This is a genomic window from Amnibacterium sp. CER49, assembly GCF_029846255.1.
Taxonomy (GTDB): Bacteria; Actinomycetota; Actinomycetes; order Actinomycetales; family Microbacteriaceae; genus Amnibacterium.
This window is the reverse complement of record NZ_JARVWQ010000001.1, coordinates 1,012,050-1,124,037: the sequence shown is the minus strand read 5'-3', so window position 1 is coordinate 1,124,037 and position 111,988 is coordinate 1,012,050. Positions and strand designations below refer to the sequence as shown.

Sequence of the window (111,988 nt, the reverse complement as noted above, 5' to 3'; positions counted from 1 at the left end):
CGAGGGCGCGGCGCCCGCCGCCGCGCTCGTCACGACGAACCCGGTCACGAGGGTGACGAGCGCCTGGCGCCGCCCGACGAGGTCGAGCCAGCGGCCCGCCGGCAGCGCGAGCGCCGCGATGGGCAGCAGGTAGCCGATCGAGACCCACTGCACGGTGGCCGGCGGCACCCGGAAGGCCGAGGCCATGAGCGGCAGCGCGATGTTCACCCCGCTGAGGTCGAACCCGCCGACCGCGGCGCACACCGCGGCGGCCACGACGAGCAGGACCTCCGACCGGGTCCGCGGCTCGCTCAGCGGTCCCGCCCAGCGGCGGCGGCGGGCAGCAGGACCTCCATGGCCCTCCGACCCTAACGAGCAGCCGCTGCGCCGCTCGTGCTCGGCCTCGATCCGCGCAGCGCGGCTGCGCGCTTCCTAGACCTCGAGACGCGTGTAGACGAGGTCGAGATCCCGCTCCCAGGTCGAGCCGTCTCGGCAGAGCTCGCCGGCACCCGTCATCGTCCGGCCGTCCGGGGCGGCGGTGAGGGTGTACCGCTGGGCGAAGCCCGGGGCGTCGCGCCACCACCGCAGCACCCGCCCGTCCACGGCGGCCTCGTAGATCCGCGTGACGCCGCGCTGGTCGTGGTGGAGCAGCACGGCGCGTCCCGAGTCGCCGTCGGTGCCGAGCACGGCGACGCCCTCCGGGATGCCGACGTCCTCCGCGATGCTCGAGCGCATGCGCAGGAACCCGGCCGGCTCGAGGCGGTCGATCGACGCCCGCCCGTGCAGCGCGACGCCGGGGAGCATGCCGTGGGAACCCGCCGTCAGCCACTCGCCGAGGAACGGGGCGAACGCCTCGGTGCCGACGTCCAGCGGGAAGGCCCTGCGTGCCATGCCGGGAGCGTACGGCCGGCGGTGCGGCGTCGAGGCGCCGAGGTTGCGGGCACCCCTCCGACCCGTCATCGTGTGCGTGATCGCGCCGGGGCCGGCCGCGCCCGGGCGCTCGCTGCTGGACGGAGTCGCCGCATGGGCGCGTTGCTGTACGACGGGGCGCGGATCGAGTTCGACGACCGCACGCTGGCGCACCTGCAGGTCGTCATCGTCGGGCGCATCCGGCGGGGGGAGAGCGTGCTCGTCGGCTGGCTCGATGCGCTCGCCGACGGTGACGGCCGCACCGCCATCTGGATCGACGCCGCGCTTCCGGTGCGCTTCGAGTTCGCGGACGCACACCTGCCCGAGATCGACCGCGCGTGGATCGCGCGACTGAACGCCGGGGCGGCGAGCCGCACCGGGCTGATGGTCGAGGACGTGCAGGGCAGGCCGGTGCGGCCGATCCACTCCACCATCCACACCCCCTGAGCGGAGCAGGCGCCTCGCGGTGCTGGCAATCACCCCCGCAACCTGAACGGCCACTCGACAAGGAGGTGCGGAGGGCGGATCATCGGCCCAGGAGAACGGCCATCGGCCCCCTCGCTCGCAGCGAGCACCTCTCGACTCGAGAGGCCGGAAACACGGCCTGTTCAGCTGGGGGCGTGATGGGTACCCTGCTGTACGACGGCGCGGCGCTGGACATCGAGGACAGGCTGCTGACGCACCTGCAGATCGTCGTGGTGCAGAAGTTCCGCCGGGGCGAGAGCTTCCTGATGACGTGGCTCTCCGCCGCCGACGCGGACGAGGGCCGCGGATCGCTCTGGCTCACGCCGGGCAGCCCCGTCTACTTCCGGTTCACGGGATCCCGGGTGCCGAGCGTCAACGAGGAGTGGCTCCAGCGGCTCGCCGCCTCCGCCGCCGGATCGACCGGCCTCATCGTGACCGGCGAGGACGGGCACACCGTCCTGCTCCCCGGGGTCCGGACGGTGCGGACCCATCCCGCCTGGAGCACGCGGTGAAGCACGTCACCGCGGTCGAGAAGTCGCTGCTCGTCGGCGACGGGGCGGCCGACACGCTCGCGGAGTACGCCGCGCACGTCGCCCGCCTGGGATCCGGGGACACCGTGCAGCTGAGGGCGATCGGCGTCGACGGCGACGAGGTCGTCGCGACCTTCGTGCTGAACTCGGGCACCGCGCTGACCCTGGAGTCGACGCACTCCGTGCTGCCGGAACCCGACAACGCCGACGCGGTGGCCTACATGGTGGCGCAGATGGCCCAGTTCGACATCACCACCGATGCTCTCCCCGGCGACGTCGACGCCGGCGGCTGACCTCGAGCGCCGTCGCGCGACATCGCGTCCTTGGCCGGAGAGCGAACCGCAGGCGCAGGCGCTCTGCGCATTCCGGCTGATCGGCCCTGCGGACGTCCGCGCGGCGCTACGTTCGCGGCAACCCCGGCTCGACAGTCGGCCTCGACGACGATTCGCGATCAGCGACGCTCCGTGAGCCGTTCCGGGGTCTGATATCGAGGTTGCAAACCTCGAGTGAGCAGGTCGACATGACCTCTGAGGCTGCGGTCTTCGATACCGACTCCTACAGCCGGCGCGACTGCAAGCGGTGCCGCGGTCTGATGCAGCGCCGCATCGACCACATCGGTCGGCGGTCATGGCACTGCTCCCAGTGCGGAGCGCGCCAGCGAGGCTGACGGATCGTCGGGTGCCGCGTCGCTGAGGGCATCGACGCGCTCAGGTGCGGACGGCTCGGCGGGGCGTGCGCACCGCCTGCGCGATCCGGGGTGGCGGTCCCGGCGGTCTGCGAGCATGGAGGCTCCTCGAACCGCACGCAAGGGGGACCATGACCCGAGCTCCTGACGAGTGCGTTCCCCGCGGCGGCGCCGAGGCGCCGAGCCCGTGACGACGCTCGACCCGGACCGGCTCCTCCCGGCCGACCCCGGCACCAGAGCGGTGGCACGTGAGCTCTACGCGGCCGTGGCCGAGGCGCCCATCCTGTCGCCGCACGGGCACGTCCCGGCCGGGCTGCTGCTCGAGGACCGCCCGTTCGGGGACCCGGCCGAGCTGTTCATCACGCGCGACCACTACGTCACCCGCCTGCTGCACGCCCATGGTGTGGGTCTCCCCGCCCTCGGCGTCGGCAGCGGGGCGGACCCGCGCGAGGTCTGGCGCATCTTCGCGGAGCACGCGGACTCGTTCGCCGGCACCGCGTCCGCCTACTGGATCCGCGACGAGCTGGCGACGGTGTTCGGCATCGAGGAGACGGTCGACGCCGCGTCCGCCGACCGGATCCACGACGAGATCGCCGCCCGGCTCGCGGAGCCGGCGTTCCGCCCGCGGGCCCTGTTCGACCGCTTCCGCATCGAGGTGCTCGCGACCACCGACGACCCGCTCGACGACCTCGCCGCCCACGCCGCGCTTCGAGCCGACCCGGCGTTCCGCGGCCGGGTGCTGCCGACCTTCCGTCCGGACCGTTACCTCGACCCGGACGCGATCGGCTTCCCGGACGCGGTGGACCGACTCCTCGGCGAGACCGGCGAGCGGGAGCGCTTCGACGGCTACCTGCGCGCCCTCCAGCAGCGGCGCGAGCACTTCCTGGCACACGGCGCGGTCTCCCTCGACATCGGCGTCGCGGAGCCGTGGACGCTCGACCTCGACTCGGCCGAGGCGTCGGCGCTGTTCGATCGCGTCCGTGCGGGCGATGCCGGGCCCGCCGACCGGCGGGCGTTCCGCGGCCACATGCTGCTCCAGATGGCACGGATGTCCGTCGAGGACGGGCTCGTGATGACGCTGCACGCGGGCGTGCTCCGCAACCACAGCTCGGCGACGCTCGCCGCCTACGGGCCCGACACGGGCCACGACATCCCGGTCGCCACCGAGTACACGCGGGGCCTGCGCCCCCTGCTCGAGCGCTACGGGCTCGAGCCCGGCTTCCACCTCGTCCTGTTCGCCGTCGATGAGACGGTGTACTCCCGGGAGCTCGCGCCGCTCGCCGGCTTCTACCCGAGCGTCTTCATCGGTGCACCGTGGTGGTTCCTCGACGCGCCCGACGCGATCCAGCGGTGGCGGTCCGCGATCACCGAGACGGCGGGGTTCTTCCGCACCTCCGGCTTCATCGACGACACCCGCGCGTTCCTGTCGATCCCCGCCCGGCACGACGCCGCCCGGCGGGCCGACAGCGGGTTCCTCGCCCGCTCCGTGCGCGAGGGACGCATCGACCTCCCCACCGCGGAGCGGATCGCCCGGGCGCTCGTCGACGACGTCCCGCGGCGCACGTTCAAGCTCGGCGGCCCACGATGAACGGGTCGCCTCGGCTCTCCCGCACCGTGGTGCCGCTCCCCGCCGCCCCGGTCCGGATCGTGCATCTCGGGCTCGGCGCCTTCCACCGGGCGCACCAGGCCTGGTACACCACCCACGCGCACGACGCCGCGGACTGGGGCATCGCGGCCTTCACCGGGCGCCGCCCGCACGCGGCCGCGGTGCTGGCCGAGCAGGACGGCCTCTACACGCTCATCGAGCGGGGGCCGGAGCGGGACCGCGACGAGGTGGTCGGCAGTCTCGTCGAAGCGGCCGACGGCGCGGACACCGCGCGGCTGGTCGACCTGCTGAGCCGGCCCAGGGTCGCGGTCGTGACGCTCACCGTGACGGAGGCGGGGTACCGATCGCGTCCCGACGGCGACCCGGACCTCGACGACGACGGGCTCGCCGCGGACGTGGCGGCGCTGCGCGCGGCCATCCGCGCGGGCGCCCCGCTCGGCGTGCTCGCGCCGACCACGACGATCGGTCGCCTGCTCGCCGGGCTCGAGGGCCGCCGGAGGGCAGGAGCGGGACCCCTCGCCGTCGTGCCGTGCGACAACATCCCCGCGAACGGGGACCTCGCCCGCCGGGGTGTGCTCGGCGCGGGCCGCGCGGTGGACGACGTGCTCGCCGCGTACGTGGCCGAGGCGGTCGCGTACGTGAGCACGTCGGTGGACCGCATCACGCCGCGGACGACGGACGCCGACGTGGCCGCCTTCAACGCCCACGCCCGGTGGCGGGACGCCGCCCCCGTCATCACCGAACCGTTCTCGGACTGGGTGCTGAGCGGGGCGTTCCCCGCCGGACGCCCCGCATGGGAGGACGCGGGCGCGCGCTTCGTCGACGACATCGAGCCGTGGGAGCGCCGCAAGCTCTGGCTCCTGAACGGCGCGCACACCCTGCTGGCGCTCGCCGGTCCGCCGAGGGGACATGCGACGGTGGCGAGCGCCGTCCGCGATCCCGTCCTCCGGTCCGCGGTCGAGCGCTTCTGGGACGAGGCCGCGCGCCACCTCCCCGCGTCGCTCGATGTCGAGCGCTACCGCCGCAGCCTGCTCGAGCGGTTCGACAACCCCCGCATCGAGCACCGGCTCGCCCAGATCGCCGAGGACAGCGAGCGCAAGGTCCGGCTCCGGGTCGCGCCGGTCGCCGAAGCCGAGCTCGCGGCGGGGCGTCCCGCATCCGCCTGCGCGTTCGTCGTCGCCGCTCTGCTCGACGCGGCCGACCGCCCTCCGGCGGGGGCGCCCGAGTCCGTGCTCGCCGACGTCTCGCCGGCGCTCGCGCGCGACGCGGGCTTCGTGGCGGAGGTCGCGGGGCTCCGGCGCTCGTGAGACCGCCCCGCCGACCGCGCCCCTGCCGCCCCGCTCCCGTCGGCGCGGCACCCCGGTGCCTCCCGAGCGAAGGAGCCGCATGACCCGGATCGGTGTCCAGGCGATGATGCTGAAGGACGAGTTCGCCGAGCACGGGCCGTTCGAGACGCTCCGGCGCGTCCGCGCGATCGGCTACCGGGCCGTGGAGGTCTCCCAGATCCCGATGACGCCGGCGAACGTCGACGAGCTCGCCCGCGCCCGCGACGAGCTCGGCGTGGAGGTCGCCGCCCTGTCCGCGTCGTTGACGGCGCGACCGGGCGGCGAATCGCTCACCGACGATCTGGACAAGATCGTCCGCGATGCGGAACGACTCGGCAGCTCGATGATCCGCATCGGCATGCCGCCGCTCGAGGCGATGGCCTCGTTGCCGGCCCTCCTCGACTTCTGCGATCGCAGCAACGCGGCGGCCGTGCGGCTCGCCGAGCACGGGATCCGGCTCTGCCACCACAACCACCACGTCGAGTTCGCGAAGCACGAGGGCCGCCACCTGCTCGACGTCATCGTCGACCGGGCACCGGACGTCGGCCTCGAGATCGACGTGCACTGGGTGCAGCGAGGGGGTCTCGACCCCGTCGCCACGCTCCGGAGGTACGGGGAGCGCGTGGCGATGGTCCACCTGAAGGACTACCGGATCGGTGCCCTGCCGCCGGAGGCGGCCGCGGCGCTCGCCGCCGGCGACACCGCCGCGTTCCAGGCCGCCTTCGCCGGCGTCGTCCAGTTCGGGGAGGTGGGGGAGGGGAACCTCGATTTCGCGGCGATCGTGCCCACCAGCCTCGAGATCGGCGCCGAGTACCTGCTCGTCGAGCAGGACGAGCGCTACGGCCGCACCCCGTACGAGTGCCTGACGACCTCCCACCACAACCTCGAGGCCCTCGGCTTCGGTTCCCTGTTCTGAAGGAGCGACGATGAGCGACACGCCGGCCCACGCCTGGACCCTCTCCGGGTTCGGCGACGAGATCGATCCCGATCCGCGGATCCAGATCGCGGTGCTGCAGGCCCTCGGCGCACGGCACATCGAGGTGCGCAGCGCCTGGGGCGTGAACGTGGTCGACCTGGACGACGAGCAGGTCGAGCGCCTCCGGGTGCTGCTGCTCGAGCGCGGCATGTCGGTCTCGGCCGTCGCGTCGCCCATCGGCAAGGTCGAGGTGTCGCTCGCCCCGGAGCTCGAGGTGCACCGCCTGCGGCGGGTGATCCGCGTCGCGCGAGCCCTCGACACGCCCTTCATCCGGATCTTCTCGTTCTATCCCGGCGCCGGTACCCAGGCGGACGACGTGCGCGACGCGGTGCTGACCCGGATGCGGCTGCTCGCCGACGAGGCCGAGCGGGAGGGGATCGTGCTGCTCCACGAGAACGAGAAGGGGATCTACGGCGACGTGCCGCGCCGGGTGCTCGACATCGTCGAATCCGTCGGCTCCTCGGCGCTGCGCCTCGCCTGGGACAACGCGAACTTCGTCCAGGTCGGCGTGCGGCCGTTCACCGAGGGCTACGCGGCGCTCAAACCGTTCCTCGAGTACCTGCAGGTGAAGGACGCGGTCGCCGCCACCGGCGTCGTCGTGCCGGTCGGCGAGGGCGACGGCGAGCTGCGCGAGACGCTCACCGCGCTCCGCGACGACGGCTACGCCGGGTTCGCCTCGCTCGAGCCCCATCTCGACGAGACCTCCGAGCTCGGCGGCTTCTCGGGCCCCGCCGCCTTCGGCACCGCGGCCCGCGCCTTCTCCGGCCTGCTCGCCGAGCTCGGCGTGGTGGCGCGATGAGCGCGGCCCTCCGTCGCGTGGCCGTGCTCGGCTGCGGGGACATCTCCGCGGTCCACCTCGCTGCCATCGCCGCCATGCCGGACGCCGAGCTCGTCGCCGTCTGCGATCCGGACGAGGGCCGCCGGTCCGCCGCGGAGACGTCCTGGCAGGTGCCCGGCTACGCCGACCACCGCGACCTCCTCGCGGCCGTCCGTCCCGACGTCGTGCACGTCTGCACCCCCCACGTCACCCACGCCGACCTCGCCATCGCCGCCCTGGACGCCGGCGCGCACGTCGTGCTGGAGAAGCCGGTCGCGCACGACCGAGCTGCCGCGACGCGCCTTCTGGACGCCGCCGACCGCGCTGCCACCCGCGTCGCCGTCTGCTTCCAGAACCGCTACAACGCGCCGGTGCAGGCAGTCCACGAGCTGCTCAGGGGCGGTGCGCTCGGCGCCGTGCTCGGCGCCTCGGCGACGGTGTTCTGGCACCGGGACGCCGACTACTACCGGGACCGCCCGTGGCGCGGGCGCTGGGCGACGGCCGGGGGCGGCCTCCTCATGAACCAGGCCATCCACACGATCGACCTGCTGCAGTGGCTGCTCGGCGACGTCGACCGCGTGGTCGGGGGCGCCGCGACACGGCTGCTCGGCGACGTGATCGAGGTCGAGGACACCGCCGACCTCGTGCTGCGCCACCGCGGCGGCGCCACGAGCACCGTGTTCGCGACCCTCTCGCACGTGGTGAACGCGCCGGTCTCGATCGAGATCACCACGGAGCGGGCGATGCTCGTGCTCCGCGGCGACCTCACCGTCACGTACGAGGACGGGCAGGTCGACCGCGTCCACGAGCGGGGCGCGGCGGTCGGCGAGCGGGCGTACTGGGGCGTGTCGCACGAGCTGCTGATCCGCGACTTCTACGACGGCCTCGACTCCGGCCGGCCGTTCTGGATCGATCCGCGAGCCGCGCGGAGCTCCCTCGACATCATCCAGGACCTCTACGACCAGGCCTTCCCGGACCGGGAGACGGCCGCGGCAGGAAGCGGTGGGGCATGACGGACGCGGTACGGCTCGGCATCATCGGGTTCGGCGCGCAGGGCGGCATGTACGCCGGTCTCGTCGCAGCCGGCCGGGTGCCGGGGATGGTGCTCGGCGCCGTCGCCGACACGGACCGGACGAAGGCCGCGCTCGTCGAGGAGCGGTTCGGCGCCGTGCCGTTCTTCGACGACCACCTCGCGCTGCTCGACAGCGGCGAGGTCGACGCGGTCGTCACGACCGTGCCGCACTACCTCCACACCGAGGTGGCGATGGCGGCGCTCGCCCGCGACGTGCACGTGCTCGTCGAGAAGCCCGCCGGCGTCTACACGAAGCAGGTCGCGGAGCTGAACGCGTTCGCCGCCAGCAAGCCCGGGCTGGCGTTCGCGATCATGTTCAACCAGCGCACCAACCCGCTGTACCGGCGGCTGAAGGAGATCCTCGATTCCGGCGGGATCGGGGCGATCCGCCGGTCGAGCTGGATCATCACCACCTGGTGGCGGCCGCAGGGCTACTACGACCAGAGCGCGTGGCGAGCGACGTGGGGCGGCGAGGGCGGCGGCGTGCTCGTGAACCAGGCGCCGCACCAGCTCGACCTCTGGCAGTGGCTGTGCGGGGTCCCGCAGCGGGTGTTCTCGAAGGTCGCGTACGGGTTCCGGCGCGACATCGCGGTGGAGGACGAGGTGACGGTCGTCGCCGACCACGGCGACGGCGTGACCGGGGTCTTCATCACCGCGACCCACGACCTCGTCGGGACGGATCGGCTCGAGATCCTCGGCGACGCGGGCAGGATCGTCGTCGAAGGCGGCCGGACCGCGACCGTGACCCGGCTCACCCGGCCGGAGCGCGAGCTCAGCGACGGGATGGGCCCGGACGACGTGCGTCGGCTCTTCACGGGCGAGCTCGACACCCAGCGGTTCCTGGCGACGGAGGTGCTCGAGTTCGACTCCGCGTGGGGGGATCAGCACGCGGCGGTGCTCGAGAACTTCGCCGCGCACATCCTCGACGGCACGCCGCTGCTCGCTCCGGGCGCGGAGGGCATCGCCGCTGTGCGCCTCGCCAACGCCATCCACCTGTCCAGCTGGCTCGGCCGGGAGGTGCCGCTCGACTTCGACGAGGACGAGTTCCTGCGCCTGCTGAACGACCGGATCCGAGCGGAGGGCTCCTTCCCCGAACGGCGCTGATCGCGCCCGGTTCTGAGAACGAAGCGGCGCCGCGCCCTCCCGGCACATACGGAGGAGGAGGACGAGGCGCCCCGCGCCCCGCCCTCCTCCTCCGGATCCGCGGCCGGTCCGGGTCAGCCCACCGAGACCGGCCGGCCGGTCTGCGGGTCGAGCAGGTACTGGCCCTTGTTCGGGGCGTCACCGTACGGGTACTGATCGCCCGTCGCCTTCGCCGTGGGGAACGCGAACAGCCCGGTCAGGGAGTTCGCGGTCGCGTCGAAGCCGTCGTCGATCCGCCCGAGGCCCCAGTTGTCCTCCGCGAAGCGCAGGATCGAGGACTGGTCGGTCAGGGTGTGGTCGATCGCGTTGGTCCGCGAGTAGGGCGAGACCACGAGCAGCGGCTGCCGCGGACCGTAGCCGCAGCGGCCCTGCTCGCCGCCGAGCGGCGTCCGGGACGTGGAGTCCCCGCACGCGTTCGGCCCGGTGAGGGCGTCTGCGACGGTGTTCGAGGGGTTGGTGACGCCGCTGTAGGCGTGGTCGTACCACCCGTCGGAGTCGTCGTAGGCGATGACGACGGCGGTGCTCTTCCAGTCCGGCGACTTCTGCAGCGCGTTGATCTCGTTCACGACGAAGCGCTGCTCGTCGATCGGGTCGGAGTAGGCGGCGTGGCCGTCCTGGTAGCCCGGAGCCTTGAGGAAGCTCACCGCCGGCAGCGCGGTCGGGGGCAGGTCGCCACGCGTGATGGCGCCCACGAGGTCCGCGAAGTCGCTCGTGTCGTAGTTGTGGTTCGGGGTGTCGAACTGCGGCTTCCCGCCCACGTACGACTGCGTGTCCGTGCCGATCGTCCGGAGCGCGGCGAGGGTGTCGTGGCCGCTCGCGTCAGTGGCGGGGGTCAGGTGATGGGGGTTCGCCGTGGACGCGTAGTACTGGAACGGCTCGTGGTGCGGGATGTAGTCGTCCTTGTACCCGTACTGGCCCGTCCCCTGCATGGCGCCGGGGAGTGCCGAGCCCACCGGGTGGGAGGTGTTGCAGATGCCCTGGTCGCTCTGGTGGGCAGCGGTGCTGGAGAACCGGCCCTTGAACTGGTCGGGGGTGAAGGTCGACGTGGGCTGGCCCGGTGCCGCCGTCGCGTAGGAGGTGCTCGGCCGGAACCCGCCCTGGAACCAGCCCCACGAGAGGCCCTTGGCGTTCAGCAGGTCGCCGATGTTCTGGCCCTGCATCGCCACCGCGTCACGGGTGGAGCAGTCGTCCCAGTACGGCTGCGCGTCCGAGATCAGCGAGTACCCGCCCTTGCCGTTCGGGACGACGTCGCCGTGCACGCCCGTCGACACGGTGCCCGCGGTGTGGCTCATGTCCACGTCGCCGGTGTCCCCGGACACGAGGTTGATCGCGCCGGGCGAGGACGGGCCGAAGGTGGTGCCGTAGGAGTTGTCGCTCATCGCGTACCGCTGCGCGTAGTTCCACAGCCCGGTGACGGTGTTGCCGTCGTAGTAGTTCATGACGTCGTTGGGGTTGCAGCTGCTCCCCTCCGGCGACTTCTTCCCGGGGGCGGCGCCGACCGTCTGGGGGAACCGGTCCATCAGCCCGCCGTCGAAGGCCTTCTGCTCGTCGGTGTAGTCGTGGTCCTGGTCGCAGGTGAGCAGGTCGTTCACGGTGCTCGCGCTGTACCGCCGCGGGTTGGCGGGCGCGGAGGGGTCGTCGGTCCGCCGGTTCGGGTTGTCCGTGAGCAGCCCGGGCTGCTGCAGGAAGTTGTTCGACGCGGGCGTGCCGGACGCGGCCGAGAACGGCTGCCCGTCCGTGTTCGCGGCCTTCGGGTAGGTCCCGAAGTAGTGATCGAAGGAGACGTTCTCCTGGTAGATCACGACGAGGTGCTGGATCGGCGTCGCGGCGCCGTTCGTCGGCGGCGCGGCGTTCGACGGGCTCGCCCCGCAGACGACGAGGGCTGCGACGCCTGCCGCGGCGGCGGCACCGGCGAGGGTGCGGCGGGTACGGGGTGATCGAGGCATGGGGGCCTTCCTGCGTAAGGGATCGACGGCCTCAGGCCACGCTGCGCACGGAACCGGGACGCAAGAGCACGATGACGAAGCGGTGACGACACGCCGAACGGACGGTGCTCGCTCCCCGTGGACGCCTCGTGTCGTGCACCGGTCCATCAGCCGCACCGAGTCGCCCGACTCGGCCGCCCGCGCGTCTCCCCGGCGTCGATGAACGGGCAGCGGGCGGATCGACGGTGCGCATGACCCATCGGGGCCGGCGAGCTCCTGTTCGCCGCCGCCATACCTGCGGTTCACCTGCCGCTGGAACGCTCCGTCCGGCCGCGGTGGGCAGGACCGCCTCGGGACGCGGCACGAGCAGTTGGGAGCACCTCATGGGTGAGATGGATCGTCGTCGTTTCCTGCAGGTCGCGGGGGCCGGTGTCGCGAGCGCCGCGATCGCCGACATGCTCGGCCAGAGCGTCGCGCGGGCAGCCACGATCCCCGCGAACCGCGCGACGCGGTCGATCCGGGACGTCGAGCACGTCGTCGTCTTCATGCAGGAGAACCGGGCGTTCGACCACTACTTCGGCACGCTGCGTGGCGTGCGCGGCTTCGCGGACCCGCACCCCGCGCTCCTCCCCAGCGGGAGGAGCGCCTTCCACCAGAACAACGGGACGCGGGACGTGCTGCCCTACCGGCCGACCGCGCCGAACCTCGGCATGCAGTTCATGGAGGACCTCGACCACTCGTGGAAGATGACCCACGAGGCCTTCAACGGCGGCAGGTACGACCGCTGGCTGCCCGCGAAGTCCGACGCGACGATGGCCTACTACGGCCGCCAGGACATCCCGTTCCACTTCGCGCTGGCGGACGCCTTCACGGTCTGCGATCAGTACCACTGCTCGGTGCTCGGCCCCACCGACCCCAACCGCTACTACATGTTCACGGGCGGCGACGACCCGGAGCGCACCGGCGGGGGCCCGGACCTGTGGAACGACGAGAAGGGCTACTGGTGGGGCACCTACCCCGAGCAGCTCGAGAAGGCCGGCGTCTCGTGGAAGGTCTACCAGGACGTGGGCGACGGCCTCGACGCGAACGGCTACTGGGGGTGGACGGGCGACGCCTACGTCGGCAACTACGGCGACAACTCCCTCCTCTACTTCAAGCAGTACCAGGAGGCGCAGCCGGGGAGCGCCCTCTACGAGAAGGCGCGCACCGGCACCGACGCGGCGGCCGGCGGGGACCTCTTCAGCATCCTCCGCGGGGACGTGGCCGCGGGGAAGCTGCCCCAGGTGTCGTACATCGTGGCGCCGGAGGCCTACACCGAGCACTCCAACTGGCCGCCGAACTTCGGCGCGTGGTACATGGCGAACGTCCTCGACATCCTGACGTCCAACGCGGACGTGTGGAGCAAGACGGCCGTGTTCCTCATGTACGACGAGAACGACGGCTTCTTCGACCACGTCGTCCCGCCGCACCCGAACACCCCGCGCATCCCGGGGGCGTCCACGGTGTCCACCGCGGGCGAGTGGTACGACGGCACGCCCACGGCCTACGGCAGCAGCGACGTCCCCGGCCATTTCGGTCTCGGCGTCCGGGTCCCGATGCTCGTGATCTCCCCCTGGAGCATGGGCGGCTGGGTGTGCTCCGAGACCTTCGATCACACCTCGATCGTCCGGTTCCTCGAGAAGCGGTTCGGCGTGCGGTCCCCGAACATCACGCCGTGGCGACGCGCCGTCTGCGGTGACCTCACGAGCGCCTTCGACTTCGCCGCCACCGGAGGTGCGGCGCCGGCGCTGCCGCCGACGGCGTCCTACGCGCCGACGGACCACGAACGCCACGACAGCTACGTGCCGACCCCGCCGGCGGTGAACAGCATGCCGTCGCAGGAGCGTGGCACGCGGCCGTCCCGCCCGCTCGGCTACGCGCTCGACGCCGTCGCCACGAAGACGGGAGCGGTGCTCTCCGTGCGGTTCGCGAACCCCGGTTCGCTCGGCGCACACGTGCAGGTGCGGTCGGACCTCCTGCCGCAGGGCCCCTACTCGTACACGATCGGGGCCGGCGCCTCGCTCGACGCCTCCTGGCCGCTGGGCGCCGAGTACGACGTGCAGATGCACGGGCCGGCCGGCTGGTACCGCCGGCTCGCCGGCACGACCGGTGCAGCCGACATCCGCGCGACGGTCACCCCGGCGGGCAGCTCGCCGAACGTCCGGTTCCGCATCGAGAACACCGGGTCGGCCGCCGTCTCGCTCAGGGTGAAGGACGCCTACCGGGGGAGCTCGGAGGAGCTGTCCGTGGGCGCGGGCGGGACGCGGACGCTCGTCATCCCCACCCATGGCGGGTGGTACGACCTCACCGTGACGTCGACGGGCGACCCGCGGTTCCTCCGCGAGCTGGCGGGCCGGCTCGAGAACGGCCATCCGCTGACGAGCGACCCGCAGCTCGGGGCCTAGGACGGAGCGATCGACGGGAAGCGCGGCGCGCGCGGCTGAGACCCGGGATCACCGGTCGGGACCCTCCCCGAAGGCGCAGCGGACCGCTCACCGGCGACGGTGAGCGGTCCGGCGCGTGGGCCCCGGCCCGAGGAGCGGCGGACGGACGCCGGGCGCCGCGGCCACGGCGTCAGCGGGCGCCGTTCGTCGGAGCAGGACGCCGCGCAGGCGGAACGGTGGCGTCAGCGCCGACGCGCGCGGGCGGAGTCCCCGGCGGCGCCGACGGCCGGCAGCGTGCTGTCGAGCACCTGGAGGACGTGCCGGTACGGCTGGCCCGTTGCGCGGGTCATGCCGAGCTCGCAGGTGCGATTCAGAGAAGCATGCCCGGCTGCTTCGGTCGCGACGATCTCGGCGGCCTCGCGCCGCGTCGCCGAGGCCGTGAGCTCCGGGTGGAGCATCCCCCGGTCGCCGGCGAAGGCGCAGCAGCTCCAGTCGTCCGGGACGACCACCTGCTCGGCGCACGCGGCCGCGACCCGGAGGAGCGCGTCGTTCAGGCCCAGGCGCGTGGACGAGCAGGTGGGGTGGACGGCGAGGGAGGGGAGCCTCGTGCTGCGCGGCAGCCGCGGCAGCACGACCTCGTCGACGAAGGCGACGGCGTCGATCACGCGGATGCCCGCCTCGCTCGCCCCGTCCAGCAGGATCTCGAGGCCCTCCGAGCAGGAGGACGCGTCGCAGACGACGGGAAGGGCCCCTCCGCGGGTCGCCTCGTGCAGGGACGCGAGGACCCTGGACCTCATCGCCGCGTAGCCATCGGTCAACCCCTTCGACTTCCAGGGCGTGCCGCAGCAGAGGGACGGCAGGTCGGCCGGGGTGGCGAGCTCCACGCCCGCGCGCTCGCAGAGGCGGAGGAACGCCTCGCCGACGCTCTCGCCGTCGACGCCGCCGAACATCGTGGTGGTGCAGCTCGAGAAGTAGACGGCGTCCGCGTCGGGGGTCGTCAGCCTCGGCCGCCGTGGCCCGCCACCGGGCAGGTCGTGCGAGTAGCTGGGCACCGTGTCGGCGCCCAGCACCGCCCGAGCGAGCGTGGTGGCCACCGCCGGCAGGGGGGCAGGGACGGCGCGGGCCGCGCTGAGGGCGACGCCCCCGACACGGGAGACCCCGTCCCAGTGGTCGGCGGCGACCTTCCAGCCGCGCTGCTCGACGCGACCGACCGAGTCGCCGCGGAGCCGGCGGACGAGATCGCCGGTGTTGATCAGCACGGGGCATGCCGTCTGGCACATCCCGTCGACCGCGCACGTCTCGACCGCGTCGTACTCGTACTCGTCCTGGAGGGTGGCGAGCAGCCCGGTGTCGCCGGCGGCCTCGGCCCGGGCCATCTCGCGCCGGAGCACGATGCGTTCGCGGGGTGTGGTGGTCAGGTCGCGGCTGGGGCAGACGGGCTCGCAGTAGCCGCACTCGACGCAGCGGTCGACCTCGACCTCGACGGTCGGCGTCGTCTTCAGCCCCTGGACGTGGGCCCCCGGATCCTCGTTCAGCAGGACGCCCGGGTTCAGCAGCCCGTCGGGGTCGATGAGCGCCTTCACCTCCTGCATCACCTCGTAGAGCTCGTCCCCGTACTGCCGGCGCACGAAGGGCGCCATCACCCGGCCGGTGCCGTGCTCGGCCTTCAGGGTGCCGCCCTGGGCGAGCACGAGCTCGACCATGTCCGCGGTGAAGGCCTCGTAGCGGGCGAGCAGCTCGGGCCGGTCGAAGCGCTCGTTGAGCATGAAGTGGAGGTTGCCGTCCTTGGCGTGACCGAAGATGACGCTCTCCTCGTACCCGTGCCGGTCGAACAGCTCGGTGAGGCGGATGCAGGTCTCGTAGAGCCGGTCGACCGGGACCGCGATGTCCTCGAGCAGCGCGGTGGTGCCCGACGGGCGTGCTCCGGCGACGAGGGTGTAGAGCCCCTTCCGGATGTGCCAGAGCTGGGCCCGCTGCGCGGCGTCGGTGCTGAGCGATCCCGGGCTCGCGAGCGGCAGACGACCGAGGAGCTCGCGCGCCTGCAGCAGGCGCTGCTGCAGCGCCTCCTCGGAGTCCTCCTGGTACTCGACGAGCAGAGCGGCCTGCGTGCTGACCTCGAGCGCGCGCAGGGCGTCGGGGGCCTCGTGGTCGCGCTGCGCCACCCGGAGGCTCGCGGCGTCCAGCAGCTCGATCGTCGCGAAGCCCGCCGCGACGAGGGTGGGCAGCGACACGGTGGCGGCGGCGAGATCGGGGAAGATCAGCAGCCCGGTCGCGGCGAACGGCCGCACCGGCACGGTCCGGAAGGTCGCCTCCGCCACGAATGCGAGCGTGCCCTCGCTGCCGATCACGAGGTGCTCGAGGATCGCGGCGGGCTCGTCGTGGTCGAGGAACGAGTTCAGCCCGTAGCCCATCGTGTTCTTGATGGCGTAGAGGCGCCGGATCGTCGCGACGGAGTCGGCGTTCGCTCGCACGCGGTCGCGCAGGCGCGCCAGCCCGGTGTGCAGCGCCGGCTCCGCTGCCCGGAGCCGCGCGTCCGCGGAAGGTTCACCGGTGTCGAGCACGAGGCCGCTCGCCAGGACCAGCACCGCGGACTCGAGCGTGCGGTAGGTGTTGGCCTCCGTCCCGCACGCCATGCCGCTCGAGTTGTTCGCGACCACGCCGCCGATGGTGCAGGCGATCTCGCTCGCCGGGTCGGGACCGAGCTTCCTGCCGTACCGGGCGAGGCGGGCGTTCACGGATCGCACGGTCGCGCCGGGCCCCGTGCGGACGCGGACGCCCTCGTCGAGCACCCGTACCTGCCGGAAGTGCCGGCGCGTGTCGACGAGCACGCCATCGCTGCTCGCCTGACCGGACAGGCTGGTGCCGCCGGATCGGAAGGTGATGGGAGCGCGGTGGGCGCGACAGGTGGCGAGCACCGCCCCGACCTCCTCGGGGGAGGCGGGGGAGACCACGGCCCGGGGCGTCAGCAGGTAGTGCGAGGCGTCGTGCGCGGACGAGAGCCGATCGGTCGCGCGGGCGGCGACTCCGCCGGCGCAGGCGAGCCGGAGCGCCGCGAGCAGCGCGGGCGGAACGGGTGCCAGGGTCGTGCTGTCGTGGGGGCGAGTCACTGGACGTCTCCCGTTCTGGCCCCGGGGGCCGGTGCCCTCACCGCGTGACCACTTCTTCCTATAGTTGGAATGGTGCTCAGATAACTGAAACCTCTTCTAGCATAGCCGCGTACTGCAGGCGCGCTGGCGACCAGGCGGGACCACGCGTCAGGGCGCACTGCTCGCCGCCCCGGTCCCCTCGGGACAGCCCCGCTCGCCGGACGCCGAACGATTCAGGGTGTGTGATGAGACTTCTTCGTGTCGGCCCCGCTGGGGCCGAGAAGCCCGGCCTGCTGCTCGAAGGGAATGCGTACCTCGACGTGTCGGACATCGTCCGCGACTTCGACGAGGAGTTCTTCGGCTCGGGCGGGATCGAGCGGCTCCGTGAGGTCGCCCCCCGGCGGATCGAGTGGGGGGTCGGGGTGCGCGAGCTCAACGGGCAGCGCATCGGAGCCCCCATCGCTCGGCCGCACCAGATCCTGTGCATCGGGCTCAACTACAGCGACCATGCCGCCGAGACGGGGCAGGCCGTTCCGGCCGAGCCGATCCTGTTCACGAAATCCCCGAACACCCTCATCGGGCCGGACGACGACGTGCGGATCCCGCGGGGATCCAGCAAGACCGACTGGGAGGTGGAGCTGGGCGTCGTCATCGGCAGACGCACGAGCTATCTCGACTCGGTCGACGAGGCACGGGACGCGATCGCGGGGTTCGTGGTCGTCAACGACGTGAGCGAGCGGGCCTTCCAGATCGAACGCGGCGGCCAGTGGTCGAAGGGTAAGAGCGCCGAGACCTTCAACCCCGCGGGCCCCTGGCTCGTCACCCCCGACGAGGTTCCCGATGTCGGCGCGCTGGGCATGTGGCTCGACGTCAACGGGGTGCGGCGGCAGACCGGGTCGACGTCCACGATGATCTTCGACCCGTACTTCGTCGTGCACTACCTCAGCCAGTTCCTGGTCCTCGAGCCCGGCGATCTGATCAACACCGGCACCCCTCCGGGGGTCGGGATGGGCCTCGACCCGCAGGTGTGGCTGCAACCGGGCGACGTGATGGAGCTCGGCATCGACGGGCTCGGCCGGCAGAAGCAGCGGGTCGTCGCGCCCCGCTCGGCAACGAAGGAGCACTGACATGAGGACCGCTGTGATCACCGGGGGAGCGAGCGGCCTCGGCGCCGCCACCGCCACCCGCCTGAGGCAGGACGGCCTGCGGGTCGTCACCTTCGACATCGCGGGCGACGCGGACGTCCTCGTCGACGTCACCGACGGCGCGGCGCTCGCCGACGCCGCGGGGGCGGTGGGCGAGGTCGATGTCGTGATCAACTCGGCAGGCATCGTCGGCCCGGGCAAGCCGCTCGTCGAGACGACGGCCGAGGAGTGGCGGCGGGTGCTCGAGGTGAACGTGCTCGGCACCGTCGCGATGATGCGGACCTTCGTCCCCGGCATGGTCGAGCGCGGGTGGGGCCGCGTGGTCAACTTCGCGAGCATGGCGGGCAAGGACGGGAACCCCAACCTGTCGATCTACTCGGCCTCGAAGGCCGCCGTGATCGGTCTCACGAAGTCCGCCGGCAAGGAGCTCGCGACGACCGGGGTCCTGGTCAACGCGATCGCGCCCGCCGTGATCGCGACCCCCATGAACGCGTCCACCGAGCCGGCAGCCCTCGCCCACATCACGAGCCTGATCCCGATGAAGCGGGTCGGACGCGCGGAGGAGGTCGCGGAGCTCGTCGCGTGGCTCGCCTCCGACAAGGTCAGCTTCTCGACCGGCGCGATCTACGACATCAGCGGTGGCCGGGCGACCTACTGAGCGCTCCCCAGCGCCCGGTCGACGATCTCGCGCATCGTCGGCAGCTCCTCGACCAGCTGTGCGAGGGGATGCCTGAACGCGAGGGCGCTGACACTGATCGCACCGTCGCGAGCGGGGAGCGCGCCCGGGGGCACGGGGATGGCGACGCAGTTGATGCCGACCTCGTTCTCCTGGTCGTCCGTCGCGTAGCCGCGCTCGCGGGTGAGCTCGAGCTCCGCCCACAGGGCGCTCACCGTCGTGATGGAGCTCGGCGTTCGCGGCTCGAGCGAGCGCCCCGCCAGCCACGTGCGCAGGTCGGACTCGCTCCTCAGGCGCTCGCTGAGCAGCAGCTTGCCGACGGCCGTGCGGTGCGCCGGGTTGCGGCCGCCGACGACCGAGGTGAGGCGGACGGAACCGGCGGGCGGATCCACCTTCGCCCGGTAGACGACGTCGCTCCCGTCGAGCACGGCGTAGTGGGCCGTCTCCCCGAAGTGCTGGGAGAGCTGCTGCAGCGCCGGTTCGACGCGGGCGCTCTCGGGTCGCGCGGCCTGGTGCTCGTACGCGAGCCGGAGGAACTCGTCGCCGATGCGGTACCAGCCGTGCCGCGGCTGGGCGGCGAAGCCGGCACGACGCAGCGCTGCGAGCGCCCGATGCACGGTCGACTTGGGACTGCCGACCCGGGCGGCGAGGTCGTCGAGGGCGATGCCGTCGGCATGGTGGGCGAGCTCGGCCAGCACGGCGAGCACCCGGTCTGCCCCGACCACCCGGCCGGCTTCGTCCTTCACCGCACACCGCTCCCTCTGCCGCCGCGAGCGTACTGATCACCGGAACGGCGTGCGCGCATCCTGAATGCGGGCCCGGCACCGGTGCCGCGCGGAGCCCGGCGAGCGGGTTCCGGCTGTTCGACGCGCGAGGTGGACCGCGCGCTGGGAGCGCGTGGACGGTGGTAGCCGAGGTCAGCTCTGATACGTAACAATGAGCGCCGAGTGCTGCGAGTCCGCTGCCTGCGTGCGGCCCGGGTACGCCCCTCCGCGTCGCCGTGCATCACGGCAGCGGTGGGCGGCGATCGTCCGGGACGTGTGCCTCGGGGCGCCTCCGGAGCGGGAAGGGCGCGTCCCGGCAGGGCGCAGCCGGGCGAGGAGGTCCGACATGGGGGCGTTGCGCGCCGAACGGGTGTCCGACGACCGCTACCAGCTGGGTGAGGGGGTCCTCTGGGATGCGGAGGGTCGTCGCCTGCGCTGGGTCGACATCCTTCGTGGCGAGGTCTACTCGGCCGCACTCGAGGGGCCCGAGTTCCTGCCCCGCGCGGACCTGACGCTCGACTGCCCGGTGAGCGCGGTCGTCCCGATCGCCGGTGGCGGCCTCCTCCTCGCCGCCGGCACCCGCCTTGCGCGGCTGGCTCCCGACGGTCGGGTCCGATGGGGACCGTCCTTCCTTCGCGGGGAGGGGCGGCGATCGAACGACGGCGCCTGCGACGCCGAGGGGCGCTTCTTCGTCGGCAGCGTGACCGACGGTCGGATCCTCGACGACGAGGGGCTCTATCGATCGGTCGAAGGAGGGTCGCCCCGCGCGGTGCGCCGAGACCTGCACCACACCAACGGCCTCGACTGGTCTCCGGACGGTGCTCGGATGTATCTCGTCGACTCCGTGCCCGGAGACGTGTGGGCGGCCGACTACGACCTGCGCTCGGGCGAGCCGACCGGATGGCGCATCGCGTTCCGGGTGCAGGACGGCCTCCCCGACGGGCTGATGGTCGACGCCGAGGGCGCGCTGTGGATCGCCGTCTGGGGTGCCGGTGAGGTCCGCCGCTACTCGTCCGGCGGGCGTCTGCTGGCGACGGTCGAGGTGCCGACGCCGTTCGTCACGTCGCTCGCGCTGGCCGGTGCGGACGGCCGCACGATGTACATCACGACGGCGCAGGGCGATGCGGACGGTCCCGACGCCGGAGCGATCTTCACCGCCCGGGTCGAGGTCCCCGGCCGTCCCGCGAACCGCGCAGCCGGCGCCGGGTTCTGAGCCGCGCCCGGCAGGGCCCGTCGGCAGGGCGCTCTGGCGACGCACTGCGATCGCTGGTAAGTTCCACTGAGCGCAGAACCACTTTCACTGAATGGAATTGCCATGTCGCAACTAGCCATGCTCCTGCCAGAAGGAGCGGCCCGAAGCGTGACCGACGAGGGACGTGCCGTCCGGCGCGCCACCGAGGCCGACGAGGCCGCACTCGCTCGGCTGCTGGGTGAGTCGTTCGACGACCCGACGTGGTCGGCGGAGCGGGTGCAGGGCGAGCTGACGCGCGCCGCCGACGTGCTCGCGGTCTTCGTCGTGGAGGACGAGGACGGGCTCGTCGCGACGGCGTCGGCGCGCAGCGCTGAGAAGTTCCCCGGGCTGGGCTACGTGCACTGGGTCGGGGTGTCGCCGCAGAAGCGCGGGCAGCGGCTCGGACGCGTGGTCGTCGAGCAGGTCGTCGCGCACTTCGACGCGATGGGCATCGGCGGGGTGATCCTCGAGACGGACGACGTGCGGCTGCCCGCCCTCGCGACCTACCTCGGTCTCGGGTTCGTGCCCGAGTACCTCGATGAGGACCACCGTCGACGCTGGTCGGCGGTCTTCTCCGCGCTGTCCGGGCACAAGGGTCGAAAGGGGAATGCACGATGAGTCTCAGCAAGAAGGTTCTTCGCGTCGGGATCGCCGGGGCGTCGCGGGGCGGCGGCTACATCGCCGCCCTGCGGTCGGCCGGCGACCGCGTCCGCCTGCACGGCGTGTTCGACCCGTCGCCCCAGGCGGCGGAGGCGTTCGCGACGGAGTACGGGGCCGCCGAGCGCTTCTCGAGGTTCGAGGAGGCCGTCGACGCCTGCGATCTGCTGGTGCTCGCGTCGCCGCAGCAGTACCACGCCCCGCAGGCCGCCTATGCGCTCCGCGCGGGGGTCCACGTGCTGAGCGAGGTGCCGGCGGCGGTCAGCCTCCAGCAGGTGGACCAGCTCCTCGCGGCTGCGCGGGAGTCGGGCGCCGTCTACATGCTCGCGGAGAACTACGGCTACACCCGGCAGAACCTCGTGGTGCGCGCCATGGCCCGTGAGGGGCTGTTCGGTGACCTGTACCACGGCGAGGCCGAGTACCTCCACGAGATGAAGGGCTTCCACCGGCAGGCGTCCGGCGAGCCGACATGGCGCTACTTCTGGCAGGTCGGACGCAACGGGATCACCTACCCGACGCACAGTCTCGGCCCCCTGCTCGAGTGGATGGACGACCGCATCGTCTCCCTCAGCTGCGTCGGCACCGGCCGGTGGACGGACCCCGAGCACGAGATGGAGGACTCGGTCACCCTCCTGGCGCGCACGCGGAAGGGCGCGCTGCTCCGGACGCGCCTCGACCTGCTCTCGAACCGGCCGGAGCTCTACGACTACTACGCCATCCAGGGCACGGCGGGCGCCTACGAGTCCGGGCGCGGCATGGGGGACCAGCCCCGCGTCTACCTCGAGGGGCAGTCCCCGCGCGACACCTGGGAGCCGCTCATGTCCTACGCGGACCGGTTCCTGCCCGATGCCTACCGCGTGGAGCACGGCGGGTCGGGGCACTGGGGCTCGGACGCGTGGCCGTTCCTCGAGTTCCTGGCCGCGATCGAGCACGGCACGAAGCCGCCGATCGACATCTACCGTGCGCTCGAGATGACGCTGCCCGGCATCATCTCCGAGCAGTCCATCGCGCAGGGCGGCGCATGGCTGCACGTGCCCGATCCCCGCACCCTGACCGCGGGCATCGGGATCGATCCCGGCCGCGAGGCCCCGCTCGCGTGAGCGGCGCCCACGACGACGGCTGGGGCCATCAGGTCGCAGTCGTCACCGGCGCGGCCGGCGACATCGGTCGCGAGGTCGTCGAGCAGCTGCTCGCCCGCGGCGTCGCTGTCGCCGGCGCGGACCTTCGTCCGTCGACCGAGGAGGACCCCGGCGGAGCTTCCGGCCGGTACCGCTTCGACCTGGTCGACCTCACCGATCCCCGTGCGACCGAGGAGTGGGTCGCGTCGGTCGTGCAGGAGTGGGGCGTCCCGACGATCGGCGTGCTGTCCACCGGCGTGTCGGGGAACGCTCGACTCGTCGACACCTCGCCGGAGGAGTGGCACCGCGTGCTCGGCGCCTGCCTCGACGCGGCCTTCTTCCCGGCCCGTGCCGTCATCCGCGCCATGATCCGGGGCGGGGTGCGGGGGCGGGTCGTGACGATCGGGTCGTGGGCGGCGCACGCGCCGCACCCGCACATCGGCGCGTACTCCGTCGCCAAGGCCGGCCTGCGCATGCTGACGCAGACCCTCGCGCTCGACCACGCCGCCGACGGCATCCTCGTCAACGAGGTCGCTCCCGGCATCGTCGAGGCAGGCCTGTCGAAGGCCCTGCTCGAGCAGGACCCGGCGCTCAAGCAGCGCACCGAGGCGGCGATCCCGCTCGGACGCACGCTGCTGCCCGCCCAGGTGGCCCGTGACGTCCTGCACCTGGCCTCGCCGCAGAACCTCGTCACGACCGGAGCGGTCATCGTCTCGGACGGCGGCCTCAGCCTCGCGTCGGTGATGAACCCGGGGCGTTCCGATGGCTGAGCGCATCGCGCCCGTGTCGGGCCTCCGCAGCAGCAGGTGGCTCGACGCCCCCGACGAGGTCGGGATCCAGAACCGGGCGGCGCTTCGAGCGGTGGGGCTCGCCGTCGAGTCCGGGCGTCCCGTGGTCGGGATCAGCAACACGATCAGCGACCTGAACCCGTGCAACTCGTCCATGAGGGAGCAGATCGAGGAGGCGCGGCAGGGGGTCATCGACGCGGGCGGGGTGCCGGTGGTGTTCCCCACGATCTCGCTGGGCGAGGACCTCATGAAGCCCTCCGCGATGCTCTACCGGAACCTGCTCGCGATCGAGGTCGAGGAGATGGTCCGCGCCTATCCGATCGACGCCCTCGTCCTGACGGCGAACTGCGACAAGACGATCCCCGGCGCGATCATGGGCGCGACGAGCTCCGACGTCCCCACGGTGCTGATGCTCGGCGGGGCGCGCCCCGCGCCGCTCTACCGCGGTGAGCGGCTGGCCTCCGGCACCGATCTGTGGCGAGCGCTGGACGACCGCAGAACGGGTCGCATGACGGACGAGCAGTGGGAGTCCTTCGAGCGCTGCTACTCCTGCGGGCTCGGCGCCTGCAACGTGATGGGCACCGCGACGACCATGGCGATCGTCGCCGAGACGCTCGGCTTCACGCTGGCGGGGGCGTCCACGATCCCGGCGGGGGAGCCGCTCGGCCTGCGCGCTGCGAACGCGGCGGGGAGGCTCGCGGTCGAGCGGGCCAGGAACCCGATCCGCCCCCGCGAGCTCGTCACCGAGGCGTCGCTGCAGAACGCGTTGAAGGTCGTCGCGGCGTGCGGTGGCTCCACCAACGCGGTGGTCCACATCGCCGCGATCGCGGGCAGGGCCGGTATCCGCCTGTCGCAGGCGACGATCGCCGGCGCGCTCTCCGGCGTCCCGGTGGTCGCCGACGTCCAGCCCATCGGCAGGGGCCTCGCCCAGGACTTCCATGCGGCGGGCGGGGTGCCCGCGCTGGTCCATGCGCTGGGCGACACGCTGGACCGGTCCACCCGCACCGTGCAGGGCGGCACGCTCGGGGAGGCGGCGAAGGACGCCGCGCCGGCCGGCGCCGCGATCCGCCCGATCGCCGACGTCGCCGGGTCGCCGGACGGCCTCGCCGTCGTCCGGGGGTCCCTCGCACCCGACGGGGCCGTGATCAAGGTGGCGGCGGCGAGCGAGCGGCTCCTCGTGCACCGGGGACCGGCGGTGGTGTTCGACGGCTACGAGGACATGCGCGCCCGCGTCGACGATCCGGACCTCGAGGTGACGCCCGACAGCGTGCTCGTCATCCGCGGCGCCGGTCCGGTCGGCGGTCCCGGCATGCCCGAATGGGGCATGGTCCCGATCCCCAAGAAGCTGGCCGAAGCGGGGATCACCGACATGGTCCGGGTGAGCGACGCCCGGATGAGCGGGACCAGCTTCGGCACCGTGTTCCTGCACGTGGCGCCGGAAGCGGCGGTCGGCGGTCCCCTCGCCCTGGTGCGGACCGGGGACGTCATCGCGGTCGACGTCCCCCGAGGACGCCTCGACCTCGAGGTGGAGGACGACGAGCTCGAGCGCCGTCGCGCGGCCTGGCGGCCGGCGCCGACCCCGCACGTGCGCGGGTGGGTCGCGCTGTACCAGCGGCACGTCACCCAGGCGCCCGAGGGATGCGACCTCGACTTCCTCCAGGCGTTCGCACCGGGGACCGAGACCTTCGTCGAGCCGGTCGTCGGCCGGTCCTGACCTCTGATCACGAACAGAAAGGCGCTGCTCAATGACTGAACCGGTCGGGCGCGGAGTGTTCCCCGTCTTCCAGACCCCCTTCGGGGACGACGAGTCGATCGACTTCGCCCAGCTCGAGCAGGAGGTCCGCTGGATCGCCGAGCAGGGCGCACACGGCGTCGTGTTCGGGATGGTGTCCGAGGCGCTGCGGCTGAGCGACCGTGAACGCGCGGACGTGATCCGTGTGGCCTCCGGGGTCGCCGCGGAGTACGGGCTGCCCTGCATCGCGAGTGTGGGAGGGGAGAGCACCGCCGTGGCGCTGCTCCGGGTGGCCGACGCCATCGAGGCCGGCGCGTCGGCGCTGATGGCCACGCCGCCCCTGCACGGGCGGAACGGCGCGCACCAGCTCGAGGAGTACTTCCGTGCGATCCTCGCCCGCAGCAGCGTGCCGATCGTGGTGCAGGACGCGAGCGGGTACGTCGGCCAGTCGCTCTCGATCGAGATGCAGGCGCAGCTGTTCTCCGACTTCGGGTCGCATGCGAAGTTCAAGCCCGAGGCCGTGCCTGTGCGCCCGACGCTCGACGCGCTGCTCGCCGCGACCGGTGGTCGTGCCGAGGTCTACGAAGGCATGGGCGGCGCGGCGCTGCTCGACACCTATCCGGGAGGCGTCAGCGGGTCGATGCCGGGCGCCGAGGTGTGCTGGGCGGTCGTGGCGATGTGGAACGCGCTCGAGGCGGGGGACCAGGACGCGGCGGAGGCGATCAACCGCCCCCTGGTCGAGATGATCGCCTTGCAGGACGATCTGGACTCGTTCGTCGTCTGCGAGAAGTTCCTCCTCGTCGAGCAGGGGGTGCTCTCGAGCAGGGTCGCCCGGACACCGCTCGGCTTCACGCTCGAGCCGGCGGCGGAGCAGCGGCTCCGCGGCCTGCTCGACGAGCTGCGCCGCGCCGTGCAGGACGCGAGGAGCGTCCACCGGTAGCCCGCCGAGCGCCCGCCGCCGTCGGCCGGCGGACGGGACGTGCTCGAACCCCGAGCAGCCGCCGCCGGGCGCGGCGGCTGCTCGGGGAGGACCTCACGTCGCCGCCGGGGCTGCGACGTATCCCAGGTCGGCCGACAGCGACCTGCCGGCCTGGATGAGCGCGGTGCCGATCTCCTGCAGCCGCGAGTAGGGCATCCGGCTCTTCGGGCCGGAGATGCTCATGGCGTAGTCGGGGCGCCCCTGCTCGCCCGCCACCGCGACGCCGACGCAGCGGAGACCTTCCTCGGACTCCTCGTCGTCGATCGCGTAGCCGCGGCTGCGGATCGCGGTGAGGTCGAGACGCAGCGCATCCGGCTCGGCCAGCGTGCTGGGGGTGTAGCGGACCGGGTTGTACCGCCCGAGGATCCGGTCGACGTCGGCGTCCGGGAGCGCCGCGAGGAGCGCCTTGCCCAGCGCGGTCGCGTGCCAGGAGTCGATACCGCCGGCGGGGACGCCCTTGCGCATCGGCCGGCGGCTCTCCACGACCTGCAGCACCATGACCTGGTCCTGCTGCCGTGCCGCGAGGTTGATCGTCTCGTCGAAGCGCTCGTGCAGCTGGTCGATCACGGGCGCTGAGATCCCCACGATGTCGCGCTGCCGGATCGCCGAGGCGCCGAGGGTGAAGAGCGAGAGCCCGAGCCGGTACAGGCCGGTGACGGGATCGCGCTCGACCAGGTCGTGCGTCGCGAGGCTGGACAGGTAGCGCAGGGCGGTCGACTCGCTCAAGCCGGTCGCTCGAGCGACACGGTCGAGGGAGCTGTTGCGGGACGCCTCGAGCGCCTTCAGCACCGCGACGGTGCGGGTGACCGACTCGAGGTTGTAGTTCTCCGGGGCGGCGCGGGCAACCATCGCAGCGGCACTTCCCTTCTCGTGATCCGTGGCCCGACGGCGGCGACCGGCGGGCTTGACAAGGCCTAGGCCACTCCTTATGGTGACACGGCGGTGCCACTGAAAGAAAGAGTGATTTCACTCAGTGCAAGCAAGGGGGAGGTGACGATGGAGTTGTCCGGACAGGCGGTGACGCGCCTCCGTAGCGCGGCCGCCAGGGTGGAGATCACCCCGCCCATCGGCATCGCTCTGCACAACTGGGGCTACAGCCCGTACTCGACCGCGACCGGGGTCCACCGGCCGCTCTTCGCGTCCCTGTGCGCGTTCGACACGAACGACGGGCCCGCGCTGCTCGTGAGCCTCGACCTCGGCTGGTGGATGGACTCGCGTGACGAGGCCCTCCTGCGGCAGGCCCTCGCCGCTGCGGCGAACCTACCCGACGAGCGGCTCATCGTCGCGCTCACGCACTCGCACGCCGGGCCCTCGCTCTCCCGCTCCGACGCCGACCGGCCGGGAGGCGAGCTGATCGCCCCCTACCTGGACGGTCTCGGCGCCTCGCTCGCCGGCGAGGTCCCCGGGCTCCTCGCCCGCCTCGAGCCGAGCATCCTCGAGTGGTCGTACGGCAGGTGCGGCCTGGCGGTGAACCGCGACCTCTACCTGGCTGACGAGCGCCGCTTCGTCGTCGGGGCGAACCTCCAGGGGGACGCGGACGACACGTTGCTGGTCGGACGGCTCACCGCGGAGCGGAGCGGCGAGACGATCGCCGTCCTCGTGAACTACGCGGCGCACCCCACGACGCTCGGCGGCATGAACCCGCTGCTGTCCCCGGACTACCCCGGAGCGGCGCGGGAGCTCGTCGAGCAGGAGACGGGCGGCGTGTTCGTGTTCCTCCAGGGAGCCTCCGGCGACCTGAGCCCTCGGCGGCAGTACGAGAGCGACCCCGCGGTGGCCGACCAGAACGGCAAGGTCCTCGGTCACGCGGTGCTCAGCACGCTGGCCGGCATGCCCCAGCCGGGCACTCGCCTCGAGTACCGCGGGACGATCGAGTCCGGCGCGCCGCTGGGCATCGTCGACGCCGTCGCGGCTGACGAGTTGAACCGGTGCAATTTCACCCGGTTCCACGTCACCCTGGCCACGCAGCACAACGACCCGCCGGCGAGCGGCGAGCCGAGCGTGCAGGCCGACCGCGAGCTGCGGGCGCAACGGATCAAGGCGAACGCCGCGGGGAGCGACATCGACTTCCCGGTCACCGCCTGGGGGCTGGGGCCCGCCCTGGTGTTCGCCTACCCGGGGGAGGCGTACTCCAGCCTGCAGCAGTCGCTGCGGCGCACCGTGCCCGACCGTCCCGTCCTCGTCGTCAACCTGGCGAACGGGGCGCACCAGGGCTACCTGCCGTCCCGTGAGGCCTACGACCAGGGCCGCTACCCGGCGTGGCAGTCACCCCTCGCGGCCGGGAGCCTCGAGCGACTCGAAGCCGCGTGCCTGGACCACCTGAACCACCTCTCCAACAACGACGAATCGGAGCAAGGATGAACCACCGAAGGACGCTTCCGCGTCTCCTCGCAGCGGCAGCCGTTCTGGCGGCGGGCTCGCTCTCGCTCTCAGGGTGCGCAGGGGGCGCCGGGTCCTCGGGCCCGGTGACGCTCACCATGTGGCTGAACGGCGACTGCCCCAAGAGCAACTGCGTCGAGGCGCCGCTGATCGCCGGATTCGAGAAGGCGAATCCCAAGATCAAGATCAAGCTGGTCTCGCAGCCGATCAGCTCCTACTTCCAGGCGCTGAAGAGCGCGTCGGTCACGCACCGCGGCCCCGACATCGCGAACATGTGGCCCGGCGGCTACATGACGCCGTTCCTGCGGTACATGGCGAACCTGAACGACTTCGTGCCGAAGTCGGACATCAAGCAGTCCACCTCCACGAAGTACTACGCCGTCAACAACGACGTGGCGAAGGCGGTCTACGCCGTGCCCACCGGGGACCAGTGGTACGTCGGCTTCTACAACAAGAAGCTGCTCGCGGACAACGGCATCTCCGCGCCGCCGCAGACGTGGGACGAGCTCTCGGCCGACTGCAAGACGCTGAAGAGCAAGGGTGTCCTTCCCATCGTCAACGGTGCCGAGTACGGCGCGTCGACGATGGGGCCGCTGCCGGAGTTCTCGTACATCGCGTCGACGCTGTCGCCGGCGGACTGGAGCGGTCTGTACAAGGGCACGGTCAAGTACTCCGACCCGCGGCTGCAGTCGCAGCTGCAGAAGTGGGCCGACCTGTACAAGGCGGGCTGCCTGAACAAGGACGCGTTCAACTTCCCGGATCCGGAGAGCAAGTTCGAGGCGGGCAAGGCCGCGATGTTCCTCGCCAGCGGGTCGTGGGAGGTCGGCAACCTCACCACCAAGATGGGCTCGAACGTCGGGCTGCTGGTGCCGCCCTACTCGCCCACGCCGCAGCACACCCTGGTCGAGACCGCCGGCTCCGCCTACGCGGTGATGAACTACTCCAAGCACGAGGCCGAGGCGGGCAAGTTCGCCGCCTACATCCTGAGCGACGCCGGGCAGAAGATCATCGCCAAGTTCGGGCTCCCGCCCACCCGCCCGGGCTTCAAGACCACGAACCCGCTGATGAACCAGCTGAGCGCGATGAGCGCCGACCCGGCGACGCAGCTCTACCCGATGTTCGACAACTACACACAGCCCGGAGTGACGAACGCGTTGACGAGCAAGCTCCCGCAGGCGCTCGTCGGCCAGGTTCCCGTCTCCCAGGCGCTCGGCGCGGTCGACGCCGCGTTCGCGGCGCTCCCGAGCTCCCAGAAGAACGTGAACGTGAACCTCGCCCGCAAGTGAGACGAAGCGATCGCACCCCTGGCCACTCCGCCCGCCCTGCAGAAGGGGCGGGCGGAGCGGCCCGGCTCGACGGAGGAGGGCCGCGGTGATCGACACCGCTGGAGCAGAGCAGGTGGTCCGCGCCGACGCCCGGGTGGCGCCCGGCCGCCGCCGGCGCAAGGGGATGTACGGCCGGTCGGCGCGTCGGAGCGGGGTGCTCTTCACGCTCCCCGCGCTGGTCCTCGTGGTGCTGTTCGCAGTGATCCCGCTGCTTCAGGCCGTCTACTACAGCTTCACCGACTGGGACGGCGCGGTCGCGAACTGGGTCGGGCTCAACAACTACGTCAGCACCGCGCTGAACCCGGACCTGCAGCGCACCCTGCTGAACAGCCTGTTCATCCTGCTGTCGATCCCGGTCGGGATGGTGCTGCCGTTCGCGACGGCCTACCTCCTCAGCAGCGGGATCCCCGGTGCCCGGCTGCTCCGGATCCTGATCTTCGCGCCGACGGCGTTGTCGTGGGTCGTCATCGGACTCGTCGCCCGCAGTTTCTTCGCCACCGACGGCGTCGTGAACCGCCTGCTGCAGCTCATCGGCCTCGGGCAGCTCGCTCTGAACTGGCTGGCCCTGCCGACGCCGGCGCTCGTCGCGGTGCTCATCACCTTCAACGCGGCGGTGTTCGGGGTCAACACGGTGATCTTCCTCGCGGGGCTCGCCACCGTCGACCGGTCGATGGTCGAGGCCGCGCGCGTCGACGGCGCCTCCGCGGTGCGCATCCTGATGAGCGTGATCCTCCCGGCGATGCGACGATTCGTCGAGTTCGTGTTCGTGATCACGGTGGTCGTGTCCTTCACCGGGCTGTTCGCGCTGATCTTCGTCATGACCGGTGGTGGCCCCGGGGCGTCCACGACCACGCTCGAGTTCGCGGTGTGGCAGACGGCGTTCTCGAGCGGTGACTTCGGGCTGGGGGCCGCACTGGGGCTGCTGCTGCTCCTGCTCACGCTCGGCGTGATCGGTCTGGTGCGGCTCTTCGGTCGATCGGGGGATGAGGCATGAGCGCAGCGTCGGTGCTGAACGGGCGGCGGTCCTCCAGGCGGGGGGATCCCGGCAGAAGGGCCGCTGTCGTGGCCGCGACGGTGGCCGTCGGCGCGGCGGCGGCCCTCTCGCTGGTGCCGTTCGCCTTCCTCGTCATCGTCTCGCTCCAGCCCTCACCGGACGACGGTTCCTCGCTCTGGGTGCAGCTGTTCACCCGCGTGCCGATCGGCCAGTACATGCTCAACTCGGCGATCGTGTCGTTGGGCTCCGCGCTGATCGTCCTCGTCGTGAGCTGCGCAGCCGGCTTCGGGTTCGCGAAGCTGCCCTATCCCGGAAGCAGGCTCGCCCTCGGGCTCGTGGTGGCGGCGATCAGCGTGCCGGTCGCGACGACCATCCTGCCGAACTACCTCAACCTGTCGAACTTCGGAGGAGTCGGGACCTATTGGGGACCGACCCTGATGTACGCGGCCGGCGCGACGCCGTTCTCGACGATCCTGATGACGAACTTCTTCCGTTCGCTGCCCGACGAGCTGGTCGAGGCAGGGGTGGCGGACGGTGCGGGCTACTTCAGGATCTTCGCCTCCGTGATGGTCCCGCTCTCCGCGCCCGCACTGGCCACGACCGGTGTGCTCGCCTTCCTGGGGGCCTGGAACGACCTCCTGATCGCGCTCCTGTTCCTGCCGGACCCGGAGACGCGCACGATCAGCGTCGCCGTCGCATCGCTGGAGAGCGTCCGCAGCTCGAACCTGGATCTGGTGCTGACGGGCTCGCTGCTGAGCGCGATCCCGCCGGTGATCGCCTTCGTCGTGTTCCAGCGCTACCTCGTCTCCGGCATCACCGCCGGCATCAACAAGTGAACGACCTCCATCCCTCGATCCCCGGAGACCCGACCATGAGCAACGACGTCGACATCGCCATCATCGGAGGCGGTGTGGTGGGGCTGAGCATCGCCTACGAGCTCGCGACGCGGACCGACCTGTCGATCGCGCTGTTCGACAAGGAGGGTCCCGGCAACGGGACGTCCGGGCGCTCCGCGGGCGTCATCTGCCGGCACGACCAGGGCCCGATCTACCAGCGGCTCAGCCTGGTCGGGCACGCGAGGATGCGGCGGTTCGCCGCCGACCACGGGTTCCGGTTCAGCACCTGGGGGAGCCTCTCGATCATCCGGGAGCCCGACGTCTTCCCCCCGACGAGCGACGTCCCGCCGGAGCTGGCAGCGGCGCCGTCCGGCATGTACGTGAGCGAGCTGCTCGGCCGCGACGAGCTGCTCGAGCGGTTCCCCTGGGTCGCTCCGGACGGCGTCCTCGGCGGGGTGTTCGAGCCGAACGTCGGCTTCATCAACCCGTACGAGCTGATCGACCTCTACCGTCGCCTCCTCGCGGAGCTGCCCACCGTCTCGGTCGACTACGGCAACCCGGTGCTCGAGCTGCGCACCGACGGTGGCCGGGTCACCGAGGTGGCGACGAGGCGCGGTCTCTGGCGCGCCGGGACGGTCATCAACGCGTCGGGCGCATGGGCCAACAAGGTCTCCGCCTTGGCCGGCACCAGCGTGCACATCACACCCCAGCGCATGAACGTCGTGCTGGCGACCGGCTACGACGACGCAGTCGGCGAGGTGCCGCTCCACGGCGCCCCGGAGATGCAGTGGGAGGGCGACGGCGTCTGGTGCCGGGGCGAGATCGGCGGTGCCGTGCTCTTCGGGCAGCACCGCGACAAGACCCGCCCGGAGAAGCCCACCGCCGACCCCGACTTCTTCGACAAGCTGCCCGACGCGGGCTTCGCGCCGTCGCTCGCGCCGCAGTTGGAGCGCTACTACCGGCTGCCGCGCAGTCGCGTCCTCGACGGGTGGACCTGCGTGTACGACACCTCCGACGACGGCTTCCCCATCCTCGGCCGGGACGCCCGCGTGACGAACCTGGTGCACGCCGTCGGGATGAACGGGCACGGCATGACGATCCACGCGGGAGTCGCCCGCTGCATCGCGGCGCTCGTCGTCGATGGATCGAGCTCGATCGACATCTCCGACGTGCTTCCAAGCGAGCGTGAGCTCGACTTCGCGATCCTCAGGCCGGGGCGGTTCGACGAGGGCGAGGCCCTCCGGCTGCGCGGCGAGAGCGGCGGCCACGGTGCCGCCGCTGAGCAGGAGGTGGGCGGCGGCGCGTGATCGCGCCGTCCCGCTGCCCGGTGCAGCCCGGCCCACGATCGCACCGCTGACCGTTCGTGGCCGCCCGGGTTCACCGGGCGGCCACGTCGTCGTGCGGTGGCCGCGCCGTCGACGCAGCCGGCACGGGTCGACGCCGCGTCCGGCCGCAGGAGGGGACGTCGATGCGCGTCCCGTGAGCGCGTCGGGGGCGCGAAACGCGACGGCCGAGCTCCTCGTCGAAGGAGCTCGGCCGTCGCGGGCGTCGGATCAGAGGTGCTCGCTGTCTCCGTGCGGGAGGAGGAAGATCTTCCCGCAGTTGCCGGTGTCCTGCAGGTCCATCGCGGCGGAGACCTCGTCGAGGTCCATCACGTCCGTGACCATCGTGTCGAGCAGGGGGCCGGCCTTGCGGATGGTCTCCCACATGGCGGGTGCGCTCGTGAGGTGGTTCCAGTGCCAGCAGCCGTGGATGTCGAGACCCGTCGGAACGAGCGGCGGCAGGTCCACATCGGCGCCCCACGCGACGAAGCTGATCTGCCCGCGTCGCCGCGTGCTCAGGGCGAGCGTCCTCGAGGCGCCCGGGGCGCCACTGGTCTCGACCGCGGCGTCGACCCCGCGCCCGTCCCTCGTGGCCGCGCGGATCTGCTCCACGACGTCGGCGTCGCGGGGGTCGAACACCTGCTCGGCGCCGAGCTTGCGGGCCAGCTCGGCGCGGAAGGGGTGGGTCTCGATGGCGAGGACCCGCGCCCCCCGCACGGCGCCGTGAACGATGGCCCCGAGCCCGACCGGGCCGCAGCCCGAGACGAGCACGGTGTCGAGCGCGTCGACCTGCATGCGCTCCATCGCGGTGAAGCTCGGGCCCAGACCGCAGCAGGCGAGGGCGCCGTGCTGGAGCGAGATGTCATCGGGGATCGGTGCCAGCAGCCAGTCCGGCTTCAGCACGTACTGCGCGTACGTCGCCGTGCCGTAGTCCTGCCCGGTCTCCGCCAGGACGTCGCGCGGGTTCTCGCAGTACATGTAGTCGCCGGCCGTGCACAGCCAGCACCTGCCGCATCCGTAGTGCGGCATGACCGCCACCCGGTCGCCGTTGCGGACGAGGCTCGAGGTCCCCGCGTCCACGACGATGCCGGCCGCCTCGTGCCCGAGCGTCGTCTCCGGCGGACCGCTGCGGCGGTGCTTGAACTCGGTGCACATCGGTGCGATCAAGATCTGCACCACCACGAGGTCCCCGTGCGCGCTCGGCCGGCTCTGCTCGAGGACACGTGCCTCGCCGGGTCCGGTGATCGCTGCAGCCTTCATCTGCGTGGTTCCCCTTCGAACGAGTGTCGCCGCTGTGGTGGGCCGGGTCGCGGCCGTCAGAACGGGTCCCTGCCACCACCGGCGAGACCATGCACGCCGACGGCGTCGCTCACCGTCAGGGGAAGGGCACCGGGCCGCGGATGGAGGCTCCATCCGTCCTGTTCACGAGCGACATTGATACGTAACAAGTCTTCCCGCTCGGAACGGTAGCACAAAGGCGCCGCCGTGATAACTTGCCCCGTCGGCCGAGCCGATCGTGTCCTGGCGTGCGTATCCCGTGCGTGCCAGGGGCGGCGATCGGCGCACCGCGGCGCCGTTCCGGTGCCCCGGGTCGCCTGGTCGACGGCCGCCGCAACGAAGGGGTTCCTCGCGATGACACGACCGATCACGCTCTTCACGGGCCAGTGGGCCGACCTGCCCTTCGAGGAGGTCGCACGGCTCGCCGGCGAGTGGGGCTACGACGGGTTGGAGATCGCCTGCTGGGGCGACCACCTCGATGTCCATCGAGCGGCGACCGACGACGACTACGTGGCAGGGCGCCTCGAGATCCTCGAGCGGCACGGTCTGCAGGTCTTCGCGATCGCCAACCATCTCGCGGGGCAGGCGGTGTGCGACGATCCGATCGACGAACGCCACCAGGGCATCCTCAGTGAGCAGGTGTGGGGCGACGGCGACGCCGAAGGTGTGCGGCAGCGGGCCGCGGAGGTCATGAAGGACACCGCTCGCGCCGCTGCCCGGCTCGGGGTCCGCACCGTCACCGGGTTCAGCGGTTCGTCGATCTGGAAGTGCGTGGCGATGTTCCCGCCCGTGCCCGACGCGATGATCCGGCGCGGGTACGAGGACTTCGCCGACCGGTGGAACCCGATCCTCGACGTGTTCGAGGAGGAGGGGGTGCGCTTCGCGCTCGAGGTGCACCCGTCCGAGATCGCCTACGACTACTGGACCGCCAGGCGGACCCTGGAGGCGATCGGCGACCGTGACGTCTTCGGCTTCAACTTCGACCCCTCCCACTTCATCTGGCAGGACCTCGACCCCGTCATGTTCGTGCAGGACTTCGCGGAGAAGATCTTCCACGTCCATGTGAAGGAGTCGATCAAGCAGCTCAACGGTCGCAACGGACGGCTGAGCTCCCACCTGGCGTGGGCCGATCCGCGCCGCGGCTGGGACTTCGTGACGGCCGGCCACGGCGACGTGCCGTGGGAACCCGTCTTCCGCACGCTGAACGCGATCGGCTACGAGGGCCCCACCAGCGTCGAGTGGGAGGACGCGGGCATGGACCGCCTCCACGGCGCTCCCGAGGCGCTCGCTCTCGTCAGGCGGCTGAACTCGATCGCATCGCCGGCCGCGGCCTTCGACGCCGCGTTCAGCGCCCGCTGACCGTGCTCGACGTCCGACCCTCGGTGCATCGTGCGCGTTGACGGCTCGACCTACACCCGGGCGCAGCTCGTCGACCGCGTGGGGTCGCTCAGTCAGATCGCCTCGGCGACCCCGGTCTCGTTCGAGGACGGCGCGGCGAGGGGCAGCCGGATGCTGGCGGTCCGCGTCGCCGGCGGGATCAGCTGCGACGTCCTCGTCGATCGAGGTCTCGACATCGGCTACGCGAGTGCGGGTGGCACACCCCTGTCGTGGCTCGCACCACGGGGGCCGGCGAGCCCGGCGTTCGCCGAGCACGGGGGGACCGGGTGGGCCCGCACGTTCGGCGGGGGTCTGCTCACCACGTGCGGCATGGCGCACGTGGGGCCTCCCGACGCGGCTCCCGATGGGCAGGGGCTGCACGGCCGTGTCTCCAGCCTCCCGGCGGAGGGCGTGACCTCCTCGGTCGTCTGGGACGGGGACGAGCCTGTCGTGGTGATCAGTGGAACGGTGGTGGAGACGACGCTCGTCGGCCCGACGCTCGAGCGCTCGCGCACGATCACGATCCCGGCGGGACGCCCCGAGCTGGTCGTGGAGGACGTCGTCACCAACGTGAGCGGGTGGCCGGCCCCGCACATGTACCGCTTCCATCCCAATCTCGGCTTCCCCCTCGTCAGGCCCGACGACGTGCTCGATGTGCCCGGCGCCGAGCTCCTGGGCTGGCGAGCCGACGCCCCTCCCCGTGACGAGACCTGGAACCGCGTGGCCGAGCCCCGGGCGGACGGGCGCGAGGAGGTGCTGTACGTCGGCGGCCGCTCGGCCCCGGCCACCCGTGCGCTGCTCCGGCGTGCCCCTGGGGCGGAGCCCTATCTCGAGCTCGACTGGTCTGCGGAGACGCTTCCCGTCCTCGTCGTGTGGAAGCTCCAGCGTGTGCGGTCCAACGTCCTCGCCGTCGAGCCGTCGACGGTCGAGGACGACGGCCGTGCAGCCGCCGAGAGGAACGGCCGCGTCATCATGCTCCAGCCGGATGAGTCGCGGACCTACCGGCTGCGTCTCCGCCTGGACCTCCGCGAGCGATGAGCGCGGTCGGACCTCGACGCTCTCGTCGAGGCGAGCCCGCCTGCTGAGTCCCCGCGCCGTGCCGCGAGGCGCGTCGCGCGGATCCCCTCGGGACGGGTTCCGGCGTCCTCCGCCGCGCCGCGCACAGCGCCGGGCACCCGTGACGGGGTCGCTGCTCGCTCGACGGGCCCGCGGTTGGCCCCGAGAAGGCGACGTGGCACACGGGAGCGGCTCGGACCGGTACGGCTGAGCGGGGCGCGGGGCGACCCCCGACGCCCGGAAGGGCGGCCGACGGGTCCTGATCCCGGCCCTCGGACGGCCGGAAGGCCGCGCGACAGCCCCGAGGGGGTCGCGCGGCCTCGATCAGGTGGTCAGGCTGCGTGCTGCGGCGCGCGGCCGGCGAGGACGTCCAGCAGCCGTGCCCGGCTCTCGACCACCTCGGGGTAGGGGTCGTGGTCCTCCGGCTCGTGCTCGATGCTGATGACGCCGCTGTAGTCGATGTCGCGGAGCGCCGCCACGCAGTCCGCGATGTCGACGATGCCGTCGCCGAGCGCGCAGGTCTCGTGCGCTCCGGCGGCGCGGATGTCCTTCAGATGCACGTGCTCCACGAGCGGGCCGAGCTCGCGCAGCGCCTGCGCCGGGTCGTACCCCTGCGTGGCGAACCAGCCCGTGTCGACGGTGGCGGTGATGAGGCCGTCGTGGTCGGTGCCGATCTTGTCCGTGAGCTCCTTGGGGTTCCGCTCAGGGTGGTTCTCGATGCCGAAGACGGTGCCGTACTCCGCCAGGATCGACAGGGTCGCCTCCCGGTCCGAGTACAGCAGCGGGGTGACGCCGCCGAGCAGGCGGGAGCCGAGTCCGAGGATCACCTCGTTGGCGCGACGGAACTCGTCGGGGGTCTCGCCGAAGCCGGCGCCGTAGCTGACCACGGTGACCCCGTGCTCCGACAGGACCCGGTTCGCGGCTGCGATGTGCGCGTCCGTCGCCCACTTGTAGCTGACCATCGCGCTCCAGATGTCGACATGGTCGAATCCGGAGGCGACCACCTTGCTGATGAAGGCGTCGAACCGCTCCTCGAAGGTGGCGATGGGCGAGTAGTAGGCGGTCGCCGCCGCGTCTCCCTCGCCCCACCCCTTCGTCATGTTCCAGCCCAGCTGCTCGGCGACCACGTTGGCGCCGTTGAAGGAAATCCTGTCCATGCTTCGTCTCCCGTTGTCGGTCCCGCCTGCTCTGGCGACGACATCCTCGCGTTCCGCGACGTGTGAACCGGTTCAACATAGCCCTCGGCGAGTTCGCCGGGCAAGCGCGGAAGGAGGTCGCAGCGGCGTGCGGGTCGCGCTCGCGTCGAGGTGCAGGGGACATCCGGATCGCAGCCCCGCGCGGGAGGCAGGACCCCGGCGCTCGCCGCTCCGCGCCCCGGCAGGCTGCAGGGGGCTGCGCCGGGTGGCGTGCGGCTCAGCGACCCGTCGAGCCGGGGATGGGGGCCGTCGAGCTGCGCAGGACGAGCTCCGGCTGGAAGGCGGCGTGGACCGGCTCGCCGGGTTCGGGATGGAGCAGCATCGTCGCCGCCAGCTGCCCCATCTCGAACGAGGGCTGCCGGACGGTCGTCAAGGCCGGCGACAGGGCGCGCGCGAACTCGACGTCGTCGTAGCCGACGAGGGAGAACTCCTCCGGCACGTGACGCCCGCGGGCGAGGAGTCCGCGGAGCACCCCGAGCGCGACGAGGTCGTTCCCGCACATGATCGCCCCACCGTCCGGGATCAACGCGAGCACCCGGTCGACGGCCGCTTCGCCCTGGTCCGCCGTCAGATCACCGACGACGACCTCGAGCAGATCCTCAGGGGACGCCCCTGCGTCCTCGAGCGCCTCGAGCGCGCCCGCCCGCCGGTCCCGGCTCCACGAGACGGTCCTCGGGCCGTTGACGAGCACGATCCGGCGGTGTCCCAGCGAGAGGAGGTGAGCCGCTGCGACGCGACCGCCCGCGACGTTGTCGCCGTACACGGAGGGGATCGACGAATCGGCGAGGGCGTGCTCGAAGATCACGACCGGGACATCACGCTGCAGGTACGCCGACAGGCTCGCGCTGCCCGCTGCGGACGGCGCGTACAGCAGACCGTTCACCTGGCGGCTGAGGAACGACAGCAGGGCTCGGTCCTCGCGAGCCGCGTCCTGATGGGTGGAGCTCACCACCGGGAAGACCTCCGCCTCGTCGGTGACCGACTCGATCCCGCGCAGCACGTCCCCCCAGAACGGGTTGCCGACATCGGGAAGGACGACACCGAGGAGCTCGCTGCGACCGCTCCGGAACTGCACCGCGGCGTGCGAGCCCACGAAGTTGAGCTCCTTGATCGCGTTCTCGACCCGCTCCCGGGTGTCCGGCGCGACGGCATGGGGACGGTTCAGCACGTTGGAGACGGTGCCCATCGACACCCCCGCCAGGGCGGCGACATCGCGCAGGCCGGCGGGCTTGCGTCGAGCAGTCGGGGCATCAGCCATTGCAGCACCTTCTCGAGTGGATCCCGGAGACCGGTCACGGGCCCGGGCCCATCCAAAACCTCGACTCGACGTGTCGTCCACCCTAGCGACCGCGGCTTCTCGCTCGCCGGTGGGCCACGAGCGCTGGGCGTCTCGACGGTCCGCCCTCCGATGCACGACTCTCGTGGTCGCTCCTCGGTGACGTCGGGTGGATCGGGGGTTCCCGAGGCGCTCCGGTCCCGGTGCGGAGCGGGTGGGCCTGCAGGCGGGCCATACTTCCTCCGCGGCTCCTCACGGCCTTCGTCGTCGACCGAGCCGCTTCCGCGATGGGCGGCGGGGCGGGGAACCGCGCCGCGCCCCACCACAGCGGTTCGCCCGGAACGACAGGAGCAGCACGTGAGCCATGCGGACGACCAGGCCGGCTGGGGGACCACCGAGGGGCTCCGGGAGGCGGCGAGGACGACGATCGCGCACGGCCGAGCCGTGCTCGGGATCGAGCTGGGTTCGACGCGGATCAAGGCCTGCCTCATCGGCGAGCGGTCGCAGGTGCTGGCGGCGGGCGGCCACGAGTGGGAGAACCGGTTCGTCGACGGCGTGTGGACCTACACGCTCGAGGACGTGGAATCGGGGCTGCAGGAGGCATATCGGGACCTCGTGGCCGACGTCCGACTGCGCTACGACGTGGGCATCGAGTCGCTGGCCGCGATCGGCGTCTCGGCGATGATGCACGGCTACCTCGCCTTCGGCGCCGACGGTCGGCTGCTCGTGCCGTTCCGGACCTGGCGCAACACCTCCACGGGTCCCGCCGCCGCGGCGCTCACCGAGCTGCTCGGCGTGAACATCCCCATGCGCTGGTCGATCGCACACCTGTACCAGGCGATCCTCGACGAGGAGCCGCACGTGAAGGACGTGGCTGCGCTCACCACCCTTGCGGGATTCGTGCACCAGCGTCTGACGGGGCGTGCCGTGCTCGGGGTCGGCGACGCATCCGGGATGGTCCCGATCGACCCCCGCACCCACGACTACGACGAGACGGTGCTGCAGCGGTTCGACGAGCTCGTCGCCGACCGGGCTCCGGCTCTGCGCCTGCGCGCGCTGCTGCCCGAGGTGCTGGAGGCCGGGGCGGAGGGCGGCCGGCTCACCGCGAGCGGTGCCGCGCTGCTCGACCCGACAGGCGCGCTGCGCGAGGGCGCGCTGCTGTGCCCGCCCGAGGGGGATGCGGGCACCGGGATGGTCGCCACGAACTCCGTCGCCCCGCGCGAGGGCAACGTCAGCGTCGGCACGAGCGTCTTCGCGATGGTCGTCCTCGAGGGGCCGCTCGAGCAGGTGCACCACGAGATCGACCTGGTGACGACCCCCGCCGGGGACCCGGTCGCCATGGTGCACTGCAACAACGGGGCCAGTGAGCTCGCGGCCTGGGTGGGCCTGTTCACCCGGTTCGCCGAGGCCTCGGGCACCGCGCTCGCCACCGACGCGGTGTACGAGGTGCTGTTCCGGGAGGCGCTCGCCGGCGAGGGGGACGCGGGCGGGCTGCTCGCCTACAACCTCCTCGCGGGCGAGCCCATCGCAGGACTGCGCGAAGGACGGCCGCTCGTGCTGCGCACCCCCGACAGCCGATTCACGCTCGCGAACTTCATGCGGGCGCAGATCTACGGCGTCTTCGGCGTGCTGAGCCTCGGCATGCGGGTGCTCGCCTCGGAGGGCGTCCGGCTGGAGCGGATGCTCGCCCACGGCGGCCTGTTCCGCACACCGGGCGTGGCCGAGCGGTTCCTGTCGGCCGCGCTCGCGGCGCCGGTCGCGGTGGGGGAGCAGGCCGCGGAGGGCGGGGCGTGGGGCATCGCCGTACTGGCGGCCTACTCCGCCTCGCACGCGCAGCTCGACCTTGCGCGGTATCTCGACGACCATGTCTTCGCCGGTGCCGAGGTTCGCACGGTCGAGCCCGCGCAGGACGACGTCGCCGCCTTCACGGCCTTCCTCGAGCGCTACCGCACGGGTCTGGCCGTCGAGCGCAGCGCGGTGGAATCCGCGTGACCGAGGCCGGAGGTCGGACGCCGGCGTCCTGTCGTCGGGCCGGGGGCCCGCCGCCCGGGCGCTGACGGCGCCGGCCGGATCAGCGGCGGTTCACCGGTCGAGCCTCCGGATCGTGAGCAGCTGCGACGAGTGCGTGCGGGGCACGGTGACCTCGACGCCCTCCTCGGCGAGCTGCGCGCCCGACCGCTGCTCCACGCCTCCGCCGTCGTCCACCTCGACCGAGTACGTGGACGTGGGATCCAGCCCGGGGACCCGGAAGACGGCCGCCGCCTCCCCGCTCGCCAGGCGGAAGCAGAAGACCACTGCTTCGCTCGCGTCGTCGGCCACCATGGCGGCGGCGCACCAGGTCCCCGATCCGTCCCGCGGCGGAGCCGGGGTCAGCCGGTGCAGCTCGCCGAGCTGGATGGTGGTGCGGAGCTCCTTGTAGCGGGCCAGATGATGCCGGGCCCGCGCGAGCCAGCCGCCGGGGACGTGCTCGAGGTCGGCGCTGACCCCGATGTTGCCGAGCATCGCGACCCGGAAGCCGAAGTCCGTGTCGTAGGCGGGCGGCTTCCGTGCAGGGGAGGACTCGCCCCCCGGCCGCAGGCCGGGGTACGTGATCCAGTTCTCGCAGACCCGCTGCGGCAGGAACGACGTCCCGGCCATGAACATCGACAGTCGCGCGAACTGGTCGGTGGTGTCGCTCAGCCACACGGTGTCGGTGCGCTGGAGCATGCCGAGGTCGATCCGTCCGCCGCCCCCGGCGCAGTTCTCGATGATCAGCGACGGAAAGGCCCGCCTCAGCTCGTCGAGCAACCGGTAGTAGTTCGACACGTGCCGCCAGGAGAGGTCCCGCCCGGGTCCCGACGCGCCGGACGGGTCGGACAGCTCACGGAACGGCTGGTTCAGGTCGGTTCGGAGGTAGTCGAGCTCGTAGCGCTCGATCAGCCTGAACAGGTCGTTCCGGACGTGCGCGTACACGTCGGGGCGAGCGAGGTTGAGCAGCATCTGGCCGTGGGCGGTCGGGTTCGGCCCACGGACGGTCTGGAAGACCCACTCCGGATGCTCGCGGAACAGATCGGAGTCCGCGGACACCGCTTCCGGCTCGACCCAGAGCCCGAACCGCATCCCCCGCCTCCGCGCCTCTCGGGCCACCTGCTCCAGACCGAGCGGGAACGCCTCCGGGCGCGGGTTCCAGTCGCCTTCGTGCGTCAGGAAGTCGAACCCGGCCTGGATGTCGGTGTACCAGCCGGCGGTGACGATGAAGAGCTCGACGCCGATGTCGGCCGCCCGGCCGACATCGGCGATGAGCGATTCGGCCGTGATCCCGATGCCGGAGTTCACGTACCAGCCCTCGAAGATGATCGGCAGCGTGGGGTCTCCGGGCCGTACCGGCAGGACCGAGCCGTTCACGTAGCGGTGCATGGCCCTCGCTGCGTCGTCCAAGCCGCCACGGGTCACGCCGAGCACGGCTGCGGGCGTGGTGAAGACCTCGTCCGGTTCGAGGACGTGGTCGAAGTCGAATTCATGCATCCCGCCGACCACGGCGAGCGAGTGGCTGAGGTCGGTCTCGAACCCGAGCTTCCAGTTGCCGGACCACTCGAGCGCGCCGAACACGATCTCGCCGTCGGCCGCGTTCTCCAGGGCGAACCACGGTTGATGCTTGTGCCCGGTCATGCCGCGCCGGCTCTCGATCACCTTCCGACCGGCGGTGAGCACCTCGACGACGGGCTGCAGCTCGAGCAGGCCCTCACCCGTGAGGTGGTGCAGCACGTACTCCGCGGGCCGCATGCACACCGAGAACGTCGCCGCCTGCTCGAGGTGCGCCGGGGAGGCGCCCAGGTTGCCGATCTCGGCCCAGCGGCGGACGGTGCCGCTGCCGGGCGAGAGCCGGTAGTTGAGCCGCACCAACAGCTCGTGGAACCGGTCGTGCAGCTCGATGACCAGGTGCTCGCCCGTGATGTCGTAGGAGCCGAACCGCAGACCGACGTCCCGGTCCGCGTCGCCGAACGACACGGCGAGCGTGGTCTCGGAGAAGACGTACGGACCTCGGGCCGGGTACTCGAGGTCGAACCGCAGCTCCCACCACTCCTCCAAGAACCGGGGCTCGGGATCTGGGGGCGTCGACCACCCGTCGGAGGTGGTCAACTCGCGCCAGGTGCTGCTGCCCAGGTACCGGGTCCGGAGCCGGTCGGAGTCGTCCAGTCCGAGGATGTAGAGGAGGTCGCCGTCCTCGAGGTGCCACTCCCGTCGCTCGGGGTTGAACCGTACTGCCATGCGGATGCTGCCTCTCTCGGGGTGCGACGTCGTCGCACCGCTCGGTTCGCGTCGGGGCCGGGCGCCGAGGCGCATCCATGGCAGCGCGCCCTCGATGCCCGGCGTGCTCGGGTGCAGAAAGACGGTCCCGCTCCCCGCCCTGCGGCAGGGGGCGAGGAGCGGGACCGGTGACAGAACGCTCTGGCGGAGCGTCAGCCCTTCAGACCCACCGACGCGATCCCGCCGATCAGCTTCCGCTGAACCACGAAATAGATCACGACGGGCGGGATGATCGACAGCAGGTTGGCGGCCATGAGCAGGTTCCAGGGCGTGCCCGCGCGGGTGACCAGGTTGGCCAGGCCGATGGGGATCGTGAACTGGCTGTCGTTGTTCAGGTAGATGAGCGGGCCGAGCAGGTTGTTCCAGTTGTAGATGAACGTGAACACCGCGCAGACCGTCAGCACGGGCGTGCTGAGCGGCAGGACGATGCGCCAGAAGATCTGCCACCTGTTGAGCCCGTCGACGAGGGCCGCCTCGTCGAGCTCGCGCGGGATGGTCCGCATGTACTGGCGGATGAGGAAGATGTAGAACGCGGTGCCGCCGAACGCCGGGGCGATGAGCGGGAGGATCGTCCCGTACCAGCCGATCTTGAAGAACATGAGGAACTGCGGAACCATCAGCGCCTGCCAGGGGATCAGCATGGTGACGATGAGCACGTAGAACAGCGGGCCGCTGCCTCGGAACCGCAGCCGCGCGAACCCGTAGGCGACGAGCGAGCAGGAGATCAGCGTCCCGAGGATGTTGCCCCCCGCGATCACCAGCGTGTTGAAGGTGTAGCGGGCGAACGGCAGCGTGTCGAACAGGGCGCGACGGAAGTTGACCCAGTCCCAGTGGTCCGTGGGCAACCACTGCGGGGTCACCGTGAACACCGACACGAGATCGGGCTTGAGCGCAGCCGTCAGCATCCACGCGACGGGAAGCAGCACGAAGGCGGACAGCGCGAGAAGGATCACGTATGCGGCGCCCTTCAGGACCGCCCGCTTCCCGCGGCGCCGGATGAGGGTGGCGAGGGGGTAGGCGCGGTTCCGTCCAGCCCCGTCGGCGTCTGGTCTCGGCTTCGCCGTGGCGACACTCATGGCTCTACCTCTCGCTTTCCGGGTCGTACTCGTAGTAGACCCACCGGCCCGATGTCCGGAAGATGATCAGGATGACTGCGGCGGCGGCGAGGACGAGGATCCAGGCCATGGCGGAGGCGTAGCCGAATCGGCCGCCCACGAACCCCGCGTTGTAGAGGTTGATCAGGTAGAACCGCAGCGAGTCCCCGACGCCGCCCTGGCTGCCGCCGAGCACGTAGGCCGTGTCGAACACCTGGAACGCGTCGATGAGCGACGTCAGCAGCACGAACAGCAGGGTGGGGGTGAGCATCGGCAGCGTGACGAACCGGAAGCGCTGGAACGCGCCGGCACCGTCGATGCGCGCCGCCTCGTACAGCTGCGCTCCGATGTTCTGGAGGCCGGAGAGATAGATGATCGCGCCGCCTCCGATGCCCCAGAGGCCCACGAGCACGATCGAGGGCACGGCCCACGAGGGATCCTGCAGCCACCGCGGAGGCGAGCTGATGCCGATCTGGCGCAGCACGTCGTTCACCGCCCCCGTGTCCGGGTTGAGCATGGCCACCCACAGCACCGCGACGGCGACCCCGCTGAGGATCGACGGGATGAAGAGGATCGTGCGGAAGACGGTGATGCCGCGGATCTTCAGGTTGAGCAGCAGCGACAGCAGGAGCCCGGTGACGAGGTACAGCGGGACGGACAGGACGATGTACTTGAGCGTGACGCCCACCGAGACCCAGAAGGTCCGGTCGTTGAAGAACAGCTCGGCGTAGTTCTGCAGGCCGATCCACTTCGGCGTCGACAGCAGGTCCCAGTCCATCAGGCTCAGCACGACGGAGATCGCCATCGGCGCGAGCCAGAAGAGGAGGAACCCCGCGATCCACGGCGCGATGAAGAGGTACGCGCTCCGTTCCTCGCGCTTCCGGCTGCGTCCGAGCACCCTCCTGCGCGGCTTCGTCATGCTGCTCCTTTCGGGCCGAGGGCCGACGGCCTCGTCGGTCGCTTCGCCGCGGGGCGCTTCCCGCACGCTGCCGCGCGTGTCAGTTCGTGACATGGACAGCAGCCCGTGCCTCGGTGCCGAGGGCTCGCCCGGTCGCCGGGTCGAACAGGTAGAGCCGAGTGGTGTCGACCACGAGCTCGGCCATGTCGCCGACGCGTGACCTCGATTCCGGGTCGACGCGAGCCACGAACACCGACCGCCTGCTCTCGAGCTGCTCCTCGAGCGCTTCCAGGACGTCCGGCTCCTTGTCGGCGTGGATCTCCTTGATGTCCTCGTTGAGGACGGGCGGGGCGTCGACCGTGAAGTGCAGCAGGATCTCGGACCCCATCTCCTCGCGGAGCTCGATCGGGACGCGCAGCCGGCTCCCCTGGGGGGCGGACGTCTCCACCGAGGCGTCGGAGATGTGCTCCGGCCTGATGCCGACGATGACGCTGCGCCCGACGAAGGCGCGGACGGAGTCGGCTGCCTTCAGCGCCTCTCCCACCACCAGCCGATGTGAGCCGAACTCGACGACCAGATCGTCGTCGGTCCGCTGCAGCCTCGCCTCGACCATGTTCATCCCGGGCGAGCCCATGAAGCCGGCCACGAAGAGGTTGGCCGGGTTGCGGTAGAGCTCCTGCGGCGTGTCCACCTGCTGCAGGACGCCCAGTCTCATGACGGCGGCCTGGTCGCCCAGCGTCATGGCCTCGGTCTGATCGTGCGTGACGTACACGGTGGTGGTCCCGAGCTCCTGCTGGATGCGGAGGATCTCGGAGCGCATCTGGACTCGCAGCTTGGCGTCGAGGTTCGACAGCGGCTCGTCCATGAGGAACGCCTTCGGTTCGCGGACGATGGCCCGTCCCATCGCCACGCGTTGCCGCTGGCCGCCCGACATCTCACGCGGACGCTTCTTGAGCAGCTCCTCCAGGCGCAGGATCTCGGCCGCTTTGTGCACCCGCCGGTGCATCTCGGCCTTCGGCACCTTCCGGATGCGCAGACTGAGGGCCATGTTCTGGTACGCCGTCATGTGCGGGTACAGGGCGTAGTTCTGGAACACCATCGCGATGTCCCGCGCACCCGGGTCGAGGTCGTTCACGACGTCCGACCCGATCCGGATCGTGCCGGACGTGAGGTCCTCGAGCCCCGCGATCATGCGGAGGGCCGTCGTCTTCCCGCAGCCCGAGGGACCCACGAGGGCGAGGATCTTCCCGTCCGGGATGAACAGGTTGAGGTCGTTCACGGCGAGCGTGCCGTCCTTGAAGGCCTTACTGACGCCGATCAGTTCTATCTCAGCCATGCTGCTTGCCTTTCGCCTGGTGAGGTCGAGTCGCATCGATGGAGTCCGACCATCGCTTCGCTTCGACTCCGTGTGTTCGCGGTTCCATCGGTTTCCCCCTGATTCACGTCCGACGCGGAGCACCCGGCTCTTCGAGCTGAGGGCATGCCGGCCGCTCTGATCGGCGACTCGTGGCGCCGCGTCGGTCGACGGGGGCGCTGTCGTCTCCGGGGCCAGAACGGCGTTCGCGCGGTGCCGGGCTGCATCTCCCGAAGACGGGAGATGCAGCCCGGCGTCTCGCCCCTGTGGGGCAGGGGCGAGACCTCTTACTTCTGCGCCGCCTTGTCCCAGACCTGCCAGGCCTTGTTGAGGTTGTCCTGAACCGCTGGAACCGCGTCGGTGTACGCCTGCTGGGCGGTCTTCTTGCCACTCGTGACGTACCCGAACGCGTCGAATGCCGGCCCGTAGACCGACCACCGGTCCGGGATGAACACGGGAGGCCGTGCGTGCTTCAGGATCTCCAGCCCCTGCAGGCGGCCGGGGATGCCGTGCGCCCAGTTGATGTCCGACGCGACCTTGAGGTCCAGTGGCGGATCTCCCGTGATCTCCGACCGGATCCGCTGACCCTGCGTGGCGACGAACGCGACGAACTCCTTCGCCTCGGCGGAGTGCGCGGACCCCTTGAAGACGCCGATGCCATCGGTCCAGATGCTGAAGTACGGCACCTGCCCCGGCTGCGTGGGAACCGGCGCGAAGCCGTAGTGGATGCCGGCCTTCTCGTACTTCTTCAGGTTGTCGAGCCCGGCGATGACGGACGCCAGCTTGCCCTCGGCGAAGAAGTCCTCGCCCTGCTGCCAGGGGTCGAACGCCGAGCTGAGGCTCGGGGCGCACTTGTGCTTGATGCCGTCCGCGAGGGTCTGCATGGTGGAGATGGTCTGCGGGCTGTTCATGTGCCCGGCGACCGTCTTGCCGTCGGAGCTCGCGTACATCTCCCACGGCAGGAACGTCACGGGGTCGCCGTATGCGGTCCCGTACACGCCCTTACGGGTCAGCTGGCACGACTCCTTCACGTACTGGTCGACCGTGATCGGTGGCCACGCCGGCGGCGGGGTGATGTGGGCCGCCTTGTACATGTCCGCGTTGTAGAGCAGCATCACGGCGCCCGTGTACGTGCCGAGGCAGTACAGCTTCCCGTTGTAGCTGCACGACGGCTCGGTGTTCGGCTGGGACGGGTCTCCGACGATGCCCTTGTTCCAGTTGGCCACGTCGATGTGGTCCTTGGCCGCGACGTCGTCGAGGGGCAGCACCCGCCCGGCGCGCATCCATGTGCGGCTCGCCATGTCACCCACATCCGGCGGTGAACCCGCGGCCAGCGCCGTGTCGATCTTGGTCGGGTACTGGGCTTCCGGGTAGCCGGTGAACTGCACCTGGATGTTGGGATGCAGCTTCTCGAACTTCGCGATGATGGCTTTGGACGCCTTATCGGTGTTCTCGGCGACGCCCCAGTACTTGAGCACGACCTTGCCGCCGCCGCCGCTCGAGCCGTTGGAGGCTCCACTGCATCCGGTCAGTAGGAGCGTCGCGGTCAACACCGCCCCTAATGCCGCATTTCGTCTTCGCATCAGATTACCTCCACGATCCTCGTCGACCGCCTATCGTCACCTTTGACCACCAAAGGTGAGCCAGAGCCTCCGGCGGATCGCGCCGCCCGGAGTGCGTGTTCGTTCCCTCGATCGAGGGCATGTGCGAGCCGGCGCACGGCTGGTCGCGTCGCTCCGCCCAGCCCGCTCGCGGCTGCCGATCGGACCGGGCGCACCGGTTCCGGTCTCGCCGAGGCCGCTCGGGTGCCGACCCGCTCCGTCGGCCGGCCGCGCCGTTCGGAGTCCACGCGCCCGGCCGTCATGGCACGCTGAGTGGCCGCCGCGCCCGGTCGCACTGGGATCTCCATGCTTCGTCTGTTCCTCTTTGAACTCGACTTCATCCCGGTCCCGTCGGCACCGGCCGACGGGCATAGGGCAGGGATTCATACGTAAAAACACCCTGGGCTCGCAAAGTAGCATGCGCGGGGGAGGCTGTGCTACTTCTCCGCGGGATCGCGGGTCGTGTCGTTACATTCCCGTGTCATCGGCGGCAGTCATTCCGGCAGTGGAATGCGCCGGCGCCCGAGGCCGGCCCGATGGGAGATGCCGGAATCACTTCGGTGGCGGTAGCACCGCCCCTACCATGACCCCGTGAGCACCAGCGGGAGCGACGGCGGCGCCCCGCACGCCGCGGAGAGGCCGCCGCTCGAGCCGCAGCGGGGCGGCAACGGTCGGCGCCTCAACTCCCACATGGTGGCCGCGCTCGCGGGCGTGTCCCAGGGCACGGTCTCCAACGTCCTGAACCGCCCGGAGAAGGTCGCGAGCGCGACCTACGACCGGGTGATGGAAGCGATCGAATCCCTCGGGTTCGTGCCCAACCAGTCGGCCAGAGACCTGCGTAACGGCCGCGGTTCCGCGATCGGCATCGTGGTGCTCGACGTCGCGAACCCGTTCTGGGGCGAGCTGGTGCGCGGCGCCGAGGAGGTCGCGACCCGCCACGGTCGGGCGGTGATCGTCTGCAGCTCGGACGGGTCGCCCGAGAAGGAGTGGCAGGTCCTGAAGCTGCTCGAGTCGTACCAGGTCGACTGCGTGCTGATCGCCCCGGTCGATGTCGCTTCGCCGCACCTCGCCGCGCTCCGGAGGCGCGGCACCGACGTCGTCCTGCTCGAGCGAAGCGCCGAGAACGACGGGCCCGCGATCGGGGTGGACGACGTGCTCGGCGGCCGTCTCGCCGCCGAGCACCTCCTCGAGATGGGCCACCGACGGCTGGCGTTCGTGAACGGTCCCCACACCATCGCCAGCTGTCGGGACCGCGCGCAGGGCTTCCTCGAGGTGTTCGCTCGTGCGGGTTGTGGCGCCGCGGTCACCGAGGTGGGGGTGCCGACTCTGACCGCGCGCGAGGGTGCGCACGCGACGGATGCGCTCCTGCGGCTGGAGCCGCGTCCGACGGCGGTGTTCTGCGCCAACGACGTGATCGCGCTCGGCGTGCTGAGAGGCCTGGCCTCGAGGGGGATCCCGGTTCCGGAGCAGGTCTCGATCGTCGGCTACGACGACGCGGATTTCGCGGCGCTGCTGTCCCCGGCCCTCACCACCATCCGCATCGATCCGATGGAGATCGGTCGCCGCGCGGCGACCGTGGCCCTGGGGATGTCCGAGGATGCCGATGGGTCCGCAGCCGATGCCCTCGACCCGTTCCTGGTCCGGCGGGAATCGGTCCGACGTCTCGTGGATCCGCTCGAGAGCGAGGCCGCCCTCAGCGCGGAGCCGTCCGAAGGCCGGTGACGAGCCCGGGGGAGGGGGCGCGACCGCCCGGCGTCGCCCCGCCCTCGCGGCGCCTCAGTCGGCTGCGAAGCGCAAGCCGATCGAGTGGCGCCACTCGTCGAGCACTCGCATGTTGCCGACGGTGTCCGCTCCGGTCATGAAGGCGGATTCGCCGTGTGCGGCGCAGCGCGCGAGCTCGTCGGCTTCGGCGGCGTACAGGTCCTCGCCGGTGGTGGCCCAGATCTCCTCGTGGCCCTCCCGGTTCCGCAGGCCGATCGTGCCCGGTCGGGTCGGCCCGGGGAGCCAGGGCTGGTCCATCGTCAGGACTCCTCTGGACCCCCAGACGGTGACGGTGTTGGGAAGGTCGCTGATGATCGAGCACTCGATGCTCGCCACCACGCCCGACTCGAACTCGAGTGTGGCGCGAGCCCCGAGGTCGACGCCGGCGTGGTCGCTGACGAGGCCGGCGCCGAGCACCCGGCTCGGATCGGCGAACGGGCGGCCTTCGGCCGCACCGGCGACGAGACGCGCCATCGCCACCGTGTAGCACCCGACGTCGAGGATGCTGCCGCCGGCCAGCTCCCGGCGCAGGAGGTAGTTGTCCGGAGCCGGCCCCGCGTCGTACCCGAACGACGCATCGACGGCCCGGACCTCGCCGATGGAGCCGTCGCGGATCAGTGCGAGCATCCGGCGGGTCTGGGAGTGGTAGCGGAAGGCGAAACCCTCCATGAGTGCGACCCCGGCCCGGCGTGCGGCCGCCACGGCGTCGGTCGCCTGCCCGGCGGTGACGGTCAGAGGCTTCTCGCACAGGATGTGCTTGCCCTGCTGCGCCGCCGCGACGATCAGGTCGAAGTGCGTGGTGTGCGGCGTCGCGATGTAGACGGCGTCGATCTGCGCGTCGGCGAGCGCGGCTTCGTATCCCTCATGCCAGCGGTCGGCGCCATGGGCCTCCGCGAACCGGGCAGCCGACGACGCGGACCGGCTGCCGACGGCGGCCAGGCGCCCCGTCGCGCTGCTCCGGAGGGCTTCGGCGAAGATGCGGGCGATCTTCCCGGTGCCCAGGACGGCCCAGCTGATCTCGCCACGCGTTCCGGTCACCTGCACACGCTCCCGAGCGCCCACGTCCGACCGCACGGAAGGGGTTCGGTGCGGCGCCCGGTTCTCGTGGCGCGGATGCCAAACGGGTTGAACCGGTTCAGATCGAACGTAGAGCCGCGCCGGCGCCAGGTCAAGTGCGCTCAGGACCCGTGACGGCGTGGGCTCGGTCCGTCCTCGCGACGCCCGCTGGCGACCGTCCTTGACGGGCGAGGCAGGCTCGTTACAGTGGAATGAACCGGTTCAGCCACGTCGACTCCGCCTGCCCGGGCCGGGTGCCGCACAGGCCCTCACCGGGACGTGCTGTCCGTGCTCCGCCACGGCCGGCACCCGGAAGGCCTCGACGGAGGCCGACGACAGCACGGCGTCGCCGAGATTGGAAGTGGTCATGAACATCACCGATACCGCCCTCGACGCGGCACCGGGCATCAGCCGGCGCGACTACACGGAGTGGGTCAGGGGAGCGGCGGCGCTGGCCGAGGCGCTGCGCTACTCGATCCAGCCGTCGATGATCAACGACGGCACCGGCATCGTGTTCGGGGACTCGCAGTACGAGGCCTTCCGGCGCGGGCTGTGGTCCCCCGAGGCCTACGAGGTGATGGTCATCTTCGAGGCGCTGAACGAGCCCGCGGTCGACGGCCTGCCGCGCGGCGCGGAGCCGTTCGCGGAGTACGGGGGGCTCTGCGACAAGCTGATGATCCTGCACCCGGGGAAGTACTGCCCGCCTCACTTCCACCCCCGCAAGACCGAGTCGTACGAGGTCCTCATGGGCTCCATGGAGGTCTTCTACGGACCCGACGGCGTGCCGGGTCCGGACGAACGTCTCCAGGTGTCTCCGATGCCCCGGGGCTCCGAGTGGCCGGCGGGCGTCGAGCTGCCGAAGGGCCGTGAGGCGACCTACTCGAGCCTGACCAGCTTCATCCGTCTCGAAGTGGGCGACCCGAAGTTCGTGATGCACCGCAACCACCTGCATGCCTTCCGGTGCCCGCCCGACTCTGCGACACCGCTCGTGGTGCGGGAGATCTCCACCTACAGCCACGAGCCCACCGAGGCCGCGCGCGACAAGGAGTTCCCGCTGGACTCCTGGCGCACGATCAACGACAACGTCTTCCTCAGTGACGAGGCGAACACGGGGCGCCTGCGCACGGAGTTCCGGCCCTAGCCGAGGGCGCGGGACCTCCGCGCGCTCCGGGGAGAGGGCGGTCGCTCTCGCTTCCGACGCTCGACCGGGCGCGCGGTCCAGGTCTTGGGCGACGAGATAACGACACGGACGCAGTTCCGCCGGAATCGAGCAGGCCCCTTCTGGTCCGTGCTACTTTCCGGCATTCATACGTATGAATATGTTCGGCCCGTCCGTGCTGAGCATGTCGACCCGCAGTCGAGTTCGAAGAAGAACAGGCGAATGATGGTTGCAGCGATCTCGAGCCCCGGCGCTGCCCGGCTCCCCGGCTGCTCGTCCACCCGAGCCTCCGCTGACGTCCGTGGGGTGAGGACCGCCGTCGGAGCGGACGCGCGTGACCACGCGCCGGCTCGAACCGGCCCGCAGCCGCACCCCGGGAGCGTGCGTGAGCGTGAGCCCGGGGCGTTCAGGGCGTTCAGCGCGACGGTCGAAGGACCCGCTTCACGAGCTCCCTGGGTGGCCCTGGTCGAAGGAACGTCGTCGGCACCGCCTTCCCGGTGAGTGCAACTGGATCACGCATCCGGCGGAGCGGGCGACACGTGCCCAGGCCCGATCCGCGGCTGCACGAGCAACTTCACTTCCGCGCCGGCGCGCATGCCGAGTCGCGGGGGAGCGAGGCCCGCCTTTGAAGGTCAAGGGTGTGGATGGACGGTCGAAGAGGATCGTGGAGGTATCGAATGCGCAGACGAAGCGCAGCTGTTGGACTTCTGGTGGCGACAGGCCTGCTGCTCACCGGATGCAGCGGTAGCGGAGCACCGAACAGTTCGAGCGGCGGCACGGTCGTGCTCAAGTTCTGGGGGGTGGCCGAGAACACCGACAAGGCGTCGTCGCAGATCATCGCCAAGTTCGAGAAGCTGCACCCGAACATCCAGGTGCAGTGGACGGGGTATCCGGAGAGCCAGTACCCGACCAAGATCAGCACGGCGTTGGCTGCCGGTTCCCCACCCGACATCGGTGACATCAGCAGCCGGAACTGGATGGCGGCCGGTCGCGTCCTTCCTCTCAACGACGTCGCCGCGAAGAATCACATCAACCTGGCGAACTGGAACAAGGGCATCGTCGGAGACCCGTCCCGTCCGAACACCGAGCCCGCCTGCAGCTACAACAACAAGCTGTACTGCCTCGGTACCTACACCGGGGCGATCGTGCTGCTCTACAACAAGGACATGTACAAGGCTGCGGGGGTGACGCCGCCGCCGGCCTGGCCGCCCATGACCGTCGACGAGTACGTGAAGACGGCCTGCAAGCTGACCCGTAAGGGCGTATACGGGACCGCCTACGGCGATCCGATCACCTTCCTTCCGTGGGAGATGTACGTGAGCGGTGACGGCAAGACGGTCGCGGGCCACATGAACAGCCCGCAGACCATCGAGACCGCGCAGACCCTCGCTGAGGGCATCAAGCACAAGTGCGCGCCCTCGCTGAGCAGCGCGTTCGATCCGTGGGCGCAGGGCGAGGACTACTTCGCGCAGGGCAAGCTGGCGAGTGTGATCGCGAACTTCGACAACCTCACGCGGTACGAGAAGTCCGGCATCAACTACGGTGTCGCGGCGATCCCTGCTCCGGCCGGCGTCGACCCCTTCTTCAGCATCTGGACCGACGGTATCGGCGTGTTCAAGGGGACCGCGCACCCGACGGAGGCCAAGGAGTTCGTGGCGTTCGCCGCCACGCAGGGCCAGCGCATCCGGTCGCAGATCACGGGGAACGTTCCCCTCGATCTCAAGGTGGCGAGCCAGATCAACTGGGCGCAGGGCAAGCCCGGTCGCGAGGAGGGCCTGCAGATCCTGACGCACTCCCGTCCGCCCGTCTTCGTTCCGGACCGGTGGACCGTCTACGGTCCCGAGTTCGACGCGTTCGGGTACCTCACGAGTGGCAAGAAGACGGCCAAGCAGGCGTACGACGACGCAGTGCCGGCGGTCCAGGACAACCTGAACAAGGCGTGGCAGGTCTGGGACAACGCCGCGGGCAAGTAGTGCTGTGGATCGGGTCCCCTCGTGGGGGCCCGATCCACTAGCTCGGCCGACCTGCCACGTCTCCCAGCTCGCCTGGGAGACGTGGCAGGGAACGAGAGCGATGCTCGCGTCGCACCGTCGATCCGACCTCGACGACGATGACTCGGACGCGGTCGCGACACCTCTCGATGAGGCCCCGCGGCCGCGAGTGCGTCCGGACGCCGGCGCGATGCGGCTCACGGTGACCGGCATCGACGCCGTGCTCGAGGCGACCAGCGTCATCGTGCCGCGTCGGGTACGGCGCTGCGCGTCAGACCGTGGACGCCGTCCACCGGGCAGCGGGCCTCGAACCGCGGTGACGTCCACATGCTCGGGCTGTCCGATGGCGACGCCTGCCGTGAGATCGGCGACACCGCTGAGGGCGTGACGCACCCCCAACAGGCCACGGGACGACGAAGGCGGCCCCGAAGGGCCGCCTGTGGGTGTCGAGCTGCCCGGAGGACCGGGCCGGTAGCGGGGGCGGGACTTGAACCCGCGACACCACGATTCGAGTTCGCGGGTACGAAAGGGTTCGTCCGGAGTCGCTCCTCGTGTCGAGAGGTGGCGCGAGCCAGTGACTCCGTGTCTCAGGGCTTCGCAGGACCTCCTACGAGGTCGTCCGAAATATACGAAGTAAGTGCGGGATATGAGTTCGAGCAGCGGCTGCTCGCGCATCGTCCTGCCCCCGGTCGGGATCGGACCTCGTCGTCGGCGGTCGCAGGATCGCCATGCGCGTGGAGTCACCGCCCCGTCGGTTCCGGGCGTTCGCTCCGATTCAGGAAGGCCCGCGTCGCTCGTGTGAGGCCCGGGCTCCCGCACACACCAGCCCCGAAGGCGGTACTGCGCGAGCCCGACGTCGACGACGCTTCTCTTCGCACTGTCCGGGCCTCGGATGGAAGGCGCGTCGCGCGCGAGTGCAGGGCGGACCGGCCTTGGCAGATCGACGGATCGCCGACGCGCGACCTGCGCCTGCGATAGCGGCGGCGGGCGCTCGGCCGGTCGCGGGAGGAGGCGGGCGATGCCGACGGGCAGAGAAGAGGTGCCGTAGATCGGGTTCGGGCTGTGCAGCGTCGCGCTCGGAACGCTGCCGCTTGCTGCTCCGCGCGCGATGCCCCGCTTCGCCGCGTCTGCGGACGAGGGCCGAGGTCGAGGCACTGCTGCGCGCGATCGGCGTTCGCGAGCTTCTCGCGGGGACGGGTCTGCTCGCCATTCAGCGAGCCCGCGTGATCGTGCGGCGCGCGTGGCGCAGGACGCGATGACGTGCCGCTCGCCGTCGCCACCAGCGCGACGAAGCGGGGAGGACCGTGCCGAGATGAGCCAGGTGCCCGCCTTCCAGACCGGGATCCACCGTCACCGGCCGTGGTTGTTCGTTCCAGTGTTCGGCGACCCTTGACTCGAACACGCAAGGTGACATACTGCACAGACACCGTGTTCAGTTGGTTTGGTTCAAAGGAGAGCACATGACCGCGCAAGCCACCTACGGCGTCGAAGAGCCGCAGCTCAGCACAGGACTGCAGAAGGGGTCGATCGGCCTCGGCGGAGCGCTCATGCAGTCCGTGGCTCAGATCTCGCCAACGCTCGGCATCTTCTACACGATCGCGTTCACCACGGGGCAGTCCGGCATCACCGCACCGCTCACCTATCTCGCCGCATTCCTCGTCTGTCTGATGATCGCGGTTCCCATGCTCGGCCTCGCACGGCATCTGCCCAGCGCCGGCGGCTTCTACACCTACGTCTCAGCTGGCATCGGGCCGCGTGCGGGATTCATGACGGGCTGGCTCTACGCGATCATGGTCTCCGTCGTCCCCGCCGCCCTCGCCGCGTTCACGGGCGCCGTGCTGCAGGACGAACTCGACGGCAAGTACCACGTCGGCATTCCCTGGTGGGTCTACGCGACGGTCATCCTCGCGATCTGTCTCCTCTGTGCGTACCGCGGAATCGTCATCTCGATCAAGTTCCTCGTCGTCATGAGCTGCTTCGAGATGGTCGTCGGCCTCGCCCTCGCGCTGTCTGGGCTCCTTCTGCCCGGCAAAGGTGGCGTGAACCTCGACGGGTTCAACCCCCTCAACATCCACAACGGCTCCGGCTTCTTCCTCGCCATCGTCCTCTCGATCTTCGCCTTCACCGGCTTCGAGTCCGCCGCCGTCGTTGGCGAGGAGTCCCGTGACCCCCGTCGCATCATCCCTAAGGCGATCATCGGCTCGCTCGTCCTGATCGGCCTGTTCTACTGCGTGACGGCCTGGGGTCTGCAGATCGCGTGGGGCACTGATCGACTCAGCAGCCTCGCCAGCTCCCCGACGGCACCGGCGTTCGCGCTCGCCGATCGGCTCTTCAACGGCGCGTCGATCATCATCCTCATCGCCCTCGTCAACTCCGGCCTCGGGGTGTGCATCGCTTGCACGACGAGCGCGACCCGCACTCTGTACGGCATCGCCCGAACCGGAGCGCTTCCGTCGTCGCTGGCTCGCACACAGCAGAAGCACCACACTCCGGTCGTCGCGGTGTTCGTGCAGTCGGCCGTCGCGTTCGTCGTCTGCCTCGCAGTCGGGCTGCCCCTCGGCCCGTACAACCTCTTCAACCTGCTGGGCACGACCGGCACCTTCGTCTACATCCCGATCTTCATCCTCATGAACATCGCGGCGACGCGCTTCTTCTGGATGAGGCACCGGAACGAATTCAGCATCTGGTCGCATGTCGTCGCCCCGATCGTCTCGACCGTCGCGCTGCTGCTCATCGCGTACAACTCTCTCGTCCCGCTGCCCGCGTTCCCGGTGCTCCTGGCGCCCTTCATCGCGATCGCCTACGTCCTCGCCGGGTTCGCGATCCTCTTCGGGCGGAACCTGCGCTCCGGCCAGCGCGATTGGATGGCTCGCGCCGGCGAACTCCCCGACGTCGAGTAGGCGTCACGACCGGCAAGTCGATCGATCAGGAGCGACGACCCATGAATGCGGACACCCGCCAGCAGATGATCCTCGAGCAGCTCTCGCGTCGCGGTGAGGTCACGATCGGTGCGCTCAGCTCCCACCTCGAGGTCTCCGAGATGACGATCCGGCGCGATCTGAATCAACTCGCCGCTGCGGGGCTGCTCATCCGTACCCATGGTGGGGCGACCGCGACGGTGAGCGGCAGCTTCGAGCCCCCGTTCGCCGTCCGGGCGCGCGCCAACTCGGAGGCGAAGCGACAGATAGCGGGTGCCGTCGCCGATCAGATCCGCGACGGTCAGACGATCATCCTCGACGGCGGGACGACTGGCCTCGCCGTCGCACGGGCGCTCGTCGGCCGGGCGATCACGGTGTGCGCGCTGAACATCACCATCGCTGCACTGCTCGCGGACGATGCCACGACCCGCGTCATGGTCCCGGGCGGCGTCGTCCGCACCGGCGAACACAGCCTCATCGGCTCGGAGGCCGAAGCGGCGTTCCGCGGGTACCGCTTCGACCTGTTCGTCATGACCGCGTCCGCGGCGTCGGTCGCGGGGTTCACCGAGTGGAACGCCGAGGACGCCGCCGTCAAGCGGGCTGCACTCGCTGCCAGCCGCCGCACGATCGTCGCCATTGACGCTGCCAAGTTCGGCAACGAGGCGTTCTCACGCATCTGCGCCCTCGACGAGGTCGATCTCGTCGTGACAGACGACCAACTCCAGCTCGACGACCGAAGCCAGCTCGACCAGGCCGGCATCGAGCTTCTCATCGCTTAGCACTCTGAAGGGAACACGAACATGTCTCACGCGGCGCTGCCCCAGGCAGTCGACATCCTCGTCATCGGCGCAGGCACCGGTGGCGCCGCTGCCGCCGGCGTACTCGCCGAGTTCGGTGATCGGAGCGTCCTTCTCGTCGAAGCCGGTCCCGACTACGGTGCCGCCGACTCCGGGAAGTGGCCGAAGGACATGCTTGATGCCCGCTGGATTCCGCTCTCTCACGACTACGACCTCAAGACGGCACGCACGAGCGGGGTCGGCGAACTCGATCTCCCGCGGGCCAAGATCGTCGGTGGCTGCTCCTCCCACAACGGCTGCACCGCCTCCGTCGGCGCACGCGCCGACTACGACGACTGGGCTTCCCGAGGTAACCCGAGCTGGACGCCCGACGCCGTTCAGCCGATCCTCGACTGGGTGCACGACCGCTTCCGGGTGCGTCGCTACCGCATGGACGAGCTCACGCCACCTCAGCACGCCTTCGTCGAAGCGGGTGTCGCCGCGGGGCTGCCATTCGCCGACGACCTGGACGACATCGCGGCCGGCGAAGGCATCGGGCCGATGCCGGTGAACATCGTCGACGGTGTCCGGTGGAACAGCGGTTTCGCGTTCCTCGACCCGGTACGGAGCCGTGAGAACCTCACCATCGCAGCGGACACCACCGCCGAGCGACTCGAGATCGCGGACGGCCGCGTCATCGCCGCCGAACTGACCACCGGCGGCACGACGACGCGCGTCACGGTCGGCACTGTGGTCCTCGCTGCCGGCGCCTACCACTCGCCGGCGCTGCTGCTGCGCTCCGGCGTCGGGCCGGCCGACGAGCTCCGTGCCCTGGGCGTCGACGTCGCTGTCGATGCGCCCGGCGTCGGCAAGCACCTGCTGGACCACGAGTGCGTCCAGCTCGACTTCGCCGGCCAGCCTGGGCTGGTCGATCGACTCGCTGCCCTTCGGTGGAATCCAGACGAGCAGACCGTGGGGCGCGCCAGGTCGAGCGTCTGTGACGACGGCCCCTACGACATCCACGTCTTCATGGTCGCCGGCGCCAACACCGGTCACCCGGGTCTGCCCCCGATCAGCCTCTACGGCGGCGCGATGCGCGCACGCTCTGAGGGCTCGGTCACGCTCCCCGCCGATCTCGACGTCGCCCGCCCGGTCGTCGACCACCGGTACGGCAGCGACCCGGAGGGCCACGACCGGACTGTCCTCCGCGAGGCCCTCAACCTGCTCGAACGGATGGTCGTCCAGCCTGTCCTCGCCGACGTGCTCGGAGCGCGCGTCACGACGAGCGACCCCCTCGACGACATCGTGAACTACTGCCACCCCGCCGGCACTTGCAAGATGGGACCGGCAACGGACTCCATGGCGGTCGTCGGCGACGACGGCCGGGTCCACGGCGTGGAAGGGCTGTACGTCGCCGATGCTTCGATCATGCCGTCGATCACGCGCGGCAACATCAATCTTCCCACCGCCATGATCGGTGCTCACGTCGCCGCCCGGCTGCTGGGAAAGGACCCGGCGGCTCTGTTCGCGCGCGCCGAACTCGTCCAGCACTGATCCGTTGAACACGAAGGCAGGAACGCATCCCGTGGCTGAGATCACTCCATTCGAAGCCGATATCGCCGAACAGCCCGACGCCCTACGGCGGCTCATCGGTAGCGCTGATCAGCGCGCCCTGCGCGAGCTCACCTCTCGTGAGTGGGGCCGGATCGTATTCACAGGGATGGGCAGCTCCCACTTCGCGGCTCTGCCGGTGTGGCGACGGCTCGTGGGCGCCGGGCTGCCGTCATGGGCCGTCGACGCCGGTCAGCTCATCGACAACCGCGGCCTTCTCACCGCCGACACGCTGCTCATCGCGACGTCGCAATCAGGCGCGAGCGGTGAGATCGTCGAACTCCTTCATGGCGCCGGAGCGCCGACGGTCGGCGCGATCGTCGGTGTGACCGCCGATGACGAGAGCCCGCTCGCCCGCGCCGCCGACGTCCACCTCCCGCTCCTCAGCGGACCCGAGGCGACGGTCAGTACGAAGAGCTACCTCAACACGCTCGCGGTGCACGCTCGCATCGGCGCCGCGTTCCTGAAGGACGACCTCGGTGCGCTCGACGCTGAGATCGCCGTGACCGCCGACGCCGTCGCGATGGTCATCGACGGGCTCGATGTGAGCGGTATCGGCGCGGAGGTCCGTGACACCGCAGCACCTCGCCTCGCCGCAGTCGGGAAGGGCGACGCCTCTGCAACCTCCCTGTTCGCCGGCCTCATCACGAAGGAGAGTTCGAAGGTCCCTATCGAGGGATACATCGGCGGCCAGTTCCGGCACGGCCCCTACGAGCTCGCGGGCCCCGGCTTGATCGCATTCCTCTATGGGCTGTTCCAGCGCAGCACCGATTCCTCGATGGAGCGGCTCGCCCAGGACCTCGTCGACAGCGGCTCGCGCGTGGTGCTGATCGGCGACGCGCAGCTGGACGGGGCCAGCACGCTCCGAGTCCCCAGCGGATCGTCGCTGGTAGGTCTTGCGACCTCGTCCGTCGCCGCCGAACTGATCGCGGTGGACATCGCCCGGGCGCGGGGGGTCACCCCGGGCGCGTTCGCGTTCGGCAGCAAGGTCACGACGACCCTGTGAGCGACAGCGTCGGGCGGGTCCGTATCGGTATCGACATCGGGGGTACGGGGACGCGGGTCGTCTCCATCAGCGGCGACGATCGAGTGCAGGACTCGGCGAACTTCCCGACGCCGCCGGCAGGCGGCGCGGATCCGCTTCAATTCCTTTCGAATGCGATCCGTTCAGTTGCGGGCGGAGCGACCATCGCTGCTCTCGGCATCGGCGCAAGCGGCCCGATCGACGCCCGAGGGGTGATTCGGAACCCCGACACGCTGGAGGCCTTCACGGGGGTCGACCTGCTTGAGCCCCTCTCCCTGGAGTTCGGGATCGGTGCGCGGATCGACAACGACGCAGTCACCGCGGCTCTGTACGAAGCTCATCTCGGTGTCGCGGCCGGTGCACCGAGCGTGCTCGTGATCACATTGGGCACGGGTGTCGGCGTCGCGCTCATCCTCGACGGGACCCCTGTGCGCGGCGCGGACGGTGTGCACCCGGAGGCCGGGCATCTGAATGTGAACGTCGCGAACTGCCAGTGCTACTGCGGGCGCGACTCCTGCTGGGAGCAGGCCGCTTCCCGGGCCGGGCTCGAACGTCTTGCAATAAGAAGTGGGCGTGCAGAGCTGACAGCCCTCGCCGACACCGCTCGTACCGGGGACGCCGCGGCTCGTGGGCTGTTCGAGATGTATGGCCTCCGGGTTGCGATGGGACTGTCAGACCTGGTGGGCATCTACAGGCCCACAACCGTGGTCTTCGCGGGCGGCTCGACCCGGTACTGGGATCTCATCGAACACGGAGTCCGCGAAGGGCTGGCGGCCACGCACTCGGCTCCCGAACCCCAGATCCTGCTTTCGAGCGCAGGGCCATACGGCGGAGCGATCGGGGCGACGCTGTTCGATCGGGAACCAGGTGCATCGAAGAAGTAGGGCGAGGCTGAACACGAGGCCAGCGGGCCGCAGATCGAACCCGAAGAGGGGTGCGGAAACGCGCGGCGGTCGTTGTGCCCGTGCGCAGCGTTCTCGGCTGCTCGCCTCCTTGCCCGACGCACCCCTGCAGGCCGCTCCGCCTACTGCGTCGAGCCGACCGTGGTGTTCGTCGACGGCTTCTCCGTGCCGAAGCTCTCGACACGCCGCGCCTTTCCCATCGGCGATTCTCTGCGTGAGCGGGAACAGTGCGAAGGCGGCTCAAGCCCAAGACCCCTCGCCAGGTGCCTCGTCGGGTCCGAGAAATGTTGGTGCGTCTTGCCCTGCCCTGGGCTGCCACTTCGCCTGGCGCCGCTTCTGAACCACCCACGCACAACGTGAAGTCGTGAGCGGGTGGTTCGGGAGCGCAGGTGTGGCAGGCCAGGACAGGGCAAGCAAGTGGAAGGGGGGGGTCACCGCGCTCGACCAGGCGGGGCTCTCGGCCCGGGCGATCGCCGAGCACTTCGGGCACGAGGACCCGTCGATCACGCAGGACGTGCACATGGGGAAGAACACCGGCGGCAAGCGCGCCGCGAAGGCGCTCGGAAGCGTGCTCGGCGAGTCGGCGGAGCGGGGCCGCTCGAACCCGCAAACCCCGTTATGGACGCGATCCGAAGTGCGGAGTTCGTGCGGGGCCGGCGTACCCGCTGACACGACGAAGGCCCGGAGATCCGCTGGATTCCGGGCCTGCTGTAGCGGGGGCGGGACTTGAACCCGCGACACCACGATTATGAGCCGTGTGCTCTAACCACCTGAGCTACCCCGCCGCGGGAATCCGGCGTGCGAGACGCTCGGAGACCGAGCCCCGAAAGGGGATTGAACCCTTGACCTTCTCCTTACCATGGAGATGCTCTACCACTGAGCTATCGGGGCGCTGCTCGGCCCGTCCGGGCCGGAAGCAGCAACGAGCGTAGCATCCCGGGCCGCCCCGCCCGCCGTCGTGGCGGCCGCTGCGGATGTGTGTCCGCGCCGCTCGCGTCGGGCCGCTCGGGGCGCTCGGGCTGCCGTCCTGCCCACCCTCCTCCGGCCCGCGCAGGGGGCCGGCATCAGCGCGACACGCCGAGCGGTCATGCGTCTCGAGCCCGAGATCCGCGCCGTTCCGGGGAACACGCCCCGAAGGAGCAGAACACAACATGTAGGGGCTGGCGCCGGAACACGGGCGGATATATGGTGGTTGCACACCGCGAGAGCGGAACGAACGCACTACCGCAACAGCACCGCGACACGCAAGCCGACAGGCACTCGAGCCGGTCGGCACCGTGATCGCGAGGACAGGGGAGGTCCGCCATGAACTTCGACACCGAGAGCATCGACGGCTACGCCGTGCCGATGGACCCGATGGACCTCCTGCAGTGCGACAGCTGCCAGTGACCCTCTGACCGTCCGGTCCGAAGCGCCCCGCGAATCCCGATCGCGGGGCGCTTCGTCGTTCCCGGGCGGTCGGCGAGCACAGCAGAAGGGGTGGAGCGTGACGCGCTCCACCCCTTCTGCCTTCGAGGGTCAGGCCTGGCTGAGGCGCTGCACCTCGTCGTCGTCGAGGTGCAGCTCGGCCGCCCGCGCCGAGTCCTGGATGCTCTGCGGGCGCGAGGCGCCCGGGATCGGGATCACCACGGGGGAGAGCGCGAGCTCCCACGCCAGACAGACCTGCTGCGGGCTCACGCCGTGCGCGTCCGCGACCTCCTGGAACGCGACGAACGACGAGCCGAGGTCGCCGGCCTTGCCGATGCCGCCGAGCGGGCTCCACGGCAGGAACGCGATGCCGAGGTCGCTGCAGAGCTCGAGCTCGCGCATCGACGTGCGGAAGGCGGGCGAGAACTGGTTCTGCACCGACGCGAGCCGGCCGCCGAGGATCTCGTTCGCCTCCTGGATCTGGTCGGGGTCGGCGTTCGAGATGCCGGCCATCTCGATGACGCCCGAGTCGAGCAGGTGCTTCAGTGCTCCGATCGAGTCGGCGTACGACACGTGCGGGTCGGGCCGATGGAACTGGTAGAGCCCGATCGACTCGACGCCGAGGCGTGCGCGCGAGGCCTCCGCGGCGGCGATGAGGTGCTCCGCGGTGCCGTCGATCGTCCAGGAGCCGTCGCCGGGGCGCAGGTGGCCGCCCTTCGTCGCGACGAGCACGCCGGAGGCGTCGCCCTCGTAGCTGTCGAGCGCGCGGGCGATGAGCTCCTCGTTGTGGCCGACCTCGTCGGCGAGGAGGTGGTAGGCGTCGGCGGTGTCGATGAGGGTGACGCCCGCGTCGAGCGCCGCGTGGATGGTCGCGATGGAGCGGGCCTCGTCGGGGCGTCCCTCGATCGACATGGGCATCGCCCCGAGCCCGATCGCGCTGACGGTGCGGGAGCCGAGGATCCGGGTGGGAAGCGTGGTGGTCGTAGCCATGCCGCAAGTCTTCGCCGCGCCGGGTGAGCGCTCCCTCTGAGCCGTACCTCTCTATAGGGGCGCATGGCGGACCGGCGGGAACAGGGGGCCCAGTACGATTCCGGCATGGCCGTCAACGCCGACCTCGCGGGCACCGCGTACCCCGAGACCGAGCCGTACCTCGTCGGCCGAGAGAAGGTGCGCGAGTTCGCGCGAGCCACCGGATCCACCGATCCGGTGGCGCTCGATCCCGCTGCCGCCGAGGCCGCCGGCTTCGCCGACGTGGTCGCGCCGCCGACCTTCGCCGTCGTGGTGCAGGACCGCACGCTCGGCCAGCTGCTCGCCGACGAGCGCGCCGGCATCGACTTCTCCCGCGTCGTGCACGGCGACCAGCGCTTCACCTACTCGCGCCCGATCGTCGCCGGCGACCTGCTCACCGCGCGGATGACCGTCACCTCGGTGAAGACCCTCGGTGGCAACGCGATGGTGACCGCCGAGTCCGACATCCGCGACGCCGCGGGGGAGCACGTCGTCACGGCGGTCTCGACGCTCGTCGTGCGGGGGGACGCATGAGCGACGCGCTCGCCGTCGGCGACGTCGTCGCGACCGGCCGCTTCCCGATCGACCGCGACGCGCTCGTCCGCTACGCGGGGGCCTCGGGCGACTTCAACCCCATCCACTACCGCGACGACGTCGCGCAGTCGGTCGGGCTGCCGGGCGTGCTCGCCCACGGCATGCTCACGATGGGGCTCGCGGTGCAGCCCGTCGTCAACCGCTTCGGTAGCGCCCGCATCCGCGACTACCAGGTGCGCTTCACGCGGCCCGTCCCGGTGCCCCCCGAGGGGGAGGTCGTGCTCGAGGTCGAGGCGAAGGTCGCCCGGATCGACGAGGAGCAGGGCACCGCGCGGGTGGATCTCACCGTGCGGGTCGACGACGCGACCGTGCTCGGACGCGCCCAGGTGGTCGTCGCGCTGGAGAGCCGCTGATGCCGATGACGTCCGCGGTGCCGCTCGCCGAGCTCACCACGCTGCACGTCGGGGGCCCGGCGCGCGAGGTCGTCACCGCGACGACGCGGGACGAGCTGATCGAGGCCGCCCGGACGGCGTGGTCGACGGGGGAGGAGCTGTTCGTCCTCGGCGGCGGGTCGAACGTGGTCTTCGCCGACGAGGGCTTCGACGGCACCGTGCTCCGCGTCGCCACGAAGGGCGTCGAGCGGCTGCCGCAGACGGCCCAGTCCGCGGTGCCGGCGGTGCCCGCGAGCGACGAGGACCGGCTGCGGTCGCTCTCCCGCTCGCTGCGGCCCCCGCAGCAGCGCGTCCCCGTCCGGGTGCGGGTCGAGGCCGGCGAGGACTGGGATGCCTTCACCGCTTACACGGTCGAGCAGGGCTGGAGCGGCATCGAGGCCCTCTCCGGCGTTCCCGGCTCCTGCGGGGCCGCGCCGATCCAGAACATCGGCGCCTACGGGCAGGAGCTCGCCGCCACCCTCGTCGCCGTCGAGTTCCTCGACCGCGCCACCTTCGAGGTGAGCCGGATCCCGGCCTCCGAGCTGCAGCTCGGGTACCGCACCAGCGTCTTCAAGCAGGGCCGCGAGGGCGTCGTGCTCTCGATCGAGCTGCTGCTGCACGCCGCCGAGCCGGGCAAACCGGCGCTCTCGGCCCCGATCGCCTACGCGCAGCTCGCCGACGCCCTCGGTGTGCCGCTCGGCACCCGGGTGCCCGTACAGGCGCTCCGCGACGCGGTGCTCGAGCTCCGCCGGCGCAAGGGCATGGTCGTCGACCCGCAGGATCCCGACTCGGTGAGCGTCGGGTCGTTCTTCACGAACCCGATCGTGAGCGAGTCGTTCGCGCGCACGCTGCCGGCGTCCGCACCGCGCTGGCCGACGACCGCGGACGAGCCGGACGTCGTCGTGCCGCTCGGCGAGGACCTGCCGCAGCGACCGTCCCGCCATGCCGAGCCGCGCGTGAAGCTGTCGGCCGCCTGGCTGATCGAGCACGCCGGCATCCGCCGGGGTTTCTCCCTGCCCGGCTCGAGCGCACACATCTCGTCGAAGCACACGCTCGCCATCGTGAACGGCGGCGGCGCGGGTGCCGAGCAGGTGCTCGAGCTCGCGCGCTACATCCGCAACCTCGTGCAGATCGAGTTCGGCGTGCTGCTGCAGGCCGAGCCGTCGATCATCGGCGCCACGCTCTGATCCGCTCTTCAGCAACCTTTCGAGATTCTTCAGGCGTTCCCCAAGCGCCGGTGGGACTCTCTTCGAAAGGAAGGAGCCGACCACATGGCTGCAGACGACAAGATCTCCAACGCAACCGAGAAGCTCGGCGGCAAGGCCGAGAAGGCCTTCGGGCGCGCAACCGGCGACGACGAGAAGGTCGCCGAGGGTCAGGCCCACGAGACCAAGGGCTCGCTCAAGCAGGCCGGCGAGAACGTCAAGGACGCGTTCCGCTGATCCGCTGGAACAGGAGGAGCGGCGCCACCCCGCGGCGCCGCTCCTTCTTTCCTGCGCGCCGCTAGGCGATCCGCAGGTGGCTGCGGTCCCGGCTCGGCGCGTTCGAGCGGCGCGGCAGCAGCGCCCGCGCGATCCGCCCGGTCAGCGCGCCGGTCTCGCTCACCGTCTCGAGGCCGCAGGCGGTGCAGGAGCGCACAGTCCATCCGGCCCCGTTCGCGACCCGCAGCGCGCCGCCGCAGCAGAGGCAGGTGGGGCCGCCGAGGTCGCCGAGCTCGTCGTCGAACATGCGGCCTCCAGCACTCGTCGTGATTCCGCCGGCGCTCGGCCGGTGGCCCCGGAAGGGGTGGCAGCAGTATCCCGGCGAGGCACGTCGTGACCTCGTCGTGACACGCGGACGCCGTCCTTCCGCCTCCGCTCGAGATGCGCTGGCAGTCCGCCCTGGACCCCGCGGCGGGGGTCCGAAAGCCCCTGACCTCCCAGCCGCCCGCGCCGACACTGGGGTCTCGGCAACCGAAAGGAGATCCCGATGTCGCAGCGACAGACCGTGATCCGCAGCCTGCACGACCTCGGCCTCGCCGCCTGGTTCGGTGGCACCCTCATGGGTGCGGTGGGCCTGAACGGCGCGACCGCCAAGGCGAAGGACCCGACCGAGCGGCTCCGCCTCTCGTCCATCGGCTGGGGCAGGTGGACCCCGGTGCAGGGCCTCGCGCTCGCCGCCCACGGCATCGGCGGGCTCGGCCTCATCCTCGGCAACAAGGGCCGCCTCGCCGTGCAGGGCGAGGCCCGCACGAACACCGTCGTCAAGCTCGGCCTGACGGTCGTCGCCGGCGCCGCGTCGGTGTACTCCGGCTTCCTCGGCACACGGATCGCGAAGCACGCGGACGAGGGCGCCGAGGGCGTCACCGAGCCGGGCGTCACCTCGTCGCCCGCCCTCGCGTCGGCGCAGCGCCAGCAGAAGGTGCTGCAGTGGACCCTTCCGCTGCTCACGGGTGTGCTCGTGGTGCTCGCGGCCCAGCAGGGCGAGCAGCAGCGGCCGGTCTCCGGCTTCTTCAACAAGGCCTTCGAGGCGATCCGGGGCCACTGACCCCACCCGCGCGTGCTCATGCCGTCGGATGCATGAGCACGCGCGGGTCGACCGCGGAACGGCCCCGATCAGGCGCGGAAGAACTCCGCGAGCCGGGCGACGCCCTCGGCGAGCGCGTCGTCGCCGAGCGCGTAGCTGAACCGCAGGTAGCCGCTCGGCCCGAAGGCCTCACCGGGGACCACGGCGACCTCGCAGCGGTCGAGCAGCAGGTCGGCGAGCTCGAGCGTCGTCGCGGGCGTCACGCCGCCCCACTCGCGACCGAGCAGCTCGGTCACGTCGGGGTAGACGTAGAAGGCGCCCTCCGGTGTGGGCGTGCGGAACCCGGGGATCGCGTTCAGGCCGGACACGATGGCCTTGCGGCGCCGGTCGAACGCCTGCCGCATCGCCTCGATCGGCTCCGTCGGCCCGGTGAGGGCGGCGATCGCGGCGCGCTGCGCGACGTTCGAGACGTTCGACGACAGGTGGGACTGCAGGTCGCCCGCGCCCTTCACCACCGCGGCCGGTCCGACGAGCCAGCCGACCCGCCAGCCGGTCATGGCGTAGGTCTTCGCGACGCCGTTCACGAGCACCGTCTGCTCGGCGAGCTCGGGCACCGCCTCGACGATCGAGACCGCCCGCACGCCGTCGTAGACGAGGTTCTGGTAGATCTCGTCGCTGATCACCCAGACGCCGTGCTCGAGAGACCACTCGCCGATCGCACGGGTCTCGTCGGGGGAGTAGACCGACCCGGTCGGGTTCGAGGGCGAGACGAAGATGATCGCCTTCGTCCGCGGGGTGCGGGCGGCCTCGAGCTGCTCCACGCTGACGCGGTAGTCCTGGTCGGCGCCGGCGAAGACGGCGACGGGGACGCCGCCCGCCAGCTTCACGACCTCGGGGTACGTCACCCAGTACGGCGACGGGATCAGCACCTCGTCGCCCTCGCCGACGAGCGTCTGCACCGCCTCGTAGACGGCCTGCTTGCCGCCGTTCGTCACGATCACGGCGCTCGGTGCCACCTCGAGGCCGCTGTCGTGCCGCGTCTTCTCCGCGATCGCCTCGCGCAGCTCGGGCAGCCCGGCGGCCGCCGTGTAGTGGTGGTTGCGGGGGTCGCGGGCGGCCTGCTCCGCGGCCTCGACGACGTGGGCGGGGCTGTCGAAGTCGGGCTCGCCGGCGGCGTAGGAGACGACGGGGCGCCCGGCGGCCTTCAGCGCCTTCGCCTTCGCGTCGACCTTGAGGGTGGCCGACTCGGCGATGCCGGCGACGCGTGGCGAGATCGGGGCGAGGGAAGCGCGAGGCACGGCTTCAGAGCCTACCGAGCGCGACCCGGTGACCCCAGAGGCCGCGGCGCTCAGCATCCGCGCGGCGGAGGCACAGCGGGCGAGGTCACGATGCGAAGCGTTGCATCACGTGAACAGTCGGGCAGGAAGGGGAGCGCAGTGCTGCTTTCGGACAAGGTCATCGTCGTCACCGGCGGCAACAGCGGGATCGGTGCCGCCATCTGCAAGGCCGCCGCGGCCGAGGGGGCGAAGGTCGTCATCGACTACGTCGCCCACGAGGACGCCACGGAGCAGCTCGTGAACGAGATCAAGGGCGCCGGCGGCGAGGCGACGGGCGTCGAGGCCGACATCTCGAAGCCCGACGACCTGCACCGGATGATGCAGACGGCCGTCGACACCTACGGGCGTCTCGACGTGCTCGTGAACAACGCGGGGATCGAGACGCGGCAGTCGCTGCTCGACAGCACCGAGGACGACTACGACAAGGTCATGGCCGTCAACATGAAGAGCGCGTTCTTCGCGTCGCAGGCGGCCGCGAAGCAGTTCATCGCCCAGAGGACGCCGGGCCTCATCCTGAACATCTCGTCGGTGCACGAGGACTGGCCGATGCCCGGCAACATCGCCTACTGCGTCTCGAAGGGCGGCATGCGCATGCTGGCCCGCACGGCGGGTGTCGAGCTCGGCCCGCACGGCATCCGCATGGTCAACATCGCGCCGGGCGCCGTCGACACCCCGATCAACGCCTCGACGACGAGCAACACGGAGCTGCTCGGCAAGCTCACCGACGCGATCCCGCTGCACCGCGTCGCCGAGCCGTCCGACATCGCCGACGTCGTCGTCTTCCTCGCGTCGGGCAAGGCGTCGTACATGACGTCGACCACCGTCGTCGTCGACGGGGGCATCATGCAGGGCTCCGTGGGGCTGTGAGTCGCCGGTCTCGGATGCGTGAACGCCTCCGAGACGTGGCGGCGGTCCGGAACGGCTCCCGCTGCGGGGTGGCGCCCCCTCCGCGGGGCGCGCGGGTGCCTGCGCTACACTCGGGGCTCAGTCGGAGCCGAGCGCTCGCTTCGGCGTGCCCGGCCGCATCCGCCTTCCGCGTGGTGCTGCGGGTGCGTCCGGAGGACCAGCGGTCTCCGGCGGCCCTAGGGCGGTGGCTCAATTGGTAGAGCAGCGGTCTCCAAAACCGCAGGTTGCAGGTTCGAGTCCTGTCCGCCCTGCGAGGAACGCGAACGAGGGAAGGACCTGAGGTGGCGCGCAGACTGCTCGACACGCCCGGCGAGGACGTCGCCGTCGCGAAGCTCGAGCGACAGGCGCGCCGCGGCCCGTTCGCCCGCATCGCGCTCTTCCTCCGCCAGGTCATCGCCGAGCTGCGCAAGGTGGTCGCTCCCACCCGTCGCGAGCTCGTGACCTACACCGCGGTCGTGCTCGGCTTCGTCGTCGTGATGATGGCGGTCGTGTACGTGCTGGACCTCGCGTTCAGCGCCCTCGTGGTGTTCCTCTTCGGCGGAGCGAGCTGACTTCGTTTCCCCTCATGGCGCGGCGCACCCATGCCGGCGCCGGCGCGGCCCCAGACGGGCCGTGGACTTGACGACGAGAAGGACCTGATTCCAAGTGGCGAGAGCATCCCGTGACGACCTCGACCTCGAGCCGGAGCTCGAGCAGGACGCCGGACCCGAGGAGGCCGACCAGCACCAGTTCGGCACCGACGACAGCCACCTGCCGAGCCACCGCGAGGAGCTCGAGGAGGCGGCCGAGGGCGAGGGCCTGAACATCGTCGACGACGACCCGGAGGACGAGCAGGAGGAGCTCGACGCGATCGAGCTCGCCGCGGACCCTGAGGCCGACCGCGCCGTCGACGAGGCGCTCGAGGTCCACGACCCCGCCGACTACGAGGCCGCCGCGGAGGCGACCGACGACGAGACCGACGAGGCGTTCACCGAGGCGACCGCGACGGGTGCGGAGGGCGCTGCCGAGGGCATCGCCGCCGACGTCGCCGACGTCGCGCAGGACGAGGAGACCGAGGAGCCCGAGGTCGACCCGTACGAGGCGTTCCGCCGCGAGCTCCGCGCCAAGCCGGGCAAGTGGTACGTCATCCACTCCTACGCCGGCTTCGAGAAGCGCGTGAAGCAGAACATCGAGCAGCGCAAGGGCTCGCTCGGCCAGGAGGACAGCGTCTTCGAGGTCCAGGTCCCCATGGAGGACGTGGTCGAGATCAAGAACGGCCAGCGCAAGCTCGTGAACCGGGTGCGCATCCCCGGGTACGTGCTCGTCCGCATGGACCTCAACGAGGAGTCGTGGTCCGTCGTCCGGCACACCCCGGGCGTGACCGGCTTCGTCGGCAACTCGCACAACCCGACGCCCCTGCGGTTCCAGGAGGCGTTCGACATGCTGAAGAGCACGGTGCAGGTCGCCGAGGCGCCCGTGAAGGGCGCGGCCGCCGGCAAGGCCGGTGGCCGCGGCGTCGCCGCCCGTGCGCCGATCCCCGCCGAGGTCGACTTCGAGGCCGGTGAGACGATCACCATCAAGGAGGGCTCGTTCGCGGGCCTCCCCGGCACGATCAGCGAGATCAAGCCGGAGAGCGGCAAGCTCACGGTGCTCGTCTCGCTCTTCGAGCGCGAGACCCCCGTCGAGCTCAGCTTCGACCAGGTGACGAAGCTGTAGCCGATGGTCTTGGATGCGCGAACGCATCCAAGACGCGCGCTGGAGCTCAGAGGGACGGCCATTTCTGGCCGTCCCCACGACGCCAGCGCCGAGGGCCGTCCCGGCCCTCGGTACCCGTGGCTGCACCAGCCGCGAGCGCGGGTAGAATCGTCTGTCGGCCTTCGGGCCGTCGGGAACCACGGCACGCATCGGGCGTGCGCGTGGGAGCAGACGAGCGGCAGCCGCCGCCCGTCTTCGAACAAGGAGAAGAAGCATGGCTCGCCAGAAGAAGGTGACCGGCCTGATCAAGCTCCAGATCAAGGCCGGCGCTGCCAACCCGGCGCCGCCGATCGGCCCTGCGCTCGGTCAGCACGGTGTCAACATCATGGAGTTCTGCAAGGCGTACAACGCCGCCACCGAGGCGCAGCGCGGCAACGTCATCCCGGTCGAGATCACGGTCTACGAGGACCGCACGTTCACGTTCGTGCTGAAGACCCCGCCGGCCGCCGAGCTCATCAAGAAGGCCGCGGGCGTCGCCAAGGGCTCCGCCACGCCGCACACGGTGAAGACCGGCCGGCTCACGCGCGACCAGGTGCGCGAGATCGCGGCGCAGAAGCAGCCCGACCTCAACGCGAACGACCTGGACGCGGCCGCGAAGATCATCGCCGGCACCGCGCGCTCCATGGGCATCACGGTCGAGTAGGGGACGACGATGGCGAAGCACTCCAAGGCCTACCGCGAGGCGGCGGCCAAGCTCGAGTCCGGCAGGTTCTACAGCCCGGAGGAGGCCGTCGGCCTCGCGAAGGTGACCGGCTCGAAGAAGTTCGACTCGACCGTCGAGGTCGCGCTGAAGCTCGGCGTCGACGTCCGCAAGGCCGACCAGATCGTCCGCGGCACCGTCAGCCTGCCCCACGGCACCGGCAAGACCGCCCGCGTCATCGTGTTCGCGGTCGGCCCCGCCGCCGAGGCCGCGGTCGCCGCCGGCGCCGACGAGGTCGGCGGCGACGAGCTGATCGCCCGCGTCGCGGGCGGCTGGACCGACTTCGACGCCGCCGTCGCGACGCCGGACATGATGGGCAAGGTCGGCCGCCTCGGCCGTGTGCTCGGCCCGCGCGGTCTCATGCCGAACCCGCGCACGGGCACCGTCACCCCGGACGCGGCCCGCGCCGTGTCCGAGATCAAGGGCGGCCGCATCGAGTTCCGCACCGACAAGCACTCGAACGTGCACTTCGTGGTCGGCAAGGCCGGCTTCACGGAGGAGCAGCTGAACGACAACTTCAAGGCCGCGGTCGACGAGGTCGTGCGCCTCAAGCCCGCCGCCGCGAAGGGCCGGTACATCCAGAAGGCGTCGGTCTCGACGACCTTCGGCCCGGGCATCCCGGTGGACGTCGCCGCGCTCGCCTGAGCACCGCGCACGTCTGCAGCGAAGGGTCGGCACCTCTCGGGGTGCCGGCCCTTCCTCGTCCCCGCGAGGGGCCGGTCCTCTCGGGCGGTCGCGTCCATCCCCCGTTCCCTGAGTCATCGTGGGCTGCTCATACTCGGTTCATAGGGAACGGATCGACACTGATCCGGTGACCAGCACCACTCGTACCGGCGCCCCGACGGACACCGCGGCACGCGCCCGCCTCAAGCACGCCGACGGCAGCCCCATCCGCGTCCTCGTGGTCGACGACGAGCCGACCCTCACCGACCTCCTGCAGATGGCGCTGCGCTACGAGGGCTGGGAGGTGAAGACGGCTGCCGACGGCCGGCACGCGCTCACCCTCGCCAGGGAGTTCCGGCCGGACGCGATCGTGCTCGACATGATGCTGCCCGACATCGACGGCATGCAGGTGCTCTCCCGCCTCCGTCAGGACGGCCAGCAGACCGCCGTGCTCTTCCTCACGGCGAAGGACTCGCTCGAGGACCGCATCAACGGGCTCACGGCGGGCGGCGACGACTACGTGACGAAGCCGTTCAGCCTCGAGGAGCTCGTCGCACGACTGCGCGGCCTCATCCGTCGCTCCATGCTCACGGCGAGCGACGAGGAGGACCCGCGCCTCGTCGTCGGCGATCTCGTGCTCGACGAGGACAGCCACGAGGTGTCGCGCAGCGGCGACGCGATCGAGCTGACGGCCACCGAGTTCGAGCTGCTGCGCTACCTCATGCGCAACCCGCGGCGCGTGCTGTCGAAGACGCAGATCCTCGACCGGGTCTGGAACTACGACTTCGGCGGCAAGTCGAGCGTCGTCGAGATCTACATCTCCTACCTGCGCCGCAAGATCGACGCCGGCCGCAAGCCGATGATCCACACGGTCCGCGGCGCGGGCTACATGCTGAAGGCCGCCGACTGAGGCGCCCGCCGCGCCTCGACCGCCACCCCCTCATGGACCCGCACGCCTGGACGCTGCGCACCCGGCTCATCGCGGTGATGGTGGCGCTCGTCGCAGCGACGAGCGTCGTGATCGGCGCCGTGACGCTGATCGTGCTCTCGCGCATCTACTCGAGCCAGTTCGACCTCCAGGTGCAGAACGCGGCGCAGAACGTCGGGCAGATCATCCGCGAGACCGACGGCGACCAGATGAACCCGCGGTTCGCCGACCAGGCGGTCATCATCGTCGGCCCCACCGCGACCGGTGGCACGGTGGGGTACTACCTGCACGGCGAGTCCCGGACCCCGCTCACGGAGGCGCAGCTGCGCCCCATCCTCGCGCTGGGGCGGGACCCGCAGCTCTCCCGGCCGAACGCGACCCCGCGGGCGCTGCAGGTGCCCGGCTACGGCGAGTACCGCTTCGTCGGCGCCGCACCCTTCACGAACGTGCTCGTCGGCGAGTCGAGCTCCCAGCTCAACCGGCAGATCGGGCTCGTGCTGCTGCCGATCACGCTCGTGGTCGTCGCTGCGATCGTGCTCGCCGCGCTGATCGGCGCGCTCGTGGTCGGGCGCGCGCTCCGTCCGCTGCGCCGGGTCGCGACCGTCGCCTCGAACGTGGCCGGGATGCGGCTCGACCGCGGGGACGTGCACCTCGTGCAGCGCGTCCCCGGTCGGTACACGAACCCGCACACCGAGGTCGGCCAGGTCGGCAGCGCGCTCAACAGCCTCCTCGAGTCCGTCGAGAGCGCGCTCGCCGTGCGGCAGGCGAGCGAGGAGAAGGTGCGCACCTTCGTCGCCGACGCGAGCCACGAGCTGCGCACCCCGCTCGCCTCCATCCGCGGCTACGCGGAGCTCACCCGCCGCTTCGGGGGCGACCTCGACGAGACGGTGCAGCACAACATCGGGCGCATCGAGTCGGAGGCGCAGCGCATGACGGCGCTCGTCGAGGACCTGCTGCTGCTCGCGCGACTCGACGCCGAGCGCGAGCTCGACACCACCGACGTCGACCTCTCGCGCCTGCTCGTCGACGTGGTGAGCGACGCGCACGCCGCGGGCCGCGACCACGAGTGGGACTTCGAGCTGCCCGACGAGCCGGTGGTCGTGCGCGGCGACGACGCCAAGCTGCACCAGGTGTTCACGAACCTGCTCGCGAACGCCCGGGTGCACACGCCCGCAGGCACCGCCGTCACCGTCGAGCTGCGACCCCCGGTGGGCGACCGCGTCACCGTGCTCGTCAAGGACACGGGGCCCGGCATCCCGCCCGAGCTGCAGCCCAACCTCTTCCAGCGCTTCGTGCGCGGCGACTCGTCGCGGCAGCGCAGGACGGGCAGCACCGGGCTCGGCCTGTCGATCGTGAACGCGGTCGTGGAGGCCCACCACGGAACGGTGACCGTCGAGTCGCAGCCGGGATCGACGGTGTTCACCGTGACGCTGCCGGTGCACCAGCCAGCGGTCACGGAGCCTGCGCCCGCCCCGTCGCCGTCTCCCGAGCCGGTCCCCGCCTGAGCCGGCAGGCGTCCGCGCTCCTCGGGGAGCGAGGCGTCAGGCGCGGGTCAGGAGGTGCGTGCCCTCGAGGAGCTCGCGCTTCGGATCCGGCTGCTGCACGACCGGCACGGGCGCGTCCTCGAGCCCGGAGATGAGGGTCGTCGGCAGCGACACGGCGAGCGCGCCCCAGGAGACGGCCGTGCCGAGGCCGTGCGCGAGATCGAGCGGCGGGGTGCCGCCCGCAATCCGCGCCTCGGGCCGGATCGCGTCGCTGAGGAAGCCTGCGAGCGTCGCGTCGCCGGCGCCCGTCGTGTTCACGAGCGAGGGCGCGACCGCGGCGCCCCAGACGGCGTCGTCGGCGGTGACCGCGAGCGCGCCGTCGGCGCCGAGCGAGACGAGCGCGACCTCGACGCCGAGCGCGTTCAGCTCGCGGCCCGCATCGAGCGCCTCGCCGACCGTGACGAGGTTGCGGCCCACGAGGTTCGCGAGCTCGTCGGCGTTCGGCTTGATGAGGTTCACGAGGCCGCTGCGGGTCCAGCGCTCGAGCGGCACGCCGCTCGTGTCGAGCGCGACCCGCGCCCCGGTCTCGCGGGTGCGCTCGAACAGGTCGGTCATGTCGACGAAGTCGTTCGTGTCGCTGTTGAACGGGTGCACGCCCGAGACGACGAGCCAGTCGGCGTCCATCTCGGCCAGCTGCTCGACGGCCAGGTCGACCACGCGCGCCCAGTCGGCGGACGACATCGGGATCGCGCTCTGGTTCACGTTCGTGGTGCGGCCGCCGCCCTCGACGATCGCGGTGTTCACCCGGATGCGGCCGAGGATCGGCACGATCCGCAGGATGTGCGGCGACGGGGTGCGGAACAGCAGGTGCTCGTCGTCGCGCCCGATGGGCATGACCGCCGCGACCGGCACCCGCGCGAGGTGCAGCGTGCGGGCCACGTTGAGGCCCTTGCCGCTCATGTACTCGTGGACCTCGACGGCCCGGTTCACCTTGCCCTGGGCGAGCGACGACACGAGGTACGTGCGGTCGAGCACCGGCGCAGGGGTCAGGGTGACGACGCCGCTCATCCCGGTCCTCCCGATATCCGCGCGGTGGGGCCGCGCACGGTCCCGCACTCTACTGAGCCCCGCACTGGTGCGCCGTGCGCGCCCAGCGCGTCGGCCGTCCGGCGCGGACGAACGCGAGCGCGGCGAGCAGGGCCGCGAGCAGCGCGACGGCGAGCCCGCCTGCCCGCGAGGGCGACCGCGAGGGCGGTGCCCGTGCCGAGGGCCGCGACCTCGGCCCGTCGCCCGATCGCAGGGAGCGGGATCCGGCGGCGTCGTTCCATCGCCGTCGGCCCCGGTCGCTCCCTCTGAGCCCGGACGCGGGGCCGATCGGTAGGGTGGCGCGGTCGGACCGGAGCCGGAGGCGCGGAGTGATCGAGCTGCAGGACGAGGCCGCCCGCGAGCGGCTGACGGCCGCCCTGCCGGTGCGGCGGTGGATCGACGAGCTCGTCGCCGGCGGCCCCTACGCGTCCGTCGACGAGCTCGTGGCGGCGGCCGAGTCCGCGGCGGCGACGCTCTCCGACACCGAGGTCGACGAGGCTGCCGCGTCGACGTCGGCGGCGGGCGAGCGGGTCGCGAGCGACGGCACGAGCGCGGTCCGCGTCGCGCAGGAGCAGGCGGGCCTCGAGCGCAGCGAGGAGGGCGCCGATGCGGGCGTCTCCCGCGGCGCCGAGGTCTACCGGCAGCGCTTCGGCCGGACGTTCGTGATCGACGCCGACGGCCGTACGCAGCAGGACCTGCTCGACGAGCTGCAGCGCCGCCTCAAGAACGATCCCGCCGACGAGGCGGCGGAGGCCAAGGCCCAGGTCGCCCGTATCGCCGCGCGCCGCCTGCGCGCGCTGTTCGAGGCGTCGTGAGCCGCGTCAGCACCTCGGTGCTCGACGCGGCGTTCGGTCAGCCCGCGGTCGGGGTGGGCGTGACCCTCGACCGCCAGTCGGACGACCGCTGGAGCGAGGTCGCGAGCGGCGCCACCGACGCGGAGGGACGCGTCGCCGGCCTGGGACCGGACCGGCTGCCCGACGGCGTCTACCGCCTCACGTTCGCCACCGGCGACTACTTCGAGGCCACGCACCGCCCCGCGTTCTACCCGGAGGTGCAGGTCATGTTCCACGCGACCGGCGCCGAGCACTATCACCTGCCGCTGCTGCTCAGCCCGTTCGCGTACTCGACCTACCGGGGCGCCTGACCGAGCAGGGCCGGCAGCGCCGTGAGCGCGGTCACCTCGTGGTCCGGCTCCGGCGCCCCCTCGGGTCGCGGCCGGCCGGTGCGGTTGACCCAGACCGGCACGAGGCCGGCGCGACGGGCGCCGAGCACATCGACGCCGAGGTTGTCGCCGACGAACCAGGTGGCCGCAGGTTCGAGCCCCCCGAGCGCGAGCGCGGCCTCGAAGACGCCCCGGTCGGGCTTCGCGACACCGACCTCGCTCGAGATCACGACCGGGTCGAGCCCGTCGTCGAGGCCGACCGCGGCGAGCTTGTCGCGCTGCAGCACCGCCGCGCCGTTCGTGACGAGGCCGACCCGGTGCCCTCCTGCCCGCAGGGCATGGAGCGCGGGCAGCACGTCGGGGAAGAGCCGCACGACCCGGCGCTCCCGCTCCCGGAAGGTGCGCGAGGCGAGCGCGACGAGCGCCTCGTCGTGCAGGCCGCACCGGGCGAGCGTGCCGCGCCAGGCGCGGTCGCTGATCCCCGCGCCGGGCAGCGTGCCGAGCATCCAGTCGTCCTCGACCTCGGGCCAGAGCTCCTGCCACTCGGCCGTGTTCGCCGCGACGACCGCGTCGGCGTCGAGGCCCGGCACCGCCGCGGCGAGCGCGTCGGCGGCGCCACGCACCGCGAGCGGCAGATCGGCGCCGTCGAGGAGCGTCCCGTCGAGGTCGAACAGCACCGCCGTCATCCGCCGATCCTCGCAGGCGCCGCTCGGCACCCCACGTCCGGTCGGTTCCGGCCACGGCGGGCCGGACGGGGCGCCCGGTGCGGCCGGAGTCGCCCGTCCTCGCGTGAGCGCTCGCCGCGGCCCGGGCGGGATCAGATCGGATCGGTGATGCGGTCCTCGCGGGCGTCGGCGAGGTCGAGCACGTCCTGCGCCGTCGTGATCGCGCGGGTGCTGTAGGTGCCCACGGCCCGGGCGTCGAGCAGCTCGTCGCGCGCCGCCTGCCGCATGCGGCGGCGCAGCACGATCAGCTGGTCGTGCAGGTCGGAGCGGGTGCCGTCGGTGTCGCCGTCGGACTCCTCGATGTCGGCGGGGGAGACGCCGTACCGCTCGCGGAGCAGCTCGAGCACCCGGGGGTCCGCCGGCTGATCGCCGACCGTCGTGCGCTGCGGGTCGTCGAGCAGCGCGATCGACGCCTGCCGCACGTGGTCGAGCAGCTCGCGCACCTCCTCCCGTCGCTCGCGGCGGCCGGCGCCGCGGATGCCCACGGTGCGGATCACGAGCGGCAGCGTGCCGCCGAAGCCGAGCAGCGTGACGACCGCGACGGTGAACGCGATGAGCACGAGCAGCGGCCGCTGCGGGAACCGCTCGGGCAGCGACTGCGCCGCGGCGAGCGTCACCACGCCGCGCATCCCCGACCAGCCGACGACGGTGGCGCCGCGCCAGCTCAGCCCGTTCTCGCGGAGGAACAGCAGGTCGGCGCGCTTGCGGGCGACGGTGCGTTCGGCGCGATCCATCCGCGCGGCCTCGCGGTCGTCGTGCGCGTCGGCGGCGTCGAGCTCGCGGGCCTTCTCCTCGAGGGCGTGCTGCTTCGACAGCAGGCGGTGCTCCCGGGACCGCAGCACCGGCAGCTCGCCCGCCACGTACAGCACCCGGACGAGGAACAGGGCGGCGACGAGCAGCAGACCGAGGCCCGCGGCCGTCATGAGCGTCGAGCGGCCGCCGAGCGCGTGCACGAGCGGCCGGAGCTCGAGGCCCATGACGAGGAACACGGCGTGCTCGAGCACGAACTGCACGGTGCGCCAGTTCGTGTGGTCGTTGAGGCGCTGCCCCGCCTCGAACCGCGACCGGCCGCGGGCCCCCGTGACGAGACCGGCGACGACCGCCGCGAGCACGCCCGAGGCGCCGAGCCGCTCAGCGGGCAGGTAGGCGATGAACGGCACGACGAACGAGATGGTGGTCGTGAGCACCGGGTCGGACAGCCGGGCGCGGATCGCCACCGTGACGTATCCGGCGACGAGCCCGACCGCGACCGCGCCCACGACGGCGTAGAGGAACTGCCCGCCGGTGACCAGCAGGTCGACGGTGCCGGCGGTCGCGGCGGCGGTGAACGAGCGCAGCAGCACGAGCGCGGTCGCGTCGTTGACGAGGCTCTCGCCCTCGAGGACCGTCACCACCCGCTCCGGCAGCCCGAGCCGCTTCGCGATCGCCGTGGCGGCGACGGCGTCGGTCGGGCTGATCACCGCGCCCACGGCGAGGGCGGCGAAGACGCCGATCCCCGGCACGAGGGCGGTGAGGGCGAGCCCGGTCACCGCGGTCGAGACCGCGACGAGCACCACCGCGAGGCTCCCGATCGGCACCGCGTTGCGGCGGAAGTCGCTCGTCGGCAGGTTCACCGCGGTCGCGTAGAGCAGTGGCGGCAGCACGCCCTCGAGGATCCACTGCGGCGGCACCCGCACGTCGGGCACGAAGGGCAGGAAGCCGACCCCCACGCCGACGAGCAGCAGGACCAGCGGCGAGGCGATGCCGGTCCGGTTCGAGAACGCGGCGACGAGCACGATCAGCACGAGGCCCGCGATCAGGAGGACGCCCTGGTCGATCATCCCCGCCCTTCCGGCCCGTCTGCGAACGCCCAGATCCTCGCATCGAGGATGGCGCCATGCCTTCCTACGCCGCAGCGCTCGAGACGATCCTGAACCGCGAGACCCCGCCTCAGGGCGGCACGACCGGCGCCGACGTCGCCTACGCCGTCGACGGGGTACCGTGCACGGGCTACCTCGCGAGACCTGCGGTGGCCGCGGACCCGCTCCCCGCGGTGCTCGTGCTCCACGACTGGCTCGGCCCGTCCGACACCGTGCGGATGCGCTGCGACATGCTCGCCCGGCTCGGCTACCTCGCCTTCGCCGGCGACCTCTACGGCGACGAGCTGCGTCCCGGCCCCGCCGACGCCGCCCAGGCCGCGGGCTCGTTCTACGGCGACGTGCCGTTCTGGCGTACCCGCATCGTCGGCGCCTATGAGCGGATGCTCGCCGAGCCGCTCGCCGACGCGCGCCGCACCGCCGCCATCGGCTACTGCTTCGGCGGCTCCGGCGCCCTGCAGCTCGCCCGTACGGGGGCGCCGCTGAAGGCGGTGGTCAGCTTCCACGGCGCCCTGTCGACCGGCCCCGAGGGCGAGGCGGAGCGCATCCGGGCGAAGCTGCTCGTGCTCACCGGGGCGATCGACCCGGTGGTGCCCGACGAGGCCGTGCAGGCCTTCCAGGAGGAGCTGCGTCGCGTGCCGGTGCTCGACTGGCAGGTGATCACCTACTCGGGCGCGATGCACGCCTTCACGATCCCGGACGCGAACTCGCCCGACCACGGGGCGATGTTCGACGCGACCGCGGAGCGCCGCAGCTGGGTCGCGATGCGCGACTTCTTCGCCGAGGTGCTCTGACGGCAACGGCGGCGGGGCGGCCCGCACCGGACCGCCGCGCCGCCGTTCCCGGTTCCGGCGTCAGGCCGCCTGGAAGGCGCCCTCGCGCACCGAGCGCATCGCGAGCGCCCAGGTCTCGAGCTGGTCGAACAGCACCTGCGCGGCGTCCGCGTGCTGCGGGCCGGGGGTGAAGCGGCGCATCTGCTCGAAGTCGGTGAAGAGCGAGAAGCCGAGCTGCTGGCGCACGTGCGCGAGCTGCAGCTCGGACGCGATGCCGCGGAGGTGCTCCACGGCGCGGGCGCCGCCCATCGAGCCGTAGGCGACGAAGGCGGCCGCCTTGTTGTTCCACTCGGCGTAGAGGTAGTCGATCGCGTTCTTCAGCGCGCCCGGGATCGAGTGGTTGTACTCCGGGGTGACGAAGACGAAGCCGTCGTACGCGGCGACGGTCTCGGCCCAGCGCACCACGTCGTCCTTGGTGGACGGCGCGTAGGCGGGCGAGATGGCCTCGTCGAAGGGCGGAAGCGGGAAGTCGGCGAGGTCGAGGATCTCGTAGGTGGCGCCCGGGCGCCCTGCCGCCTGCTCGAGGACCCAGCGGGCGACGGCCTCGCCGTTGCGGGTCGGGCGGGTGCTGCCGACGAGGATGGCGATGCGGAGCTGCTCGGCCATGGTGTCCTTCCTGTTGGAGGTTGACGTGTCACCAGTATGCACGAATCGGTGACATGTCAACGACACGGCTGCTACGCTCATGCGCATGTCGGACCCCACCGGTCTCGACCCCGCCGACTGGTCGATGTGGCGCGCGTTCTCGGGGATGCGCGAGGCGCTCGACCGCGCTCTCGAGCAGCGCGTGCAGCGCGACGCGGGCATCTCGACCGCCGACTTCGACGTGCTCCGCACGCTCGCCGCGGCCGACGGGCGGCAGCTGCGGGCCGGGGCGCTCGCCGAGTCGCTCGCGTGGGAGAAGAGCCGCATCTCGCACCAGGTGCGGCGCATGGCCGATCGCGGCCTCGTGATCCGCGCCGACTGCCCCACGGACGCCCGCGGCACGTGGGTCGTGCTCGCGCCCGCCGGCGCCGAGGCGCTCGCCGCAGCGTCCTGCGGCTACGTCGACGTGCTCCGCCGTGCCTTCTTCGACGAGCTCAGCCCGGCCGAGAAGCGCGCTCTGCAGGCGGTCTCGCAACGGGCGCGGGAGGCGATCCGCGGCGTCGGCTCCGAGGTCCCGGTCGGTTGACGGCCCCGGCGTGCTCACCGTTCTCGCAGCCGGCGTCGGCATCGTGAGCCACGTCGGAAGGACGCACACGGAATGAACCCCATCAAGGCACTGGTCGACGCCGGCTTCAAGAGCGAGTACGCCTACTGGGGCGGCTTCGTCTCCATCGGTCTCAGCTTCACCGCGTGGGCGCTGTCGCAGGCGAACAACTCCTCCGACCGCGCGCAGTCGGATCGCTGGGGCATCTTCGTCGGGCACTGGGCGCCCACCTTCTTCGCGCTCGGCATCGCCCTCAAGCTCGAGGAGTAGCCCCTCGCCCCCCTCGATCTGCAGGATCGTGCGTCCCGACCGCTTCGGAACGCACGATCCTGCGGAACGAGTGCGTGGACGGTGTGACATGACGCGCGCGGATGCGGTTGCATGGTCGGGTGACCGACCTGCCCCGAGCCGCGCGCGCCGTCGCGGAGCTGCTCGCCGCGCTCGGTGAGGACGTCCGCCGCCCCGGCCTCGCCCGCACCCCCGACCTCGTCGCGGCCGCCGCGGCCGAGCTCTTCGCCGGCGTCGGTCAGGACCCCGCGGCGCTGCTCGCCGCCGGACCCGCGGTGGACGGTCCCGACGGCGTGCCCGTGGCGCTCACCGGCATCCCCTTCCGCTCGCTCTGCGAGCACCACCTGCTGCCGTTCGCCGGCACGGTGTCGGTCGTCTACCGGCCCGCCGGTCGCCTCGCGGGGCTCGGCACCCTCGTGCGCGCCGTCGAGCTCGCGAGCGCCAGGCCCACGGTGCAGGAGCGGCTCACCGACGAGCTCGCCGCCGCCCTCGAGCGCGGGCTCGGCGCCGCCGGGGTCCTCGTCCGCGCAGAGGCCGACCACGCCTGCCTCTGGGCGCGCGGCACCCGCACGCGCGGCGCCACCCTCGTGACGCTCGCCGCGCGCGGCGTGTACGGCGGCCCGGCGCGGGCCGAGGCGCTCGCGCTGCTGCCGCCCGCGGGCTCCCGATGAGCCGGCCCCTCGTCCTCGGGGTGCTCAACGTGACGCCCGACTCGTTCAGCGACGGCGGCGAGCACCTCGCTCCCGATGCCGCGGTCGCGCACGGGCTGCGCCTCACCGCCGACGGGGCCGACCTCGTCGACGTGGGCGGCGAGTCGACCAGGCCCGGCGCCGCGCCGGTGACCCCGGCCGAGGAGGCCGGACGGGTGCTACCGGTCGTCGCCGCGCTCGTCGCCGAAGGCGTCCGCGTGAGCATCGACACGGTGCACGCGTCGACCGCAGAGGCCGCCGTCGATGCCGGCGCGGTCGTGGTGAACGACGTCTCGGGCGGCACGGCCGACCCGAGGATGCTGGCCGCCGTCGCCGCCACCGGCGCGGAGTACGTCGTCATGCACTCCCTCGGGCCGGCCGGCGCGGCGGTGACGTACCGCGACGTGGTCCGCGAGGTCGCCGACGAGCTCGAGCGACGCGTCGCTGCGGCCGTCGCAGCAGGGATCCCCGAGCAGCGCATCGTGATCGACCCGGGGCTCGGGTTCGCGAAGGGCGCCGCCGACAACTGGCGACTGCTCGCCGCCCTGCCCGCCTTCGTCGCGACCGGCCGTCGCGTGCTCGTCGGCGCCTCACGCAAGCGGTTCCTCGGTGCGCTGCTGCCCGACGGGGCACCCATGGCGGCGCGCGACCTGCCGACCGCGGTCGTGAGCGCCCTCGCGGCCCGCGACGGCGCCTGGGCGGTGCGGGTGCACGACGTCGCCGCGACCCGCCTCGCGCTCGAGGTCGCCGCGCGCGCGGCGGAGGGGACGGCATGACCACGTTCGCGCACGACCGGATCACCCTGACCGGGCTGCGCGTCGAGGCGAACCACGGGGTGCTGCCCGAGGAGCGGCAGCGGCTGCAGCCGTTCGTGATCGACGTCGAGCTCACGGTGCCGCTCGGCGTCGCCGCGGCCACCGACGACGTCGCGGCCACCGTGCACTACGGCCTCCTCGCCGAGCGCCTCACGGCCGCGGCGACGGCGGACCCCGTCGACCTCATCGAGACGCTGGCCGAGCGGCTCGCCCGCGTCGCGCTCGAGGACGAGCTCGTCGACGAGGTGCGTCTCACGGTGCACAAGCCGGAGGCGCCGATCCCGCTGCCGTTCGCGGACGTCGCCGTCACCGTCGTGCGCCGGCGACCCGTCGCCGCCGTGCCGGTGGTTCTCGCGCTCGGCGGCAACGAGGGCGACCGTGAGGCGATCCAGCAGGGGGCGCTCGCTGCGCTCCGCCGCCTGCCGGGGCTCGTCGTCACCGCCGTGTCCAGCCCGGTCGAGACGGTCGCCGTCACCCTGGACGGCCCCGACGAGACGCGACCGCGCTACCTGAACCGGGTCGTCCTCGGCGAGACCGACCTGCCTGCGCCGCAGCTGCTCGCCGCGCTGCACGGCGTCGAGCGGGTCTTCGGGCGCGTCCGTGCCGAGCGCTGGGGCGACCGCACCCTCGATCTCGACCTCGTCACCTACGGCGAGGCCCGCATCGACGACCGGGGGCTCGTCGTGCCGCATCCGCGCGCCGGGCAGCGCGAGTTCGTGCTCGCACCGTGGCTCGAGCTCGACCCCGAGGCGGTGCTGCCGGGCGCCGGGCGGGTCGCAGACCTGCTCGCCCGCCTTCGGGACGGCTGACCGCGCTCCCGTGCGGTTCGATGGAGGCGTGACATCGCCGATGCTCGAGGTCCCGCTGCTCGTCGCCGCCGAGGTGCGCCTCGAACCCCTGGACCGGCGCCACGTGCCGGATCTCGCGGCCGCCTCCGCCGACGGCGACGTCTGGCGGAAGTGGACGACGAGCGTCCCGTCGCCCGATCGGATGGCCGACGACGTCGAGCGCACGCTCTCGGCGCAGGCGGCAGGGACCGTGGTGCCGTGGGCCACGTGCCTGCCCGACGGCCGTGCGGTCGGCCGGACCACCTACCTCAACCTCGACGAGGCGAACCGGCGGCTCGAGATCGGCTCGACCTGGCTCGCCCCGTCCGTGCAGGGAACGGCCGTCAACTCCGCGGCGAAGCTGCTGCAGCTCACCCGCGCGTTCGACGACCTCGGCTGCATCGCCGTCGAGTTCCGCACCCACTGGCACAACCGGCAGTCGCGCGCGGCCATCGAGCGCCTCGGGGCGAAGCAGGACGGGGTGCTGCGCAACCACCGCATCCTTCCCGACGGCTCGTACCGCGACACCGTGGTCTACTCCGTCGTCGCGAGCGAATGGCCCGCCGTGCGGCGGGGTCTCGAGGCCCGGCTCGGCCGGGACGGCGGCCGATAGGCTCCGCACCGGCAGCACCCGAGGAGAGGTCAGGGGCATGAACGACATCGCCGTCCGCCGCTCCGTGCTCGCCGACGGGCGCGAGCTGCTCTACTTCGACGACCCCGGCACGGCGCTGCCGCCCGAGCGCCGCATCGACGAGCGCCACCTCGACCCGCGGCCGCCGACCGCGACGATGCGCCAGGACGTGCTCACGGGGGAGTGGGTGTCCATCGCCACCGCGCGGCAGAACCGGGCGTTCCTGCCGCCCGCCGAGGCCGACCCGCTCGCCCCCCAGTCGGCCGCGAACCCGTCGGAGGTACCGGCCCTCTACGACGTCGCCGTGTTCGAGAACAGGTCCCCGTCGTTCGGGCCCGCGACCGGCGGCGTCCCGGACGCCCCGGAGAGCCTCGACGACCTCCGCGAGCTCGGCCTCGGCCGCACCCGTACCTCGGTGGGCCGCTGCGAGGTGGTCTGCTTCAGCCCGGAGACCGCGGGCTCGTTCTCCGCCCTCGCACCCGTCAGGGCCCGCACGGTCGTCGAGGCGTGGGCGCATCGCACCCGCGAGCTGTCGGTCGTGCCCGGCGTGCAGCAGGTCTTCCCGTTCGAGAACCGCGGCGAGGCGATCGGGGTGACCCTGCACCACCCGCACGGGCAGATCTACGCCTACCCGTACGTGACGCCCCGCACGAACCGGCTGCTCGACTCCGTCGACCGCTACCCCGGCGACCTGTTCGCCGACCTGCTCGACTTCGAGCGCGCGGGCGACCGGGTCGTGCTCGCCGGCGAGTCGTTCACGGCGTTCGTGCCGTTCGCGGCGCGCTGGCCGGTCGAGCTGCACCTGCTGCCGCACCGCCACGTGCCCGACCTCGCCGCCCTGAGCGACGACGAGAAGGACGAGCTCGCGCCGCTGTACCTGCGCCTGCTGCGCGCGGTCGACGCGCTCTACGACACCCCGACGCCCTACATCAGCGCGTGGCACCAGGCGCCGGTCGCGACGCACCGCGACCGCGTGCGGCTGCACCTCGAGGTGACGAGCCCCCGGCGCAGCGCCGACAAGCTGAAGTACCTCGCGGGCAGCGAGGCGGCGATGGGTGCGTGGATCGGCGACCTCGCGCCAGAGCAGACGGCCGAGCGCCTCCGCGAGGCCCTCGCCCGCGCCGACGCCGGGGCGGCGTGATGAGCGAGCAGTCCGCCCGCGACCTGTTCGCGGCGCGCTTCCAGGGCGCGCCCGACGGCGTCTGGGCGGCTCCCGGCCGCGTCAACCTGATCGGCGAGCACACCGACTACAACGACGGCTTCGTGCTGCCGTTCGCGATCGACCGCTCCACCGCGGCCGCCCTCGCGCTCCGCGACGACCGGCGCGTGCGGGTCGCCTCGACGTTCGACGCGGCGCTCGTCGACACGACCCTCGACGACGTGGCCGAGCGGCGCTTCGCGGGCTGGTCGGCGTACCCGCTCGGCGTCGCCTGGGCCTTCGGCGAGGCGGGCACCGACCTCGCGGGGCAGCGCGGCTTCGACCTCGCGCTCGACTCCGACGTGCCGGTCGGAGCGGGGCTCTCGTCGTCCGCGGCGATCGAGATGGCGACGGCGGTCGCGCTGAACGACGCCTGGCGGGTGGATGCCGACCGCGCCGCGCTCGCGCGGCTGGGACGGCGGGCCGAGAACATCGCCGTCGGCGCGCCGACCGGGATCATGGACCAGTGCGCCTCCGTCTTCGGACGCGCCGACGCCGCGGTCTTCCTCGACTGCCGATCGCTCGACGTCGAGCAGGTGCGGCTCGGGTTCGCGGAGGCCGGGCTCGTGCTGCTCGTCGTCGACACGCGCGTCGAGCACGCGCACGCGACCGGCGGCTACAAGGATCGCCGCGAGGCGTGCGAGCGAGGTGCCGCCGCGCTCGGCGTCCCGGCGCTGCGCGACCTCGGGCTCGACGACCTGCCGCGCGCGGAGCAGGAGCTCGACCCCGTGACCTACCGGCGCGTGAAGCACGTCGTCACCGAGGACGACCGTGTGCTCCGCAGCGTCGACGCGTTGAAGGCGGGCGACGTCGCGGCCTTCGGCCGGCTCATGGTCGAGAGCCACGCATCGATGCGCGACGACTTCGAGATCAGCGTGCCCGAGCTCGACGCCGTCGTCGACGTCGCCCTCGCGCACGGTGCGGTCGGCGCCCGGATGACGGGCGGCGGCTTCGGCGGCGCCGCGATCGCGCTCGTCGCCGCGGACGCCGTCGACCCGCTGCGCGAGGCGGTCGCCGAGCGGTTCGCCGCGTCCGGGTACCGCGGAGCCGCCGCGTTCCCGGTCGTCCCCGCCGACGGCGCCCGGCGCCTCGCCTGAGCGCGTCTTCCGGACGTCCCGCCCAGGGTCCGGGCCATGGCGACGATCTGCATCACGGGCAGCACGGACGGCATCGGGCGCTCGGCCGCCGAGCTGCTCCTCGGTCAGGGGCACCGCGTGCTCGTCCACGCCAGGAGCGAGGCGCGGGGCCGCCCCGTGGTCGACGAGCTCGGCCGCGCGGGCGAGGTCGCCCTCGTCGTCGGCGACCTCGCCGACCTCGGGCAGCTGCCCCACCTCGCCGACGCGATCGGCGAGGTCGACGTGCTCGTGCACAACGCGGGCATCTGGGCGAGGGCGGGTGCCGCACGGAGCGCCCAGGGCTTCGAGCCGACGTTCGCGGTGAACGTGCTCGCGCCGCACCGGCTCACCGCCCTGCTCCAGGACCGGATCCGAGGGCGGCTCGTGTTCCTCGGCAGCGGCATGGCCGGCAGCGGCGACGCGGACCCCGAGCACCTCGGCGAGGCGACCGAGCCGCGTCGCGCCTACGCGGACAGCAAGGCGCTCGACGTCGTGCTCGCTCTCGGCTGGGCACGTCGGCTGCCCGCCCTCCGCGTCGGCGCCGTCGATCCGGGCTGGGTGCGCACCAAGCTCGCGTCTCCCGGGGCACCGGGCGAGGTGGGGTCGGGTGGCCGTCGGGTCGCCGAGGCCGCGGCGGGCGAGGACTGGCCCGGCGGCTACACCGCGGGTCGCCGCGCGGTCCGGGTGCCGCCGGCGCTCGAGTCCGAGCCCCTGCAGGACGCGGTGCTCACCGCGCTCGACCGCCTCACGTCCTGAGGGTTGCTCTTCAGCCGCCACCTTGTCGCGCGGTAGCCGTGGCGTGACGCGGTGCGCATGCACACCGCGCGACGCCACACCTACCGCGCGACGCCGGAGAGGGCAGGGGAGCGCGCCCGAGGTCGCATCCAGGCGGCGCGGCGGAGACTGAAGCCATGCGATACCGGACCCTCGGCAACAGCGGCACCGTCGTCTCGGTGCAGGCGCTCGGCACGATGACCTTCGGCGGGGAGGCCGACGAGGACACCTCGGGCGAGATCATCCGCGCCTACCTCGACGCGGGCGGCAACTTCCTCGACACGGCCGACGTCTACAGCAAGGGCGTCTCCGAGCAGATCATCGGCCGCTGGCTCGCCGCGAACCGCGTCGAGGCCGAGCAGATCGTGATCGCCACGAAGGGCCGCTTCCCGATGGGGCCCGGCGCGAACGACTACGGCGCCTCCCGCCGGCACCTCCGCGACGCGCTCGACTCGAGCCTCGCCCGCCTCGGCGTCGACTTCGTCGACCTGTACCAGATCCACGCGTTCGACGCCCTGACGCCGCTCGAGGAGACGCTCCGCTTCCTCGACGACGCGATCACCGCGGGCAAGATCGGCGCCTACGGCTTCTCGAACTTCACCGGCTGGCAGCTGACGAAGGCCGCGTGGATCGCGAAGGTGCACGGCTTCGCGCCGCCGGTCACGCTGCAGCCGCAGTACTCGCTGCTCGTCCGCGGCATCGAGCACGAGATCGTGCCCGCGGCCCAGGACCAGGCCATCGGGTTGCTGCCGTGGTCGCCGCTCGCCGGCGGCTGGCTGACCGGCAAGTACCAGCGGGACACGGTGCCGACGGGTGCCTCCCGTCTCGGCGACGACCCCGAGCGGGGCATGGAGGCCTACGGCCCGCGCAACGAGGACGAGCACACCTGGCGCGTGCTCGACGCGCTCAAGGAGGTCGCCGACCAGACCGGCGCGACGCAGGCCGCGGTCGCGCTCGCCTGGCTCGACGCGCAGCCCGCCGTGACGAGCACGATCCTCGGCGCCCGCTCGGTCGAGCAGCTGCAGCAGAACCTCGCTGCGGCCGACCTCGAGCTCGAGCAGGCCGCGCTCGACCGCCTCACCGAGGCGAGCACGCCGCGCACGGAGGTGTACCCGTACGGGCCGCTCGCCGTGCAGCAGCGGCACCGCGCCATCGCGCCGCCGAAGGCCTGACCGTGGCGTCGTACGCGTTCCGGCAGGTCGACGTCTTCCCGGGCGGCCCCCTCGGCGGCAACCCGCTCGCGGTCGTGATCGGCGCCGACGGCCTCGCCGAGCAGCGGATGCGCGACTTCGCGCGCTGGACGAACCTGTCGGAGACGACCTTCCTGCTCGCCCCCGAGGACGCCCGCGCCGACTACCGGGTGCGGATCTTCACCCCCGCGGAGGAGCTGCCGTTCGCCGGGCACCCGACCCTCGGCTCAGCGGCGGTCTGGGCCGAGGCGACGGGGTCGCGGTCCAGCACCTTCGTGCAGGAGTGCGGCGTCGGGCTCGTCACGCTGCGCCGCACCCCGTCCGGGATCGCCTTCGCCGCGCCGCCGCTGCTCCGCTCCGGCGCCGCGACGGACGCCGAGCGCATCGCTGCCGCCGCGTCGCTCCGGCTCGACCCGGACGACCTCGGTGAGGCCGAGTGGGTCGACAACGGGCCGGGCTGGCTCGCGGTCGCGCTCGCCGACGCCGGCGCGGTGCTCGCGGTCGACCCCGACTTCGGTGCCATGCCGTTCCCGCTCGGTGTCGTCGGCCGGCACGAGCCCGGCGGTCCCGCCGACTTCGAGGTGCGCGCGTTCGTGCCCGGCCTCGGCGTGCCGGAGGACCCGGTGACCGGGAGCCTGAACGCCGGGATCGCCACCTGGTTCCTCCGCGACGGCATCGTGCCGGGCGGCTACACGGTGCGGCAGGGCACGGCCATCGGACGCGACGGCCTCGTGTCGATCGAGCGCGACGACGAGGGCATCTGGGTCGGCGGCGCGGTCGCGCCGGTGGTCGAGGGCACCGTCACGCTCTGACGCGGCGCCGTCCGGTCAGCGCGAGCAGCCCGGCGATCACCGTGCCTGCGCAGAGCGCGGCCGAGCTCCAGGCGAGCGAGGTCGCGACACCGGCGGCCGCCCCCGCGATGCCGACCGTGAACCCGCTGCCGAGCCGCAGGCCGTTCGCGGCGACGCCGTAGAGGCCGATCACCCGGCCGCGCTCGGCGGGCGGCGCGAGCAGCTGCACGACGGTCTGCGAGATCGACATGGACGCGAGGTTCGCGGCGCCGCCGACGAAGAGCAGCACGACCGCGAGCAGGTACGACCCGGTGAGCGCGAAGCCGAGGATCGCGAGGCCGTAGACGAGCGTCGCGGCGACCGCGGCGGCCACGGACGGCTTCGGGAAGTCGGTCGCCTCGAGCAGGAAGCCGCCGACCACGCCGCCCGCGCCGGTGCCGAAGAGGAGCACGCCGTAGGCGAGCCCGGCCGAGTCGCCGGCGCCGAGCCGCGCGGCGAACGCCGGCATCACCGACTGCAGCGAGGCGCCGACGAAGAACGAGCCGAGGCCGGCGAGCACGAGCATCGACACGAGCGTGCGGTCGGTGCGGATGCGCCCGAAGACGCGCAGCGAGTCGAGCATCCCGACCCGGGGGCGGGCCTCGGTGTCGCGGGTGTGGCCCGTGTACCGCGTGCGCAGCAGGAAGAGGATGAGCGGCAGGTAGAACAGCGCGTTCACGAGGATGCCGGCCTCCGGGCCGAGCCCGAGCAGCAGCGCCGAGCCGACCACGGGGCCGAACAGGATGCCGAGGCTGCGGAAGGTGGCGTTCAGGCGCACCGCCGATGGCACCTCGGCGGGCCCGACGAAGTCGTGCAGCATCAGCTGCTCGGCCGGACCCCAGAGGGCCCCCGCGGTGCCGTGCAGCACGAGCAGCACGCAGGCCGCGACGACGGTGAGGCCGTGCGTCGCGAACAGCACCCCCCATGCGACCGAGACGAGGGCGAACAGCAGCTGCCCCGCCTGGATCACCCGGCGGCAGTCGTACCGGTCGGCGAGCGCGCCGAACGGGACCGAGAGCAGCAGGAACGGCAGCCAGTGGCTGATCACCTCGAAGCCCGCGAGCACGGGGGAGCGGTACGTCTCCCAGAGCACCCAGTAGGTGATGACGTGCTCGATGTTGTCGGCCATCATCGCGAGCGCGGCACCGATCAGGTACGTCCGGGCGTCCGGCACCCGCAGCGCGGCGAAGCGCCGGGGCGCGGCGGCGCCGGCGGGCACCGCGTCGACGGGCTGCGGGGGATCGTCGCGGGCGCTCACCGCTCCATTCTCCCGGGCCCCCTCGGCGCTGAGGGGGAGAGGAGGGGGAGGATGAGGGGTGGGTGGAGAGGGAGGATGAAGCGGTGATCCACGGCGTGCGGCATGCCGGCGGCGTCCTCGTCGTCGCCGCGGCACTCGCGTACACCGCGAACTGCGCGCTCGGCACGGCCGTCGCCCTGCGCGCGCTCGACACGAGCCGCTACCGCTGGGTGCACCACGCGCTCTACATCACGACCTCGGCGCTCACGGTCGGCGCGGTCACCGCGGGGGCCGTCTCGCGCCGACCCGCGGCGGCGCTGCTCGCGCCCGCGCTCGTGCCGCTCGCCGGCATCCCCTACGCCGGCACCCGCACGCTGCGGCATCCGCTCGTGGCCGTCACCGCGGCGCCCTGGTACGCCGCCGCGCTCGCCGCCGTCCGGAGGGACTGAACCGATGGACCTGCTCGACGCGATCCGCCGCCGCCGCACGACGAACGGCCCCCTGCTGCCCGACCCGGTGAAGCCCGAGCACCAGCGGCTGCTCATGGAGGTCGCCGGCCGCGCACCGTCGCAGCTGAACAGCCAGCCGTGGCGCTTCGTGCTCGTCGAGCGGCGCGAGACGATCGACGCCATCGCGGCGATCAGCGGCGAGAGCATGACCGAGGCGATGAGCAACGGCACGTTCTTCGAGCGCTACAAGCCCTACTTCCGCTTCAGCCGCGAGGAGATGCAGCGCCGCCGCGACGGGATGCTGTTCGACCGCCTGCCCGCCCCGCTGCGCCCCTTCACCGGGCAGGCGTTCACGTCGCGCGGCCAGCGGCTCATGAACACCCTCCGCGTGCCGCAGACCCTCGGCGCGGAGAACCGCAGGCTCGTGGCCGGGGCTCCGCTGCTGCTCGCGGTGCTGCTCGACCGCGGCGAGTACCGGCCGGGCGAGCTGTCCTCGTTCTACTCCGTCTTCAGCATGGGGGCGGCGATGGAGAACGTCTGGCTCACCACGGTCGAGCTCGGGATGGGCATCCAGTTCGTCTCGTTCCCGATGGAGGTGCCGGGGCAGTGGGGCCGCATCGAGCGGCTGCTCGAGGTGCCCGACGAGCTCGAGCTCATGGCCGTGTACCGGCTGGGCTACCTGCCCGAGCAGCAGCGGCGCAACTCGATCGACTGGACGAGCGCGGAGCGCAAGCTGCCGTCGCAGTACGTGTTCCGCGAGACCTGCGCGACGCCGCAGGAGGGGTGGGACGAGGCCGCGCAGGCCGCGCCGCGCGAGCGCGACTGACTGCCCGGCTCACTCGGCGAGGATGCGCTCCCGGGCGGCCTGGAACTCCTCGCGGCTGATCCGGCCGCTGCCGAGCAGGTCGTCGAGCTCGGTGAGCCGCTCGGACTTCGTCCGCTCCGGCGCGAACGCCTGCGCACGCATCGCCCGCGCCGCGAGGTCGCTCTGCAGCGTCAGGGGGTTCAGCCCCTGCCTGCGCAGGCGTCGCGCGTTCACCACCGCGAGCGTGATCGTCAGCGCGAAGCCGGCGACCACGATCAGGACGACGATCCCGAACAGGATCGGGAACACCGCGAACAGCGTGTCGCCACCGCTCGGATCGGGCATCGGCTCCTCCTCGGGCTCGGGACGCGAGCGTATCGAGCGGCGGCCCGGTGCGACAGGCCCCGATCAGCCGCCTGCGGGCAGCCGCTGCAGCGTGGAGCCGTCGCCCGTATCGGCCCGCTGGATGGCCTCCGCGGCGCGGATGAGCGCGAGGTGCGAGAGCGCTTGCGGGGTGTTGCCCGCCTGCCGCCTGTTCTGCACGTCGTACTCCTCCGACAGCAGGCCGAGGTCGTTCGTGAAGCCGACGAGGCGGTCCATCAGTCGCCGGGCGTCGTCGACCCGGCCTGAGCGCGCGTACTGCTCGACGAGCCAGAACGCGCAGGCGAGGAACGGGTTCTCGCCCGGCGGCAGGCCGTCGGGCGACTTGTCGGTGCGGTACCGCAGCGGCAGGCCGTCGCGCAGCAGGTCCTCCTCGATCGCCTGCACCGTGCCGAGCATCTTCGGGTCGTCGGGCCGGCAGTAGCCGACCTGCGGCAGCAGCAGGAGGGACGAGTCGACCTCCTTCGTCTCGAAGTGCTGCGTGTAGGTGTTCCGCTCGGCGTCGTAGCCCTGGCGCTCGATCTGATCGCGGATGCCGTCGCGCAGCCGCTCCCAGCGGTCCGCGTCGCCCTCGAGGCCGTGGTCGCGCACCCCGCGGATCGCGGCGTCGAACGCCGCCCACTGCATCGCCCGGCCCTGCGTGTAGAAGTGCGCCGGCCCGCGGGCCTCCCAGATGCCCTGGTCCTGCCGGTCGAGGTTCTGCTCGAGGTACGTGATCAGCGAGCACTGCAGCGACCAGGAGTTCGCGCTCTCCTTCATGCCCGCCGCCCGCGCCTCCTCGAGAGCGACCATCACCTCGCCGATCACATCGGCCTGGTACTGCGTGTAGGCGCCGTTGCCGACGCGCACCGGGGAGGCGCCCTCGTAGCCGGGCAGGCTGTCGAGCTCGTACTCCGCGAGCCGCCGCTCGCCCGCGATGCCGTACATGATCTGCAGGTCAGCGGGATCGCCGGCGATGGCGCGGAGCAGCCAGTCGCGCCAGTGGCTCACCACCTCGGACAGGCCGCTGCGGATCATCACGGAGAGCGTCAGCGAGGCGTCGCGCAGCCAGACGTACCGGTAGTCCCAGTTGCGCTCGCCGCCGAACTGCTCGGGGAGCGAGGTGGTCGCCGCCGCGACGATGCCGCCGGTCTCGGCGTGCGTCAGGGCGCGCAGCGTGAGCAGCGAGCGGTGCACGTGCTCCTCGTACGCGCCCGTGTACCGGTTCCTCCGGGCGAAGTCGCGCCACCAGCGGCGGGTGTGGTGCAGGCCCTGCTCGACGTCCGGCGGGGTGGGGCGCTGCCGGTGCGAGGGGTACCAGCAGAGGCTCACGTCGATCGTCTCGCCCGCCGAGACCTCGAACTCGGCCTCGTGCTTCAGGTCGGTCGCGTGCAGCTCGGGCCCGTAGCGCACGATCGCGTCCGGGCCGGAGGCGGCCGTGAACGCGGGCGGCGTCGTGGACCGGTCCTTCCGCACCCAGGGCATCGAGGCGGCGTACCCGAACCGCACCCGCAGCTCCTCGCGCATCGTGACCGTGCCGCGGATGCCGCGGATGCGGCGGACGAGATCGGCGCGGTCGGTGCCGCGCGGCATGAAGTCGAGCACCTCGACCTCGCCCTCCGGCGTCTCCCAGTGCGTCAGCAGCACGAACGAGTCGCCCTCGTAGCGCCGCGTCGCGTTCGCGTCCTCGGTGGTGGGGGCGAGCTTCCAGCGGCCGTGCCGCTCGTCGCCGAGCAGCGCCGCGAACATCGCGGCGGAGTCGTAGCGCGGCAGGCAGAGCCAGTCGATGCTGCCGTCGCGGCCGACGAGCGCGGCCGTGGAGCAGTCGGTGATCAGGGCGTAGTCCTCGATCGGCAGCGGCATGGACCCACTCTGGCGCGGCGCTCGCGCCGCTCCCCGAGCCTTCGCTGCGACCGGGCTCCACGCGAGCCGCGAACCGATCCTGGACGATCAACCCCGCAGGGAGCGATCCCTCGGGCGGTCCAGAATCGGAGGCACCATGCGGATCACCTCACTGAACCTGCGCGGCTTCTTCGAGTGGGAGGAGCGCTCCGAGCGCATCGTCGCCTACCTGCGGCGCCTCGACCCGGACGTGATCCTCTTCCAGGAGGTCGTCTACCTCCCGGGGGTCTCGCCGTACTCGCCGGTCGAGCTGCTGAACGAGCGGCTCGCATACCCGTTCCGGCACGAGTCGATCACCCGGCTGCAGCGCGGCCGCACCGCCAGCGACTACCGCGAGGGGCTTGCGCTGCTCAGCCGCTTCCCGGTGCCGTCGACCGAGGCGCTCGTGCTGCACCACGAGCAGGGCGACCCGCACCAGCGCATCGTGCAGTTCGCCGACGTCGAGCAGGAGGGCGTCGTGTGGCCGCTCGCGAACGTGCACCTCTCGGTCCGCGACGAGTTCGCGCTGCACCACCTGAAGGAGGTGCTCGGCATGCTCGACCACAAGGGGCAGCGGCGCATCCTCGGCGGCGACTTCAACGTGAACCACCTCGAGCGGCACGCGGCGCTCTGGCGCGGCCGCGCGGTGCTGACGAGCGAGGTGCAGCAGTACGTGTCGCACCCCGGCACCGACGAGAACGACGACTACTTCCTCGTGCCCGACGGCTTCGGCATCGGCCGCATCCAGCTCTCCGGCGACGAGCTCTCGGACCACCGCGCGGTCACGGTCGATCTCGCGGTCGTGGCGGCCGAGGGCGAGGCGGCGGAGGACGCCTTCACCGAGCGCACAGCCCGCCGGGCCTAGCGTCGCTCGTCATGGCGAGCGTTCCGAACATCCGACTGAACAACGGCACCTCGATCCCGCAGCTGGGCTTCGGCGTCTTCCAGATCGAGCCCGAGCACACGAAGGCGGCCACCCTCACCGCCCTCGAGGTCGGCTACCGGCACATCGACACGGCCGAGATGTACGGCAACGAGAAGGAGGTGGGCGAAGCCGTCCGCGAGTCGGGCATCGACCGCGACGAGATCTTCGTCACCAGCAAGCTGAACAACGGCTTCCACGAGCCGCAGGCGGCGGCGGAGGCGTTCCAGCGCACGCTCGACGCGCTCGACATCGGGCACCTCGACCTCTTCCTCATGCACTGGCCGCTGCCCGGCGTGCTCGATTTCGTCGAGACGTGGAAGGCGATGGAGCGGATGTACGAGGGCGGGCGGGTCCGCGCCATCGGCGTCTCGAACTTCAAGGAGCACCACCTGAACCGGCTCCTCGCCGAGACGACGGTCGTGCCGGCGGTGAACCAGATCGAGATCCACCCCTACCTCACCCAGGACGCCCTGCGGGCCTTCGACGCGGAGCACCAGATCGCGACCGAGGCCTGGTCGCCGATCGCGCAGGGCAAGGTCCTGAACGACCCGGTGCTCGTCCGCATCGCCGAGCGCCTCGGCCGGTCGACCGCGCAGGTGACCCTCCGCTGGCACATCCAGCGCGGCGACATCGTCTTCCCGAAGTCGGTGACGCCGGAGCGGGTGCAGGAGAACTTCGCGCTCTTCGACTTCGAGCTCTCCGACGCCGACATGAGCGACATCACGGCGCTGAACCGCGACGAGCGCACGGGCCCCGACCCGGACACGTTCAACTACATCCCGTCCTGAGGCCGCCGCGCTCGCTCCGATCTGCAGGAACCCGCGTTCCGCGGGCCGCGGAGCGCGGGTTCCTGCGGGATGGGACGGCCCGGGAGCGGATGGACGAGACCGCCACGCGCGTCCGCTACACTCGACGCTGCCGATGACCGCCGGTCGTCGTCCGCCCTCGGGTCGGACGGCCGAAGGTCCGGGCTTCGAAGCCCGGCGACCTGCGCAGGAACATGAGAAGGACCTGGGTCCGCGAACCGCGGGCCGGTCCAGCCCCGTGCGCCTGCGCCGGGGCTTTTTTTCTTGGGCTCCGGACGGCGTCGGCAGACGTAACGAACACGAGGAGACCCATGGCGACGAAGGAAGCGACCGTCGCGGAGCTGACGGACGAGTTCCGCAACTCGAACGCGGCGCTGCTGACCGAGTACCGCGGGCTCACGGTGGCGCAGCTGAAGCAGCTGCGGACCTCCATCCGCGAGCACGCCACGTTCTCCGTGGTGAAGAACACGCTCACGAAGATCGCGGCGAACAACGCCGGCATCACGTCGTTCGACGACGAGCTCGCCGGTCCCTCCGCGATCGCGTTCGTGCACGGCGACACCGTCGCCGTCGCGAAGGCGCTGCGCGACTTCAGCCGGACGAACCCCCTCCTCGTCGTGAAGAGCGGGTACTTCGACGGTGCCCCGCTCTCGCAGGACGAGGTCATCCGCCTCGCCGACCTCGAGTCCCGGGAGGTGCTGCTGGCGCGCGCCGCCGGTGGCTTCAAGGCCGCCCTGACCCGCGCGGCGTACGCGTTCAACGCTCCGCTCAGCAAGGCCGTCCGCACGGTCGACGCGCTGCGGGAGAAGCAGGGCGCCGACGCCGCCTGACGGCGGCGCGTCCAGAAGACCCGGAGGGGGCCCGCCGAGGGTCCGCTCCACGACACCGAGATCCCAAGGAGGGAACCATGGCCAAGCTCAGCACCGACGAGCTGCTCGACGCGTTCAAGGAGCTCACGCTCATCGAGCTGTCCGAGTTCGTCAAGAAGTTCGAGGAGACGTTCGACGTCACCGCCGCCGCGCCCGTCGCGGTCGCGGGTGCCGCCCCCGCCGCCGGCGGTGCCGGTGGCGCTGCCGCCGAGGAGGAGGAGAAGGACTCCTTCGACGTCATCCTCGAGTCGGTCGGCGACAAGAAGATCCAGGTCATCAAGGAGGTCCGTGCGCTGACCTCCCTCGGCCTCGGCGAGGCCAAGGCGCTCGTCGACGGCGCTCCGAAGCCCGTGCTCGAGGGCGCGAACAAGGAGACCGCCGAGAAGGCCAAGGCCCAGCTCGAGGGCGCGGGCGCGACCGTCACCCTCAAGTAGTCCCAGCTCGAACGCGAAGGGCGTCCGACCCCGGCAACGGGGCGGGCGCCCTTCGTCGTTCAGCGGGACCGCGTCGACCGATCCGCCGTGAGCCCGGTCTCGGGCAGCGGAACGGGGGCCGTCGAACCGCGCAGAAGCAGCTCGATGGGCGCCACGTGCGGCGCCGTCCCCGGGTCTGCTGCCCCGGCCAGCTGGTCGACGACGAGCCGGGCCGCGCGCTCGCCCTGAGCGCACGGGTCCTGGCGGATCGTGGTGAGATCGAACGCCTGGCTCCAGGAGTGATCGTCGATCCCGATGACGGAGAGGTCCTCGGGGACCCGGATGCCGAGCTCACGGGCGGCGAGCACGGCGCCGAAGGCCATCTCGTCCGAGCCGGCGAAGATCGCGGTGGGGCGGTCGGGCCGGTTGAGCATCGCCCGGGCGACCACCTTCCCCTGCGGCATCACGAACCCGCCCGAGCCGAACCACCACCCCGGGACGTCCAGGCCGCGCTTGATGAGTGCCCGGCGCCACTCCCGGTGCCGGATCAGCGCGACGGTGTGGTCCATCCCGAACTCGTCCTCACCCCCGATGTGGGCGATCCGGGTGTGGCCGAGGTCCAGCAGATGATCCATCGCGAGGTGGGTCGCCGCGGCGTCGTCGATGCCCACGCTCGGCACTCCCGCGACCGGTCCACCCACGACGACCGCCGGCATGGCGAGGGAGCGGAGCTGCCTGCGCTCGTCGGGCGTGAAGTCGATCCCGAGGGCGATGATCGCGTCGGCGCGCTTGTGCAGCCGCGAGTTCGGGAAGACCGAGTCCCGATGCCGGAGCCCGGCGTTCAGGTCGACCAGGAACATGTCGTAGCCGCGACGACGGAGGAGAGCGCCGACCCCCTCGACGACCTCCGTGTAGAACCATCGCCCCATCGACGGGATGACGACGGCGATCGCGTGATGACGGCCGCTGCTGAGACCGGCAGCGGTCGGGGAGGGCACGTACCCGAGCGAGACGGCGGCCGCGCGCACCCGGTCCCGTGTCGCCGGCGACACGTTCGGGAGCCCCCGCAGGGCGCGTGAGACGGTCGCGGTCGAGAGCCCGCAGGACCGAGCGACGTCATAGATGCTGGACACCGCTACTCCTCCTGCTCTGCGCCGGCCGCCGTCACTCCGCCGGGCGGCGGAGCGCCCGGCGGCGGAAGACGAGGATCGCGCCCACGACCGCGGCGGCCACGAGGCAGCATGCGGACGCCCACACCGCTGCACCGCCGGTGATCTGCGCGACGACGCTGATGACGAAGAAGGCGACGGCGAAGAACCCGAAGAACCCGACCGCGAGGTCGTAGCTCTCCTTCGTGCGCCGCCGCCCTCTCTCGTCCATCAGCCCTTGACGCCTCCGGCCGTCAGACCCGCGACGATGCGCCGCTGGAAGATCAGCACGAGGACGATCAGCGGGATGGTCACGATCGTGCCTGCGGCCATGATCGTCGTGTAGGGCTGGGTGTGCGGGATCGAACCGGTGAACTGCGCGATCGCGTACGTGACCGTCTGGATCTGGGTGTTCCCGAGCACGCTGACCAGCAGGTACTCGTTCCAGCTGGCGATGAAGGCCAGGATCGCCGTGGTGAACACGGCGGGGGCCGCCAGCGGGAGGATCACGATCCGGAAGGCCTGCGCGGGCGTGCAGCCGTCGATCCGCGCCGCCTCCTCGAGCTCCCAGGGCATCTCCCGGAAGAACGAGTTCAGCGTGTACACCGTCAGCGGCAGCGCGCCGGCGATGTAGGGGATGATCAGCACCTGGTACTGCCCCGACCAGCCGAGGTCGGTGAACATCTTGAACAGCGGCGTCAGCAGCGCGACCCCGGGGAACATCGAGGCGCCGAGGATGAAGCCCATCACGAGGCCCTTGCCCGTGAAGTTCAGCCGGGCGAGCGCGTACGAGGCGGAGATGCCGACGACGAGCGCGATCACGGTCACGACGAGGCAGATGAAGAAGCTGTTCGCCAGGGCCAGACCCAGGTAGTTGCCGTTCGCGGTGTCGAAGGCGCTGACGTAGTTCTCGAACGTCAGGTGGGACGGCAGCGGGTTCGGGTCGAACGTGTAGCGGGGGTCCCGCAACCCGATGACGACCATCCAGTAGAACGGCAGCAGGCACCAGATCACGATGACCGCCGCCTGGATGCCCGTGAACAGGGCCGCGCGGCCCTGTCTCCGGCGGCGGGCGCGCTCCCGCGTGGTCGAGTAGACCTCGCCCGACTGCTTCTCGGCGATCCCGGTCGCCGGGCCCGCGACTGTGGTCATGGGCTACGCCTCCTTAGCGACGGCCTTGCGCTGCTTCTCCGCGTTGCCCGTGATGTTGGCCCCGAGCAGGCGGATGAAGATGAACGCGACAGCGAAGATGAGGATGAAGGTGATGGTCGACAGGGCCGATGCCGAGTCGTTGCTCTGCTTGATCTGCTGCACCACGAGGATCGACAGCGTCGTCGTGCCCTGGCCGCCGCCGCCACCACCACCGGTGAGGATCGCCGGGAGGTCGTACATGCGCAGCGCGTCGAGCGTGCGGAACAGGATGGCGACCACGAGTGCGGGCTTCAGCAGCGGCACGGTGATGCGGAAGAAGGTCTGGATCTTCGAGGCGCCGTCCATGCGGGCCGCCTCGTAGGTCTCCTCCGGGATGAGCTGCAGGCCGGCGAGGATCAGCAGCGCCATGAACGGCGTCGTCTTCCAGGTGTCCGCGATGATGATCGCCCACCGCGACGCCCACAGGTCGCTCGTCCACAGGATCTGCGTGTGGAGCACGGTGTTCAGCACGCCGCTCGGGTCGAAGATGAAGTACCAGAGCTTCGCCGTGACGGCGGTGGGGATGGCCCACGGCACGAGGACCGCCGCGCGGAGGATGCCGCGGCCCCGGAAGTCGCGGTTCATGATGAACGCCATCCAGATGCCGATGACCGTCTCGAGCGCGACGGTCACCACGGCGAAGAGGAACGTGACGAACACCGAGTTCCAGAACCCGGCCTGCGGCGAGCCCGCGGGGCAGGCCTGGGACTTGCCACCGATCTGGCACTGCTGCAGCAGCCAGTTGAGGTAGTTCTGCACCCCGACGAACCCGCCCTTGGTGAAGAGGCCGGTCTTCGGGTCGATGCCCGAGCTGTCCGTGAAGAGCGATTGGAAGATCGAGACGGCGATCGGGTAGGCGACGACGATCAGCATGGCGATGATGGTCGGCGCGAGGAGCATCCACGCGATCCGCGTGATCCTCCGGCGGTTGGCTTCGGCGCTCTCGCGGCCGGCCAGCTTCGGCGGCTGGCTGCGGGGAGGCGCGGCGACGGCGGTCAAGCGATTCTCCTTAGTCGAGCGGGTTTCGGGGGAGGGCCTGGGCCGCGGGACGCTCCCGCGACCCAGGCACCCTTTCGGTGATGCGGATCAGCCGCCCTGCGATGCCGCGGTGATGGCCTGCGCCGTGCTGTCCAGCACCTTCTTGACGTCCGGCGAGCCGCCGTTCGACGCGCTCTGCAGCGCCTGGAACACGTTGTTCTGGATCGCGCTCGTCACGCCGTTGTAGTACGGGGTGATCGGGCGCGCCTCGGCGTTGTCGAGCGACGCCTTCAGCGTCGTCAGGTACGGGTACGCCTTCGTGAGCGACGGGTCGGTGTACTGGGACGACCGGACCGGCGCGAGCGTGGCCTTGTCGATCAGGATCTTCTCGGTGGCGGGGCTCTCCATGAACTGGATGAACTTCAGCGCGGTCTTCTTGTGCTTCGAGAACGCGCTGATGGCGAGGTTGTGCCCACCGACGGCCGACTTGCCCGGGTACGGGGCGATCGCGTACTTGCTGCGGATGCCCGCGGCCTGGGCGTTGCTCTTGATGTCGCCGACCATGTAGGGCCAGTTCGTCAGGTACAGCAGCTTGCCGGTCTCGAAGGCGTTGAGGCCCTGCGCCTCCTGGTAGGTCACCGCGGCCTTCGGGATGTTCCCGTTCTTGAAGTTGTCGACGATGAGCTGCAGGCCCTTCTGCGCCTCGGGCGTGTTCAGGGTGGGCTTGCCCTTCGCGTCGACCACGGTGCCGCCGGCCGACGTGATCGCCTCGTTGAAGTTGACGGTGAGGCCCTCGTACTTGGCGTACTGCCCCGCGTAGCAGCCGATGCCGGCCTTCTTCGCGATCGAGCAGGTGCCGAACAGCTCCTCGAGCGTCTTCGGCACCGGCGTCGAGCCGAGCAGGTCCTTGCGGTAGTAGAGCAGCTGCGAGTCGGTGCTCGACGGAGCGGCGTACTGCACGCCGTTGTACTGGCCGGTCTTCACGACGCTCGGCAGGAACGCCGAGGTGTCGAGCTTGTACGGCCCCGTGAGCGGCTGGAGGTACTGCTTGGCAGCGAACTCCGCGGTCCAGACCACGTCGGTCGAGACCACGTCGTAGTCCGACAGCTTCTGCTGGAAGTGCTGGGTGAGGTCCTGCAGCTGCTGATCGGCCTGATCGGTCTGCTGCTTGATGGTCACCTTCTCCTTGGGGTGAGCCTTGTTCCACATGTCGGCGAGGATCACGACCACGCCGGACGTGTCCTTGCCCTGGACGTAGGTGATCGGGCCGGTGTCGCCACCGCCGCCCGAGCCGCTGGTGCCTCCGCCGGACGAGCCGGAACAGGCCGCGAGGCTCATTCCGGCGAGAGCGAGCGTCGCACCTGCTGCGGCGACGCGGATCGCGTTCTTCATAGGACTCCTCGATGAGTGACCACCGGTGCAGGGGTGGTGGGCGGCGTCGGTGCCGTCCCTTCCGGGGACAGTAGACGCAGCGCGGAGGGCCGTGCAACCGCTTACAGCCGCTGCCGAGGACAGGCCCCGGAACTCGCCGGAAGGGGCTGGAGACGCGCTGGGAAGGAGCAGCGCATGCTCCCCTCTCGCTTGCGCTCGGGTGCGTGGATACGTACCTTCCGCACATGCGGGGCTCACCGGGAGCATCGCCCTCCATGGCCGTATCGCGGCGTCCTGCGAGCGCCGCGCCGGTGTACCGCTGGGCGGTCGGGGTCACCCGCGCCTGGCTCGGTGCCTACGCCCGCGGCGTGCCGGCCCCGCAGGTCGAGAACCGGCTCGCCCGGCTCGACCTCGAGCTGTGGGAGCACGCCGCCGCCGCGGACGGGGGCAGCCGAGGGCCGCTCCTGCTCGCGACGGAGATGGTGGCGCGCACGGTGCTCGGCATGCGGCAGGACCTGATGTGGCGTCGCGCGGTGCTCCGGGGGGCGGCCGTGCACCTCCTCCCCGGGCCGGCCGCGCTGCTGCCCCCGCGACGACGCGCGCGCATCTGGCTGCCCCTGCGGCCCGATCACGTCTTCGACCAGACCAACGGCACCATCGAGCCCGACGCGGTCCAGCCGATCCCCATCCAGTACGGCAGGCCGTGGTGCGGACCGCTCGGCTCCGTGTTCGGCGGCCGCAGGGGCTGACCCTGCCTCAGACGCTGATCGTGAGCGTGCCGTCGGCGAGCCAGAGGAGCCCGATCTGATCGCTCGGCCGCAGGCCCGAGTCGTTGACGGGATCCGCCCCGGCCGCGAACTCCACGAAGAGCCCCGCGGCGGAGAACCCGCTCTCGGTCGTGCAGGTGCCGGTCGGTTTCGCGCCGAGCACGATGACGAGCAGGCAGAGCCGCCCGTCGTCGGCCCGCGCGCCGAAGACCTCGGTGCCGATGCTGCCGTACGTCGCGAGCAGCCGTGTCGAGGCGGATCGGACGAATCGAGGGCGGACGGTGTCCGGGATGCGGTCGGGTGCTTCCTGAGGACGCTCGAGCACGCGGTAGGCGCGCGCCGTCGACGCGACCGCAGGTGGAGCCGGACGCTCTGCGGCGCGACCGACGAGGTATCCCGCGGCCAGGAGCGAGATGCCGGCGAGCACGGTCAGGGCCATGCGGGTCGGTCTGCTTGCGGCGCGTGCGCTCCCGCCGCTGCCGCCGTCCCGCGCCGAGGGCCGACCGCGCGCCTCGAGGGCCTCGAGCAGGGCTTCGTGGGCGAGGCGCCGATCGGCGCTGAGAAGCTCCTGCTCGGCGGTGAGCGCGGCCGCCTGCTCCCGTGTTGCCCCGCGCCGGTACAGGTTCGCACGCGCGGCATGGAGCGCGGCGGCCGGGTCCGGGGCACCACTCGGGCCGTCCTGGCCCGGGTGCGACGGCCACCACAGCTGATCGGCCGCGTCGCCGCGCCCGCGGTAGCGGCGGCGGACCTCGGCGAGGACGGCCGGATCACCCGACATCCGTTCCCAATCCGAGGCCATGGCCGCAATCGTGCATCAGAGTGCGCGCGCGTCGTACCCCTCGCGCTCCGGGCGGGGATGAGATCGGGCTTCCTGTTCGTTGGGCCCGCCATGACCAGACGGCAGCGCGCCCAGCGCCCCTGGGTGCACCTCGACACCACCCCGCTGTTCGATCAGACGAACGGCACTCGCGGCGCCACCGCGGCGCAGGTGGTGCCCGACCCCGGGACGTCGGCGACGCTGAGGCTCGTCGAGCTGGGCGTCGTGTCGAGCATCATCACGTTCGGGACCGGCATCTCCTGAGCCGTTCCTCGCCCGGCTCGAGCGCATCGGGCGGGTTCCCGGCGTTCCCCTACGCTTCTCGGTCGTGACCGACCGCGGACGCGACCTGACCGACCCCGACTGGTGGCGCACCGCCGTCGTCTACCAGGTGTACCCGCGCAGCTTCGCCGACGGGAACGGCGACGGCATCGGCGACCTCGCGGGCCTGCTCGACCGGGTGCCGTACCTCGCCGCGCTCGGCATCGACGCCGTCTGGCTCAGCCCCTTCTACCCGTCGGCGCTCGCGGACGGCGGCTACGACGTCGACGACTACCGCGACGTCGACCCCCGCATCGGCACGCTCGGGCAGTTCGACGCGCTCGTCGCAGCCCTGCACGCGGAGGGCATCCGGATCGTCGTCGACATCGTCCCCAACCACTCGGGCTCGGGTCACGCCTGGTTCCGGGCGGCGCTCGCCGCCGCGCCCGGCTCGCCTGAGCGCGCGCGCTACGTGTTCCGCGACGGCGCGGGGGAGCACGGGGAGCTGCCGCCCTCGGACTGGGTGAGCCACTTCGGCGGACCCGCGTGGACGCGGGTGCCCGACGGCCAGTGGTACCTGCACCTCTTCGCCCCGGAGCAGCCCGACTTCGACTGGAGCAACCCGGAGGTGCGCGAGGAGTTCCACGACGTGCTGCGGTTCTGGTCCGACCGGGGCGTCGACGGGTTCCGGGTCGACGTCGCCCACGCGCTCGCGAAGGACCTCTCCGAGCCGTTCAGGAGCTACCCGCGGATCCACCGCGACGTCGTGGCCGTCGACGGCACGGACCCGCTGTTCGACCGCGACGAGGTGCATGAGATCTTCCGCGGCTGGCGCCGCGTGATGAACGAGTACGACCCGCCGCGCTCCGCCGTCGCCGAGGCATGGGCGCCCCCGGCGCGCCTGCCGCTCTACGCCCGGCCGGACGAGCTCGGTCAGGCCTTCGAGTTCGACCTCGTGCTCGAGCCCTGGTCGGCGCCCGCGTTCCGCTCGACGATCCAGACCGCGCTCGACCGCGCCCGCGAGGCGGGCGCCTCGTCGACCTGGGTGCTGTCGAACCACGACATCGTCCGGCACGCGAGCCGGTTCGGCCTGCCCGACGGCACCGACCTGAACGCCTGGTTGCTCACCGACGGGACGGAGCCGGCGTGCGATCTCGCGCTCGGGCTCCGGCGCGCGCTCGCCGGCACCCTGCTGCTGCTCGCGCTGCCCGGCGCCGCCTACCTCTACCAGGGCGAGGAGCTCGGGCTGCCCGAGGTCGCCGACCTGCCCGTCGAGGCGCTCGAGGACCCGATCTGGGAGCGCAGCGCGCACACCGAGAAGGGGCGCGACGGGGCTCGGGTGCCGCTGCCGTGGACGACGTCGGGGCCGTCCTTCGGGTTCGGTCAGGGCGGCAGCCACCTGCCGCAGCCCACGTGGTTCGCCGACTTCGCCGTGGAGGCCGAGGAGCGCGATCCCGGTTCGACGCTCGCGCTCTACCGGCGGGCGCTCGCGCTGCGCGCGACGCTGCTCGAGGGCGAGGGGGTGCGATTCGTCGACGACCGCCCGGCCGTGATCGAGGTCGTCCGCGACGGCGGCTGGCGCTCGGTCACGACCTTCGGCGAGTCGGCCGCCCTGCCGGAGGGCGAGATCCTGCTCGCCTCGCAGCCGGTGGGCGACGACCGCGTGCTGCCGGCCGACGCGACCGCCTGGCTGCGCGACCCCGCCTGAGCTCCCGTCGCCCTCCGATTCCGCGCCCGGACCGCTTCTATGCCGTGACCGGCATGGGCGGCCTCAGGTGAGGTTCGGCTGCAGGGCCGCCGAGGCGGTCCGAACCAGGGTGTCGTCGAAGTCCAGCACGATCTGCACGTGGCGGGTGAACTCCGCGGGCGGCAGCGCGGGGACGCGGTGCTCCTGCCCGTCGCAGCGCAGGGCCCAGGAGGCGATGAGCCGGCCGGTCGGGTCGAGCAGCTGCACCGTCGCCGACGGCACCGTCCGCGGTCGGCGCTGCATCGCGAGGCAGGCCGCCCGCACCGAGTAGCCGCCGAGGAGCGGCCCCGCGGTGAACGAGGCCGCGCGGGGGTCGCCCGGGGACGCGTAGGTGACGCGGTCCTGCTCCGCGAGGCCGTTCAGCATGAGCGCTGCCGGCAGCTCGGTGAGGCTCGGCGTCGGCGCGGGCGCCGCCGTGCCCCGGATGCCGGCTCCGGCGAGGTAGGCCGCGGGCAGGAGCACGACCGCCGCCGCGACCGCGGCGACGACCGGGACGCGTCGGCGATCCCGCGGCGCCGGCGCGGCCTCGGCCTCCGGCCCCCACGCCTCCGGCTCCGACGGCTCGGGCTCGGGCTCGGCGCCCGACCGCGCCGCCCGTCCAGCGGGCACCGCGGCGAGGGCGGCGTCGACGGCCTCCTGCACGCGCCGCCGCTCGGCGTGCGCCGCGTCCAGCGCCTCGGCAGCGCGCCGCCGGGCGTCGTCGTCGGCGCCCCGGCCGTAGAGCGTGGCCTTCGCGGCATGGTCGCCGCCGCCGGCGACGAACCGCTCGAGCGCCGCCGCGGCGGCCTCGGGCGTGCCGGCGTACGCCGCGGCGAAGCGGGAGCGGAAGACGGCGTGGTCGAGCCCGGCGGCCGCGATCCGCCGCGCCACGTCGTCGTCGCCCACGAGCCGCAGCGTAGTTCGGTGCCCCCCGCGGGGGCACGACGGGCCCGGAACCCGACCTACGCTGCTGCCGTGAGCATGACGCGCGGTCCGCACCGGGGAACGGGCTCGCGCGACGCCTCCGCGCAGCGCGCCGAGAACGCGTCCGCGCCCCGCATCCCCGATCTGCGGCAGCGGATCGTCACGCTGTTCCAGCCCTACCGGGGGCGACTCGCGGTCACGATCACGCTCGTGCTCATCACGGCCGCGCTGACGGTCGTGCCGCCGCTGCTGACGCAGCGGGCGTTCGACGACGGCCTGTTCCCGCGCTCCGGCCACCCCGACCTGCCGCGGCTCGCCGCCATCGTCGGCGGCATCGTGCTCGTGTGGGCCGTCTCGCAGGGGCTCGGCGTCTGGCAGACGTACCTCACCGCGACGGTCGGCAACGGCGTCACGGCGGACCTGCGCACCCGGTTGTTCTCGCGGCTGCAGCAGATGGAGCTCGGCTTCTTCACCCGCACCCGCACGGGCGTCATCCAGTCCCGTCTCGCGAACGACGTCGGCGGCGTCTCGAACGTGCTCTCGAACACGGTCTCGAGCGTCGTCGGCAACACCGTCACCGTGATCGCCGCGTTCGTCGCGATGACCCTGCTCAGCTGGCAGCTCACGCTCATCGCGGTCGTGCTGATCCCGCTGCTCGTCGTCGTGCAGCGCCGCGTCGGCCAGCGGCGGGCCCGGATCGCCACGGCCACGCAGGAGTCGCTGTCCGAGCTGACCGCGATCACGCAGGAGGCGCTCTCGGTCTCCGGCATCCTGCTCGCGAAGGCGTTCTCGCGGCAGGCGAGCGAGACCGCGCGGTACGCGAGCGAGAGCGAGCGGCAGCTGCGGCTGCAGGTGCGCGAGCAGATGACCGGGCAGGGCTTCTTCGCCGTCGTGCAGGTGTTCTTCCTCGTGGTGCCCGCACTCGTCTACCTGGTGTCCGGCGTGCTGCTCACGAACGGCGCCGTGATCACGGCCGGCACGATCGTCGCCTTCACGACGGTGCAGTCCCGGCTCACGTTCCCGCTGCTCGGGCTGCTCCGCGTCGCCCTCGACCTGCAGACCTCGTCGGCGCTGTTCGCGCGGATCTTCGAGTACCTCGACCTCGTGCCCGCGATCGCCGACGCGGAGGGCGCCCTGGACGTGCCGCGCGACGACCGGCTCGGTCGGGTCGAGCTCGTCCACGTCGGCTTCGAGTACCCGCCGTCGCGAGCGGGGGAGCAGCCGGTGCGGATCCTCGACGACGTCTCGTTCACGGTCGAGCCCGGGCGATTCATCGCACTCGTCGGCCCCTCCGGCGCCGGCAAGACCACGATCGGCTACCTCGTGCCGCGCCTCTACGACGCGACGGCGGGTGAGGTGCGCTTCGCGGGCGTCGACGTGAAGCGGCTGCGGCAGGAGTCGCTGCTCGAGCACATCGGTGTCGTCAGCCAGGAGACGTACCTGTTCCACGCCACCATCCGCGACAACCTCCGGTACGCGAAGGCGGACGCCTCCGACGACGAGATCCGCGCGGCGGCGCGGGCGGCGAACATCCACGAGACGATCGCCCGCTTCCCCGACGGGTACGACACCGTCGTGGGGGAGCGGGGGTACCGGCTGTCCGGGGGCGAGAAGCAGCGCATCGCCATCGCGCGGGTGCTGCTGAAGGACCCGGCGGTCGTGCTGCTCGACGAGGCGACGAGCGCCCTCGACTCGGTCTCGGAACGCATCGTGCAGGAGGCGCTCGACGCCGCGGCCAGCGGGCGCACCACGATCGCGATCGCGCACCGGCTGTCGACGATCGTGCACGCCGACGAGATCCTCGTCGTCGACGCCGGCCGCGTCGTCGAGCGCGGCACGCACGCGCAGCTGCTCGCGCTCGGAGGCCTTTACGCCGCACTCGCCGCGGAGCAGTCGGCCGAGCTCGACGAGCCGCAGCCGGCCTGAGCCCCGGAAGACCTCTCCCGCTCATCGAGCGGTCATAGGGACGGCATAGCGGCCCCGCCCACGCTCCTCCGTCATGGAAGAGCCGTTCGGGTCGCCCGAGGTCGAGATCGTCGTCCCGGTGCTCAACGAGGCGCACGTGCTGCAGCGGAGCATCTGGCGCCTCCACGACCACCTCAGCACGCACATGCCCGTCCCCTGGCGCATCACGATCGCCGACAACGCGAGCACCGACGGCACCCTCGAGGTCGCGCTCGGCCTCGCCTCGTCGCTGCCCGACGTGCAGGTGCTCCACCTCGAGCGGAAGGGCCGCGGCCTCGCCCTCCGGGCCGCCTGGAGCGCGTCCGAGGCGCGGGTGCTCGCGTACTGCGACGTCGACCTCTCGACCGATCTCGCCGGGCTCGCGCCGCTCGTCGCGCCGCTGCTGTCCGGCCACTCGGACCTCGCGATCGGCAGCCGGCTCACCCGCACGAGCCGCGTCGTGCGCGGACCGAAGCGCGAGCTCGTCTCGCGGTCCTACAACACGCTCCTCCGCGCGGTGCTCGGGGCGTCGTTCAGCGACGCGCAGTGCGGCTTCAAGGCGATCACCCGCACCGCCGCCCAGCGGCTGCTGCCGCTCGTGCGCGACGACTCCTGGTTCTTCGACACCGAGCTGCTCGTGCTCGCCGAGCGCTGCTCCCTGCGCATCCACGAGGTGCCGGTCGACTGGGTCGACGACCCCGACAGCCGCGTCGACCTCGTCCGCACCGCCCGCGACGACCTCCGCGGCATCGGACGGCTGCTGCTCGACCTGGGGCGCAACCGCCTCCCCGTCGACGCGATCGCGGCCGAGCTCGGCCGCGGGCCGATCGGCGGCACGGCACCACCTCGCTTCCGCACCCAGGTCGTGCGGTTCGCCGTGGTCGGGGTGCTCTCGACCCTCGCCTACGCGCTGCTCTACCTGCTGCTGCGGCCGCTGCTCGGCCAGCAGGCCGCGAACCTGCTCGCCCTGCTCGCCACCGCCCTCGCCAACACGGCGACGAACCGCTCGTTCACCTTCGACGTCACCGGGCGCGTCGGCGCCGTGCGCCACCAGCTGCAGGGCCTGCTCGTCCTCGGCCTCGCCTGGTGCATCACCGCGGGCTCGCTCGTGGCGCTGCACGCCGGCGTCCCGCACGCGTCCCCCGCCGAGGAGATCGTCGTGCTCACCGCCGCGAACCTCGTCGCCACCCTGCTCCGCTTCGTGCTGCTCCGCGGCTGGGTCTTCCGCGCCCGCCGAGCGGCGCCCGAGGAGCGCCAGACCCCTGCCCAGGCGGCCGAGCCCGCCGACCGGACCCCGAACATGGAGATCGCCTGACGTGACCACGACCTCGACCACGACCACCGCCCCCGCCCGCCGCCCGGTCGCGATCGGCGCGCGCCTCCGCGCCCTGCCCCGCGACCTCTGGCGCGGCCGGGGGACCGACGCCGCCTGGGTGCGCCCGGGCCTCCTCGGCCTGCTCGCCGTCACCGCCGTCCTGGACGTCTGGGATCTCGCCGCGAGCGGCTGGGCGAACGCCTTCTACTCAGCGGCCGTGCAGGCCGGCTCCTCGAGCTGGGAGGCCTTCCTCTACGGCTCGTCCGACGCGGGGAACTCGATCACCGTCGACAAGCCGCCCGCATCGCTCTGGGTCATGGAGCTGTCCGTCCGCGTCTTCGGCCTCAGCCCGTGGAGCATCCTGCTGCCGCAGGCACTGATGGGGGTGCTCACCGTCGCGCTCGTCGTCGCGATCGTCCGGCGCTCGTTCGGCCCGGGCGCCGGGCTCGTCGCCGGCGCCGCGACCGCGCTCACCCCTGTCGCCGTGCTCATGTTCCGCTTCAACAACCCCGACGCGCTGCTCGTGCTGCTCGTCACCCTCGCCACCTACCTCACCCTGCGGGCCGTCGAGGACGGTCGCGCCCGATGGATCCTCTGGGCGGGCGTCGCGATCGGCTTCGGGTTCCTCACGAAGCAGCTGCAGGCCTTCCTCGTCGTGCCCGTGCTCGCCGGCGTCTTCCTGCTCGCGTCGCCGCGACGCCTCGGCACGCGGTTCCTGCACCTGCTCGGCGCACTCGGCGCCCTCGTCGTGTCGGCCGGCTGGTGGGTTGCGATCGTCGAGCTCGTGCCCGCGAGCGCCCGGCCCTACATCGGCGGCTCCCAGACCAACGACTTCCTCGAGCTCACCTTCGGCTACAACGGCTTGGGGCGTCTCACCGGCAACGAGACCGGTTCCGTCACGGGTGGCGCGGGCGGCCGCACCACCGGCGGTGGCATGTGGGGTCAGACCGGCGTGCTGCGACTGCTCAGCAGCGAGTTCGCCTCGCAGATCAGCTGGCTGCTGCCCGCCGCGCTCGCCGCACTGGTCGTCGGGCTCGTGGTGCTGTGGCGGCGCCCGCGCGTCGATCCCGCCAGGGCCACGGTGCTGCTGCTCGGCGGCACGCTGCTCGTCACCGGCCTCGCGTTCAGCTTCGGCGCCGGCATCATCCACCCCTACTACTCCGTCGCGCTCGCGCCCGCCATCGGCGGCCTCGTCGGCATCGGCGCGGGGCTGCTGTGGCGGCGCCGCGCGGCGCTGCGGGCCCGCATCACGGCGGCGGCGATCGTCGTCATGACGGCGGCCTGGGCGTTCGTGCTGCTGTCGGGCGCGCCGTCATTCCTGCCGTGGCTGAAGGTCGTCGTCGCCGTGGCGGGGATCGTCGCCGCCGTCGCGCTCGTGATCGGCCCGGTCGCTGCGCGGCTCGCGCCGGTCGCCGTGGTCGCGGCGCTCGTCGCGGGCCTCGCGGGGCCTGCTG

General features: G+C 71.8%; 104 protein-coding genes and 3 tRNA genes (2 of these 107 only partly in view). 73 read left to right on the top strand and 34 right to left on the bottom strand.

Translation table 11 applies throughout. The annotated features are described in order from the left end of the window. Together QDR37_RS05305 and QDR37_RS05300 are read right to left on the bottom strand one after the other, a co-directional pair. Positions 1-255, bottom strand: partial view of an MFS transporter gene (locus tag QDR37_RS05305; RefSeq protein WP_279712559.1) — the start only. It extends 1,056 nt beyond the left edge of the window; 255 of the gene's 1,311 nt are visible here — the first part of the coding sequence; its start codon is at positions 253-255; the stop codon falls past the left edge of the window. A gap of 156 nt (positions 256-411) precedes the next feature. Continuing rightward, positions 412-870, bottom strand: coding sequence for a hypothetical protein (locus QDR37_RS05300; RefSeq protein WP_279712558.1), 459 nt, complete (start codon positions 868-870; stop codon positions 412-414). Between the two features lie 132 nt (positions 871-1,002). On the opposite strand from QDR37_RS05300, the gene QDR37_RS05295 reads away from it, so the two are divergent. The 9 genes from QDR37_RS05295 (at position 1,003) to QDR37_RS05255 (ending at position 9,468) form a co-directional block, all read left to right on the top strand. After that, entirely contained in the window at positions 1,003-1,335 is a 333-nt protein-coding gene (locus QDR37_RS05295) for an ATP-dependent DNA ligase (RefSeq protein WP_279712557.1), read from the top strand. Positions 1,336-1,511: 176 nt separating this feature from the next. Further along, positions 1,512-1,865, top strand: a complete 354-nt coding sequence (locus tag QDR37_RS05290) for an ATP-dependent DNA ligase (RefSeq protein ID WP_279712556.1) — start codon at positions 1,512-1,514, stop codon at positions 1,863-1,865. Then, a complete protein-coding gene (locus tag QDR37_RS05285) occupies positions 1,862-2,176 on the top strand; it encodes a hypothetical protein (RefSeq protein WP_279712555.1) in 315 nt (104 codons plus the stop codon). Before QDR37_RS05290 ends, QDR37_RS05285 begins: the two co-directional genes overlap by 4 nt. A gap of 579 nt (positions 2,177-2,755) precedes the next feature. Beyond that, positions 2,756-4,156 (top strand): glucuronate isomerase, encoded by a 1,401-nt coding sequence (uxaC, locus tag QDR37_RS05280; RefSeq protein ID WP_279712554.1) that lies wholly within the window; start codon positions 2,756-2,758, stop codon positions 4,154-4,156. After that, a complete protein-coding gene (locus QDR37_RS05275) occupies positions 4,153-5,481 on the top strand; it encodes a mannitol dehydrogenase family protein (RefSeq protein ID WP_279712552.1) in 1,329 nt (442 codons plus the stop codon). Before uxaC ends, QDR37_RS05275 begins: the two co-directional genes overlap by 4 nt. Positions 5,482-5,560: 79 nt before the next feature. Beyond that, entirely contained in the window at positions 5,561-6,415 is an 855-nt protein-coding gene (locus tag QDR37_RS05270; RefSeq protein ID WP_279712551.1) for a sugar phosphate isomerase/epimerase, read from the top strand. 10 nt (positions 6,416-6,425) lie between these two features. After that, complete coding sequence (locus tag QDR37_RS05265) at positions 6,426-7,274, top strand: sugar phosphate isomerase/epimerase (RefSeq protein ID WP_279712550.1); 849 nt, start codon at positions 6,426-6,428, stop codon at positions 7,272-7,274. Further along, complete coding sequence (locus tag QDR37_RS05260) at positions 7,271-8,305, top strand: Gfo/Idh/MocA family oxidoreductase (protein WP_279712549.1); 1,035 nt, start codon at positions 7,271-7,273, stop codon at positions 8,303-8,305. Before QDR37_RS05265 ends, QDR37_RS05260 begins: the two co-directional genes overlap by 4 nt. Next, complete coding sequence (locus QDR37_RS05255) at positions 8,302-9,468, top strand: Gfo/Idh/MocA family oxidoreductase (RefSeq protein WP_279712547.1); 1,167 nt, start codon at positions 8,302-8,304, stop codon at positions 9,466-9,468. The genes QDR37_RS05260 and QDR37_RS05255 overlap by 4 nt, the downstream gene beginning before the upstream one ends. Positions 9,469-9,581: 113 nt before the next feature. Here the strand turns inward: QDR37_RS05255 and QDR37_RS05250 are convergent, their stop codons facing one another. Then, a complete protein-coding gene (locus tag QDR37_RS05250; RefSeq protein ID WP_279712545.1) occupies positions 9,582-11,453 on the bottom strand; it encodes an alkaline phosphatase family protein in 1,872 nt (623 codons plus the stop codon). 362 nt (positions 11,454-11,815) lie between these two features. Between QDR37_RS05250 and QDR37_RS05245 the strand changes: the two genes are divergently transcribed. Then, positions 11,816-13,876, top strand: coding sequence for a phospholipase C, phosphocholine-specific (locus QDR37_RS05245; protein ID WP_279712544.1), 2,061 nt, complete (start codon positions 11,816-11,818; stop codon positions 13,874-13,876). 221 nt (positions 13,877-14,097) lie between these two features. Here the strand turns inward: QDR37_RS05245 and QDR37_RS05240 are convergent, their stop codons facing one another. Next, on the bottom strand, positions 14,098-16,914 hold the full coding sequence (locus QDR37_RS05240) for an FAD-binding and (Fe-S)-binding domain-containing protein (RefSeq protein WP_279713558.1): 2,817 nt from the start codon (positions 16,912-16,914) through the stop codon (positions 14,098-14,100). Between the two features lie 272 nt (positions 16,915-17,186). Between QDR37_RS05240 and QDR37_RS05235 the strand changes: the two genes are divergently transcribed. After that, positions 17,187-18,068 carry a fumarylacetoacetate hydrolase family protein gene (locus QDR37_RS05235; protein ID WP_279712543.1) on the top strand — a complete coding sequence of 294 codons (882 nt, stop codon included), beginning with the start codon at positions 17,187-17,189 and terminating at the stop codon, positions 18,066-18,068. A gap of 1 nt (position 18,069) precedes the next feature. Then, positions 18,070-18,744, top strand: a complete 675-nt coding sequence (locus tag QDR37_RS05230) for an SDR family NAD(P)-dependent oxidoreductase (RefSeq protein WP_279712542.1) — start codon at positions 18,070-18,072, stop codon at positions 18,742-18,744. On the opposite strand, the gene QDR37_RS05225 is transcribed toward QDR37_RS05230, so the two are convergent. After that, positions 18,738-19,508 carry an IclR family transcriptional regulator gene (locus QDR37_RS05225; RefSeq protein WP_279712541.1) on the bottom strand — a complete coding sequence of 257 codons (771 nt, stop codon included), beginning with the start codon at positions 19,506-19,508 and terminating at the stop codon, positions 18,738-18,740. The two genes, QDR37_RS05230 and QDR37_RS05225, sit on opposite strands and share 7 nt — an antisense overlap. Positions 19,509-19,872: 364 nt before the next feature. Between QDR37_RS05225 and QDR37_RS05220 the strand changes: the two genes are divergently transcribed. The 6 genes from QDR37_RS05220 (at position 19,873) to QDR37_RS05195 (ending at position 25,992) form a co-directional block, all read left to right on the top strand. Beyond that, positions 19,873-20,739 (top strand): SMP-30/gluconolactonase/LRE family protein, encoded by an 867-nt coding sequence (locus tag QDR37_RS05220; protein ID WP_279712539.1) that lies wholly within the window; start codon positions 19,873-19,875, stop codon positions 20,737-20,739. Positions 20,740-20,886: 147 nt separating this feature from the next. Further along, positions 20,887-21,375: a GNAT family N-acetyltransferase gene (locus tag QDR37_RS05215; protein ID WP_279712537.1), complete on the top strand. Its 489-nt coding sequence runs from the start codon at positions 20,887-20,889 to the stop codon at positions 21,373-21,375. Beyond that, entirely contained in the window at positions 21,372-22,514 is a 1,143-nt protein-coding gene (locus QDR37_RS05210; RefSeq protein ID WP_279712536.1) for a Gfo/Idh/MocA family oxidoreductase, read from the top strand. The genes QDR37_RS05215 and QDR37_RS05210 overlap by 4 nt, the downstream gene beginning before the upstream one ends. Further along, entirely contained in the window at positions 22,511-23,302 is a 792-nt protein-coding gene (locus QDR37_RS05205; protein ID WP_279712535.1) for an SDR family oxidoreductase, read from the top strand. Before QDR37_RS05210 ends, QDR37_RS05205 begins: the two co-directional genes overlap by 4 nt. Continuing rightward, a complete protein-coding gene (locus QDR37_RS05200; protein WP_279712533.1) occupies positions 23,295-25,034 on the top strand; it encodes a dihydroxy-acid dehydratase in 1,740 nt (579 codons plus the stop codon). The genes QDR37_RS05205 and QDR37_RS05200 overlap by 8 nt, the downstream gene beginning before the upstream one ends. A 31-nt stretch (positions 25,035-25,065) precedes the next feature. Further along, positions 25,066-25,992 carry a dihydrodipicolinate synthase family protein gene (locus QDR37_RS05195; RefSeq protein WP_279712531.1) on the top strand — a complete coding sequence of 309 codons (927 nt, stop codon included), beginning with the start codon at positions 25,066-25,068 and terminating at the stop codon, positions 25,990-25,992. Between the two features lie 93 nt (positions 25,993-26,085). Here QDR37_RS05195 and QDR37_RS05190 read toward each other — a convergent pair whose 3' ends face one another. Then, entirely contained in the window at positions 26,086-26,880 is a 795-nt protein-coding gene (locus QDR37_RS05190; protein WP_279712530.1) for an IclR family transcriptional regulator, read from the bottom strand. Between the two features lie 147 nt (positions 26,881-27,027). On the opposite strand from QDR37_RS05190, the gene QDR37_RS05185 reads away from it, so the two are divergent. The 5 genes from QDR37_RS05185 to QDR37_RS05165 all read left to right on the top strand — a co-directional run bounded on the left by QDR37_RS05185 (position 27,028) and on the right by QDR37_RS05165 (position 32,872). Then, positions 27,028-28,392 (top strand): hypothetical protein, encoded by a 1,365-nt coding sequence (locus QDR37_RS05185; RefSeq protein WP_279712529.1) that lies wholly within the window; start codon positions 27,028-27,030, stop codon positions 28,390-28,392. 104 nt (positions 28,393-28,496) lie between these two features. Then, positions 28,497-29,696, top strand: a complete 1,200-nt coding sequence (locus QDR37_RS05180; protein WP_279712528.1) for an ABC transporter substrate-binding protein — start codon at positions 28,497-28,499, stop codon at positions 29,694-29,696. Positions 29,697-29,781: 85 nt separating this feature from the next. Then, positions 29,782-30,729: a sugar ABC transporter permease gene (locus tag QDR37_RS05175; protein ID WP_279712527.1), complete on the top strand. Its 948-nt coding sequence runs from the start codon at positions 29,782-29,784 to the stop codon at positions 30,727-30,729. Positions 30,730-30,797: 68 nt separating this feature from the next. Then, entirely contained in the window at positions 30,798-31,565 is a 768-nt protein-coding gene (locus QDR37_RS05170; protein WP_279712526.1) for a carbohydrate ABC transporter permease, read from the top strand. Positions 31,566-31,600: 35 nt separating this feature from the next. Then, positions 31,601-32,872 carry an FAD-dependent oxidoreductase gene (locus QDR37_RS05165; RefSeq protein WP_279712525.1) on the top strand — a complete coding sequence of 424 codons (1,272 nt, stop codon included), beginning with the start codon at positions 31,601-31,603 and terminating at the stop codon, positions 32,870-32,872. 246 nt (positions 32,873-33,118) lie between these two features. On the opposite strand, the gene QDR37_RS05160 is transcribed toward QDR37_RS05165, so the two are convergent. After that, positions 33,119-34,147: a zinc-binding dehydrogenase gene (locus QDR37_RS05160; protein WP_279712524.1), complete on the bottom strand. Its 1,029-nt coding sequence runs from the start codon at positions 34,145-34,147 to the stop codon at positions 33,119-33,121. A gap of 372 nt (positions 34,148-34,519) precedes the next feature. Here QDR37_RS05160 and QDR37_RS05155 point away from each other — a divergent pair, with 372 nt between their 5' ends. Both QDR37_RS05155 and QDR37_RS05150 read left to right on the top strand, forming a co-directional pair. After that, a complete protein-coding gene (locus QDR37_RS05155) occupies positions 34,520-35,524 on the top strand; it encodes a sugar phosphate isomerase/epimerase (protein ID WP_279712523.1) in 1,005 nt (334 codons plus the stop codon). A 30-nt stretch (positions 35,525-35,554) separates the two neighbouring features. Then, a complete protein-coding gene (locus QDR37_RS05150; protein ID WP_279712522.1) occupies positions 35,555-36,580 on the top strand; it encodes an aldose 1-epimerase family protein in 1,026 nt (341 codons plus the stop codon). A gap of 350 nt (positions 36,581-36,930) precedes the next feature. On the opposite strand, the gene QDR37_RS05145 is transcribed toward QDR37_RS05150, so the two are convergent. Both QDR37_RS05145 and QDR37_RS05140 read right to left on the bottom strand, forming a co-directional pair. After that, positions 36,931-37,755 (bottom strand): sugar phosphate isomerase/epimerase, encoded by an 825-nt coding sequence (locus QDR37_RS05145; RefSeq protein ID WP_279712521.1) that lies wholly within the window; start codon positions 37,753-37,755, stop codon positions 36,931-36,933. Between the two features lie 256 nt (positions 37,756-38,011). Next, positions 38,012-39,052 (bottom strand): LacI family DNA-binding transcriptional regulator, encoded by a 1,041-nt coding sequence (locus tag QDR37_RS05140; RefSeq protein WP_279712520.1) that lies wholly within the window; start codon positions 39,050-39,052, stop codon positions 38,012-38,014. Positions 39,053-39,496: 444 nt separating this feature from the next. On the opposite strand from QDR37_RS05140, the gene QDR37_RS05135 reads away from it, so the two are divergent. After that, on the top strand, positions 39,497-41,062 hold the full coding sequence (locus tag QDR37_RS05135; RefSeq protein WP_279713557.1) for an FGGY-family carbohydrate kinase: 1,566 nt from the start codon (positions 39,497-39,499) through the stop codon (positions 41,060-41,062). A gap of 90 nt (positions 41,063-41,152) precedes the next feature. Here the strand turns inward: QDR37_RS05135 and QDR37_RS05130 are convergent, their stop codons facing one another. The 5 genes from QDR37_RS05130 to QDR37_RS05110 form a co-directional block, all read right to left on the bottom strand. Further along, entirely contained in the window at positions 41,153-43,318 is a 2,166-nt protein-coding gene (locus tag QDR37_RS05130; RefSeq protein WP_279712519.1) for an alpha-galactosidase, read from the bottom strand. Between the two features lie 191 nt (positions 43,319-43,509). Further along, positions 43,510-44,433, bottom strand: coding sequence for a carbohydrate ABC transporter permease (locus QDR37_RS05125; RefSeq protein WP_279712517.1), 924 nt, complete (start codon positions 44,431-44,433; stop codon positions 43,510-43,512). A 4-nt stretch (positions 44,434-44,437) separates the two neighbouring features. Further along, complete coding sequence (locus QDR37_RS05120) at positions 44,438-45,370, bottom strand: sugar ABC transporter permease (RefSeq protein ID WP_279712516.1); 933 nt, start codon at positions 45,368-45,370, stop codon at positions 44,438-44,440. A 79-nt stretch (positions 45,371-45,449) separates the two neighbouring features. Beyond that, positions 45,450-46,685, bottom strand: coding sequence for a sn-glycerol-3-phosphate ABC transporter ATP-binding protein UgpC (gene ugpC, locus QDR37_RS05115; protein ID WP_279712515.1), 1,236 nt, complete (start codon positions 46,683-46,685; stop codon positions 45,450-45,452). Positions 46,686-46,990: 305 nt separating this feature from the next. After that, the gene (locus QDR37_RS05110) at positions 46,991-48,253 is read right to left on the bottom strand and encodes a sugar ABC transporter substrate-binding protein (protein ID WP_279712514.1); all 1,263 of its coding nucleotides are present in this window, start codon (positions 48,251-48,253) and stop codon (positions 46,991-46,993) included. Between the two features lie 642 nt (positions 48,254-48,895). On the opposite strand from QDR37_RS05110, the gene QDR37_RS05105 reads away from it, so the two are divergent. Beyond that, a complete protein-coding gene (locus QDR37_RS05105; protein ID WP_279712513.1) occupies positions 48,896-50,026 on the top strand; it encodes a LacI family DNA-binding transcriptional regulator in 1,131 nt (376 codons plus the stop codon). 54 nt (positions 50,027-50,080) lie between these two features. Here the strand turns inward: QDR37_RS05105 and QDR37_RS05100 are convergent, their stop codons facing one another. Beyond that, entirely contained in the window at positions 50,081-51,103 is a 1,023-nt protein-coding gene (locus QDR37_RS05100; RefSeq protein ID WP_279712512.1) for a Gfo/Idh/MocA family oxidoreductase, read from the bottom strand. A 385-nt stretch (positions 51,104-51,488) separates the two neighbouring features. On the opposite strand from QDR37_RS05100, the gene QDR37_RS05095 reads away from it, so the two are divergent. The 7 genes from QDR37_RS05095 (at position 51,489) to QDR37_RS05065 (ending at position 61,484) form a co-directional block, all read left to right on the top strand. Continuing rightward, positions 51,489-52,262, top strand: a complete 774-nt coding sequence (locus QDR37_RS05095) for a hypothetical protein (RefSeq protein ID WP_279712511.1) — start codon at positions 51,489-51,491, stop codon at positions 52,260-52,262. A gap of 728 nt (positions 52,263-52,990) precedes the next feature. Then, complete coding sequence (locus tag QDR37_RS05090) at positions 52,991-54,253, top strand: sugar ABC transporter substrate-binding protein (protein ID WP_279712510.1); 1,263 nt, start codon at positions 52,991-52,993, stop codon at positions 54,251-54,253. A 1,478-nt stretch (positions 54,254-55,731) separates the two neighbouring features. Further along, positions 55,732-57,171, top strand: coding sequence for an APC family permease (locus QDR37_RS05085; RefSeq protein ID WP_279712509.1), 1,440 nt, complete (start codon positions 55,732-55,734; stop codon positions 57,169-57,171). Positions 57,172-57,212: 41 nt separating this feature from the next. Continuing rightward, positions 57,213-57,968: a DeoR/GlpR family DNA-binding transcription regulator gene (locus tag QDR37_RS05080; RefSeq protein WP_347882094.1), complete on the top strand. Its 756-nt coding sequence runs from the start codon at positions 57,213-57,215 to the stop codon at positions 57,966-57,968. Positions 57,969-57,989: 21 nt separating this feature from the next. After that, on the top strand, positions 57,990-59,519 hold the full coding sequence (locus QDR37_RS05075) for a GMC family oxidoreductase (protein ID WP_279712508.1): 1,530 nt from the start codon (positions 57,990-57,992) through the stop codon (positions 59,517-59,519). A 31-nt stretch (positions 59,520-59,550) separates the two neighbouring features. Next, a complete protein-coding gene (locus QDR37_RS05070) occupies positions 59,551-60,582 on the top strand; it encodes an SIS domain-containing protein (protein ID WP_279712506.1) in 1,032 nt (343 codons plus the stop codon). Further along, positions 60,579-61,484 (top strand): ROK family protein, encoded by a 906-nt coding sequence (locus tag QDR37_RS05065; protein ID WP_279712505.1) that lies wholly within the window; start codon positions 60,579-60,581, stop codon positions 61,482-61,484. Before QDR37_RS05070 ends, QDR37_RS05065 begins: the two co-directional genes overlap by 4 nt. A 729-nt stretch (positions 61,485-62,213) precedes the next feature. Here QDR37_RS05065 and QDR37_RS05060 read toward each other — a convergent pair. The 3 genes from QDR37_RS05060 to QDR37_RS05050 all read right to left on the bottom strand — a co-directional run bounded on the left by QDR37_RS05060 (position 62,214) and on the right by QDR37_RS05050 (position 63,899). Continuing rightward, positions 62,214-62,287: transfer RNA gene (locus tag QDR37_RS05060), tRNA-Met, on the bottom strand. 34 nt (positions 62,288-62,321) lie between these two features. Further along, positions 62,322-62,393: transfer RNA gene (locus QDR37_RS05055), tRNA-Thr, on the bottom strand. A gap of 627 nt (positions 62,394-63,020) precedes the next feature. Beyond that, a complete protein-coding gene (locus QDR37_RS05050; protein ID WP_279712504.1) occupies positions 63,021-63,899 on the bottom strand; it encodes an aldo/keto reductase in 879 nt (292 codons plus the stop codon). A gap of 105 nt (positions 63,900-64,004) precedes the next feature. Here QDR37_RS05050 and QDR37_RS05045 point away from each other — a divergent pair, with 105 nt between their 5' ends. From QDR37_RS05045 to QDR37_RS05030, 4 genes are all read left to right on the top strand, one after another. Next, positions 64,005-64,451 carry a MaoC family dehydratase N-terminal domain-containing protein gene (locus QDR37_RS05045; RefSeq protein WP_279712503.1) on the top strand — a complete coding sequence of 149 codons (447 nt, stop codon included), beginning with the start codon at positions 64,005-64,007 and terminating at the stop codon, positions 64,449-64,451. Beyond that, complete coding sequence (locus QDR37_RS05040; protein ID WP_279712501.1) at positions 64,448-64,864, top strand: MaoC/PaaZ C-terminal domain-containing protein; 417 nt, start codon at positions 64,448-64,450, stop codon at positions 64,862-64,864. The genes QDR37_RS05045 and QDR37_RS05040 overlap by 4 nt, the downstream gene beginning before the upstream one ends. Before the next feature lie 5 nt (positions 64,865-64,869). Next, a complete protein-coding gene (locus QDR37_RS05035; protein ID WP_279713555.1) occupies positions 64,870-66,069 on the top strand; it encodes a UDP-N-acetylmuramate dehydrogenase in 1,200 nt (399 codons plus the stop codon). Between the two features lie 84 nt (positions 66,070-66,153). Continuing rightward, on the top strand, positions 66,154-66,324 hold the full coding sequence (locus QDR37_RS05030; protein ID WP_279712499.1) for a CsbD family protein: 171 nt from the start codon (positions 66,154-66,156) through the stop codon (positions 66,322-66,324). Positions 66,325-66,385: 61 nt separating this feature from the next. On the opposite strand, the gene QDR37_RS05025 is transcribed toward QDR37_RS05030, so the two are convergent. Next, on the bottom strand, positions 66,386-66,610 hold the full coding sequence (locus QDR37_RS05025; protein WP_279712498.1) for a hypothetical protein: 225 nt from the start codon (positions 66,608-66,610) through the stop codon (positions 66,386-66,388). 240 nt (positions 66,611-66,850) lie between these two features. On the opposite strand from QDR37_RS05025, the gene QDR37_RS05020 reads away from it, so the two are divergent. Then, on the top strand, positions 66,851-67,408 hold the full coding sequence (locus tag QDR37_RS05020; RefSeq protein ID WP_279712497.1) for a hypothetical protein: 558 nt from the start codon (positions 66,851-66,853) through the stop codon (positions 67,406-67,408). A 68-nt stretch (positions 67,409-67,476) separates the two neighbouring features. Here QDR37_RS05020 and QDR37_RS05015 read toward each other — a convergent pair whose 3' ends face one another. Next, a complete protein-coding gene (locus QDR37_RS05015) occupies positions 67,477-68,742 on the bottom strand; it encodes a pyridoxal phosphate-dependent aminotransferase (RefSeq protein WP_279712496.1) in 1,266 nt (421 codons plus the stop codon). A gap of 81 nt (positions 68,743-68,823) precedes the next feature. Here QDR37_RS05015 and QDR37_RS05010 point away from each other — a divergent pair, with 81 nt between their 5' ends. The 8 genes from QDR37_RS05010 to QDR37_RS04975 all read left to right on the top strand — a co-directional run bounded on the left by QDR37_RS05010 (position 68,824) and on the right by QDR37_RS04975 (position 75,160). Then, positions 68,824-69,591, top strand: a complete 768-nt coding sequence (locus tag QDR37_RS05010; RefSeq protein WP_279712495.1) for a glucose 1-dehydrogenase — start codon at positions 68,824-68,826, stop codon at positions 69,589-69,591. Positions 69,592-69,808: 217 nt separating this feature from the next. After that, positions 69,809-69,881: transfer RNA gene (locus tag QDR37_RS05005), tRNA-Trp, on the top strand. A gap of 30 nt (positions 69,882-69,911) precedes the next feature. Next, positions 69,912-70,181, top strand: a complete 270-nt coding sequence (secE, locus tag QDR37_RS05000) for a preprotein translocase subunit SecE (protein ID WP_279712494.1) — start codon at positions 69,912-69,914, stop codon at positions 70,179-70,181. A gap of 94 nt (positions 70,182-70,275) precedes the next feature. Further along, positions 70,276-71,325, top strand: coding sequence for a transcription termination/antitermination protein NusG (locus QDR37_RS04995; RefSeq protein ID WP_279712493.1), 1,050 nt, complete (start codon positions 70,276-70,278; stop codon positions 71,323-71,325). A 253-nt stretch (positions 71,326-71,578) separates the two neighbouring features. After that, complete coding sequence (gene rplK / locus QDR37_RS04990; RefSeq protein ID WP_279712492.1) at positions 71,579-72,007, top strand: 50S ribosomal protein L11; 429 nt, start codon at positions 71,579-71,581, stop codon at positions 72,005-72,007. A gap of 9 nt (positions 72,008-72,016) precedes the next feature. Then, complete coding sequence (gene rplA, locus QDR37_RS04985; RefSeq protein ID WP_279712491.1) at positions 72,017-72,709, top strand: 50S ribosomal protein L1; 693 nt, start codon at positions 72,017-72,019, stop codon at positions 72,707-72,709. 166 nt (positions 72,710-72,875) lie between these two features. After that, positions 72,876-73,637 carry a response regulator transcription factor gene (locus QDR37_RS04980; protein WP_279712490.1) on the top strand — a complete coding sequence of 254 codons (762 nt, stop codon included), beginning with the start codon at positions 72,876-72,878 and terminating at the stop codon, positions 73,635-73,637. 32 nt (positions 73,638-73,669) lie between these two features. Continuing rightward, a complete protein-coding gene (locus QDR37_RS04975) occupies positions 73,670-75,160 on the top strand; it encodes a HAMP domain-containing sensor histidine kinase (protein WP_279712489.1) in 1,491 nt (496 codons plus the stop codon). Positions 75,161-75,196: 36 nt separating this feature from the next. Here QDR37_RS04975 and QDR37_RS04970 read toward each other — a convergent pair whose 3' ends face one another. Next, positions 75,197-76,207, bottom strand: coding sequence for a PfkB family carbohydrate kinase (locus tag QDR37_RS04970; RefSeq protein WP_279712488.1), 1,011 nt, complete (start codon positions 76,205-76,207; stop codon positions 75,197-75,199). A gap of 347 nt (positions 76,208-76,554) precedes the next feature. Here QDR37_RS04970 and QDR37_RS04965 point away from each other — a divergent pair, with 347 nt between their 5' ends. Together QDR37_RS04965 and uraH are read left to right on the top strand one after the other, a co-directional pair. Continuing rightward, positions 76,555-77,040: a 2-oxo-4-hydroxy-4-carboxy-5-ureidoimidazoline decarboxylase gene (locus tag QDR37_RS04965; protein WP_279712487.1), complete on the top strand. Its 486-nt coding sequence runs from the start codon at positions 76,555-76,557 to the stop codon at positions 77,038-77,040. After that, positions 77,037-77,369, top strand: a complete 333-nt coding sequence (gene uraH / locus QDR37_RS04960; protein WP_279712486.1) for a hydroxyisourate hydrolase — start codon at positions 77,037-77,039, stop codon at positions 77,367-77,369. The genes QDR37_RS04965 and uraH overlap by 4 nt, the downstream gene beginning before the upstream one ends. Here the strand turns inward: uraH and QDR37_RS04955 are convergent. Both QDR37_RS04955 and QDR37_RS04950 read right to left on the bottom strand, forming a co-directional pair. Then, complete coding sequence (locus tag QDR37_RS04955) at positions 77,354-78,073, bottom strand: HAD family hydrolase (RefSeq protein WP_279712485.1); 720 nt, start codon at positions 78,071-78,073, stop codon at positions 77,354-77,356. The genes uraH and QDR37_RS04955 overlap by 16 nt on opposite strands. A gap of 131 nt (positions 78,074-78,204) precedes the next feature. Continuing rightward, positions 78,205-79,932, bottom strand: a complete 1,728-nt coding sequence (locus tag QDR37_RS04950; RefSeq protein WP_279712484.1) for a sodium:proton antiporter — start codon at positions 79,930-79,932, stop codon at positions 78,205-78,207. A gap of 56 nt (positions 79,933-79,988) precedes the next feature. On the opposite strand from QDR37_RS04950, the gene QDR37_RS04945 reads away from it, so the two are divergent. After that, complete coding sequence (locus QDR37_RS04945; protein ID WP_279712481.1) at positions 79,989-80,762, top strand: dienelactone hydrolase family protein; 774 nt, start codon at positions 79,989-79,991, stop codon at positions 80,760-80,762. 60 nt (positions 80,763-80,822) lie between these two features. On the opposite strand, the gene QDR37_RS04940 is transcribed toward QDR37_RS04945, so the two are convergent. Next, a complete protein-coding gene (locus QDR37_RS04940; RefSeq protein WP_279712480.1) occupies positions 80,823-81,407 on the bottom strand; it encodes an NAD(P)H-dependent oxidoreductase in 585 nt (194 codons plus the stop codon). Between the two features lie 85 nt (positions 81,408-81,492). On the opposite strand from QDR37_RS04940, the gene QDR37_RS04935 reads away from it, so the two are divergent. From QDR37_RS04935 to QDR37_RS04885, 11 genes are all read left to right on the top strand, one after another. Next, complete coding sequence (locus tag QDR37_RS04935; protein WP_279712479.1) at positions 81,493-81,972, top strand: helix-turn-helix domain-containing protein; 480 nt, start codon at positions 81,493-81,495, stop codon at positions 81,970-81,972. A gap of 72 nt (positions 81,973-82,044) precedes the next feature. Beyond that, on the top strand, positions 82,045-82,260 hold the full coding sequence (locus QDR37_RS04930) for a hypothetical protein (protein ID WP_279712478.1): 216 nt from the start codon (positions 82,045-82,047) through the stop codon (positions 82,258-82,260). Between the two features lie 119 nt (positions 82,261-82,379). Further along, positions 82,380-82,949 carry a GTP cyclohydrolase I FolE gene (gene folE, locus QDR37_RS04925; RefSeq protein WP_279712477.1) on the top strand — a complete coding sequence of 190 codons (570 nt, stop codon included), beginning with the start codon at positions 82,380-82,382 and terminating at the stop codon, positions 82,947-82,949. Continuing rightward, on the top strand, positions 82,946-83,743 hold the full coding sequence (folP, locus tag QDR37_RS04920; protein ID WP_279712476.1) for a dihydropteroate synthase: 798 nt from the start codon (positions 82,946-82,948) through the stop codon (positions 83,741-83,743). Before folE ends, folP begins: the two co-directional genes overlap by 4 nt. Continuing rightward, positions 83,740-84,591, top strand: a complete 852-nt coding sequence (folK, locus tag QDR37_RS04915; protein ID WP_279712474.1) for a 2-amino-4-hydroxy-6-hydroxymethyldihydropteridine diphosphokinase — start codon at positions 83,740-83,742, stop codon at positions 84,589-84,591. Before folP ends, folK begins: the two co-directional genes overlap by 4 nt. Positions 84,592-84,619: 28 nt before the next feature. Next, on the top strand, positions 84,620-85,222 hold the full coding sequence (locus tag QDR37_RS04910) for a GNAT family protein (RefSeq protein ID WP_347882093.1): 603 nt from the start codon (positions 84,620-84,622) through the stop codon (positions 85,220-85,222). 37 nt (positions 85,223-85,259) lie between these two features. Next, a complete protein-coding gene (gene galT, locus QDR37_RS04905) occupies positions 85,260-86,381 on the top strand; it encodes a galactose-1-phosphate uridylyltransferase (protein WP_279712473.1) in 1,122 nt (373 codons plus the stop codon). Next, positions 86,381-87,535 (top strand): galactokinase, encoded by a 1,155-nt coding sequence (gene galK / locus QDR37_RS04900; RefSeq protein ID WP_279712472.1) that lies wholly within the window; start codon positions 86,381-86,383, stop codon positions 87,533-87,535. Before galT ends, galK begins: the two co-directional genes overlap by 1 nt. A 36-nt stretch (positions 87,536-87,571) precedes the next feature. Beyond that, positions 87,572-88,309 carry an SDR family NAD(P)-dependent oxidoreductase gene (locus QDR37_RS04895; RefSeq protein WP_279712471.1) on the top strand — a complete coding sequence of 246 codons (738 nt, stop codon included), beginning with the start codon at positions 87,572-87,574 and terminating at the stop codon, positions 88,307-88,309. Between the two features lie 155 nt (positions 88,310-88,464). Further along, positions 88,465-89,499, top strand: a complete 1,035-nt coding sequence (locus QDR37_RS04890) for an aldo/keto reductase (RefSeq protein WP_279712470.1) — start codon at positions 88,465-88,467, stop codon at positions 89,497-89,499. A 2-nt stretch (positions 89,500-89,501) separates the two neighbouring features. Then, the gene (locus QDR37_RS04885; protein WP_279712469.1) at positions 89,502-90,329 is read left to right on the top strand and encodes a PhzF family phenazine biosynthesis protein; all 828 of its coding nucleotides are present in this window, start codon (positions 89,502-89,504) and stop codon (positions 90,327-90,329) included. Here QDR37_RS04885 and QDR37_RS04880 read toward each other — a convergent pair. After that, positions 90,319-91,605, bottom strand: coding sequence for an MFS transporter (locus QDR37_RS04880; protein WP_279712468.1), 1,287 nt, complete (start codon positions 91,603-91,605; stop codon positions 90,319-90,321). The genes QDR37_RS04885 and QDR37_RS04880 overlap by 11 nt on opposite strands. Positions 91,606-91,688: 83 nt before the next feature. On the opposite strand from QDR37_RS04880, the gene QDR37_RS04875 reads away from it, so the two are divergent. After that, positions 91,689-92,033, top strand: coding sequence for a hypothetical protein (locus QDR37_RS04875; protein ID WP_279712467.1), 345 nt, complete (start codon positions 91,689-91,691; stop codon positions 92,031-92,033). A 4-nt stretch (positions 92,034-92,037) separates the two neighbouring features. Further along, complete coding sequence (locus QDR37_RS04870) at positions 92,038-92,859, top strand: nitroreductase family protein (protein WP_279712466.1); 822 nt, start codon at positions 92,038-92,040, stop codon at positions 92,857-92,859. Positions 92,860-92,868: 9 nt separating this feature from the next. On the opposite strand, the gene QDR37_RS04865 is transcribed toward QDR37_RS04870, so the two are convergent. Together QDR37_RS04865 and QDR37_RS04860 are read right to left on the bottom strand one after the other, a co-directional pair. Beyond that, positions 92,869-93,183, bottom strand: coding sequence for an SHOCT domain-containing protein (locus QDR37_RS04865; RefSeq protein ID WP_279712465.1), 315 nt, complete (start codon positions 93,181-93,183; stop codon positions 92,869-92,871). 63 nt (positions 93,184-93,246) lie between these two features. After that, positions 93,247-95,061 (bottom strand): glycoside hydrolase family 15 protein, encoded by a 1,815-nt coding sequence (locus QDR37_RS04860; protein WP_279712464.1) that lies wholly within the window; start codon positions 95,059-95,061, stop codon positions 93,247-93,249. Positions 95,062-95,197: 136 nt separating this feature from the next. On the opposite strand from QDR37_RS04860, the gene QDR37_RS04855 reads away from it, so the two are divergent. From QDR37_RS04855 to rplL, 4 genes are all read left to right on the top strand, one after another. Further along, positions 95,198-95,944: an endonuclease/exonuclease/phosphatase family protein gene (locus QDR37_RS04855; protein WP_279712463.1), complete on the top strand. Its 747-nt coding sequence runs from the start codon at positions 95,198-95,200 to the stop codon at positions 95,942-95,944. A gap of 11 nt (positions 95,945-95,955) precedes the next feature. After that, the gene (locus QDR37_RS04850; RefSeq protein WP_279712462.1) at positions 95,956-96,792 is read left to right on the top strand and encodes an aldo/keto reductase; all 837 of its coding nucleotides are present in this window, start codon (positions 95,956-95,958) and stop codon (positions 96,790-96,792) included. Between the two features lie 329 nt (positions 96,793-97,121). Further along, a complete protein-coding gene (gene rplJ, locus QDR37_RS04845; protein WP_279712460.1) occupies positions 97,122-97,640 on the top strand; it encodes a 50S ribosomal protein L10 in 519 nt (172 codons plus the stop codon). Between the two features lie 77 nt (positions 97,641-97,717). Next, a complete protein-coding gene (gene rplL / locus QDR37_RS04840; RefSeq protein ID WP_279712459.1) occupies positions 97,718-98,113 on the top strand; it encodes a 50S ribosomal protein L7/L12 in 396 nt (131 codons plus the stop codon). A gap of 59 nt (positions 98,114-98,172) precedes the next feature. Here rplL and QDR37_RS04835 read toward each other — a convergent pair whose 3' ends face one another. The 5 genes from QDR37_RS04835 to QDR37_RS04815 form a co-directional block, all read right to left on the bottom strand. Beyond that, a complete protein-coding gene (locus QDR37_RS04835; RefSeq protein ID WP_279712458.1) occupies positions 98,173-99,225 on the bottom strand; it encodes a LacI family DNA-binding transcriptional regulator in 1,053 nt (350 codons plus the stop codon). A 31-nt stretch (positions 99,226-99,256) separates the two neighbouring features. Next, positions 99,257-99,472 carry a hypothetical protein gene (locus tag QDR37_RS04830; protein WP_279712457.1) on the bottom strand — a complete coding sequence of 72 codons (216 nt, stop codon included), beginning with the start codon at positions 99,470-99,472 and terminating at the stop codon, positions 99,257-99,259. Then, the gene (locus QDR37_RS04825) at positions 99,472-100,392 is read right to left on the bottom strand and encodes a carbohydrate ABC transporter permease (protein WP_279712456.1); all 921 of its coding nucleotides are present in this window, start codon (positions 100,390-100,392) and stop codon (positions 99,472-99,474) included. Before QDR37_RS04825 ends, QDR37_RS04830 begins: the two co-directional genes overlap by 1 nt. Before the next feature lie 3 nt (positions 100,393-100,395). Then, entirely contained in the window at positions 100,396-101,331 is a 936-nt protein-coding gene (locus tag QDR37_RS04820) for a sugar ABC transporter permease (protein WP_279713553.1), read from the bottom strand. A gap of 186 nt (positions 101,332-101,517) precedes the next feature. After that, positions 101,518-102,801, bottom strand: coding sequence for an ABC transporter substrate-binding protein (locus tag QDR37_RS04815; protein ID WP_279712455.1), 1,284 nt, complete (start codon positions 102,799-102,801; stop codon positions 101,518-101,520). Positions 102,802-103,055: 254 nt separating this feature from the next. On the opposite strand from QDR37_RS04815, the gene QDR37_RS04810 reads away from it, so the two are divergent. Then, on the top strand, positions 103,056-103,529 hold the full coding sequence (locus tag QDR37_RS04810; protein ID WP_279712454.1) for a hypothetical protein: 474 nt from the start codon (positions 103,056-103,058) through the stop codon (positions 103,527-103,529). Between the two features lie 7 nt (positions 103,530-103,536). On the opposite strand, the gene QDR37_RS04805 is transcribed toward QDR37_RS04810, so the two are convergent. Then, on the bottom strand, positions 103,537-104,325 hold the full coding sequence (locus QDR37_RS04805; protein WP_279712453.1) for a hypothetical protein: 789 nt from the start codon (positions 104,323-104,325) through the stop codon (positions 103,537-103,539). A 111-nt stretch (positions 104,326-104,436) separates the two neighbouring features. On the opposite strand from QDR37_RS04805, the gene QDR37_RS04800 reads away from it, so the two are divergent. Together QDR37_RS04800 and QDR37_RS04795 are read left to right on the top strand one after the other, a co-directional pair. Beyond that, positions 104,437-104,628 (top strand): hypothetical protein, encoded by a 192-nt coding sequence (locus QDR37_RS04800; protein WP_279712452.1) that lies wholly within the window; start codon positions 104,437-104,439, stop codon positions 104,626-104,628. Positions 104,629-104,692: 64 nt separating this feature from the next. Next, positions 104,693-106,333 carry a glycoside hydrolase family 13 protein gene (locus QDR37_RS04795; protein ID WP_279712451.1) on the top strand — a complete coding sequence of 547 codons (1,641 nt, stop codon included), beginning with the start codon at positions 104,693-104,695 and terminating at the stop codon, positions 106,331-106,333. Positions 106,334-106,396: 63 nt separating this feature from the next. On the opposite strand, the gene QDR37_RS04790 is transcribed toward QDR37_RS04795, so the two are convergent. Further along, positions 106,397-107,257 carry a hypothetical protein gene (locus QDR37_RS04790; protein WP_279712450.1) on the bottom strand — a complete coding sequence of 287 codons (861 nt, stop codon included), beginning with the start codon at positions 107,255-107,257 and terminating at the stop codon, positions 106,397-106,399. Positions 107,258-107,332: 75 nt separating this feature from the next. On the opposite strand from QDR37_RS04790, the gene QDR37_RS04785 reads away from it, so the two are divergent. The 3 genes from QDR37_RS04785 to QDR37_RS04775 form a co-directional block, all read left to right on the top strand. Continuing rightward, positions 107,333-109,201, top strand: a complete 1,869-nt coding sequence (locus QDR37_RS04785) for an ABC transporter ATP-binding protein (protein ID WP_279713552.1) — start codon at positions 107,333-107,335, stop codon at positions 109,199-109,201. A gap of 73 nt (positions 109,202-109,274) precedes the next feature. Then, a complete protein-coding gene (locus QDR37_RS04780) occupies positions 109,275-110,534 on the top strand; it encodes a glycosyltransferase family 2 protein (RefSeq protein ID WP_279712449.1) in 1,260 nt (419 codons plus the stop codon). A gap of 1 nt (position 110,535) precedes the next feature. After that, a protein-coding gene (locus QDR37_RS04775; protein WP_279712448.1) for a glycosyltransferase family 39 protein crosses the window boundary here: on the top strand, positions 110,536-111,988 show its 5' portion. 653 nt of this gene lie beyond the right edge of the window; only the first 1,453 of its 2,106 coding nucleotides appear in the window; it begins with the start codon at positions 110,536-110,538; its stop codon lies beyond the right edge, outside the window.

What these genes read in the sequence shown, in the direction of transcription:
- QDR37_RS05020 (WP_279712497.1), top strand. Translation starts at nt 66,851, where the DNA reads ATGTCGCAGCGACAGACCGTGATCCGCAGCCTGCACGACCTCGGCCTC.
- QDR37_RS04895 (WP_279712471.1), top strand. Translation starts at nt 87,572, where the DNA reads ATGGCGACGATCTGCATCACGGGCAGCACGGACGGCATCGGGCGCTCG.
- QDR37_RS04860 (WP_279712464.1), bottom strand. Translation starts at nt 95,061, where the DNA reads ATGCCGCTGCCGATCGAGGACTACGCCCTGATCACCGACTGCTCCACG.
- QDR37_RS05080 (WP_347882094.1), top strand. Translation starts at nt 57,213, where the DNA reads ATGAATGCGGACACCCGCCAGCAGATGATCCTCGAGCAGCTCTCGCGT.
- QDR37_RS05290 (WP_279712556.1), top strand. Translation starts at nt 1,512, where the DNA reads ATGGGTACCCTGCTGTACGACGGCGCGGCGCTGGACATCGAGGACAGG.
- QDR37_RS05220 (WP_279712539.1), top strand. Translation starts at nt 19,873, where the DNA reads ATGGGGGCGTTGCGCGCCGAACGGGTGTCCGACGACCGCTACCAGCTG.
- rplL (WP_279712459.1), top strand. Translation starts at nt 97,718, where the DNA reads ATGGCCAAGCTCAGCACCGACGAGCTGCTCGACGCGTTCAAGGAGCTC.
- QDR37_RS04970 (WP_279712488.1), bottom strand. Translation starts at nt 76,207, where the DNA reads ATGAGCGGCGTCGTCACCCTGACCCCTGCGCCGGTGCTCGACCGCACG.
- QDR37_RS04955 (WP_279712485.1), bottom strand. Translation starts at nt 78,073, where the DNA reads ATGACGGCGGTGCTGTTCGACCTCGACGGGACGCTCCTCGACGGCGCC.
- QDR37_RS05035 (WP_279713555.1), top strand. Translation starts at nt 64,870, where the DNA reads ATGACGTCCGCGGTGCCGCTCGCCGAGCTCACCACGCTGCACGTCGGG.
- QDR37_RS04820 (WP_279713553.1), bottom strand. Translation starts at nt 101,331, where the DNA reads ATGCTCCTCGCGCCGACCATCATCGCCATGCTGATCGTCGTCGCCTAC.
- QDR37_RS04815 (WP_279712455.1), bottom strand. Translation starts at nt 102,801, where the DNA reads ATGAAGAACGCGATCCGCGTCGCCGCAGCAGGTGCGACGCTCGCTCTC.
- QDR37_RS04800 (WP_279712452.1), top strand. Translation starts at nt 104,437, where the DNA reads ATGACCAGACGGCAGCGCGCCCAGCGCCCCTGGGTGCACCTCGACACC.
- QDR37_RS04950 (WP_279712484.1), bottom strand. Translation starts at nt 79,932, where the DNA reads ATGATCGACCAGGGCGTCCTCCTGATCGCGGGCCTCGTGCTGATCGTG.
- rplJ (WP_279712460.1), top strand. Translation starts at nt 97,122, where the DNA reads ATGGCGACGAAGGAAGCGACCGTCGCGGAGCTGACGGACGAGTTCCGC.
- QDR37_RS04870 (WP_279712466.1), top strand. Translation starts at nt 92,038, where the DNA reads ATGGACCTGCTCGACGCGATCCGCCGCCGCCGCACGACGAACGGCCCC.
- QDR37_RS04785 (WP_279713552.1), top strand. Translation starts at nt 107,333, where the DNA reads ATGACGCGCGGTCCGCACCGGGGAACGGGCTCGCGCGACGCCTCCGCG.
- ugpC (WP_279712515.1), bottom strand. Translation starts at nt 46,685, where the DNA reads ATGGCTGAGATAGAACTGATCGGCGTCAGTAAGGCCTTCAAGGACGGC.
- QDR37_RS05265 (WP_279712550.1), top strand. Translation starts at nt 6,426, where the DNA reads ATGAGCGACACGCCGGCCCACGCCTGGACCCTCTCCGGGTTCGGCGAC.
- QDR37_RS05185 (WP_279712529.1), top strand. Translation starts at nt 27,028, where the DNA reads ATGGAGTTGTCCGGACAGGCGGTGACGCGCCTCCGTAGCGCGGCCGCC.
- QDR37_RS04930 (WP_279712478.1), top strand. Translation starts at nt 82,045, where the DNA reads ATGAACCCCATCAAGGCACTGGTCGACGCCGGCTTCAAGAGCGAGTAC.
- QDR37_RS04810 (WP_279712454.1), top strand. Translation starts at nt 103,056, where the DNA reads ATGGCCGTATCGCGGCGTCCTGCGAGCGCCGCGCCGGTGTACCGCTGG.
- QDR37_RS05095 (WP_279712511.1), top strand. Translation starts at nt 51,489, where the DNA reads ATGAACATCACCGATACCGCCCTCGACGCGGCACCGGGCATCAGCCGG.
- QDR37_RS05140 (WP_279712520.1), bottom strand. Translation starts at nt 39,052, where the DNA reads ATGGCTGATGCCCCGACTGCTCGACGCAAGCCCGCCGGCCTGCGCGAT.
- galT (WP_279712473.1), top strand. Translation starts at nt 85,260, where the DNA reads ATGAACGACATCGCCGTCCGCCGCTCCGTGCTCGCCGACGGGCGCGAG.
- QDR37_RS05040 (WP_279712501.1), top strand. Translation starts at nt 64,448, where the DNA reads ATGAGCGACGCGCTCGCCGTCGGCGACGTCGTCGCGACCGGCCGCTTC.
- QDR37_RS05270 (WP_279712551.1), top strand. Translation starts at nt 5,561, where the DNA reads ATGACCCGGATCGGTGTCCAGGCGATGATGCTGAAGGACGAGTTCGCC.
- QDR37_RS05300 (WP_279712558.1), bottom strand. Translation starts at nt 870, where the DNA reads ATGGCACGCAGGGCCTTCCCGCTGGACGTCGGCACCGAGGCGTTCGCC.
- QDR37_RS05230 (WP_279712542.1), top strand. Translation starts at nt 18,070, where the DNA reads ATGAGGACCGCTGTGATCACCGGGGGAGCGAGCGGCCTCGGCGCCGCC.
- rplK (WP_279712492.1), top strand. Translation starts at nt 71,579, where the DNA reads ATGGCTCGCCAGAAGAAGGTGACCGGCCTGATCAAGCTCCAGATCAAG.
- QDR37_RS04830 (WP_279712457.1), bottom strand. Translation starts at nt 99,472, where the DNA reads ATGGACGAGAGAGGGCGGCGGCGCACGAAGGAGAGCTACGACCTCGCG.
- QDR37_RS04780 (WP_279712449.1), top strand. Translation starts at nt 109,275, where the DNA reads ATGGAAGAGCCGTTCGGGTCGCCCGAGGTCGAGATCGTCGTCCCGGTG.
- QDR37_RS05255 (WP_279712547.1), top strand. Translation starts at nt 8,302, where the DNA reads ATGACGGACGCGGTACGGCTCGGCATCATCGGGTTCGGCGCGCAGGGC.
- rplA (WP_279712491.1), top strand. Translation starts at nt 72,017, where the DNA reads ATGGCGAAGCACTCCAAGGCCTACCGCGAGGCGGCGGCCAAGCTCGAG.
- QDR37_RS05155 (WP_279712523.1), top strand. Translation starts at nt 34,520, where the DNA reads ATGACACGACCGATCACGCTCTTCACGGGCCAGTGGGCCGACCTGCCC.
- folK (WP_279712474.1), top strand. Translation starts at nt 83,740, where the DNA reads ATGACCACGTTCGCGCACGACCGGATCACCCTGACCGGGCTGCGCGTC.
- QDR37_RS05130 (WP_279712519.1), bottom strand. Translation starts at nt 43,318, where the DNA reads ATGGCAGTACGGTTCAACCCCGAGCGACGGGAGTGGCACCTCGAGGAC.
- QDR37_RS04865 (WP_279712465.1), bottom strand. Translation starts at nt 93,183, where the DNA reads ATGCCCGATCCGAGCGGTGGCGACACGCTGTTCGCGGTGTTCCCGATC.
- QDR37_RS04935 (WP_279712479.1), top strand. Translation starts at nt 81,493, where the DNA reads ATGTCGGACCCCACCGGTCTCGACCCCGCCGACTGGTCGATGTGGCGC.
- QDR37_RS04805 (WP_279712453.1), bottom strand. Translation starts at nt 104,325, where the DNA reads ATGTCGGGTGATCCGGCCGTCCTCGCCGAGGTCCGCCGCCGCTACCGC.
- QDR37_RS05030 (WP_279712499.1), top strand. Translation starts at nt 66,154, where the DNA reads ATGGCTGCAGACGACAAGATCTCCAACGCAACCGAGAAGCTCGGCGGC.
- QDR37_RS05250 (WP_279712545.1), bottom strand. Translation starts at nt 11,453, where the DNA reads ATGCCTCGATCACCCCGTACCCGCCGCACCCTCGCCGGTGCCGCCGCC.
- QDR37_RS05075 (WP_279712508.1), top strand. Translation starts at nt 57,990, where the DNA reads ATGTCTCACGCGGCGCTGCCCCAGGCAGTCGACATCCTCGTCATCGGC.
- QDR37_RS04975 (WP_279712489.1), top strand. Translation starts at nt 73,670, where the DNA reads ATGGACCCGCACGCCTGGACGCTGCGCACCCGGCTCATCGCGGTGATG.
- QDR37_RS05125 (WP_279712517.1), bottom strand. Translation starts at nt 44,433, where the DNA reads ATGAGTGTCGCCACGGCGAAGCCGAGACCAGACGCCGACGGGGCTGGA.
- galK (WP_279712472.1), top strand. Translation starts at nt 86,381, where the DNA reads ATGAGCGAGCAGTCCGCCCGCGACCTGTTCGCGGCGCGCTTCCAGGGC.
- QDR37_RS05085 (WP_279712509.1), top strand. Translation starts at nt 55,732, where the DNA reads ATGACCGCGCAAGCCACCTACGGCGTCGAAGAGCCGCAGCTCAGCACA.
- QDR37_RS05165 (WP_279712525.1), top strand. Translation starts at nt 31,601, where the DNA reads ATGAGCAACGACGTCGACATCGCCATCATCGGAGGCGGTGTGGTGGGG.
- QDR37_RS05275 (WP_279712552.1), top strand. Translation starts at nt 4,153, where the DNA reads ATGAACGGGTCGCCTCGGCTCTCCCGCACCGTGGTGCCGCTCCCCGCC.
- QDR37_RS05245 (WP_279712544.1), top strand. Translation starts at nt 11,816, where the DNA reads ATGGGTGAGATGGATCGTCGTCGTTTCCTGCAGGTCGCGGGGGCCGGT.
- QDR37_RS05050 (WP_279712504.1), bottom strand. Translation starts at nt 63,899, where the DNA reads ATGGCTACGACCACCACGCTTCCCACCCGGATCCTCGGCTCCCGCACC.
- QDR37_RS05015 (WP_279712496.1), bottom strand. Translation starts at nt 68,742, where the DNA reads ATGCTGAGCGCCGCGGCCTCTGGGGTCACCGGGTCGCGCTCGGTAGGC.
- QDR37_RS05210 (WP_279712536.1), top strand. Translation starts at nt 21,372, where the DNA reads ATGAGTCTCAGCAAGAAGGTTCTTCGCGTCGGGATCGCCGGGGCGTCG.
- QDR37_RS05120 (WP_279712516.1), bottom strand. Translation starts at nt 45,370, where the DNA reads ATGACGAAGCCGCGCAGGAGGGTGCTCGGACGCAGCCGGAAGCGCGAG.
- QDR37_RS04940 (WP_279712480.1), bottom strand. Translation starts at nt 81,407, where the DNA reads ATGGCCGAGCAGCTCCGCATCGCCATCCTCGTCGGCAGCACCCGCCCG.
- QDR37_RS05235 (WP_279712543.1), top strand. Translation starts at nt 17,187, where the DNA reads ATGAGACTTCTTCGTGTCGGCCCCGCTGGGGCCGAGAAGCCCGGCCTG.
- QDR37_RS05260 (WP_279712549.1), top strand. Translation starts at nt 7,271, where the DNA reads ATGAGCGCGGCCCTCCGTCGCGTGGCCGTGCTCGGCTGCGGGGACATC.
- folP (WP_279712476.1), top strand. Translation starts at nt 82,946, where the DNA reads ATGAGCCGGCCCCTCGTCCTCGGGGTGCTCAACGTGACGCCCGACTCG.
- QDR37_RS04890 (WP_279712470.1), top strand. Translation starts at nt 88,465, where the DNA reads ATGCGATACCGGACCCTCGGCAACAGCGGCACCGTCGTCTCGGTGCAG.
- QDR37_RS05190 (WP_279712530.1), bottom strand. Translation starts at nt 26,880, where the DNA reads ATGGTTGCCCGCGCCGCCCCGGAGAACTACAACCTCGAGTCGGTCACC.
- QDR37_RS04945 (WP_279712481.1), top strand. Translation starts at nt 79,989, where the DNA reads ATGCCTTCCTACGCCGCAGCGCTCGAGACGATCCTGAACCGCGAGACC.
- QDR37_RS05045 (WP_279712503.1), top strand. Translation starts at nt 64,005, where the DNA reads ATGGCCGTCAACGCCGACCTCGCGGGCACCGCGTACCCCGAGACCGAG.
- QDR37_RS04850 (WP_279712462.1), top strand. Translation starts at nt 95,956, where the DNA reads ATGGCGAGCGTTCCGAACATCCGACTGAACAACGGCACCTCGATCCCG.
- QDR37_RS05160 (WP_279712524.1), bottom strand. Translation starts at nt 34,147, where the DNA reads ATGAAGGCTGCAGCGATCACCGGACCCGGCGAGGCACGTGTCCTCGAG.
- QDR37_RS04855 (WP_279712463.1), top strand. Translation starts at nt 95,198, where the DNA reads ATGCGGATCACCTCACTGAACCTGCGCGGCTTCTTCGAGTGGGAGGAG.
- QDR37_RS05200 (WP_279712533.1), top strand. Translation starts at nt 23,295, where the DNA reads ATGGCTGAGCGCATCGCGCCCGTGTCGGGCCTCCGCAGCAGCAGGTGG.
- QDR37_RS05025 (WP_279712498.1), bottom strand. Translation starts at nt 66,610, where the DNA reads ATGTTCGACGACGAGCTCGGCGACCTCGGCGGCCCCACCTGCCTCTGC.
- QDR37_RS05195 (WP_279712531.1), top strand. Translation starts at nt 25,066, where the DNA reads ATGACTGAACCGGTCGGGCGCGGAGTGTTCCCCGTCTTCCAGACCCCC.
- QDR37_RS04825 (WP_279712456.1), bottom strand. Translation starts at nt 100,392, where the DNA reads ATGACCACAGTCGCGGGCCCGGCGACCGGGATCGCCGAGAAGCAGTCG.
- QDR37_RS05145 (WP_279712521.1), bottom strand. Translation starts at nt 37,755, where the DNA reads ATGGACAGGATTTCCTTCAACGGCGCCAACGTGGTCGCCGAGCAGCTG.
- QDR37_RS05295 (WP_279712557.1), top strand. Translation starts at nt 1,003, where the DNA reads ATGGGCGCGTTGCTGTACGACGGGGCGCGGATCGAGTTCGACGACCGC.